This is a genomic window from Streptomyces sp. NPDC020597 (genome assembly GCF_044335095.1).
In the GTDB taxonomy this organism is placed as follows: domain Bacteria; phylum Actinomycetota; class Actinomycetes; order Streptomycetales; family Streptomycetaceae; genus Streptomyces.
Genome location: NZ_JBIRUL010000003.1, coordinates 109,859 through 221,435 on the forward strand (window position 1 = coordinate 109,859; position 111,577 = coordinate 221,435).

The 111,577-nt window shown below is 72.9% G+C and carries 101 protein-coding genes, 1 pseudogene and 1 riboswitch (2 of these 103 cut by a window edge); of the genes and pseudogenes, 57 read left to right on the forward strand and 45 right to left on the reverse strand.

The features are described from left to right. Positions 1-1,063 carry the 5' portion of a N,N-dimethylformamidase beta subunit family domain-containing protein gene (locus ACH4ZA_RS06655; RefSeq protein ID WP_319278049.1) on the reverse strand. 533 nt of this gene lie to the left of the window's left edge, so 1,063 of the gene's 1,596 nt are visible here — the first part of the coding sequence; it begins with the start codon at positions 1,061-1,063; its stop codon lies off the left edge, out of view. A gap of 261 nt (positions 1,064-1,324) precedes the next feature. Further along, positions 1,325-1,900, reverse strand: coding sequence for a TerD family protein (locus ACH4ZA_RS06660; RefSeq protein ID WP_057579155.1), 576 nt, complete (start codon positions 1,898-1,900; stop codon positions 1,325-1,327). A gap of 176 nt (positions 1,901-2,076) precedes the next feature. Between ACH4ZA_RS06660 and arfB the strand changes: the two genes are divergently transcribed. Beyond that, a complete protein-coding gene (gene arfB, locus ACH4ZA_RS06665; RefSeq protein WP_319278050.1) occupies positions 2,077-2,514 on the forward strand; it encodes an alternative ribosome rescue aminoacyl-tRNA hydrolase ArfB in 438 nt (145 codons plus the stop codon). Positions 2,515-2,538: 24 nt separating this feature from the next. Here the strand turns inward: arfB and ACH4ZA_RS06670 are convergent, their stop codons facing one another. Together ACH4ZA_RS06670 and ACH4ZA_RS06675 are read right to left on the reverse strand one after the other, a co-directional pair. Beyond that, complete coding sequence (locus ACH4ZA_RS06670) at positions 2,539-3,114, reverse strand: GNAT family N-acetyltransferase (RefSeq protein ID WP_398428328.1); 576 nt, start codon at positions 3,112-3,114, stop codon at positions 2,539-2,541. A gap of 80 nt (positions 3,115-3,194) precedes the next feature. Next, entirely contained in the window at positions 3,195-3,770 is a 576-nt protein-coding gene (locus ACH4ZA_RS06675) for a flavin reductase family protein (protein ID WP_398428330.1), read from the reverse strand. A gap of 348 nt (positions 3,771-4,118) precedes the next feature. On the opposite strand from ACH4ZA_RS06675, the gene cdgB reads away from it, so the two are divergent. Together cdgB and ACH4ZA_RS06685 are read left to right on the forward strand one after the other, a co-directional pair. After that, entirely contained in the window at positions 4,119-5,786 is a 1,668-nt protein-coding gene (gene cdgB / locus ACH4ZA_RS06680) for a diguanylate cyclase CdgB (RefSeq protein ID WP_398428332.1), read from the forward strand. Positions 5,787-5,933: 147 nt separating this feature from the next. Further along, positions 5,934-6,887 (forward strand): CBM35 domain-containing protein, encoded by a 954-nt coding sequence (locus ACH4ZA_RS06685; RefSeq protein WP_398428334.1) that lies wholly within the window; start codon positions 5,934-5,936, stop codon positions 6,885-6,887. On the opposite strand, the gene ACH4ZA_RS06690 is transcribed toward ACH4ZA_RS06685, so the two are convergent. The 3 genes from ACH4ZA_RS06690 to ACH4ZA_RS06700 all read right to left on the reverse strand — a co-directional run bounded on the left by ACH4ZA_RS06690 (position 6,844) and on the right by ACH4ZA_RS06700 (position 10,175). Next, positions 6,844-7,830, reverse strand: a complete 987-nt coding sequence (locus ACH4ZA_RS06690; RefSeq protein WP_398428336.1) for a 1-phosphofructokinase family hexose kinase — start codon at positions 7,828-7,830, stop codon at positions 6,844-6,846. The genes ACH4ZA_RS06685 and ACH4ZA_RS06690 overlap by 44 nt on opposite strands. Before the next feature lie 138 nt (positions 7,831-7,968). Further along, on the reverse strand, positions 7,969-9,216 hold the full coding sequence (gene nagA, locus ACH4ZA_RS06695) for an N-acetylglucosamine-6-phosphate deacetylase (protein ID WP_398428338.1): 1,248 nt from the start codon (positions 9,214-9,216) through the stop codon (positions 7,969-7,971). Continuing rightward, positions 9,216-10,175, reverse strand: coding sequence for an ROK family protein (locus ACH4ZA_RS06700; protein WP_319278060.1), 960 nt, complete (start codon positions 10,173-10,175; stop codon positions 9,216-9,218). The genes nagA and ACH4ZA_RS06700 overlap by 1 nt, the downstream gene beginning before the upstream one ends. Positions 10,176-10,367: 192 nt before the next feature. On the opposite strand from ACH4ZA_RS06700, the gene ACH4ZA_RS06705 reads away from it, so the two are divergent. Genes ACH4ZA_RS06705 through otsB form a run of 3 tightly spaced genes read left to right on the forward strand, consistent with a single transcriptional unit; the run spans position 10,368 to position 12,850 of the window. After that, the gene (locus tag ACH4ZA_RS06705; RefSeq protein ID WP_319278062.1) at positions 10,368-11,630 is read left to right on the forward strand and encodes an extracellular solute-binding protein; all 1,263 of its coding nucleotides are present in this window, start codon (positions 10,368-10,370) and stop codon (positions 11,628-11,630) included. 42 nt (positions 11,631-11,672) lie between these two features. Then, positions 11,673-11,954: a DUF3263 domain-containing protein gene (locus ACH4ZA_RS06710; RefSeq protein WP_319278064.1), complete on the forward strand. Its 282-nt coding sequence runs from the start codon at positions 11,673-11,675 to the stop codon at positions 11,952-11,954. 29 nt (positions 11,955-11,983) lie between these two features. Further along, complete coding sequence (otsB, locus tag ACH4ZA_RS06715; protein WP_398428339.1) at positions 11,984-12,850, forward strand: trehalose-phosphatase; 867 nt, start codon at positions 11,984-11,986, stop codon at positions 12,848-12,850. On the opposite strand, the gene ACH4ZA_RS06720 is transcribed toward otsB, so the two are convergent. Continuing rightward, positions 12,838-14,253: a trehalose-6-phosphate synthase gene (locus ACH4ZA_RS06720; protein ID WP_319278068.1), complete on the reverse strand. Its 1,416-nt coding sequence runs from the start codon at positions 14,251-14,253 to the stop codon at positions 12,838-12,840. The two genes, otsB and ACH4ZA_RS06720, sit on opposite strands and share 13 nt — an antisense overlap. 138 nt (positions 14,254-14,391) lie before the next feature. Beyond that, positions 14,392-15,336: a glucosyl-3-phosphoglycerate synthase gene (locus ACH4ZA_RS06725; protein WP_319278070.1), complete on the reverse strand. Its 945-nt coding sequence runs from the start codon at positions 15,334-15,336 to the stop codon at positions 14,392-14,394. 164 nt (positions 15,337-15,500) lie between these two features. After that, positions 15,501-15,656: riboswitch (SAM riboswitch) on the forward strand. Between the two features lie 18 nt (positions 15,657-15,674). On the opposite strand from ACH4ZA_RS06725, the gene thrC reads away from it, so the two are divergent. The 4 genes from thrC (at position 15,675) to groL (ending at position 19,950) form a co-directional block, all read left to right on the forward strand. Then, positions 15,675-16,973 (forward strand): threonine synthase, encoded by a 1,299-nt coding sequence (gene thrC / locus ACH4ZA_RS06730; protein WP_319278072.1) that lies wholly within the window; start codon positions 15,675-15,677, stop codon positions 16,971-16,973. Further along, positions 16,970-17,245, forward strand: a complete 276-nt coding sequence (locus tag ACH4ZA_RS06735; RefSeq protein WP_319278074.1) for a MoaD/ThiS family protein — start codon at positions 16,970-16,972, stop codon at positions 17,243-17,245. The genes thrC and ACH4ZA_RS06735 overlap by 4 nt, the downstream gene beginning before the upstream one ends. Positions 17,246-17,696: 451 nt before the next feature. Then, complete coding sequence (locus ACH4ZA_RS06740) at positions 17,697-17,903, forward strand: cold-shock protein (RefSeq protein ID WP_007493268.1); 207 nt, start codon at positions 17,697-17,699, stop codon at positions 17,901-17,903. A gap of 424 nt (positions 17,904-18,327) precedes the next feature. Continuing rightward, positions 18,328-19,950 carry a chaperonin GroEL gene (gene groL, locus ACH4ZA_RS06745; protein ID WP_107443349.1) on the forward strand — a complete coding sequence of 541 codons (1,623 nt, stop codon included), beginning with the start codon at positions 18,328-18,330 and terminating at the stop codon, positions 19,948-19,950. A 106-nt stretch (positions 19,951-20,056) separates the two neighbouring features. Here groL and ACH4ZA_RS06750 read toward each other — a convergent pair whose 3' ends face one another. The 3 genes from ACH4ZA_RS06750 to ACH4ZA_RS06760 all read right to left on the reverse strand — a co-directional run bounded on the left by ACH4ZA_RS06750 (position 20,057) and on the right by ACH4ZA_RS06760 (position 22,198). Further along, positions 20,057-20,890 carry a hypothetical protein gene (locus ACH4ZA_RS06750; RefSeq protein WP_398428341.1) on the reverse strand — a complete coding sequence of 278 codons (834 nt, stop codon included), beginning with the start codon at positions 20,888-20,890 and terminating at the stop codon, positions 20,057-20,059. 278 nt (positions 20,891-21,168) lie between these two features. Continuing rightward, complete coding sequence (locus ACH4ZA_RS06755; RefSeq protein ID WP_319278076.1) at positions 21,169-21,375, reverse strand: DUF397 domain-containing protein; 207 nt, start codon at positions 21,373-21,375, stop codon at positions 21,169-21,171. Then, on the reverse strand, positions 21,359-22,198 hold the full coding sequence (locus ACH4ZA_RS06760; protein ID WP_319278078.1) for a helix-turn-helix transcriptional regulator: 840 nt from the start codon (positions 22,196-22,198) through the stop codon (positions 21,359-21,361). Before ACH4ZA_RS06760 ends, ACH4ZA_RS06755 begins: the two co-directional genes overlap by 17 nt. A 113-nt stretch (positions 22,199-22,311) precedes the next feature. On the opposite strand from ACH4ZA_RS06760, the gene ACH4ZA_RS06765 reads away from it, so the two are divergent. Genes ACH4ZA_RS06765 through ACH4ZA_RS06775 form a run of 3 tightly spaced genes read left to right on the forward strand, consistent with a single transcriptional unit; the run spans position 22,312 to position 24,024 of the window. Continuing rightward, positions 22,312-22,539, forward strand: coding sequence for a hypothetical protein (locus ACH4ZA_RS06765; RefSeq protein WP_319278080.1), 228 nt, complete (start codon positions 22,312-22,314; stop codon positions 22,537-22,539). Then, complete coding sequence (locus tag ACH4ZA_RS06770) at positions 22,536-22,850, forward strand: hypothetical protein (protein ID WP_319278083.1); 315 nt, start codon at positions 22,536-22,538, stop codon at positions 22,848-22,850. The genes ACH4ZA_RS06765 and ACH4ZA_RS06770 overlap by 4 nt, the downstream gene beginning before the upstream one ends. A gap of 46 nt (positions 22,851-22,896) precedes the next feature. Then, positions 22,897-24,024 carry an NADH:flavin oxidoreductase gene (locus ACH4ZA_RS06775; protein WP_319278085.1) on the forward strand — a complete coding sequence of 376 codons (1,128 nt, stop codon included), beginning with the start codon at positions 22,897-22,899 and terminating at the stop codon, positions 24,022-24,024. Between the two features lie 37 nt (positions 24,025-24,061). Here the strand turns inward: ACH4ZA_RS06775 and ACH4ZA_RS06780 are convergent, their stop codons facing one another. The 3 genes from ACH4ZA_RS06780 to murQ all read right to left on the reverse strand — a co-directional run bounded on the left by ACH4ZA_RS06780 (position 24,062) and on the right by murQ (position 27,165). After that, entirely contained in the window at positions 24,062-24,631 is a 570-nt protein-coding gene (locus tag ACH4ZA_RS06780; protein ID WP_319278087.1) for a hypothetical protein, read from the reverse strand. A gap of 64 nt (positions 24,632-24,695) precedes the next feature. Beyond that, entirely contained in the window at positions 24,696-26,213 is a 1,518-nt protein-coding gene (locus tag ACH4ZA_RS06785; protein WP_398428344.1) for a PTS transporter subunit EIIC, read from the reverse strand. A gap of 16 nt (positions 26,214-26,229) precedes the next feature. Beyond that, positions 26,230-27,165 carry an N-acetylmuramic acid 6-phosphate etherase gene (murQ, locus tag ACH4ZA_RS06790; RefSeq protein ID WP_319278091.1) on the reverse strand — a complete coding sequence of 312 codons (936 nt, stop codon included), beginning with the start codon at positions 27,163-27,165 and terminating at the stop codon, positions 26,230-26,232. A gap of 268 nt (positions 27,166-27,433) precedes the next feature. On the opposite strand from murQ, the gene ACH4ZA_RS06795 reads away from it, so the two are divergent. Both ACH4ZA_RS06795 and ACH4ZA_RS06800 read left to right on the forward strand, forming a co-directional pair. After that, entirely contained in the window at positions 27,434-27,817 is a 384-nt protein-coding gene (locus ACH4ZA_RS06795) for a hypothetical protein (protein WP_319278093.1), read from the forward strand. Positions 27,818-27,824: 7 nt separating this feature from the next. Next, complete coding sequence (locus ACH4ZA_RS06800) at positions 27,825-28,154, forward strand: DUF4031 domain-containing protein (protein ID WP_319278095.1); 330 nt, start codon at positions 27,825-27,827, stop codon at positions 28,152-28,154. Here ACH4ZA_RS06800 and ACH4ZA_RS06805 read toward each other — a convergent pair. The 3 genes and pseudogenes from ACH4ZA_RS06805 to ACH4ZA_RS06815 all read right to left on the reverse strand — a co-directional run bounded on the left by ACH4ZA_RS06805 (position 28,144) and on the right by ACH4ZA_RS06815 (position 30,299). Further along, entirely contained in the window at positions 28,144-29,016 is an 873-nt protein-coding gene (locus ACH4ZA_RS06805) for a hypothetical protein (protein WP_398428346.1), read from the reverse strand. The genes ACH4ZA_RS06800 and ACH4ZA_RS06805 overlap by 11 nt on opposite strands. A gap of 111 nt (positions 29,017-29,127) precedes the next feature. Further along, a pseudogene (locus ACH4ZA_RS06810) lies at positions 29,128-29,622 on the reverse strand (GNAT family N-acetyltransferase); the annotation flags it as partial. Between the two features lie 32 nt (positions 29,623-29,654). Further along, positions 29,655-30,299, reverse strand: coding sequence for a hypothetical protein (locus tag ACH4ZA_RS06815; protein WP_398428348.1), 645 nt, complete (start codon positions 30,297-30,299; stop codon positions 29,655-29,657). Positions 30,300-30,387: 88 nt separating this feature from the next. Here ACH4ZA_RS06815 and ACH4ZA_RS06820 point away from each other — a divergent pair, with 88 nt between their 5' ends. Further along, complete coding sequence (locus tag ACH4ZA_RS06820) at positions 30,388-31,134, forward strand: copper homeostasis protein CutC (protein ID WP_319278100.1); 747 nt, start codon at positions 30,388-30,390, stop codon at positions 31,132-31,134. Positions 31,135-31,423: 289 nt separating this feature from the next. Here the strand turns inward: ACH4ZA_RS06820 and ACH4ZA_RS06825 are convergent, their stop codons facing one another. Further along, positions 31,424-33,388 (reverse strand): HelD family protein, encoded by a 1,965-nt coding sequence (locus ACH4ZA_RS06825; RefSeq protein WP_398428559.1) that lies wholly within the window; start codon positions 33,386-33,388, stop codon positions 31,424-31,426. Between the two features lie 363 nt (positions 33,389-33,751). Here ACH4ZA_RS06825 and ACH4ZA_RS06830 point away from each other — a divergent pair, with 363 nt between their 5' ends. Beyond that, positions 33,752-33,931 (forward strand): hypothetical protein, encoded by a 180-nt coding sequence (locus ACH4ZA_RS06830; RefSeq protein WP_319276007.1) that lies wholly within the window; start codon positions 33,752-33,754, stop codon positions 33,929-33,931. Positions 33,932-34,049: 118 nt separating this feature from the next. Here the strand turns inward: ACH4ZA_RS06830 and ACH4ZA_RS06835 are convergent, their stop codons facing one another. Further along, positions 34,050-35,693, reverse strand: a complete 1,644-nt coding sequence (locus tag ACH4ZA_RS06835; protein ID WP_319276008.1) for a DNA repair helicase XPB — start codon at positions 35,691-35,693, stop codon at positions 34,050-34,052. 179 nt (positions 35,694-35,872) lie between these two features. On the opposite strand from ACH4ZA_RS06835, the gene ACH4ZA_RS06840 reads away from it, so the two are divergent. Continuing rightward, on the forward strand, positions 35,873-36,427 hold the full coding sequence (locus ACH4ZA_RS06840; protein WP_319276009.1) for a hypothetical protein: 555 nt from the start codon (positions 35,873-35,875) through the stop codon (positions 36,425-36,427). Between the two features lie 34 nt (positions 36,428-36,461). Here ACH4ZA_RS06840 and ACH4ZA_RS06845 read toward each other — a convergent pair whose 3' ends face one another. Then, positions 36,462-39,107, reverse strand: a complete 2,646-nt coding sequence (locus ACH4ZA_RS06845; RefSeq protein ID WP_398428350.1) for a helicase-associated domain-containing protein — start codon at positions 39,105-39,107, stop codon at positions 36,462-36,464. Between the two features lie 79 nt (positions 39,108-39,186). Between ACH4ZA_RS06845 and ACH4ZA_RS06850 the strand changes: the two genes are divergently transcribed. Then, positions 39,187-40,323 carry a hypothetical protein gene (locus tag ACH4ZA_RS06850; protein WP_398428352.1) on the forward strand — a complete coding sequence of 379 codons (1,137 nt, stop codon included), beginning with the start codon at positions 39,187-39,189 and terminating at the stop codon, positions 40,321-40,323. Positions 40,324-40,414: 91 nt separating this feature from the next. Further along, positions 40,415-41,053, forward strand: a complete 639-nt coding sequence (locus ACH4ZA_RS06855; RefSeq protein WP_319276012.1) for a haloacid dehalogenase-like hydrolase — start codon at positions 40,415-40,417, stop codon at positions 41,051-41,053. Here the strand turns inward: ACH4ZA_RS06855 and ACH4ZA_RS06860 are convergent. Beyond that, positions 41,050-41,301, reverse strand: coding sequence for a hypothetical protein (locus ACH4ZA_RS06860; RefSeq protein WP_319276013.1), 252 nt, complete (start codon positions 41,299-41,301; stop codon positions 41,050-41,052). The genes ACH4ZA_RS06855 and ACH4ZA_RS06860 overlap by 4 nt on opposite strands. A gap of 513 nt (positions 41,302-41,814) precedes the next feature. On the opposite strand from ACH4ZA_RS06860, the gene ACH4ZA_RS06865 reads away from it, so the two are divergent. Beyond that, positions 41,815-42,198 (forward strand): cold-shock protein, encoded by a 384-nt coding sequence (locus ACH4ZA_RS06865; protein ID WP_057579095.1) that lies wholly within the window; start codon positions 41,815-41,817, stop codon positions 42,196-42,198. A gap of 19 nt (positions 42,199-42,217) precedes the next feature. Here ACH4ZA_RS06865 and ACH4ZA_RS06870 read toward each other — a convergent pair whose 3' ends face one another. The 4 genes from ACH4ZA_RS06870 to ACH4ZA_RS06885 all read right to left on the reverse strand — a co-directional run bounded on the left by ACH4ZA_RS06870 (position 42,218) and on the right by ACH4ZA_RS06885 (position 45,850). After that, positions 42,218-43,111 carry a 1,4-dihydroxy-6-naphthoate synthase gene (locus ACH4ZA_RS06870; RefSeq protein WP_319276014.1) on the reverse strand — a complete coding sequence of 298 codons (894 nt, stop codon included), beginning with the start codon at positions 43,109-43,111 and terminating at the stop codon, positions 42,218-42,220. Next, complete coding sequence (locus ACH4ZA_RS06875; RefSeq protein ID WP_319276015.1) at positions 43,098-43,805, reverse strand: futalosine hydrolase; 708 nt, start codon at positions 43,803-43,805, stop codon at positions 43,098-43,100. Before ACH4ZA_RS06875 ends, ACH4ZA_RS06870 begins: the two co-directional genes overlap by 14 nt. Positions 43,806-43,828: 23 nt before the next feature. Next, entirely contained in the window at positions 43,829-44,341 is a 513-nt protein-coding gene (locus tag ACH4ZA_RS06880; RefSeq protein ID WP_319276016.1) for a DUF2771 domain-containing protein, read from the reverse strand. A 75-nt stretch (positions 44,342-44,416) separates the two neighbouring features. Beyond that, complete coding sequence (locus ACH4ZA_RS06885; protein WP_319276017.1) at positions 44,417-45,850, reverse strand: MFS transporter; 1,434 nt, start codon at positions 45,848-45,850, stop codon at positions 44,417-44,419. Between the two features lie 561 nt (positions 45,851-46,411). On the opposite strand from ACH4ZA_RS06885, the gene ACH4ZA_RS06890 reads away from it, so the two are divergent. The 4 genes from ACH4ZA_RS06890 to ACH4ZA_RS06905 all read left to right on the forward strand — a co-directional run bounded on the left by ACH4ZA_RS06890 (position 46,412) and on the right by ACH4ZA_RS06905 (position 52,876). Then, a complete protein-coding gene (locus tag ACH4ZA_RS06890; RefSeq protein ID WP_319276018.1) occupies positions 46,412-47,338 on the forward strand; it encodes a DUF3027 domain-containing protein in 927 nt (308 codons plus the stop codon). A 123-nt stretch (positions 47,339-47,461) separates the two neighbouring features. Then, the gene (locus ACH4ZA_RS06895) at positions 47,462-50,653 is read left to right on the forward strand and encodes a sacsin N-terminal ATP-binding-like domain-containing protein (protein ID WP_398428355.1); all 3,192 of its coding nucleotides are present in this window, start codon (positions 47,462-47,464) and stop codon (positions 50,651-50,653) included. Positions 50,654-51,025: 372 nt separating this feature from the next. Further along, the gene (locus ACH4ZA_RS06900) at positions 51,026-51,949 is read left to right on the forward strand and encodes a hypothetical protein (RefSeq protein ID WP_319276020.1); all 924 of its coding nucleotides are present in this window, start codon (positions 51,026-51,028) and stop codon (positions 51,947-51,949) included. 123 nt (positions 51,950-52,072) lie between these two features. Next, entirely contained in the window at positions 52,073-52,876 is an 804-nt protein-coding gene (locus ACH4ZA_RS06905; protein ID WP_319276021.1) for a hypothetical protein, read from the forward strand. A 63-nt stretch (positions 52,877-52,939) separates the two neighbouring features. On the opposite strand, the gene ACH4ZA_RS06910 is transcribed toward ACH4ZA_RS06905, so the two are convergent. Beyond that, positions 52,940-55,306 carry an HAD-IC family P-type ATPase gene (locus ACH4ZA_RS06910; RefSeq protein WP_398428357.1) on the reverse strand — a complete coding sequence of 789 codons (2,367 nt, stop codon included), beginning with the start codon at positions 55,304-55,306 and terminating at the stop codon, positions 52,940-52,942. Between the two features lie 172 nt (positions 55,307-55,478). Beyond that, positions 55,479-55,751 carry a DUF2530 domain-containing protein gene (locus tag ACH4ZA_RS06915; protein WP_319276023.1) on the reverse strand — a complete coding sequence of 91 codons (273 nt, stop codon included), beginning with the start codon at positions 55,749-55,751 and terminating at the stop codon, positions 55,479-55,481. 117 nt (positions 55,752-55,868) lie between these two features. Between ACH4ZA_RS06915 and ACH4ZA_RS06920 the strand changes: the two genes are divergently transcribed. Next, positions 55,869-57,320 carry an NCS2 family permease gene (locus ACH4ZA_RS06920; protein ID WP_319276024.1) on the forward strand — a complete coding sequence of 484 codons (1,452 nt, stop codon included), beginning with the start codon at positions 55,869-55,871 and terminating at the stop codon, positions 57,318-57,320. Positions 57,321-57,359: 39 nt separating this feature from the next. Here ACH4ZA_RS06920 and ACH4ZA_RS06925 read toward each other — a convergent pair whose 3' ends face one another. Next, positions 57,360-57,542, reverse strand: coding sequence for a ribbon-helix-helix protein, CopG family (locus tag ACH4ZA_RS06925; protein WP_057579068.1), 183 nt, complete (start codon positions 57,540-57,542; stop codon positions 57,360-57,362). A gap of 151 nt (positions 57,543-57,693) precedes the next feature. Here ACH4ZA_RS06925 and ACH4ZA_RS06930 point away from each other — a divergent pair, with 151 nt between their 5' ends. Next, entirely contained in the window at positions 57,694-58,131 is a 438-nt protein-coding gene (locus ACH4ZA_RS06930; protein WP_057579065.1) for a MarR family winged helix-turn-helix transcriptional regulator, read from the forward strand. A 114-nt stretch (positions 58,132-58,245) separates the two neighbouring features. After that, the gene (locus tag ACH4ZA_RS06935; protein WP_398428359.1) at positions 58,246-59,517 is read left to right on the forward strand and encodes an MFS transporter; all 1,272 of its coding nucleotides are present in this window, start codon (positions 58,246-58,248) and stop codon (positions 59,515-59,517) included. Between the two features lie 20 nt (positions 59,518-59,537). Here the strand turns inward: ACH4ZA_RS06935 and ACH4ZA_RS06940 are convergent, their stop codons facing one another. Continuing rightward, the gene (locus ACH4ZA_RS06940) at positions 59,538-60,083 is read right to left on the reverse strand and encodes a GNAT family N-acetyltransferase (protein ID WP_319276026.1); all 546 of its coding nucleotides are present in this window, start codon (positions 60,081-60,083) and stop codon (positions 59,538-59,540) included. A 51-nt stretch (positions 60,084-60,134) separates the two neighbouring features. On the opposite strand from ACH4ZA_RS06940, the gene thpR reads away from it, so the two are divergent. Beyond that, positions 60,135-60,707: an RNA 2',3'-cyclic phosphodiesterase gene (gene thpR / locus ACH4ZA_RS06945; protein ID WP_319276027.1), complete on the forward strand. Its 573-nt coding sequence runs from the start codon at positions 60,135-60,137 to the stop codon at positions 60,705-60,707. 192 nt (positions 60,708-60,899) lie between these two features. Here thpR and ACH4ZA_RS06950 read toward each other — a convergent pair whose 3' ends face one another. The 3 genes from ACH4ZA_RS06950 to ACH4ZA_RS06960 form a co-directional block, all read right to left on the reverse strand. After that, a complete protein-coding gene (locus tag ACH4ZA_RS06950) occupies positions 60,900-61,892 on the reverse strand; it encodes an aldo/keto reductase (RefSeq protein ID WP_319276028.1) in 993 nt (330 codons plus the stop codon). Positions 61,893-61,950: 58 nt separating this feature from the next. Then, positions 61,951-62,541, reverse strand: coding sequence for a Uma2 family endonuclease (locus tag ACH4ZA_RS06955; RefSeq protein WP_398428361.1), 591 nt, complete (start codon positions 62,539-62,541; stop codon positions 61,951-61,953). Between the two features lie 119 nt (positions 62,542-62,660). Further along, positions 62,661-63,335 (reverse strand): SGNH/GDSL hydrolase family protein, encoded by a 675-nt coding sequence (locus tag ACH4ZA_RS06960; protein ID WP_319276030.1) that lies wholly within the window; start codon positions 63,333-63,335, stop codon positions 62,661-62,663. 111 nt (positions 63,336-63,446) lie between these two features. On the opposite strand from ACH4ZA_RS06960, the gene ACH4ZA_RS06965 reads away from it, so the two are divergent. From ACH4ZA_RS06965 to ACH4ZA_RS06975, 3 genes are all read left to right on the forward strand, one after another. Next, a complete protein-coding gene (locus ACH4ZA_RS06965) occupies positions 63,447-64,472 on the forward strand; it encodes a WD40 repeat domain-containing protein (protein WP_398428362.1) in 1,026 nt (341 codons plus the stop codon). A gap of 94 nt (positions 64,473-64,566) precedes the next feature. Then, positions 64,567-66,129 (forward strand): cellulase family glycosylhydrolase, encoded by a 1,563-nt coding sequence (locus ACH4ZA_RS06970; protein ID WP_398428364.1) that lies wholly within the window; start codon positions 64,567-64,569, stop codon positions 66,127-66,129. Positions 66,130-66,376: 247 nt separating this feature from the next. Then, positions 66,377-67,990 carry an alpha/beta hydrolase gene (locus ACH4ZA_RS06975; protein ID WP_319276033.1) on the forward strand — a complete coding sequence of 538 codons (1,614 nt, stop codon included), beginning with the start codon at positions 66,377-66,379 and terminating at the stop codon, positions 67,988-67,990. A 76-nt stretch (positions 67,991-68,066) separates the two neighbouring features. On the opposite strand, the gene serC is transcribed toward ACH4ZA_RS06975, so the two are convergent. Then, positions 68,067-69,185 (reverse strand): phosphoserine transaminase, encoded by a 1,119-nt coding sequence (gene serC / locus ACH4ZA_RS06980; protein WP_319276034.1) that lies wholly within the window; start codon positions 69,183-69,185, stop codon positions 68,067-68,069. A 93-nt stretch (positions 69,186-69,278) separates the two neighbouring features. Between serC and ACH4ZA_RS06985 the strand changes: the two genes are divergently transcribed. Further along, positions 69,279-72,212, forward strand: a complete 2,934-nt coding sequence (locus tag ACH4ZA_RS06985; RefSeq protein WP_398428366.1) for an FAD-binding and (Fe-S)-binding domain-containing protein — start codon at positions 69,279-69,281, stop codon at positions 72,210-72,212. Between the two features lie 115 nt (positions 72,213-72,327). Here ACH4ZA_RS06985 and ACH4ZA_RS06990 read toward each other — a convergent pair whose 3' ends face one another. Next, entirely contained in the window at positions 72,328-72,585 is a 258-nt protein-coding gene (locus ACH4ZA_RS06990; RefSeq protein WP_319276036.1) for a hypothetical protein, read from the reverse strand. Positions 72,586-72,994: 409 nt separating this feature from the next. On the opposite strand from ACH4ZA_RS06990, the gene ACH4ZA_RS06995 reads away from it, so the two are divergent. From ACH4ZA_RS06995 to ACH4ZA_RS07055, 13 genes are all read left to right on the forward strand, one after another. Beyond that, positions 72,995-73,258: a winged helix-turn-helix domain-containing protein gene (locus ACH4ZA_RS06995; protein WP_319276037.1), complete on the forward strand. Its 264-nt coding sequence runs from the start codon at positions 72,995-72,997 to the stop codon at positions 73,256-73,258. Between the two features lie 145 nt (positions 73,259-73,403). Continuing rightward, entirely contained in the window at positions 73,404-74,528 is a 1,125-nt protein-coding gene (locus ACH4ZA_RS07000) for a lipid II:glycine glycyltransferase FemX (protein WP_398428368.1), read from the forward strand. A 155-nt stretch (positions 74,529-74,683) separates the two neighbouring features. Further along, positions 74,684-75,655, forward strand: coding sequence for an EamA family transporter (locus tag ACH4ZA_RS07005; RefSeq protein WP_398428369.1), 972 nt, complete (start codon positions 74,684-74,686; stop codon positions 75,653-75,655). A gap of 135 nt (positions 75,656-75,790) precedes the next feature. Next, positions 75,791-76,231, forward strand: coding sequence for a hypothetical protein (locus tag ACH4ZA_RS07010; RefSeq protein WP_319276039.1), 441 nt, complete (start codon positions 75,791-75,793; stop codon positions 76,229-76,231). 112 nt (positions 76,232-76,343) lie between these two features. After that, on the forward strand, positions 76,344-77,138 hold the full coding sequence (locus ACH4ZA_RS07015) for a TIGR03084 family metal-binding protein (protein ID WP_319276040.1): 795 nt from the start codon (positions 76,344-76,346) through the stop codon (positions 77,136-77,138). Further along, positions 77,135-78,829 carry an acyclic terpene utilization AtuA family protein gene (locus tag ACH4ZA_RS07020; RefSeq protein ID WP_398428371.1) on the forward strand — a complete coding sequence of 565 codons (1,695 nt, stop codon included), beginning with the start codon at positions 77,135-77,137 and terminating at the stop codon, positions 78,827-78,829. The genes ACH4ZA_RS07015 and ACH4ZA_RS07020 overlap by 4 nt, the downstream gene beginning before the upstream one ends. Next, positions 78,826-80,424 carry a carboxyl transferase domain-containing protein gene (locus ACH4ZA_RS07025; RefSeq protein ID WP_319276042.1) on the forward strand — a complete coding sequence of 533 codons (1,599 nt, stop codon included), beginning with the start codon at positions 78,826-78,828 and terminating at the stop codon, positions 80,422-80,424. Before ACH4ZA_RS07020 ends, ACH4ZA_RS07025 begins: the two co-directional genes overlap by 4 nt. Positions 80,425-80,429: 5 nt before the next feature. Then, positions 80,430-82,277 carry a biotin carboxylase N-terminal domain-containing protein gene (locus tag ACH4ZA_RS07030; protein ID WP_319276043.1) on the forward strand — a complete coding sequence of 616 codons (1,848 nt, stop codon included), beginning with the start codon at positions 80,430-80,432 and terminating at the stop codon, positions 82,275-82,277. Positions 82,278-82,374: 97 nt separating this feature from the next. Continuing rightward, positions 82,375-83,505, forward strand: coding sequence for an acyl-CoA dehydrogenase (locus ACH4ZA_RS07035; protein ID WP_319276044.1), 1,131 nt, complete (start codon positions 82,375-82,377; stop codon positions 83,503-83,505). Between the two features lie 70 nt (positions 83,506-83,575). Then, complete coding sequence (locus ACH4ZA_RS07040; protein WP_398428372.1) at positions 83,576-85,144, forward strand: 4-coumarate--CoA ligase family protein; 1,569 nt, start codon at positions 83,576-83,578, stop codon at positions 85,142-85,144. After that, positions 85,141-85,890, forward strand: coding sequence for an enoyl-CoA hydratase family protein (locus tag ACH4ZA_RS07045; RefSeq protein ID WP_319276046.1), 750 nt, complete (start codon positions 85,141-85,143; stop codon positions 85,888-85,890). Before ACH4ZA_RS07040 ends, ACH4ZA_RS07045 begins: the two co-directional genes overlap by 4 nt. After that, positions 85,878-86,486 (forward strand): TetR/AcrR family transcriptional regulator, encoded by a 609-nt coding sequence (locus tag ACH4ZA_RS07050; protein WP_319276047.1) that lies wholly within the window; start codon positions 85,878-85,880, stop codon positions 86,484-86,486. Before ACH4ZA_RS07045 ends, ACH4ZA_RS07050 begins: the two co-directional genes overlap by 13 nt. A 48-nt stretch (positions 86,487-86,534) precedes the next feature. Beyond that, the gene (locus ACH4ZA_RS07055) at positions 86,535-87,083 is read left to right on the forward strand and encodes a hypothetical protein (protein ID WP_398428373.1); all 549 of its coding nucleotides are present in this window, start codon (positions 86,535-86,537) and stop codon (positions 87,081-87,083) included. Between the two features lie 37 nt (positions 87,084-87,120). Here ACH4ZA_RS07055 and pdxH read toward each other — a convergent pair whose 3' ends face one another. Continuing rightward, positions 87,121-87,843, reverse strand: coding sequence for a pyridoxamine 5'-phosphate oxidase (pdxH, locus tag ACH4ZA_RS07060; protein ID WP_398428374.1), 723 nt, complete (start codon positions 87,841-87,843; stop codon positions 87,121-87,123). 243 nt (positions 87,844-88,086) lie between these two features. Between pdxH and ACH4ZA_RS07065 the strand changes: the two genes are divergently transcribed. Then, positions 88,087-89,187: a citrate synthase 2 gene (locus ACH4ZA_RS07065; RefSeq protein WP_319276050.1), complete on the forward strand. Its 1,101-nt coding sequence runs from the start codon at positions 88,087-88,089 to the stop codon at positions 89,185-89,187. A gap of 13 nt (positions 89,188-89,200) precedes the next feature. Here ACH4ZA_RS07065 and ACH4ZA_RS07070 read toward each other — a convergent pair whose 3' ends face one another. Further along, positions 89,201-90,238, reverse strand: coding sequence for an isopenicillin N synthase family dioxygenase (locus tag ACH4ZA_RS07070; RefSeq protein WP_398428375.1), 1,038 nt, complete (start codon positions 90,236-90,238; stop codon positions 89,201-89,203). A 775-nt stretch (positions 90,239-91,013) separates the two neighbouring features. Between ACH4ZA_RS07070 and ACH4ZA_RS07075 the strand changes: the two genes are divergently transcribed. Next, positions 91,014-92,513, forward strand: a complete 1,500-nt coding sequence (locus ACH4ZA_RS07075) for a PAS domain-containing protein (RefSeq protein WP_319276052.1) — start codon at positions 91,014-91,016, stop codon at positions 92,511-92,513. Positions 92,514-92,549: 36 nt separating this feature from the next. Here ACH4ZA_RS07075 and ACH4ZA_RS07080 read toward each other — a convergent pair whose 3' ends face one another. Next, complete coding sequence (locus tag ACH4ZA_RS07080) at positions 92,550-93,293, reverse strand: SIS domain-containing protein (RefSeq protein WP_319276053.1); 744 nt, start codon at positions 93,291-93,293, stop codon at positions 92,550-92,552. 307 nt (positions 93,294-93,600) lie between these two features. Between ACH4ZA_RS07080 and ACH4ZA_RS07085 the strand changes: the two genes are divergently transcribed. Together ACH4ZA_RS07085 and ACH4ZA_RS07090 are read left to right on the forward strand one after the other, a co-directional pair. Then, a complete protein-coding gene (locus tag ACH4ZA_RS07085; protein WP_319276054.1) occupies positions 93,601-94,293 on the forward strand; it encodes a metal-dependent transcriptional regulator in 693 nt (230 codons plus the stop codon). A 526-nt stretch (positions 94,294-94,819) separates the two neighbouring features. Further along, positions 94,820-95,722, forward strand: coding sequence for an alpha/beta hydrolase (locus ACH4ZA_RS07090; RefSeq protein WP_319276055.1), 903 nt, complete (start codon positions 94,820-94,822; stop codon positions 95,720-95,722). Positions 95,723-95,750: 28 nt separating this feature from the next. Here ACH4ZA_RS07090 and ACH4ZA_RS07095 read toward each other — a convergent pair whose 3' ends face one another. The 3 genes from ACH4ZA_RS07095 to ACH4ZA_RS07105 are packed head-to-tail and all read right to left on the reverse strand — an operon-like array spanning position 95,751 to position 98,883. Further along, positions 95,751-97,400: a transporter gene (locus ACH4ZA_RS07095; RefSeq protein ID WP_398428378.1), complete on the reverse strand. Its 1,650-nt coding sequence runs from the start codon at positions 97,398-97,400 to the stop codon at positions 95,751-95,753. Further along, complete coding sequence (locus ACH4ZA_RS07100; RefSeq protein WP_319276056.1) at positions 97,397-98,167, reverse strand: ABC transporter ATP-binding protein; 771 nt, start codon at positions 98,165-98,167, stop codon at positions 97,397-97,399. The genes ACH4ZA_RS07095 and ACH4ZA_RS07100 overlap by 4 nt, the downstream gene beginning before the upstream one ends. 53 nt (positions 98,168-98,220) lie before the next feature. Beyond that, on the reverse strand, positions 98,221-98,883 hold the full coding sequence (locus ACH4ZA_RS07105) for a bifunctional DNA primase/polymerase (RefSeq protein ID WP_319276350.1): 663 nt from the start codon (positions 98,881-98,883) through the stop codon (positions 98,221-98,223). Between the two features lie 332 nt (positions 98,884-99,215). Here ACH4ZA_RS07105 and ACH4ZA_RS07110 point away from each other — a divergent pair, with 332 nt between their 5' ends. Further along, complete coding sequence (locus ACH4ZA_RS07110; RefSeq protein ID WP_319276057.1) at positions 99,216-100,601, forward strand: transcriptional regulator; 1,386 nt, start codon at positions 99,216-99,218, stop codon at positions 100,599-100,601. Between the two features lie 224 nt (positions 100,602-100,825). Next, entirely contained in the window at positions 100,826-102,757 is a 1,932-nt protein-coding gene (locus ACH4ZA_RS07115) for a hypothetical protein (protein WP_398428380.1), read from the forward strand. Positions 102,758-102,785: 28 nt separating this feature from the next. Here ACH4ZA_RS07115 and ACH4ZA_RS07120 read toward each other — a convergent pair whose 3' ends face one another. Beyond that, entirely contained in the window at positions 102,786-104,159 is a 1,374-nt protein-coding gene (locus ACH4ZA_RS07120) for an ABC transporter substrate-binding protein (RefSeq protein WP_398428381.1), read from the reverse strand. A 118-nt stretch (positions 104,160-104,277) separates the two neighbouring features. On the opposite strand from ACH4ZA_RS07120, the gene ACH4ZA_RS07125 reads away from it, so the two are divergent. Together ACH4ZA_RS07125 and purU are read left to right on the forward strand one after the other, a co-directional pair. Beyond that, positions 104,278-104,778 carry a hypothetical protein gene (locus ACH4ZA_RS07125; protein WP_079041271.1) on the forward strand — a complete coding sequence of 167 codons (501 nt, stop codon included), beginning with the start codon at positions 104,278-104,280 and terminating at the stop codon, positions 104,776-104,778. A 166-nt stretch (positions 104,779-104,944) separates the two neighbouring features. Continuing rightward, positions 104,945-105,829: a formyltetrahydrofolate deformylase gene (gene purU / locus ACH4ZA_RS07130; protein WP_319276060.1), complete on the forward strand. Its 885-nt coding sequence runs from the start codon at positions 104,945-104,947 to the stop codon at positions 105,827-105,829. A 56-nt stretch (positions 105,830-105,885) separates the two neighbouring features. Here purU and ACH4ZA_RS07135 read toward each other — a convergent pair whose 3' ends face one another. Both ACH4ZA_RS07135 and ACH4ZA_RS07140 read right to left on the reverse strand, forming a co-directional pair. Continuing rightward, positions 105,886-107,427, reverse strand: coding sequence for a maleylpyruvate isomerase N-terminal domain-containing protein (locus ACH4ZA_RS07135; protein WP_398428384.1), 1,542 nt, complete (start codon positions 107,425-107,427; stop codon positions 105,886-105,888). Then, positions 107,424-108,014, reverse strand: a complete 591-nt coding sequence (locus ACH4ZA_RS07140) for a sigma-70 family RNA polymerase sigma factor (RefSeq protein WP_319276062.1) — start codon at positions 108,012-108,014, stop codon at positions 107,424-107,426. The genes ACH4ZA_RS07135 and ACH4ZA_RS07140 overlap by 4 nt, the downstream gene beginning before the upstream one ends. 344 nt (positions 108,015-108,358) lie before the next feature. Between ACH4ZA_RS07140 and ACH4ZA_RS07145 the strand changes: the two genes are divergently transcribed. Both ACH4ZA_RS07145 and ACH4ZA_RS07150 read left to right on the forward strand, forming a co-directional pair. Next, the gene (locus ACH4ZA_RS07145) at positions 108,359-108,739 is read left to right on the forward strand and encodes an STAS domain-containing protein (RefSeq protein WP_319276063.1); all 381 of its coding nucleotides are present in this window, start codon (positions 108,359-108,361) and stop codon (positions 108,737-108,739) included. A 178-nt stretch (positions 108,740-108,917) separates the two neighbouring features. Next, positions 108,918-109,430: an EF-hand domain-containing protein gene (locus tag ACH4ZA_RS07150; protein ID WP_319276064.1), complete on the forward strand. Its 513-nt coding sequence runs from the start codon at positions 108,918-108,920 to the stop codon at positions 109,428-109,430. On the opposite strand, the gene ACH4ZA_RS07155 is transcribed toward ACH4ZA_RS07150, so the two are convergent. Next, the gene (locus ACH4ZA_RS07155; protein ID WP_398428385.1) at positions 109,409-110,926 is read right to left on the reverse strand and encodes a class I adenylate-forming enzyme family protein; all 1,518 of its coding nucleotides are present in this window, start codon (positions 110,924-110,926) and stop codon (positions 109,409-109,411) included. The two genes, ACH4ZA_RS07150 and ACH4ZA_RS07155, sit on opposite strands and share 22 nt — an antisense overlap. A gap of 177 nt (positions 110,927-111,103) precedes the next feature. Here ACH4ZA_RS07155 and ACH4ZA_RS07160 point away from each other — a divergent pair, with 177 nt between their 5' ends. Beyond that, on the forward strand, positions 111,104-111,577 hold the start of the coding sequence (locus tag ACH4ZA_RS07160) for an amidohydrolase family protein (RefSeq protein ID WP_319276066.1). 723 nt of this gene lie beyond the right edge of the window; 474 of the gene's 1,197 nt are visible here — the first part of the coding sequence; the start codon lies at positions 111,104-111,106; the stop codon falls past the right edge of the window.

A 111,577-nucleotide genomic window follows, 5' to 3' on the forward strand; every position in this document is an offset into this window, starting at 1 on the left:
TGTAGCAGGCGACCGTGCGGGACGGTCTGCCGTCGGCCGCGCCGGTGAGCCGGATGTGGAAGTAGACGTTGTTGGCCGCGAGGAAGGCGATGTGGGTGCCGGCGCCCACGGCCTTGTCCAGGACGTCCCGCATGGGCTTCGACCAGTACTCGTCGTGACCGGGGAAGATCATCGCCGTGTAGCGCTCGGGGTTGATCCGGCCTTCGTGCAGGTCGGAGCTTGTGGCGTAGGTCACGTCGTGGCCCTCGGCCTCCACCCAGCGGGTGAAGGCGACGTCCAGTTCGGCCCACTTGGGCAGACCGTGGTCGGAGTAGGGGCGGTCGAACGACACCTGGAACGCGCGGTGGTTGCTGTCCGCGACCGCTCCGGGGCGGGGGTAGCCCCGGTAGAGGTTCTTGCCGGTGCGGCCGTCCATGGGCCATTGGTTGTAGGCCTGGTAGGTGGTGAAGGGGAGGACGACCAGGAGGTCCGACGCGCGGTTCTGCTCGCGGACGACGAACGGGGTGCAGCTGCGGTGGCCGTCCTCGGCCTCGAAGACGGCCACGTAGACGCCCGATATCCAGGTACCGGGGACGCGGTACGTCCACGACGGGCGCCAGTCGCACACGATGGCGCCGGTCTCGGGGTGCGGGGCGGGGACGGGCTGCCGGGAGCCGGTGAGCTGCGGCCCGGTGGCCATCAGGCGGCCGCCCTCGCCGTCGTAGTGGCCGAGCCGGTAGAGGGTGATGCGGAAGGGCTGCGGGGTCCGGACGGACACGTGGAAGGAGAGGGACTCCCCGGGGGCGACGGAAGCCGCCGACGCGTAGCCGTGGATCTGTCCCAGATGGTCCTTGGTGCTGAGGCGGGCGTCCGCGGGGACTTCCCAGTCCGGCGTGCCCTCGTGCGTGTTCTCGTTCACGACCGGGTTGGCGCCCGTGGCGGTGGCCTTGCGCACAGTCGGCGGGGACGCGGACGGGGGCTCTGCGGGCGTCTCGCGGTAGGCGTAGGCCGCTCCGATCCCGGCGGCGGCGACCGCCCCCACCCCGAACGTACCCATGGCCCTGCGACGACTGACGACGGACATGTGGAACAGGCCCCCCTGGCACCGGCACACGGTCCGCGCACGTGCTGATCACTCGTCGCACCGCCGTGTGGACTGTCAAACCTCTCTGCTGCACGCGCGACGGCTGGCTGTCGCACTGCAGGCTCGGGGCGGTGACGGTCGAGCGACTGGTCGAGCCGCTGGTCACATGAAGACCGCCCGCCCTCCTGATAGAGGGCGGGCGGTCCGGTGAGGTTGCCTGGGACGCCTCGGTTGTTCGAACGTCGTGTGACGTTCGGGTGATCAGACGCTGACGCCGAAGTCCTGGGCGATGCCCACGAGGCCCGACGCGTAACCCTGGCCGACCGCGCGGAACTTCCACTCCGCGCCGTTGCGGTAGAGCTCGCCGAAGACCATGGCCGTCTCGGTGGCCGCGTCCTCCGAGAGGTCGTAGCGGGCGATCTCGGCCCCGCCGGCCTGGTTGACGATGCGGATGTAGGCGTTGCGGACCTGGCCGAAGTTCTGCGAGCGGTTCTCCGCGTCGTAGATCGAGACCGGGAAGACGATCTTGTCGATGTCGGCGGGGAGACCCGCCAGGTTCACGTTGATCGCCTCGTCGTCGCCCGCGCCCTCGCCGGTGCGGTTGTCGCCGGTGTGGACGATGGTCTGGTCCGGCGTCTGCTTGTTGTTGAAGAAGACGAAGTGACCGTCGGAGTACACCTTGCCCTGGAGGTTGACCGCGATCGCGGAGGCGTCGAGGTCGAAGTCCGTGCCGGTGGTGGTGCGGACGTCCCAGCCGAGGCCCACGGTGACGGCGGTCAGGCCCGGAGCCTCCTTGGTGAGCGAGACGTTGCCACCCTTGGACAGGCTTACAGCCATGGTTGGGAGTCCTTCCCTCGTTGCGTACGGCTTCGTACGGGCTTCGTACGGGCACGAAGCTACAGCTATCCCTATGAACGCAGCGAAGGGTGCTCAAGGTTCCCCGCAACTCCGCGTTTCTTTACTTTCTTTACCGAGGGATATTCGCGTGACGCGGGCCGGTCCGGAGCGGGAACATGGTGGGCATGTCTGGTCCCTATGTCGTCCGCGGCTCGGTCTCGCTTCCCGAGGCCGAGCTCATGTGGCGTTTCTCGCGGTCTTCGGGGCCCGGCGGGCAGCACGTCAACACCAGCGACTCCCAGGTGGAGCTCCGCTTCGACCTCGCCCGCACCGAGGCGTTCCCCGAGGTGTGGAAGGCGCGGGCGCTCGAGCGGCTTGCCGGGCGGCTCGTCGACGGCGTCGTGACCGTCCGCGCCTCCGAGCACCGCTCCCAGTGGCGCAACCGCGAGACCGCCGCCGTACGCCTGGCCGCCCTGCTCGCCGAGGCCACCGCCCCGCCGCCCAAGCCGCGCCGGCCGACACGGATCCCGCGCGGGATCAACGAGCGCCGACTGCGGGAGAAGAAGCAGCGCTCCGACACGAAGCGGGGCAGGACCGGCCGCGACTGGTCGTGACGCCCGGGCGGGTCCGCCGTCGCCTCAGGGCCGGTCCAGGCGCAGGACGCCGACCGTCTCGCCCTCGCTCTTCTCGCCGTTCTTGCGGAACCCCAGCCGCAGATAGAAGTCCTCCGGCCCGTTCTCGCCCTCGTGCCAGGTGACGTACATCTCCCGGGTGCCGCGGCGGCGCAGTTCCGCGGCGACCGACTCCACGGCGAACCGGCCGTAGCCGCGGCCCTGTTCGCCGGCGGCGATGTTCAGCCGCCACAGGCCGGAGCGGAGCAGGGGGACCTCGCCGGTCCCGTCGGTCCAGTCGATGTCGAGGAAGGCCATCAGGAAGCCGACCGGACGGTCGCCGTCCATGATCAGGCGGGGCCAGGCGACGCCCGGCGGATGGACGTAGGCCTCGGCGAGGGACTTCATGACCGGGGAGACCGCGAACTCCTGGTCGGGGCGGACGCGAATGCCGGTCGCGGCCCCGAAGTTGCCGGGCGTGATCTCGACGAGACGCAGTCCGCAGGCCGCCCCTTCGCCCCTGTCACCCGTGTCGGCCCCGACGGTTCGGTCGGTTCCGTCGGCTCTGCCGGCTTTGTCGGTCGGGTCCGTCGCGCGGGTCATGCGGGCACCCTAGGGGGAGCGGTCATGTCGCGGCCACGGCATTTCGGCGCCCGGGCCGCCCCGGCGCACGGCCTGCGCCGTCAGCCCAACTGGCGGTAGCGGCCTCGGAAGTAGACCAGGGGGCCGCCGTCCGCGCTCGGGGTCGCGGCGGTCAGCACGCGGCCGATCACCAGGGTGTGATCGCCCGCCGGGACGCGTTGCTCGGTGGCGCATTCCAGGGTGGCCAGCGCGCCGCCGACCAGGGGCGCGCCGGTGGCCTCGCCGCGTTCGTACGGGATGTCCTCGAAGAGGAGGCGGTCGCTGATGCGGCCCTTCATGGCGAAGCGGCCGGCGATGTGCCGCTGGCTCTCGGAGAGGACCGACACCGCCCACCGGGGCTGTTCGTCGAGCAGATCGTCCATCCGGGAGCCGTTGCGCAGGCTGACCATGACCAGAGGCGGGTCCAGGGAGACGGACACGAAGGCGGTGGCGGTCATGCCGACGTCCTCGCCGTCCGGCGCCCGGGGGTCGTCCGGGTCCAGGGAGGGCTCCCGGGCGGTCACCAGGACCACGCCGTCGGCGAGCCGGGACATGGCGGCGCGGAACTCGTCGTTGCTCACCCCCTCAGCATGCCTGGAGGGGGTGTTCGGCACGGAGTCGATCACGTCGGTGGGCACGCTCGGAACGCTAGTGTCCGTGCGATGCCCGCCGCATCGGACCTCCGCCCGAGTAGGGTCGTAGGACCGTGGACCCATCACCGCGTTCCGTGCCCCGGCGGCTGCTGTCCGTGTTCAGGAAACGCACAGGAAAAACGCGGAAACTCCACTCAAATGTTCACGTTCATCTGTGACTTGAGTCACAAGACGCACTAATTGTTGACCCTGTGTACCGAGTGGGCAGCGCGCTGTGATTCAGTGGCGGAGGCGTCACAACAAGACACACACCGACAACGAAGCACCAGAAACGACGTTGCGCCGAAGACAACCCTTGATTCGCTGCGAAGTCTCGGGGGGAGGGCGAAACACATGGAGACCGAGTCGGAGCCGTACGTCCGTCTTGCGTCCCTGCGACAGCTGCACCAGGTCATGGCCGACATGAACACGGCCCGCAGCCTGGCCGACACACTGCAGACCGTCGCCGACGGCGTGGTCACGGCACTCGGGTACGAGCTGGCGTGCGTCAACCTCGTGCGCGGCGACGGCGATCTCGTGGTCGCCGCCTTCTCCGGCAACCCGGCGGCCGAGGCCCTCATCACGGGCCGGGTCGGATCGCGCGAGTCCTGGGAGCGCCGCCTCGGCATGGGCGAGACCTGGGGCGACCTGATCTTCATACCGCACACCGAGGGCTGGGTCCTCGACGACGACGACGTCCCGCAGTGGTACACCGACGGGCCCGCGCCGCGCTTCGAGGACGAGTGGCACCCCTCGGACCGGCTCTTCGCCCCCATGTACACGCCCGCCGCCGCCGGCAGCGGCGACGCCTGCGGCGAGCTGATAGGCGTCCTGTCCGTGGACCGGCCGCGCAACGGACGACGTCCCGGCGCGTGGGGGCGCGAAGCGCTCCAGATGTACGCCTTCCAGGCCGCCATCGCCATCAGCAACGCGCGTCTACGTGCGAACATGCAGCGGGCGCTGGTCCGGCTCGAACGTGAGCAGCAGGCCCTGCGCGCCAGCGAGGAAAGCTTCCGGCAGGCCTTCGAGTACGCCCCCTCCGGCATGGCGATAGCCGAGATGGGCGGCGACCAGCACGGGCGCATACTCCGCACCAACGACGCGCTGTGCCGCCTGCTGGGCCGGCCCGCCTCCGCGATGCGCCGCTACTCCTTCTCCGACCTCGTCCACCCCGAGGACATAGGCACCCTGCTCCGCACCTCCGCCGAAGGCGGCCGCGCGGAGCTGCGCCTCGGCCGCCGGGACGGCACCTACCTCTGGGTCAGCCTCCGCAACTCGGTCGTCGCCGACGCCGCCGACGGACCCCGCTTCCTCCTCACCCACGTCGAGGACATAGAGGAGCGCAAGCGCCGCGAGCTGCAGCTCGCCCACCGCGCCTCCCACGACTCCCTCACCGGCCTGCCGAACTCGGCGGAACTGCGCTCGCGGCTGTCCGCCCGGCTCTGCCAGCGGCCCCTGTCGACCCATCCCGCCGCCGTCGACGCCATGGACACCGCGTACGGCCACGCCGCCTTCGACACCAACGGCCACGGCTTCGACTACCGGCCGGGCGGCGCCGAGACCTTCGACGGCTACGACCACCATGTGCACACCGCCGCCCCCGAGGACGGGCGCGACGACGGCGCCAAGGGGCTCGCGGTCCTCTTCTGCGACCTCGACGGCTTCAAGTCGATCAACGACCGGTTCGGGCACAACGCGGGCGACGCGGTCCTCATCGAGGTGGCCCGCCGGCTCTCCCGCCAGGTCCGCGACGGCGACACGGTCGCCCGGCTCGGCGGCGACGAGTTCGTGATCCTCGCCGACGGCCTCGGCCGCGCCGACGCCGCCGACCTCGCCGTACGCCTGCGCAACGAGATCATCCAGCCGATCCGCGCCGAGGGGCGGGCGGTGCGGGTGGGCGCCAGCTTCGGCATCGGCTGGGCGCATTGCGGGATGACCGCGGACGAAGTGCTGAAGTCCGCCGACGAGCGCATGTACGTCGAGAAACGATCTCGTCCCAAACAGCACAGGCGTGCGGGATGATCACCAGGTCAGCGGCCCTGCCGCCGCGCTGATGCGATCCGAGTCACCCGTTTGGGCGGTGGGGACCGGGTAGGCTCGCAGTTCTCACACGTATGGACACGCGTACGCGTGTCGCATCGGCCCCGCACTGTTGAGGAGTACGAAGGGATGACGCCCGGCAATAACGGCGCGAGCACGCCCGAGGACGACGACCCGTTCGGTTACCTCTACGCCGACGGCCAGGCCAACGGCGCGCAGCCGCCCTCCGGCGGCGGTTACGGCTACCCGAACTCGGTCAGCAGAGTGCGTGCGGTCGGCGAGCGCCAGTACGGACAGCAGCCGCAGCAGCAGACCGCACAGTACGGGCAGCCGCCCACGGTTCCGCAGCAGGGCGCGTACGGTCAGCCGAACGCGCACTACGCCGCGCCCGAGAACTTCGCCGCCGGCGGTGGCCCCTCGACCGGCCGGCAGCCCGTGCAGGGCGGCGGCCGTGGCGGCGGGCCCAACACCAAGGGTCTGCTGATCGGCGCCGTCGCGGTGGTCGCCGCGGTCGTGATCGGCATCGTGGTGGTCGTCACCAACGGCGACAAGGGCACCGACGACGACAAGGCGGGCGGCGGCGCCTCCGCTCCGGCCTCCGCTCCCGCGAGCCCGTCGCCGAGCGCGTCGAGCACCGGCGACGCGAACGAGGCCGAGCTCCCGGCGGTCGACGCGAAGGCGGCGAACCTGGGAGAAGGCGTCACCACCTCTTCCGACGTAAAGGGCGCGAAGGCGGCTGACGGAATCTACGTCACGAACTTCAACACCCCTGGCGCGGAGCTCACCTGGAACGTCAGCGGCATCCCGAAGGACGGCAAGTACACGCTGAACGTGAACTTCGGGGTTCCCGGCAAGGACGCCAACGCCACGCTCACGATCAACGGCAAGGCGCAGGACCGTCCGCTGAACCTGAAGAACTTCGCCCATGCCCCTGAGGGCGACTACGCCAAGGGCTGGACCAACACCTGGGCGAACATCACCCTCAACAAGGGCACCAACACCATCAAGATCTCCTGTGAGCAGGGCAATTCCTGCGACGTCAACTTCGACCAGCTGTCGCTCGAGGCGGGCTGGAGGAGCTAGGTGGCCACTCTCCCTCGTCGCTGACCGACACCCGCGCCGTCAGCTCCTCGTAGGCGCGCCGGTCGAAGTCGCCGTCGGCCGGGGCCGTCGCGGTCGCCGTGGACAGGGCGACGGCGCGGGCCAGTCGGGCCGGCCAGGACAGGCGTTCCACGAGGCCCGAGAGCAGGCCCGCGACCACCGCGTCCCCGGCGCCCGCCGGGTCGCCGTGCAGATGGGCGGGCGGGGCGGCCCGCCAGCCGCCCTCCGGGGTGGCCGCGAGCAGACCCTGCGCGCCGAGTGAGGCCACCACGGCGTGCGCGCCGCGCCGGCGGGCGTCCTGGGCGGCGCGCAACGGCTCGTGGGAGCCGGTCAGTTCGGCCAGTTCGTCCGCGTCCGGCTTGACGACGTCCGGGCGGGCGGCGACGCCCCGGCGCAGCGGCTCCCCGCCGGTGTCCAGCAGCACGGGGACGCCCGCGGCCCGTGCCGCCCGTATCAGGCCCGCGTACGCTCCCACCGGCACTCCCGGCGGGAGGCTGCCGCACAGGGCCACCGCGTCGGCGCCGGCGAGCAGCCCTTCGTACGCCTCCCGGAAGGCGGACCACTCGGCCGGGGTGACGAGGGGGCCGGGTTCGTCGAAGCGGGTGGTGTCGCCGGTGCGGGTGTCGACGACGGCGACCGTGCGGCGGGTGGCGCCGGCGACCGGCACGAGCGCGTCCACCACGCGCGCGTGCGCGTTCCCGGCCGTCGCGGTGAACAGGTCCCGTACGATCCGGCCGGTGGCCCCGCCCGCGAAACCGGTCACCGTCGCCTCGTGACCGAGGGCGGCGAGCAGCCGCGCGACGTTCAGGCCCTTGCCGCCGGGCCGTTCCCGCACGTCGGTGACCCGGTGCAGGGAGTGCGGGACGAGGGCCGGCACCCGGTGGACGACGTCGAGCGCGATGTTCAGCGTGACGGTGAGGATCACCTGGTGCGGCCTCCCCCGAAAGCGTGCGTCGATGGCTTGATCCGGATCCTGTGCGGCGTCCGGTGGCCCGATCATGCCAAAGAGACGGTGGTCGGCCCAGTCCTCGGGCCGGCCACCGTCGTCGTGCGGGCGGGTGTTTCAGGCCAGGTCGGGAGCCACCACCCAGGCGCCCTTGCGCATCACGCCTCTGACCTCGAAGGCGTCGTCCAGCAGGACCAGGTCGGCGTCCTTGCCCGGCTCCAGGGAGCCGACGCGGTCGGCCAGGCCCAGCAGGCGGGCCGGGTTGGCGGACAGCGCGGCGACGACGTCCTCGACGGGGAGGCGGTCGATCGTCACCGCCCGCTGGAAGGCGCGGTCCAGGGTGAGGGTGGAGCCGGCGATGGAGCCGCCCTCCACGAGACGGGCCACGCCCTCGCTGACCTCGACCGCCAGCGGACCGAGCAGATAGCGGCCGTCGCCGATGCCGGCGGCGTCCATCGCGTCCGTGATGAACGCGACCCGGCCCGGGCCCGCGTGACGGAACGCCAGCTCGAGTGCGGCCGGGTGCAGATGCGTGCCGTCGTTGATCAGCTCGACCGTCACCCGCTCGTCCTGAAGGAGGGCGGCGATCGGGCCGGGGGCGCGGTGCCCGAGGGGCGGCATCGCGTTGAAGAGATGGGTGGCGACGGTGGCTCCGGCCTCGATGGCCTGAACGGTCTGCTCGTAGGTGGCGTCGGTGTGGCCGACGGCCGCGATCACGCCGTGCTCCGCCAGCAGCCGTACGGAGTCCAGGCCGCCCGGCAGTTCGGTCGCCAGGGTGACCATCCTGGCGTGGCCGCGCGCCGCGTCGACCAGCTTGCGCACCTCCGCCGGGTCCGGGTCGCGCAGCAGGGCCTCGGAGTGCGCGCCCTTGCGGCAGGGCGAGATGAACGGGCCCTCGAAGTGGATGCCGGCCAGGTCGCCCTGTTCGGCCAGTTCGCTCAGCAGGCCGGCCTGGCGGACGAGGACGTCCATGTCGTCGGTGACGGTGGAGGCGACGAGCGTGGTGGTGCCGTGCGACCGGTGGGTGCGGACGGCTTTCAGGACGTCCTCGGCCGAACCGGAGAAGGAGGCTCCGCCGCCGCCGTGGTTGTGCAGGTCGACGAAGCCGGGGACCAGCCAGTGGCCGGACACGTCCAGCACGTCGGTCACGTCGGTCACGTCGGATGCGTCGAACGCGGCGGACGCGCCTTCGGCGTCCTGACCGGTCCCGTGCCGGGGCGCGGCCGTGATCTTCGTGCCGGTGACGGTGACGCGGCCGCCCATGACCGTGCCCGTCGGCAGGACCACCCTGGCGCCGGTCAGCGCCTGCGGGCGGTGCGAGGTGGTCGGCTGCGCAGTTCCCCGCGTCCCTGGGGGAGTGGCCATCAGGGTGTTACCTCCATGCCGTCGGTCGTGTTGAGGAGATCCCAGGCCAGGAGGCCCGCGCCGAGGCATCCGGCGCTGTCGCCCAGGGCCGCCGGAACGATCTCCGGCAGCTTCTGGAAGGTCACGCGCCGCCGGACGGCGTCCCGCAGCGGTGTGAACAAGGCTTCCCCCGCCTCGGCGAGGCCGCCACCGATGACGAGCGTGCGCGGGTCCAGCAGGGTGAGGCCGGTGACCAGTCCGTCGGCGAGGGCGTCCACGGCCCCCTGCCAGACGCGGACGGCCTCGGGGTCGCCGGACGTGAAGGCCTTCGCGCAGTCCGCGGCGTCCGCCTGCGGGTCGCCGACGGCCGCCGCCCACGCCTCGCCGACCGCCGCCGCGGACGCGAACCGTTCCAGGCAGCCGCGCTGCCCGCACGGACAGGGGGCGCCGCCTGGCCGTACGACGATGTGGCCGATCTCGCCCGCGAAGCCGTGCGCGCCCGCCTCCACCCGGCCGTCGACGCCGATCGCGCCGGCGATGCCGGTGCCCAGCGCCACGAACAGGAAGCGGTCCGCGCCGCGGGCGGCGCCGATCCGGCCCTCGGCGAGACCGCCGGTGCGCACGTCGTGGCCGAGGGCGACCGGGGCGCCGAGGCGTTCGGCGAGCCGGGCGCGCAGCGGCACGTCCCGCCAGCCCAGGTTGGCCGCGTAGACGGCGACGCCGCCGGCCTCGTCGACGATGCCGGGCACGGCGACGCCGGCCGCGGCGGCGGGCTCGCCGAACTGCCGGGCGCCGTACCGGCGCAGGTCGGCGGCGAAGTCGAGGATGCCGGCGACCACGGCGTCGGGTCCGCGCTCGCGGCCGGTGTCCCTGCGGGCCCGGTGCAGCAGTGTGCCTCCCCCGGAGGGGGGACCCCCAGCGCCGATCAGGGCGGCCTTCATCCCGGTGCCGCCCACGTCCAGGGCGATGACATGTCTCACGGGGGACAGTGTGGACCGAGGAACCGCGAGAGGTCTAGTCCACTCGCGGTTGTGGGGGTACCGTGCCGGACCGGAGGCCCGGAGAGGTCTGGACCATATGGTGTGGTGTAGACCTTGATCCGGATATCGGTCCATTGGTATGAGCAATCAGTTGGGAGCAGTGCGGTGCAGCGGCGGGCACGAAAGTCAGCAATGATCACGGCAGGTGTGGCGGGGGTGTCCGCGCTCGGCCTGGCCGCGGTGCTCACCGGCTGCGGACTGACCGCCGGCTCCGACGACGTCACCCTCAGACTCGTCGCCGCCGACTACGGCGACAGCAGCGCCAACAGCTCGAAGAAGTACTGGGACGGACTTGTCGCCGCGTACGAGAAGGACCACCCGGGGGTCACCGTCGACGTGAGCGTGTACTCCTGGAACGACGTCGACGCGAAGGTCAAGGCCATGGTCGACGCGGGCGACGCCCCCGACATGGCCCAGATCGGCGCCTACGCCGACTACGCGGCCGACGACCTGCTCTACAAGGCGGGCGACGTGCTCTCCATCCCCGTCGAGGCCGACTTCGTGCCCCAGCTCGCCCGGGCGGGCCAGGTGCGCGGCGTGCAGTACGGCATGCCGTTCGCCTCCTCCACCCGGCTGCTGTTCTACAACAAGGCCCTCTTCGCCCGGGCCGGCATCAGCGCGCCCACCACCTGGGCCGAGCTCGCGAAGGACGCGCGGGCGCTCAAGAAAGACGGCGTGAAATACCCCTACGCCCTGCCGCTGGGCCCCGAGGAGGCGCAGGCCGAGACCCTGCAGTGGCTGCTCAGCGGCCGGGGCGGCTACACCCAGACGGTCAGCAGCTACAGCTTCGACTCCGCCGAGAACGTCGAGACCCTCGACTGGCTGAAGACCGACCTGGTCGGCAAGGGCCTGACCGGGCCCGTCGCGCCGGGCAAGCTGAACCGGGCCGCCGCGTTCGCCGCGTTCGCCGCTGGAGACGTGGGCATGCTCAACGGGCACCCCTCGCTGATGAAGGCGGCGGCCGCCAAGGGCGTCGAGTTCGGCATGGTGCCGATGCCGGGCGTCGACGGCCCCAGCAAGACCTCCCTGGGCGTCGCCGACTGGATGACCGCCTTCAAGCGGGGCGGACACGGCGACGAGATCGGCGACTTCCTCGACTTCGTCTACAGCGAGAAGAACGTGCTGGACTTCTCCCACGAGTACGACCTGCTGCCGGTCACCACCTCCGCGTCCCAGGTCATGGGCTCGGCCGAGGAGGACGCCGACCTGAAGCCGTTCCTGGCGGAGCTCCCGCTGTCCGAGAGCTACCCCGTCGGACGGACCTCGTGGGCGAAGGTCAGCTCGGAGATCAAGAAGCGGATCGGCCGGGCCGTGACCGCGAACGGCAGCCCCGCCGACGTGCTCGGCGACCTGCAGACCACCGCGACGACACTGGAGAGCGCCGCCGGCGAATGAGCCGGACGAGTCGATGTCACCGGCGGGCGTTACCGTGCGGGCATGGAGGCAGGCAGCGAGGCGGGCGGCGGCGCGGCAGACGAGCGGCGGGCGGGCACGGACGGACTGGGGGCGCGGGAGCGCGGCATCCTCGCCCTCGAACGGCGGGGCTTCCTGGGACCCGGCGCGAAGGAACGGGCGATACGCGAGGAACTCGACCTGTCCCCGGTGCGCTACTACCAGCTCCTCAACGCCCTCCTCGACGACACCCGCGCGCTGGCCCACGACCCGGTGACGGTGAACAGGCTGCGCCGGGTGAGAGAAGCGAGACGGACGGAACGTTAGCGACGGCGCTCGCTGGTTATCGTGCCTGTATGGGCACCCCACAGACGCACTCCCCGGCATCCGGCCCCCTTCCCGTTCCGGTGACCCCGGCCGGCCGCGCGGCGCTCGACGCGATCGTCGGCCGCCCGGGGGCCGCCCTCGTCGCCCTCGACTTCGACGGCACCCTCGCCCCCATCGTCGAGAACCCGCAGGACGCCCGGGCGCACCCCGACGCCGTCCCCGCGCTCGCCGCGCTCGCCCCGAAAGTCGCCGGCGTGGCCGTCGTCACCGGCCGGCCCGCCGAGGTCGCCGTACGGCACGGCGGATTCGCCGGGGTCGAGGGACTGGGCCGGCTCACCGTGCTCGGCCACTACGGCGCCGAGCGCTGGGACGCCCGCACCGGCGCCCTCAGCGCCCCCGAACCGCACCCCGGCGTGGCCGCCGTCCTGGCCGCGCTCCCGCGGGTCCTCGCGGCCGCCGGAGACCGGCCCGGCGTCTGGATCGAGGAGAAGGGCGGCCGTGCCGTCGCCGTCCACACCCGCCGCGCCGACGACCCGCAGGCCGCCTTCGACGCCCTGCGCGGCCCCCTCACCGACCTCGCGGCCCGGCACGGCCTGATCGTCGAACCCGGCCGTATGGTCCTGGAGCTGCGCCCGCCGGGCATGGACAAGGGCGTGGCCCTGCTGGACCACGTCCGCGAGACGGGCGCCAGGTCCGTGCTCTACGCCGGCGACGACCTCGGCGACCTCCCCGCGTTCGCCGCCGTCGAGAAACTGCGCGCCGACGGCGTGCCCGGCCTGCTGGTGTGCAGCGGCAGCGCCGAGGTCGGCGAACTGGCCGAGCGCGCGGACCTCGTCGTCGACGGACCCGCCGGGGTCGTACGGCTGCTGCGGCAGCTGGCCGCTCAGCTCGGCTGAATCGCGCGCAGGGCGTTCAGCTGGTCCAGGAACCAGCGGGCCGGGGGCAGCGCGGTCGCCGCGGCGGACAGCCGCTTCGTGCGCTCGGCCCGCTCCTCCGGCGCCATGGACAGCGCCTCGTGCAGGGCGCGGGCGGTCTCCAGGACGTCGTACGGGTTCACCGTGAGGGCGTCCTCGCGCAGCTCCCAGTACGCGCCCGCCTCCCGGGACAGCACCAGCGCGCAGCCCTCGTCGGAGACGACCGGGACCTCCTTGGCGACCAGGTTCATGCCGTCGCGGATCGGGTTGACCAGCGCGACGTCCGCGAGGCGGTAGGAGGCGAGGGAGCGGGCGAAGTCGTCCTTGAGGTTCAGCAGCACCGGGGTCCAGCCGGGCGTGCCGTAACCGGCGTTGATCTCGTCCGTCAGGCGCCGCACCTCGGCCATGTAGTCCCGGTAGACGGCGAGGTCCTGGCGGGAGGGGTAGGCGAACGCCACGTGGACGACGCGTTCGCGCCACTCCGGGTGGTCGTCGAGGAGCTGCCGGTAGGCCAGCAGCCCGCGCACGATGTTCTTCGACAGCTCGGTGCGGTCGACGCGGACGATGGCCTTGCGCCCCTCGCCGATCTCCTCGCGCAGCGCCGCCATCCGCTCCTCGACGTCCGGCCGGTGCGCGCGCTCGCGCAGGAAGTCGGCGTCCGCGCCGAGACCGTGCACGCCGACCTCGGCGCCGCCCAGGCCCCCGGTGGACTGCTCGCAGCACGCGGTGAAGGCGTCCGCCCAGCGCCGGGTGAGGAAACCCAGCCGGTCCGCGCCCAGCATGCCCCGCAGCAGCTGCTCACGGATGTCCCGCGGGAGCAGGGCGAAGTAGTCCGGGGGCGCCCACGGCGTGTGCGAGAAGTGCCCGATCCGCAGGTCGGGACGGAGCTCGCGGAGCATGCCGGGGACGAGACACAGGTGGTAGTCCTGGACCAGCACCGCCGCGCCGTCCGCCGCATCCTCGGCGAGCGCCTCGGCGAAGGCCCGGTTGTACGTCTCGTACGCGGCCCACTGGCGGCGGAACTCCGCGTCGAAGACCGGCTCCAGCGGGGTCTGGTACAGCAGGTGGTGGACGAACCAGAGCACCGAGTTGGCGATGCCGTTGTACGCGTCGGCGTGCACGTCGGCCGGGACGGGCAGCATGCGCACGCCCTCCTCGCCGACCCCGCGCCGGACCGCCTCGCGGTCGCCGTCGGAGAGCGCCGAGCACACCCACAGCGCGCCGACGTCGGGGCCGATGGCCGACAGACCGGAGACCAGTCCGCCGCCGCCGCGTCTGGCGTGCAGCGAGCCGTCCTCGCGCACCTCGTAGGAGACCGGACCGCGGTTGGACGCGACCAGCACCTCGGCGCCCCGGGCGGCAGACGTGTCGTGCGTGGAAGCCATAGACCTCAACCTAGCCCGCTCCGTAAACGCTCAAACGTACGGTCGCGCCGAGTGGAGGGGCCGTATCCGGCCGTAACGCCGCCGCCGGCCGACGCGAACCGGCCCGCCGCGGGGGGACCGCGGGCCCGCGGTACGGGCTCAGGCCACCCTGCGCCGCGCGTACTCCGCGATGTCCGTCATAGGCGGCCGTTCCTCCGTGTCCACGGAGTGGGTGTGCGGCTCGAAGCCGTCCGGGCCGCGCTCGAACTGGGTGAGGGCGGGGCGGACCAGATGGCCGCGGGCCAGCCGCAGCTGGGCGGTGCGGTAGATCGCCGCCGCCATCCGGCCCAGGGCCTGGCCGTCCTGGTGGCGGTGCTTGCGCACGCCGACGTCGACCTGGGCGAGAGCGTCGAGACCCACCAGGTGCAGGGCGTCGACCAGCATGCCCAGCTCCACGCCGTACCCCACGGGGAAGGGCAGCTGCTCCAGCAGGCTCCGGCGGGCCGCGTACTCGCCGCCGAGCGGCTGCACGAAACCGGCGAGCTGCGGCCAGTGCATGTTGAGCAGGGGGCGGGCCATCAGCTCGGTGACCCGGCCGCCCTGACCGGCCGCGCCGCCCAGCGGGCGGTCGTACATGGCCTTGACCAGGTCCACGTCCGGATCGGTGAGCAGCGGGCCGACGATCCCCGAGACGAAGTCGGAGGAGAACTCCCGCAGGTCGGCGTCGATGAAGCAGACCACGTCCCCGCGGGTGACCAGCAGCGAACGCCACAGCACCTCGCCCTTGCCCGGCACGGCGGGGATGCGGGGGAGTATCTCGTCGCGGTGGACGACGCGCGCGCCCGCCGCCGCGGCGACCGCGGACGTGCGGTCGGTCGATCCGGAGTCGACCACCACGATCTCGTCGACGAGCGGGACCTGCTGCATGAGGTCGTGACGGATCACGGCGACGATCTCGCCGACCGTCTCCTCCTCGTTGAGCGCGGGCAGCACGACGCTCACCGACTGGCCGGTGCGCTGTTTCGCGGCGAGAATCCGGTGCAGCGGGCGGTCCGTCAGGGACCAGGAACGGGTGCTCAGCCAGCGCTCGACTTCTTCCAGCACGTCGGCGGCTCCTCTGCGTTCTCTCGGCGAGTACGGTCCTGCGTGATCCATCTCGCGGTTCGGACGACTATCTCAACTGTCCTGGCCTTCGGTTACAGTCTTGAACAACGCGGGTGACCATCGCATGTCAGGGTCATCGGCCGCACAGATCAACAACTGCATACCGCTCATCCAGAGGGGCAGAGGGACACGGCCCGATGAAGCCCCGGCAACCCTCCAGTCGGTTCTCGTAGATCAATGCTGATCGTTCAGCGAGGCTCCCGGCTCGGGAAGGTGCCAAATCCGTCTCACGGCGAAGTGCGTCGTGAGGAAGATGAGGAGAAAGGGCCTCGCCTCACATGGCTGCGCAGACTGTTGCAAGCACCACGGACTCTACGACCTCCGCTGTCGACCTCGGTCCGGCCACCGCGTTGAGCTGCCGCGAGTGCGGCCACCGCGTCCCCCTCGGCCCGGTCTTCGCGTGCGAGGAGTGTTTCGGCCCGCTCGAGATCGCGTACGACTTCTCCTCCTACGACACGGAGGAGCTGCGAAAGCGCATCGAGGCGGGACCCGCGAACGTCTGGCGCTACGCGCCGCTGCTGCCCGTCCCGGCGGACGTGGCCGACAAGCCGAACATCAACCCCGGCTGGACCAAGCTCGTGCAGGCCGACAACCTCGCCCGCGAGCTGGGCGTCGACGCCGGCAAGCTCTTCGTCAAGGACGACTCCGGCAACCCGACCCACTCCTTCAAGGACCGGGTCGTCGCCCAGGCCATCGAGGCCGCCCGCGCGTTCGGCTTCACCACCCTCTCCTGCTCCTCCACCGGCAACCTGGCCGGCGCGGTGGGCGCCGCCGCGGCCCGCGCCGGCTTCCGCTCCTGCGTGTTCATCCCGCACGACCTGGAGCAGGGCAAGGTCGTCATGGCCGCGATCTACGGCGGCGAGCTCGTCGGCATCGAGGGCAACTACGACGACGTCAACCGCTTCTGCTCCGAGCTCATCGGCGACCCGGCGGGCGAGGGCTGGGGCTTCGTCAACGTCAACCTGCGGCCGTACTACGCCGAGGGCTCCAAGACGCTGGCGTACGAGATCTGCGAGCAGCTCGGCTGGCGGCTGCCCGACCAGCTCGTCGTGCCGATCGCCTCCGGCTCGCAGCTCACGAAGATCGACAAGGGTCTGCAGGAGCTGATCAAGCTCGGGCTGGTCGAGGACAGGCCGTACAAGATCTTCGGCGCGCAGGCCGAGGGCTGCTCCCCGGTGTCGGTCGCCTACAAGGCCGGACACGACGTGGTCCGCCCGCAGAAGCCGAACACCATCGCGAAGTCGCTGGCCATCGGCAACCCGGCGGACGGTCCGTACGTCCTCGACATCGCGCGGCGGACGGGCGGCGCGGTGGAGGACGTGAACGACGAGCAGGTCGTCGACGCGATCAAGCTGCTGGCGCGCACCGAAGGCATCTTCGCGGAGACGGCCGGCGGCGTGACCGTGGGCGTGGCGAGGAAGTTGATCGAGAACGGTCTGCTGGACCCGACGAAGACGACCGTCGTCCTGAACACCGGCGACGGCCTGAAGACCCTGGACGCGGTGGCCGGCACCGGACTCACCGCGACGATCCGCCCGAACCTGGACTCTTTCCGAGAGGCTGGCCTCGCATCATGAGCGTCACTGTTCGCATCCCGACCATCCTGCGCACCTACACCGGCGGTCAGGCCGAGGTCTCGGCCGAGGGCGCGACCCTCGGCGAGGTCATCTCCGACCTGGAGAAGAACCACACCGGCATCGCCGCGCGCGTCCTGGACGACCAGGGCAGGCTGCGGCGGTTCGTCAACGTGTACGTGAACGACGACGACGTCCGCTTCGAGCAGGGTCTGGACACGGCGACTCCGGCCGGCGCCGGCGTGTCGATCATCCCGGCCGTGGCCGGCGGCTGACCGCTGTTCAGTACCCGCCGGTAGTAACCGTCGGTAACAGCGATTACCGAGAGTTCATCGAATTGCCCTCTCCGCGATAGAAGCGGAGGGGGCAATTCAGTGTGGTTGAGCGCGGTACAGTTGGGGAACCCGGTCCTGATCACCGGTTCCGGAGCCTTTTATTTCCGCCCGTGCCCGACAAGAAGCAGCCAAAGTGTGCGCTGCTTATGCGGCTTATGTGGCTTTTGCAGGGCCCGACTTGCCCTGAATTCTGGCGAATTTGCGCCACATTCCGGATCTCGCGCGACCAGAATTCTCGTCCGACTGACCTGTTGCAGAGGGCAGTTGGGCAGATACATTCAGCCGCGGTCGACGCGTTCCGGCGCACGCCCCCAACCAACTGGGGGGTGAGGTCTGACCCGGATCCACGAAGTGTGGATCTGTGCAAGGGCCAGTAATAGGGGAGTTAGGCATGGCTCAGGGCACCGTCAAGTGGTTCAACGCGGAGAAGGGGTACGGCTTCATCGCGGTCGACGGTGGTGCGGATGTTTTCGTCCACTACAGCGCGATTCAGATGGACGGCTACCGCACCCTGGAAGAGGGTCAGCGGGTCGATTTCGAGATCTCGCAGGGCCAGAAGGGGCCGCAGGCGGACATGGTCCGTCTCGCGACCGGCTGAAGCACGCGCCGACTGACAGCGTCGTTCTTCTGTTTCATCTTCGAAGGGCTCGCGCCTCCCGGGGTGCGAGCCCTTCGGCATGCCCCGGGACGGCGACGCGGGGCGGCGGGCGAGGGGTGAAGGCCGTGGGCGAGCGGCGGGGGGCGGGAGTCCCGGACCGGCCTCCTCGACGCCCTGCCGAGGGGCGCGCGCCGTCCGGACGCCCCCTGTTCACCTGCGGATCGTCCCGAGGCGCTTGCACTCGGCATGGGCGAGTGCTAATCATTGGCGTTAGCACTCTGAAGGTGAGAGTGACAACGAAGGACCGGGTCGGTGAGGCCCGCAGGCCAGGTGGGGCAAGGAACCACATGGCCGGCGAGCCGTCCGTCGCGGGCGCGGGCGCGGTCCGAAGGAATCACCCCCAGTCCTGGAGGGACCACTTCACATGGCCAAGATCATCGCGTTCGACGAGGAGGCGCGGCGCGGCCTCGAGCGCGGCATGAACCAGCTCGCGGACGCCGTCAAGGTGACGCTCGGCCCCAAGGGCCGCAACGTCGTCCTCGAGAAGAAGTGGGGCGCCCCCACGATCACCAACGATGGTGTCTCCATCGCCAAGGAGATCGAGCTCGAGGACCCGTACGAGAAGATCGGCGCCGAGCTGGTCAAGGAAGTCGCGAAGAAGACGGACGACGTCGCCGGCGACGGCACGACCACCGCGACCGTCCTCGCCCAGGCCCTCGTCAAGGAAGGCCTGCGCAACGTAGCCGCCGGCGCCAACCCGATGGCTCTCAAGCGCGGCATCGAGAAGGCCGTCGAGGCCGTCTCCGGCGCCCTGCTCGAGCAGGCGAAGGATGTCGAGACCAAGGAGCAGATCGCCTCCACGGCCTCCATCTCCGCCGCCGACACCCAGATCGGCGAGCTCATCGCCGAGGCGATGGACAAGGTCGGCAAGGAAGGCGTCATCACGGTCGAGGAGTCGCAGACCTTCGGTCTGGAGCTCGAGCTCACCGAGGGCATGCGCTTCGACAAGGGCTACATCTCGGCGTACTTCGCCACCGACATGGAGCGTATGGAGGCCGTCCTCGACGACCCGTACATCCTGATCGCGAACTCCAAGATCGCCAACGTCAAGGACCTGCTCCCGCTCCTCGAGAAGGTCATGCAGGGCGGCAAGCCGCTGCTGATCATCGCCGAGGACGTCGAGGGCGAGGCCCTGTCGACCCTGGTCGTCAACAAGATCCGCGGCACCTTCAAGTCCGTCGCGGTCAAGGCCCCGGGCTTCGGCGACCGCCGCAAGGCGATGCTGAACGACATCGCCATCCTCACCGGCGGCGAGGTCATCTCCGAGGAGGTCGGTCTCAAGCTCGAGAACACGACCCTCGACCTGCTCGGCAAGGCTCGCAAGGTCGTCATCACCAAGGACGAGACGACCATCGTCGACGGCGCCGGCGACTCGGACCAGGTCGCGGGCCGCGTCAACCAGATCCGCGCCGAGATCGAGAACAGCGACTCGGACTACGACCGCGAGAAGCTGCAGGAGCGCCTGGCGAAGCTCGCCGGCGGTGTCGCGGTCATCAAGGCCGGCGCCGCCACCGAGGTGGAGCTCAAGGAGCGCAAGCACCGCATCGAGGACGCCGTCCGCAACGCGAAGGCCGCCGTCGAGGAGGGCATCGTCGCCGGTGGTGGCGTGGCGCTCATCCAGGCGTCCGCCGTCTTCGAGAAGCTGGAGCTCGAGGGTGACGAGGCGACCGGCGCCAACGCCGTGCGCATCGCGCTCGAGGCCCCGCTCAAGCAGATCGCCGTCAACGGTGGTCTCGAGGGTGGCGTCGTCGTGGAGAAGGTCCGCAACCTCCAGGTCGGCCACGGCCTGAACGCAGCGACCGGCGAGTACGTCGACATGATCGCCGAGGGCATCATCGACCCGGCGAAGGTGACGCGTTCCGCTCTGCAGAACGCCGCCTCCATCGCCGCGCTGTTCCTCACCACCGAGGCCGTCATCGCCGACAAGCCGGAGAAGGCCGCCGCGCCCGCCGGCGGCGGCATGCCGGGCGGTGACATGGACTTCTGATCGACCTGACGGTTGATCGTCTGTCCTTCGACCGAGGGCGGCACCTCCCGGAAACGGGGGGCGCCGCCCTCGGGCTTTTCTCCGGGGTGCCCGAGGGCCGTCCCACTCATCGGGGTGTCGGCTTCCTTTCCGGGCGCTGCTGGGACATCGCCGCACGAATCCCGGCCGCACGCGTGTGGACAGCGACGGCGGGGAGGGGCGCAGGGGGATTCACGGGCGCGCGTTCGCCCCGGCAGCCACGACAGATGCCCCCGGGTAGGGCTTCCGGGTGCCCGGGGACCCCGCACTCCGTGCACTCCAGACGGCGGCGAGGCGGGGGCGGGGCCGGTGGCGTCGGGGGCGGGATCTTGTCCGTCAGGCGGCGGTTGAGCAGGGCCGCCGGGCTGTGGACGGGGGTGGGCAACCCGGCGGTGAGCGCGGCGAGGAGCGTCTCCTCCGTGGCTCCCCGCGCGAACCACTCCTCCACCAGCGGGGCGAGCCGCGCGCAGTCGGCGGCGGAGAGGGAGAGGGCGGGGGTCGTGCGGCCGAGGGCGGCGAGGAGGATGTGGGCGCGGGTGCGCGTGGTCCGGGCCGGGTCGGGCGGCTGCTCCGGCTCCGGTACGTCACCCCGGGTGAAGCTCGCCCACCAGCCGTCGTCACGCGCCGTGCGGGTGAACCACGTTCGGGTGATCCAGCGGAATTCGCCCGAGGCGGTTTTCAGCCGTTCCCGTCCCCGCCTCAAGTGGCCCGCCCGCTGGATGCGGTTGAGGGCGGTGCGCAGCGCGCACTGGCCGTACGGGAGTTGCTTGGCCAGCGACTTCACCGAGATGTCAGTGCCGTCGGGGAGGCGGTCGATGTAGGCGGCGATGGCCGCTTCGCGGGGTGGCAGGTGCGCAAAGTCGCGCTTCGTGCGGGGGAGTTGGTCCGCAGCGGCCCGCTTTCCGTAGCCCGGATTGGCCATCGGGTGCGGGGATGCGTGCGAGGGCAGGGGTGCGGTACTAGGCTTTGCGTCAGCCACAGGTCGATGCTCTCGATCGATCTCGTAGGTCAGGCCCCCGTAGGTGTTGGAGCACCGGCGGGGGCTGTTTCGTTGTGCGCACCGTAAAGCCTGGTGACCTTCCGTGGCAAACCGGTCGCTGCGCGTCAACTCTTTGGGTGGGAGGGTGGGTTGAGGCCCTCCACCCATTCCCTGGAAAGAGCGCTCGGGGCTGGGCGCTTGAGCTTCGGGGCGGGCGCGGGTCAGCCGGCCTTGATGTTCTCCACGAACGCGGACCAGGCCTGGGCCCGGAACACGAGCTTCGGGCCCAGGGGGGCCTTGGAGTCCCGGACGGGGATGAGGGTGGGGTGGCCGAGGGCGACCTCCAGGCAGTCGGCGCCACTGCCCCCGCTGTAGCTGGACTTGTACCAGGCAGCTGCGTTCAGGTCGTACTCAGCGATGCTCCTCATGGGCGTAATCCTGCGCCATCGCCTCAATGAGGGCCAGGGAGTCCTTGGGGGAGAGCGCGCAGGCAGTGAGCAGTTCGAAGGCATGCTTCTGGCGGCCGACGGTGGCCGGGTCGTCCTCCAGACGTCCGGTGCCGACGTGCTCGAGGAAGACCACGGGCGGGGCGTCCTCGAAGTCCATCAGCTTGATGGCACCCTCCATGGAAGAGTGCGCCCCTATGTTGAGTGGCAGTACCTGCACGATCACGCGGTTTTCGCGGGCCAGATCGGCGACGTGACGCAGGGATTCCGCCATCACCGCAGCTCCACCTGTCACTCGACGCAACGCGGCCTCGTCAAGCACCGCCCACAACAACGGTTTTGTTGGATCGGCGAGGACGTGGGCACGGTCGATGCGAGCCGCCACCAGTTCGTCGATCTCCTCTTCGGGTGCCGTCGGCCGGTACGCGCGAAATACGGCTCGTGCGTACCTCGGCGTCTGGAGCAGTCCAGGGATCAGAAGTGGCGCGTACTGCCTGATCACTGTGGCGACGGCCTCCGCCTCCACGGCCTCCGTGAAGCTCTCCGGATACTTCGATTTGGCCGCCGCCTTGCAGTTTCGCGCGAAGAATCCCTTCGTTCCCAGGGCTTCGTCAAGCATGCGCGCGTACTCCGGCTGCATGCGTCGCGCCCCCGCTTCCAACTGTCCGATGAACGAACCGCTCACGAACAATCGTTGGCCCAGTTCGTCCTGGCTGAGACCGGCCTTCTCGCGCGCGTGCCGCAGTTCCGCCCCCAGCAGGGCGCGGGGTGACGACGACGGGTCGAGGTCCTTAGGTCCGGACACGGGTACCCCCTGGTCGTACAGATGGTGTTGTTGGGACGCCCCATCTCGCCAGGTTAGAAGCGGAGCGACCACGCTGTGTGGTGAACGTGAACACTCAGCGTGGAGGGATGGACATGGCGGAGACGACGACGGGTGACCGGCCCGCGCGGACGGCCCAGGAGGCCGTCGAGCAGTTGCGCGCCGCTCTGGGCGAGGCGGGCGTCATCCTGCCGTCGCTGCGGATCGACCCGGTGTCGGGCGCGCACGGAGACCCGTACGCCCTGATCGACCTGGGGCGCTGCAACCTGGGCGTGGCCTCGCGCATCGCGGCCGCGCTGCGTAGGGCGGGGGGCGATGCGTGAGGTACGTCCTGGACACGCGCACCGGCCGGATCGGCGAGGTCATGGAGCGGTCGGAGGGTGCGGTGGTGCTGCGGCCGGTGGGCGGCGGGCGGGAGTGGGACTGTCCGCCGGAGGACGTGGGGGAGGTGTCCGCGGACGAGGTGCTGCGGGAGCGGGTGCGCCGGCTGAACCGTGACGCCCGCTCCGGCGTGGCTCCGGTGCGGCGCGAGATGCCGGAAACCCGGGCGGCGCGTGGGCGGGATCACAGAGGCGGGGCGGCAGGAGAGGAATGGGGCGGGGGGCCGGAGGCGTTCCGTGGGGAGCGTACTTGATGCGTGTGCACATACCGCCTGGTTCCCGTCCCGAGGAGTCCCCCACGTGAGCATCACCCAGCCCGCCGCTTCGCGCGCCGCCGAGATCCTCTCGCGGCCGGTCTCGATCAACGGACTGACCGTCCCGAACCGCATCGTCATGGCCCCCATGACGCGCATGTTCTCCCCGGACGGCGTTCCCGGCGAGGACGTCGTGTCGTACTACGGCCGTCGGGCCGCCGCCGGCGTCGGTCTCATCGTCACCGAGGGCACCTACGTCGGACACGAGTCCGCCGGGCAGAGCGACCGGGTCCCGCGGTTCCACGGGGACGAGCAGCTCGCGGGCTGGGCGAAGGTCGCGGAGGCCGTGCACGCGGGCGGCGGGAAGATCATGCCGCAGCTGTGGCACATCGGCATGGTGCGCAAGCAGGGTGAGCCGCCGTACGCGGACGCGCCCGCCGTCGGGCCTTCCGGCATCCGGCTGGACGGCACCGAGGGCGCCGGCAAGGCGATGACCCAGCGCGACCTGGACGACGTGATCGGCGCGTTCGCCGAGGCCGCGGCCGCCGCCGAGCGCATCGGATTCGACGGCGTGGAGCTGCACGGCGCCCACGGTTACCTCCTCGACCAGTTCCTGTGGGCCGGCACCAACCGGCGGACCGACGCCTACGGCGGCGACCTCGTGGCACGCACGAAGTTCGCCGCCGAGATCGTGGCCGCCGTCCGCGCGACCGTCTCCGCCGAGTTCCCGGTCGTCTTCCGCTACTCGCAGTGGAAGTCGGACGCCTACGACGCCCGTCTCGCCGAGACCCCCGAGGAGCTGGAGGCCCTCCTCGCCCCGCTCGCCGCCGCCGGCGTCGACGCCTTCCACGCCTCCACCCGCCGATACTGGCTCCCGGAGTTCGACGGCTCCGACCTCAACCTCGCGGGCTGGACGAAGAAGCTCACCGGCAAGCCCGCCATCACGGTCGGCTCCGTCGGCCTCGACGGCGACTTCCTCAAGGGCTTCGCCGGCGAGGGCGCGCCGGTCAAGGGGATCGACGACCTCCTGGACCGTCTGGAGCGCGACGAGTTCGACATGGTGGCCGTCGGCCGTGCGCTGCTCCAGGACCCGGAGTGGGCGGCCAAGGTGCTCGGCGGCCGGCTCGACGAGCTGAAGCCCTACGACGCCGCCGCGCTGCGCACCCTGAGCTGAGCGTCGACCCGCCTGTGCCGTCCGCGAGACGGGGCGCTCAGAGGTTGCCGAGCGGCTCGATGTCGACCTTCACCGGGGTGCCCCAGATCCGCAGGACCTCGTAGTCGGTGAACTCGTGCACGAGCCGGTAGGCCATCGCGGGACGGGACCCGCGGCGCAGGGCGGCGATGTACAGCTCCGCCTCGCGCCGGTCCCGCCGCGGTGTTCCGCAGAGCTGCCACTCCTGGCCGTTCCACAGCTCCGCCAGCCAGCGCTGCTGGGGCTGCGGGCGGTCGGCGCGGGTGCCGTACCTCGAAGGGGCGGGGGTGGTGTGGGGCGCCTGCGGCGGCGGGCCGTTGAACTCGGCGCGCCGGGCCGCCCGGCGGCGCGTCTCGCACAGCAGGCACAGGTCGGCGGCCGCCTGGTCGACCGGGCCGTACGGGTGTTCGGCACAGCGGGTGGTCGGGACGGCGCCGACCACGCTGTCGTCCAGCAGCTCCAGCGCCCGCCGCAGATCGGCCTTGACCTCGTGCAACCGGGCGTCGGGGGTGTCGGCGGTGAGGGCGTCGCCGTGTTCGCCGAGTACACGGAGGGCACGGCCGAGCGCGGTGAGCTGGGCGTGGTTCATGGCCCCAAGGGTAGGGCGCACGCCGGACGACGGCTCTCGCCGGCCGGCGTGCGCGGGAGCGGCCTCAGTGCGTGGGCGGGGTGCCCGTCGCGGTCGCGGTGCCCGTGGCGGTCGCGGTGGCCGGGTCGGGCGGGGTGGTCGCCACGGGCGGGGTGAGGGGGCCGGGCTTGTCCGGGGGAGCGGTGTCGAGGGTGGTGGTCGCGGGGGAAAGGGCCGCGGCTGTTGCTCGGACGCCGCCGAAGGCGTAGGTCGCGGCGAAACCGACCGCGTACCCCGTCAGCAGGCCGCCCGCGTAGACCGCCGCCGTCGCGCCCGGCCCCCGGTCGCCCGCCAGCAGCGGGAACAGGGCCCAGCCCGACGGGCCGATCGCCGTCGCCCCGACCCGGTCGCCGAGCATCGCGAAGAACCCGATGAAGGCGCCGCCGGCCGCGCCGCCCGCGCAGGCGGTGAGGAAGGGGCGGCCCAGCGGCAGGGACACCCCGTAGATCAGCGGCTCGCCGACGCCCAGCAGCCCGGCGGGGAGGGTCGACCTGATCGTCGTCCGCAGCGCCGCGTCGTCGCGCAGCCGGACGTACACCGCCGCCGCCGCGCCGACCTGGCCCGCGCCCGCCATCGCCAGCACCGGCAGCAGGACCGTGTACCCCTGCTGCTCGATGAGCGTGGTGTGGACGGGGATCAGGGCCTGGTGGAGGCCCAGCATCACCAGCGGCAGGAAGAGGCCGCCGAGCAGCAGGCCGGCGAACGCGCCCGTCGTCGTCAGCAGCCAGTCCGCCGCCGTGCCGATGGCCGCCGAGACCGCGCCGGCCGCGTACATCAGCCCGTACAGGGTGCCGAGGCCGGCGACCAGGACCGTCAGGGCGGGGGTGAGGAGCACGTCCAGCGTCTCCGGGACCCGGCCGCGGCACTGCTTCTCCACGTACGTCGCCAGCAGCGCGGCGGCCAGCGCACCGAGGACGCCGCCCTGCCCGGGAGCCAGCGTCACCCCGAACGCCGTCACCTTCGCGACGGCCGGGTGGACGACGATCGCCGCGACCGCGCCGCCGAGGACCGGCGTGCCGCCGAACTCCTTCGCCGTGTTGTGGCCGACGAAGACGGCGATCAGCGCCATGAAGCCGGAGGCGATCGCGGTCAGCGCCGGCGTGAGCCCCGGCAGCCGGCCCGCGTTGAGGAGCAGGCCGTTGACACCGGCCAGGATCCCGCAGCCGATCAGGGCCGGGACGAGGGGGACGAAGACGGCGCCGAGGCGGCGCAGGGCGCCCTTCAGCGGGGTCGCGTTGCGCTCGCGCTGCCGCGCCTTCAGCCCGGCGCCGTGTGCCGCCAGCCGGTGCGCGGCCGTCAGCTTCTCGAAGTCGGCCGTCACCCGCGTCACCACGCCCGGTCCGAGGACCACCTGGAAGGCGCCGTCGGCCACCACGACCCCGAGCACCCCGGGCACCGCCCGCAGCGCCGCCTCGTCCGCCCGGGACGGGTCGGCGAGGTCCAGTCGCAGCCGGGTCATGCAGTGGGCGACGGAGAGGACGTTCGCGGGGCCGCCCACGAGGGGCAGGATCGCGGCGGCTGTGGAGGAGGAGTCGATGCGCACCCCCCGAGCGTGCGGCTCAGCGGCCCGCCGCGGTGAGAGCGGCGCGCAGATGTCCCCCGGACTCCTCCAGAAGGCGGGCGGCGGCCGCTCCGTCCACCCCCGCCAGCACCACCAGGATCGCGGCCTTCACCTCGCCGTCCGCCGCCGAGAGCGCCGCCTCGATCTCGTCGTCCGCCGCGCCCGTCGCCAGGGCGACGATCCGCCGCGACCGGGCGCGCAGCTTCTCGTTGGAGGCGCGGACGTCGACCATCAGGTTCCCGTACGTCTTGCCCAGCCGGATCATCGTGATCGTCGAGACCATGTTCAGCACGAGTTTCTGCGCGGTACCCGCCTTCAGCCGTGTCGAGCCGGTGAGCAGCTCGGGGCCCACCACCACCTCGATCGCGTGCTCGGCGGCGGCCGCCAGCGCGCTGCCCGGGTTGCAGGCCAGCGCGACGGTCAGCGCGCCGCGGGCGCGGGCGTGGCGCACCGCGCCGACGGCGTAGGGAGTGCGGCCCGAGGCGGAGACGCCGATCACGGTGTCGTCGGCGGTGAGCGAGAGCGCGGCGAGATCCGCCTCGGCGAGCTCGGGCGAGTCCTCGGCGCCCTCGACCGGGACGGTCATGGCCGGCGGGCCGCCGGCGATCACGCCGACGACCCGGCCCGGGTCGGTGCCGAAGGTGGGCGGGCACTCGGAGGCGTCGAGCACGCCGAGCCGTCCCGCGGTGCCCGCGCCCGCGTAGACCAGCCGTCCGCCGCGCGCCATCCGTGCCGCCGTCGCGTCGACGACGGCGGCGATGCGCGGGAGCTGCGTGGCCACGGCGGCTGCGACGCCGGCGTCCTCCGCGTTCATCAGCTGGGCGATGTCGAGGGTGGGGAGGCGGTCGATCTCGGCGAGGTCGGGGCGGAAGGCCTCGGTGGCGAGGGTGTCGAGCGCGGCGCGCAGATCCTGGAAGCCGGCAGTGGAGTTCATGGAGTTCATGGAGTTCATGGCGATTCCGGTTCTCTCTGGTCGGCAGGGGCGGCATGGGGCGGGTGCGGTGCGGCGGTGGGAACGGTGCGGCGGTGGGTGCGGTGAGGCGGGGGCCCCGCAACATCTACCGCCGCCGGTGGGCCGAGGCCGCGTACGACGCGGCCGGAGCCGCTGCGGGGCTCGCCCGCGCGGCCGGAGCCGGTGGAGTGGGCGGCATGGGAAACGTCTCGCTGTCCGGGAGCAGGCCGGGAGTGCGCACAATAGGGGCATGGACCCCACGAGCCCCCTCGAACAGACGTTGCACACGGCGCGTGCCCTGGTGCTCGCCGACCTGGCCTCGGGCGAGGTCGCGGCGGCCGACGTGGTGTCGATGGTCGAGGACTCGGTCGTGCAGCGCCGCTGGTGGGTCGAGCAGTGGCCGGACGGCGCGCCGTTCGTGGCCGGTCTGGTGGCCCAGGACGTGCAGGACGCGCTGCTGGAGCGGCACGGGCGCTGGCCGCTGTGCCCGGTCTGCGGCTCCGGCGATCCGCACGCCCTCGAGGTCGAGCCCGAACTGGGTCCCGACCCGCACTGGGTGTGCCACAAGGCTGGGGTGAAGGTCGCCTCGGTGGGCTCGCTGGGGTCGGCCACGGGAAGCGGGCCGTCCTCGTGAGGCGCTCATGACCGTCTACATCGACCCGCCGAACTGGCCGGGGCACGGCCGGATGTGGTCGCACCTGGTCAGCGACGTCTCGTATGCCGAACTGCAGGCGTTCGCCGACCGGTTGGGCGTCCCCCGGCGGGCCTTCGAACGCGACCACTACGACATCCCGTCCCCTCGCTACGACGAGGTGGTGGCCGCCGGCGCGGTCGAGGTGAGCAGCCGTGAGGTGGTGCGGCTGCTGACGGAGTCCGGCCTGCGCCGGCGCAAGGGCGGCGGCCGGGACCGGGAGCAGGGGGACGGCGGCCCGGACGGGGGTCGCGGGGACGGCGGCGGCGTCAGCCGCTGAAGACCGGTTCCATGGTGTGCCACCACGCCGCGAGGCTCGCGTGGTCGGGGCCGCTGATCTGGACCAGGGCCGGGCGGTCGTAGTACGAGCAGAGGAAGACGTACTGCCCGGTGCTGGAGAGGAAGCAGACGACGTCCCCGGCGGAGTCGCCGGTGTTGTTCTCGCGCCAGGTGCCGTAGACGTTGGTCTGCGACTCGCAGTCCCCCGGCTGCAGACGGGCGGCGTAGGACTGGAAGACGGCGTCGCGGTCGTACTTGGTCCCGTACATGATGACGCTCGCCTTGCCGGTGCCCGAGACGCCGTACTGGTCGACCGTGGTCACCGTGCAGAACAGGGCGGCGTCCGCGCCCCGCCACTCGGTGTGCGAGCAGCTGTCGCGCGACCACTGGTCGCTGTTGAGCGTGTCGCGCAGGGCGCGCTCGCCCGCGGTCAGTCCGTCGCTCCCCGCGCCGTCGGTGCCGCCGCCGTCGGTGCCGCCTCCGGCCGTGCCGCCGTCGGAGGTGCCGCCGGAGTCGGACGGTCCGGGGCTGCCGCCGGTCGTGGTCCCGTCGCTCGTCCCCTCCGCGGCGCCGTCCGTCGTCGTCCCGTCCGTGCCGCCGTCGCCCGTCGCGGATCCCGAAGCGGAGTCGCCGCCGGAGCCGGAGCCGGAGCCGGAGGCCGAACCGGAATCGGAACCGGAGGTGGAACTGGAGCTCGAACCGCCGGTCCCGCCGCCCCCGCCCCCGTGGGACGACTGGTAGATGCCCACGACGGCGAGCACCGAGCTGACGACGACCCCGATGATGGCCCACCGCAGGCTCTGCCGGGCCAGCCGGTGGGGGTCGGGAGGATCCGGTGGCGTGGACGGGCCGGTCGTGCTCATGACGTTCCCCCGTTTCCCCCGGCGTGCGCGACCGCGCGCGGGCGGTCGTGTCGGAATTATCCGAAGCGGAGGGACGGCGCCGGGAGCCGAAGCGACGAAGATCGGCCGCGGCTACGTCAGCTGCGGTCGCCCGCGCAGCTCATACGCGTACTCCCCCTCGCCTTCGCCGACCCGGACGAAGCCGGCCCGTTCGAGCACGGCTCGCGAGGGGGCGTTGACGTGTTCGACGACCGCGAACAGACGTCGTACGTCGTCCCGCGCCAACGCCCATCCGGCGAGCGCGCGCAGGGCCTCGGTCGCGTAGCCCCGGCCGCGGGCGGCCTCGACCAGGTCGTACCCGATCTCCGTGCGGCCGTCGTCGTCGGGAGCGGCGTGGAAGCCCATGCTGCCGACGGCCAGGCCGTCCGAGTGCCGTACGAGGACGTACAGGCCGAACTCCGGGCGGTGCACGCCGGCCGCGTACGCCGTGGCCAGCATTCCGGCTGCGTCGCGGGTGCCGTCGAACGGGGAGCCGCCGAGCCAGCTGAAGCCCCCGCCGCCGCCCGCCCGCAGTCCGGCGGCGACGGTGGGGGAGACGCCCACGAGGGTGAGCCGCCCGGCGGGGATGCTCGGGGCGGCGGGCTGCTGCGCGGCGGCGGTCATGAGGCCAGCAGCTCCAGCTCGGCGCGCAGGTTGTAGCGGGCGGTGTCCTCCCAGTGCTCGCTCCCGTACGGCGTCCTGAACAGGCGGGGCAGGGCGAGGAGTTGGCGCAGGACGTCCGAACGGCCTGCGCGGAAGGCGTCGTTCGGCACGAAGGAGTACTCCTCGCGGACGGCGGCGGTGTAGGCGGCGTACGCGGACGGCGGCGAGGCGAGGATCGCGAGGTCGGCGTCGCACAGGACCCGGCCGTCGGGGTCGTCGTCGGCCGGGTCGTGGCTGACCGTGAGCCGGACGAGCCGCGCGACCTCGGCGGCCGGGTCCGCGGGCACGCCGGCCTCGGCGAGGGCGCGCTCGGCGAGACGGGCGGAGCGCTCCTCGTTCTCGGAGCGGTCGGGAAGGTAGACGGCGTCGTGGAACCAGGCGGCCAACCGGACGACGTCCGGGTCGGCGGCGTGCGCCTGCAGGACGTCGACGCGGTCGAGGACGTCGGTGAGGTGGGCCAGCGTGTGGTAGCGGCGCTGGGGCTCCTGCCAGCGGGTGAGGAGGGCGTCGGCGTAGGGCGCTGGGTCGGCGCCGCCGCCCGGCCCCCTGACCCCTTCCAGGGCGTGGCTGAAACGGGTGCGCAGCGCGTCGAGATCGGCCATGGCCTCATTGTCCAGCCGACCGGCGTATTCTTCAATTGGACTAGACCTATAAGCGCGCCCGGTGCGGAACGCCGACGAATGGGGACCCATGAGCAAGCGTGCAGTTCTGGAGGTGATCGCCCTCGACGCCGAGGACGCGGTCGCCGCCCAGGCCGGAGGCGCGGACCGCCTCGAGCTGGTCACCGACATGGCCGCCGACGGGCTCACCCCGCCGGTCGCGGTCTTCGCCGGAATCCGGGCCGCCGTCGACCTCTCACTGCGCGTGATGCTGCGCATGTCCGACGGTTTCGCGGCCGGCGACGTCGACCGCCTCGTGCGGGCCGCCGCCGACCTGCGCGCGGCCGGCGCGCGGGAGTTCGTGCTCGGCTTCCTCGACGCGGAGGGCGCGGTCGACCTGACCGCGGTGGAGCGGATCGTCGCCGAGCTGGACGGCTGCCGCTGGACCTTCCACCGCGCCCTCGACCACGCCGCCGACCGCGATGCCCTGCGCAAGCAGCTGGACGGCCTGCCGGGACTGGACGCCTACCTCACCGCCGGCTCCCCGGCCGGGGTCGACGCGGGGCTGCCCACCCTGCTCGCCGAGGCCGCCCGGCACGGTGAACCGGGCTACGAGCAGCGCCTCCTCGTCGGCGGCGGCCTGCGCCTCGGTCACCTCCCGCGGCTGCGCGCCGCCGGGATCGACGCGTTCCACATCGGCGGCGCGGCCCGCCCGGACGGCTGGTCCGGCCCGGTGTCGGCACACGCCGTGCGCGAGTGGCGCCGTGCCGTGGACGGCGAGCACACCGAACCGGGGCCGCACACCACCCCGGCGGCGCGCGCGGGGCAAGCCGGCTAGGCCGACCGCGCCGCAAGCCGGGCAGGCCGAGCCGCCGGACGTGGGGGGCGCGACCCGGCGGGGCGTGAGGCACGCGAGCCCGCGGGGCGCGGGGCCCGACGGGCGCCCGCCCCGCCGGCCGCCTGTCCGCCCCGCCGCCCGCCCCACCGCCCGCCTGTCCGCCCCACCGCCCTCCCCGCCGTCCGCCGGGCCCGCCGTCTGTCCAGCCGCCGCCCGCCTGTCCGGCCGTCGGGCGCGGTCGTTCCGGGGCCCCGGCGGGTTCGGGCCCCAGGGGCGGATGGGGGCCGGGTCAGGTGAGTTGGCGGGGGAGCGGGGCCGTGTGCGTGACGAGGAGACCGGAGACCGCTCGGGTCAGGGTCACGTACAGGCGGCGCAGGCCCGTCCGCTCGTCGGGCTCGCCGTCGACCACGGCCTGCGGTTCGTCCAGGACGACGTAGTCGTACTCCAGGCCCTTGGCCAGGGACGCCGGGACCAGCGTGAGGCGGGTTTCGGCCGTCGTCTCCTCACCCGGGGCCAGCCACGGCACGCCCGCCGCCGCCAGCGCCTCGGCCAGCGCCGGGATCCGGGCGTCGGCCGCGATCAGGCCCGTCGAGCCCTCGTTGCGCAACAGCTCCTCGCAGGCCGCGACGACGTCCGCCGCGTCCGCGACCTCCCGCAGGTCGAAGAAGCCCGGGTTCTCACGGACCGACGCGACGGGGGTGAGGCCCGGCGCGATGTGCGGCAGCAGCCGGGAGGCGTAGACGATCACGTCCGTCGGGACGCGGAAACCGGCCGTCAGCTCCTCGACCACCGCGTCCGCCTTGCCCAGGTGCCCGAGGGCCTCCTCCCAGCTCCGGGTCGCCCACGGGGTGGTGCCCTGCGCCAGATCGCCCAGCACGGTCGCCGAACCCGTCGTGCAACGGCGGCCGACCGCCCGGTACTGCATGGGCGACAGGTCCTGCGCCTCGTCGAGGACCACATGGCCGAGCGAGTGCGTGCGCTCCACCAGGTCCTTCGCCTCGTCGATCAGCACCGCGTCCGCCGCCGACCACCTGGCCGCCTTCACGGACCGCGCGGGCTTCACCGCCAGGATCGTCTTCTGCTCCTGCTCGCTCAGCACGCCGTCCGCGTGCTCGGCGAGGAACTCCGCGTCCGTCAGCAGCCGCAGCACCAGCTTCGCCGGGTCGACGGCCGGCCAGGCCTCCTTCACCACCGCCTTCACCGCGCTGTTGCGGGCCACGGCATCCTGCACCCGGTCGTCCGGGGCCTCGCCCGAGCGCTCCATCTGCACCAGCACCGCGTGCGCGATGCGCTGCGGCAGAGCCTCGCGGGCGGCCCCGTACCGGATGTCCCGGCCCAGCAACTCCCGGACCATCTCCTCGAGTTCGTACGCCGGAACCCGCCAGCGCCGCGACCCGCGCACCACGACGAGCGGTTCGGCCGGCATCCGCACCTGCGCGTAGACGGCCCGCCGCAGCACCTGCGCCATCCGTGCGTCGCCCTTGACGAGCGCCGCCGCCGCGTCGTCCTCGCCCCGCACCTCCACATGAGCCACCAGATCGTCCACCGTGCCCTGGCGGACCGTCAGCTCGCCCAGCGCCGGCAGCACCTGCTCGATGTAGTGGAGGAAGGACCGGTTCGGCCCGATGACCAGCGTGCCGGTGCGTGCGAGCCGCTCACGGTGGGCGTACAGCAGATACGCCACCCGGTGCAGACCGACCGCCGTCTTCCCGGTCCCCGGACCGCCCTGCACGCACACCGTGCCGCCCAGCCCGCTGCGCACGATCTCGTCCTGCTCCGGCTGGATGGTGGCGACGATGTCCCGCATCGGGCCCACACGCGGCCGCTCGATCTCCTGCTGGAGCAGCTTGCTGGTGGCGGCGGCCTCGGTGGGGTCGGAGAGGTGCTCGTCCTCGTACGCCGTGATGTCCCCGCGGGTGTAACCGAAGCGGCGGCGCAGCCCGACGTCCATCGGGTCCTTCTTCGACGCCCGGTAGAACGGCTGCGAGACCGGCGCACGCCAGTCGATGACCATCGGGTCGCCGTCGCCGTCGTGCACATGGCGACGCCCGATGTAGAACTTCTCCCCTTCCGCGCCCTCCGCCCGGTCCGCGCCGGGCGCGTGCAGGTAGTCGAGGCGGCCGAAGAACAGCGGGGTGTCGCTGAGATCGGCCAGCGCCTTGATCCGTTCGCCGATCTGCCGCTCCAGGATCCGGGCGTTGACCCAGTTCGCGGTGACGTCGCTGATGTCGAGGGCCTCGACGTCCTCCCGCATCGCGCGCAGGGCCGCGCGGGAGGAGGCGAGATGGCCGCGTTCGCGGGCGAGGGGGTCGTCGTCGACGGGCGTGCGGGACGAGGACGGCGTGGACAAGGGGGTGCCTCCGGGCCGGCTGGGGGTGGGCTACGGCGATTGCCGTCCGGTTTCCGTCCGGACGGCGGCACTCCGAGGGGAGGCGGGCAAGAGCGGAGATTCTAGGTGAGCCGCCGAAGCCGCGCCAACGCATTTACCCCGGCGCCCCTGAGGGACGCGCCTGCGACCCGTAGGGGACACCGCCACCCACAGGTGTACCCAGGGACTACGCCGAATGGGGACCTGGGACCGATGCCGCGCTTACGCCCCCGCGCGCACCATGGAGACATGAGTGCAGCGACCATCACCCCGGCCCCCGGTCGCCCGTCCGGCGCGACCCCCCTGTCCGACCACCACCGCCACCGCCTCGGCGACGCCCTGCGCGCGGTGAAGGTCTTCGTCGGCGCCGCCTTCGACGTCGTCGTCCTCGGCGAGTACCGCGAGGAGGCGGGCGTGCGCCGCAGGTGAACACCTGCGGGACCGCCGCCCGCCGCTCACACCGCGGGCGGCGACGATCGGCGATGCCCGCCCGCCCCCTCCAGCGCGACGTCCACCGTCTCGTGCGCCGTCCGCCGGCGCCGTCCGCTCAGCCCTCCGCCAGCAGCTCGTCCGCGTCCATGATCCGGTACGCGTACCCCTGCTCCGCCAGGAACCGCTGGCGGTGCGCCGCGAAGTCCTGGTCGATCGTGTCCCGCGCCACCACCGAGTAGAAGTGGGCCTGGTGTCCGTCCGCCTTCGGCCGCAGCACCCGGCCGAGCCGCTGCGCCTCCTCCTGCCGGGACCCGAAGGTGCCCGACACCTGGATGGCCACCGTCGCCTCGGGAAGGTCGATCGAGAAGTTCGCGACCTTCGACACCACCAGCACGCTGATCTCACCCTCCCGGAAGGCGTCGAAGAGCTTCTCGCGCTGCGCGTTCGACGTCTCGCCCTTGATCACCGGCGCGTTCAGGTGCTCGCCGAGCTCGTCGAGCTGGTCGATGTACTGCCCGATGACGAGGATCTGCTGCCCGGCGAACCGCCGCACCAGCGCCTCCGTCACCTTGCGCTTCGTCGCCGTCGTCGCACAGAAGCGGTACTTCTCTTCCGCCTCGGCGGTCGCGTACGCGAGGCGCTCCGAGTCGGTGAGATTGACCCGGACCTCCACACAGTCGGCGGGCGCGATGTAACCCTGCGCCTCGATCTCCTTCCACGGCGCGTCGAACCGCTTCGGCCCGATGAGCGAGAACACGTCCGACTCACGGCCGTCCTCGCGGACCAGCGTCGCCGTCAGACCGAGCCGCCGCCGCGCCTGGAGGTCGGCGGTGAACTTGAAGACCGGCGCCGGCAGCAGATGCACCTCGTCGTAGACGATCAGACCCCAGTCACGGGAGTCGAACAGCTCCAGATGCGGGTAGACGCCCTTCCGCCGGGTCGTCAGCACCTGGTAGGTGGCGATGGTGACCGGGCGGATCTCCTTCTTCGTCCCGCTGTACTCGCCGATCTCGTCCTCGGTCAGCGAGGTCCGCTTCACCAGCTCGTGCTTCCACTGCCGCGCCGACACCGTGTTCGTGACGAGGATCAGCGTCGTGGACTTCGCCTGCGCCATCGACCCGGCCCCGACCAGCGTCTTGCCCGCACCGCAGGGCAGCACCACGACGCCGCTGCCGCCGTGCCAGAAGTTCTCCACCGCCTGCTTCTGGTACGGGCGCAGCGCCCACCCGTCCTCGGCGAGCTCGATGGGATGCGCCTCGCCGTCGACATACCCCGCGAGGTCCTCGGCCGGCCAGCCCAGCTTCAGCAGGGTCTGCTTGATCTGCCCGCGCTCGGAGGGGTGCACGACGACGGTGTCCGGGTCGAGCCGGGCCCCGACCAGCGGCGCGACCCGCTTCGAGCGCAGGATCTCCTCCAGCACCGGCCGGTCGGTGGTGGTCAGCACCAGCCCGTGCGCCGGATGCTTGCTCAGCGTCAGCCGCCCGTAGCGGTCCATCGTCTCCGCGACGTCGACCAGCAGCGCGTGCGGCACGGGATAACGGCTGTACTGCACGAGCGCGTCCACGACCTGCTCGGCGTCGTGCCCGGCCGCGCGCGCGTTCCACAGGCCCAGCGGCGTCACCCGGTAGGTGTGGATGTGCTCCGGGGCCCGCTCCAGCTCGGCGAAGGGCGCGATGGCGCGACGGCAGTCGTCCGCCTGCTCGTGGTCGACCTCCAGGAGCAGAGTCTTGTCCGACTGTACGATCAGCGGTCCGTTCACGCGTCATCCCTTCCGCACCGGCCAAACCTCCAGTGTGCCGTACGACGTGCCGCGACGGCGGTCCGCTGGGTGGGCGGACTCCGGTCGGCCCCGGGGGAGCGGGCAACCCTGGGCGCCCTCCGTGGGTCTGACCGGGCGAGCAGGCGCGATGGGCGCGACGCGGTGAGGAGCATCACGGTATGTCGGTCCTGTCGTTCCGCAGAGGAGCGGTCGGCGTCGGAGCCGCGGCGGTGCTGGCCGCCACCGGCACCTGGGTGATGTGGCCCGCCGGGGTCGACGAGGCGCTGTGGGCCGAGGTGCGGCCGGTGATCGAGGCGCGCGTCGCGGCGGACTCGCGGGGAAGCGGTTACGGCGAGAGCGCGCCCGCGTGGAAGGCGCGCTGGTTCTGCCGTGCGGAGGCCCTCGAACTGGAGGAGCACGCGGGCGAGATACGAGCCGGCGTCAACACGCTGTGCGTCGAGTACGGGGTGCACGACCAGAGCCTTGTGCAGTGCGCCGCCGGACAGTACCCGCAGGTCGTGCGGCTCCGGAGGGACGCCGCTGCCGAGGGCGGCTACCGGGTCCTCTCCCGCGAGGAGCCGCCGGACGGCGAGGGGTACGGCCGGTGGACGAAGGCCCACTTCGGCGTCCTCGTCCGGTCCTCCCTCCGCGAGCCGATGCCGTCCGCCGCCCTGGAGTCCGCGGCCCGCGCGCACTTCGGCCTGCCGGCGGACGCCTCCGTCGGGGACTGCTGAGCCGCGAGAGCCGACGCCGACGACCGTCGCCGGCTCAGTCGTCCGCCAGTTCCGCCACTCCGGTGATCCGGTGCAGCGGGTACGTGCGGACCTCGTCCGCCGTGTGGTCGTACCCCGTCACGAAGCCGCCCTCCACCCGCACCGGGGCGATGACGCGCTGACTGGCCGAGCCCTCCGCGTTGACGTAGCCGATCCACAGCGCCCCGCCCGTGAGGACGGCGGCCTGCATGGTGGCCAGCGTCTCGGCGGAACTGGTGCGGGGCAGCTCGCCCGGGGCGAGCCTGGCGGCGTCCTCCGTCGCCCGGCGCGGCGCGGTCGCGGCCGCGTCACCCGCCCGGACGGCGCGGATCGCCGCGGCGAGCAGCGTGCCGTCGGGTACCGGCGGCCCCTCCGGCACCGGCTCGGGGGCCGTACGCGGCGGCGTGCGGTGGGCGAGCGCGCGGGTGATCAGGACGTCCCCCTCGGCGGACTCGGCGGCGGGCGCGAAGCCCATCGCCCGCAGGCCGTCCAGCAGGGCCGCCGGGTCGGCCTGCGCCGCGAGCACCGTCGGCGCCAGACGGCGCAGACGCAGTCCGGCGGCCCGCTTGTCGGCGAGGATCTCGTTCAGGATCGTCTCGTCGTCGCAGCGGACATACGCCGAGGCCGCGCCCACCCGCAGATGGCCGTGCCGGCGCGCCACGTCGTCGATCAGATAGGTCAGCGGCTGCGGCACCGGCGTACGGGAGTGCTCGGCGAGGAAGGCGTGCAGGTCGGAGGCGCTGCGCCCGGCGTCCAGGGCGCGCCGCACGGAACCGGGGGTGAACCGGTAGACGGTCGCGCCGCCCTTGGACTCGACGTCCGCGAGGACGCTCAGCACGTCGGCCAGCGGCCGCCGCAGCGGACCCGGGGCGACCGCGGTCAGGTCCGCCTGCAGCAGCACGTGGTCCAGCGGCTGCGGCAGCAGCGGGGCGAGGAGCCGCGCGGCGGCCGCGACGGCGGCGGCCTGCTCGGGCGGCGAAAGAGGTGCCGCGACGGCGGTGACGGCCCGGTGATGGGCGGGCAGTCTGTCGCCCGGGCCTGCCGGGGCGGCGGCCGCGGCGGCCCGCGCGGACCGGACGGCGGGAGGCATGCCGAGCAGCGCACGGCCGTGCGCCGACAGTGCGCCCCGGCCGGTCACGCCCAGCAGTTCGGCCTCCGTCAGAGTCCAGCGCGCGAGCCGGGAGCGGAGGTCCTCGTCACCCTGCGCGGTCCCGGAATGCCCTGGCGCGCCGTGCGCTCCCGTCGTGCCGGGACCCGCCGCCTGCGTGCCGTGCGCTCCCGCCGCCCCCGGCGTGCCGCCCTGGGCGCCGCGCAGCGGACGTTCCCAGCGCAGCCGGGCCAGCACCGTCCCCGCGTCCGGCGCGCCGCCCTCGGGCAGGCCCGCCAGCAGCGTCAGCACACGGTGGCGCACCTCGGGCGCGGCGGACCGGTCGAGGCCGGGGCCGAGCGCCGACAGCGCCCGCTCCTTGAGGTCCCGGCCGCCGACCACTCCCGACGTCCGGGTCGCCGCCAGCCATGCCCCGGCGAGCTGCGCCCACCGTTCGGCCGGCGGCCGCTCCAGCCACTCGTCGTACTCGGGGGTCGCCGCGTACCGTTCGTCGGCCTCGCCGTCCGAGGCGAGCAGCCCTGCCGCGTAGGCCAGCTCCACCCAGAACGCGGCCACCGGCTCGGCCACGTCCAGCGCGACGGCCGTCCGCTTGAGGTCGCGGACGCTGATCCCGCCGGCCCGCAGCACTGCGGGCCCGCCCTCGTCCCAGTCCTTCAGCAGCTCCTCGACGGTCGCCAGCGCCGTGTAGGCCTGGCCGGCCGCCGTCGCGTCCACCACCTGGGGCGCGTGCGCCGTGAGCGGCTCCACGGCCGGCGGCACCGGTTCGGGCGCGCGGTGCGCGCGGCCCCTGCGCAGATGCAGGGCGACCTCGCGGGGCAGTACGACGGTGCCGGGCGCCGTCGGCAGCAGCAGGGCGCGGTCGAGCAGCCAGCGCAGCCGCGCCGCCGGATCGGCCGTGACCTGACCGTACGGCGGCCCCCAGACCAGCCGCTCCAAGACCTCGAGGGATTCGGCGGGCGCTGCCGCCAGCAGTGCGGCCATCTTCCGGCGATGGGTGAACAGGGCGGTGAGCGCGCCCACGGCCGAGACCGAGTCGTGCGTCGACGGCAGGCCCACGGTCGCGACGATCTCCTGGATCCGGCCCGGCGACATGCCCGCCGTGGCCTCCCGCACACTCGGCCCGAGCCCGGTCGGCGACGGGTGCTGCGGGGACGGCGCCAGCAGCTCGCGGGCGGTGCGCACCAACCGGAGACGGTCGTCCGCGCCCCACACCAGCGCCTGCTCGCGCAGGGCGGCCAGCGCGGCCGGGAGGGCCGCGACCACGGCCTGGTCGTGGGCGTCCCCCGCCATCAGGCCGAACAGTTCCTCGCGGGTGGCCGGATCGCCGGCCACGGCCAGCGCCTCCGCCGTCTGCAGCGTGAACCGGTCGAGCCGCTCGAGCGCGCGGACGACGGAGGCACGGGTGCCGGCGCGGGTGGCGAGCTGCGTGAGGTCGGTGGGGACCGGGGTGATGAGGTCGGGGCGGGCGCGCAGCAGTGCGGCCAGGGAAGCGTCGTCCCGGGCGCGGAGCGCTTCCGCGAGGGACCGGGGGGCCGACTGGTCCTCGGTGCTCATTCTGCCCACGGTAGCGGTTGGCGTCTTCGGGGGCCGTCGTCCCGGGACCCGCGGGCCCCGATGCACTAGCGTCTTCGGCGTGGGGATCGAGAGCGACCAAGTCGTCTACGAGTATCTGAGCCGCGTCGGCGACGTCGCCCAGCAGCGGCAGTTGTCGTCGGCCACCCGGATGCGGCTCGTCTCCGAGTTGCGCAACGAGATCGAGCGGCGCCGCGCGAAGTCGCCCGTCGACTCGCCCGCCGCCGTCCGTCGCATCATCGACCGTCTCGGCAGCCCCGACGACCTCGTGTCGGCCGCGGCCGAGGGCGGCGGCACGCCGTCGACGCCGACGCCCTCCGTGCCCGTCCAGCGGGACCGCGACGCGCAGCCGGAACAGCCGGGGCGGCAGAAACAGCCGAAGCAAGGGAAACAGCCGGAAACGACGGGACGGCCGGAGGAGCCGAAGCGGACGCGCCGACCGGAACAGCGGGAATCGCAGGAACCGCAGGAGCGGCCCGAGCGGCCGAAGGGGATCCGGCGGCTCGTGCCGCGCCCGCGCACCGGCGCGCCGCCGCCCTCCGGTGTCCCCTCCGACGCGGCGTCCCCGCCGCACCGCGCGCCCGCGCACGAACTGGGCGACGGGGGAGGCGCCCCCGACTGGTGGCTGAACGAGCCGACGCCGTTCGGCCCCGGCGAGGACATTCCCGGGTTCGTCGGCGGGGTGGAGATCCCCGACCTGCTCAAGCCGCCGCCGAGCCGCAAGCCCGAGGGCGGCGCCGTCGACGCCGACGACGCGTCCGATGCCGGCGAGGGGAGCGCCGCACCGGACGACGGCGCTCCCGCCGCTCCCGCCCGCCGCCGTCGGCTGCGCCTTTCGCGGGCCGCCGGCGCACCGGCCCGCCGCTGGACCAACCCCCTCCTGCTGATCGCCGCAGGCTGTCTGGTCGCGGGCGCGGCGCTCGGGAACTGGTTCGTGCTGATCCTGGGGTGGCTCATCGCCTACGCCTCACGTCGGCTGTCCGAGCGTGAGACGAAGGCGGCGGTGTTCTGGCTGCCCGGCCTCGCGCTCACGGCCGGCCTCGTCTGGCTGTGGGGCCGCTCCGAGGGCCGCTGGGGCGCTCCGGTCGCCGAAGGCCACATGAGCGACGCGATCGCCGACACCTGGCCTTGGGTCATCAGGGGCGCCGCCGTCGCCTCCGCCCTCTTCCTGGCCTGGCGCTCACAGCGGCAGCGATAGCGGGCGCGGGCGCGGTTGACGGCCGCAGAGACGCGACGGCGGGGAACACGCGGCGGCCGGGCGGTCCGGGCCGCCGGGCAGAATGGCCGCCATGACCGCCTCCTCCGCCGCCCCCGCCCTCACCGTCGGCTTCGACCTCGACATGACCCTGATCGACTCCCGGCCGGGGATCCGGGCCGCCTATCTGGCGCTCGCCGAGCGGACGGGGACGTACATCGACGCGGACCTGGTCGTCACCCGCCTCGGGCCGCCGCCCGAGACCGAGCTGGCCCACTGGTATCCGGCGGACCGGGTGGCCGCGATGGCCGACCTGTACCGCTCGCTGTACCCCGAGCACGGGGTCCCCGGCGCGAGCGCGCTGCCCGGCGCCAGGGAGGCGATCGCCGCCGTGCGGGCGGCGGGCGGACGGGCGATCGTCGTCACCGCGAAGCACGAGCCCAACGCCCGGCTCCAGGTCGCCCACCTGGGGCTGCGGCCGGACGCGGTGGTCGGCGACCTGTGGGCGGAGCAGAAGGCGCGGGCGCTGCGCGAGCACGGGGCGAGCGTCTACGTCGGCGACCACATCGGGGACGTCCTCGGCGCGCGGGCGGCGGGGGCCCTGTCCGTGACCGTGCCGACGGGCCCGATCAGCGCGGAGGATCTGCGGACGGCCGGCGCGGACGTCGTGCTCGGCGACCTCACCGAGTTCCCCGCCTGGCTGACCGGCCACCTCGAGAGAGTGAACTCCTAACGGGCCGCGGCCCGTGCCTGGCGCCGGCCCGCCGCGACGGACCGCAGAACGCCCGCGGCCGCGATCAGGAATCCGACGCCCATGAGCATGCTCAGTCCGAACATGTACGTCGGGAAAGGCGTCGAGCCGAGGAACAGGGGGGCGACCGTGACCAGTGTGGCCACGGCGCCGACGAAGAAGACGATGGCCCCGGCACGGACCAGTCGGTCACCGGGAGCGGCGGAATTCGTTCGGGTTTCGTCACGCACCCGACCAGGGTAGTTCCCCGCCCGGCGGGACGGCCGGGGAGTCCCTCAGCGCGACGGCCCCCCGAGATCCGGCTGACGCACGTCCGGCGAGGTCTTCACCAGGTGGCAGGCGTATCTGTCGCCGTCCACCCACGAAAGCCGGTGTGTCACCGACCGATTTCCGCGTCTTGCACGCGCCGTGGACGGATATCGAACGGGGGTACCTGGGGGAGTCGTATTGCGTGAAGGAATTCCGGCGGCAACTCACCGTCATACCAACCAAGTTGATCGGGCGGTGCACGGGAGTGCCCGACGGGCCCGCCGCGGCGCGCCCCATTCGGGCGGTCCGGCGTCCGGAGCCCGGCCGGCGGGAGGCGCCGCCGGCGTCCGCGCACGACTTTCGGCCACCGCCGGTAAGCGGTGGCCCGGCCTCGTTTTAAGGCGTGCTGGGTTGGAGAGACCCCCGGTAAGCTTGCACGACTGCTATTTCAACGCGTCCGGGCCAGTCCAGGACAGATCGAGGGAGCGTGTGCTTTGCCGACTGGCAAGGTCAAGTGGTTCAACAGTGAGAAGGGCTTCGGCTTTCTCTCCCGCGACGACGGCGGCGACGTCTTCGTGCATTCCTCGGTCCTGCCCGCCGGTGTCGAGGCACTGAAGCCGGGCCAGCGTGTGGAGTTCGGCGTCGTCGCAGGTCAGCGTGGCGACCAGGCGCTCTCCGTCGTCATCCTCGATCCGACCCCCTCGGTCGCCGCGGCGCAGCGCAAGAAGCCCGACGAACTGGCCTCCATCGTCCAGGACCTGACGACCCTCCTCGAGAACATCACCCCGATGCTCGAGAAGGGCCGCTATCCGGAGAAGACCTCCGGCAAGAAGATCGCCGGTCTGCTGCGCGCCGTCGCCGACCAGTTGGACGTCTGAGCCGGCAACCGCCGCTTATCTAGGGGAAGTCGAGCGCGCCCGGGCCGAGGGGCGGAAGCAGTCCCTCGGCCGCCGCGCGGGTCAGCAGTCCGCGTACCGCCGCGTAGCCGTCCTCGCCCAGCTCGGCCGTGAACTCGTTGACGTACAGACCGATGTGCTGGTCGGCGACGGACGGGTCCATTTCCTGTGCGTGTTCCATGACGTACGGGCGCGACACCTCCGGGTCGTCCCAGGCGGCGCGCACGGAGGCGCGGATCGAGCCGGCGAGCCGGTCGAGGGCCGGCGCCCCCAGGGACCGCTTGGCGATGATCGCGCCCAGCGGGATCGGCAGGCCGGTCGTGGCCTCCCAGTGCTCGCCCATGTCCGCGAGCTTGTGCAGCCCGTAGTCCCGGTACGTGAAGCGGGCCTCGTGGATCACCAGGCCCGCGTCGACCTTCCCGTCGCGCACGGCCGGCATGATCTCGTGGAACGGCATGACGACGATCTCGCCGACGCCTCCCGGGACCTGCTCCGCCGCCCACAGCCGGAACAGCAGGTACGCCGTCGACCGCTCGCTCGGCACGGCGACCGTGCGGCCGCTGAGCCCGGCGCCGGCAGAGGGCCGCACGGCGTCCCCCGCCCCCGTGCCGGGCTCCTCGCGGGTCAGCACCAGCGGCCCGCAGCCCCGGCCCAGCGCGCCCCCGCACGGCAGCAGCGCATAGGTGTCGAGGACGTACGGCAGCACGGCGTACGACACCTTCAGCACGTCCGACTCGCCGCGCTCGGCCATGCCGTTGGTGACGTCGATGTCGGCGAAGGTCACGTCGAGCGCCGGCGCGTCCGGGACACGGCCGTGCGCCAGGGCATCGAAGACGAAGGTGTCGTTCGGGCAGGGGGAGTACGCGATCCGCAGGGGCCGCTCACTGGTCGTCATGCCGGTTCCAACTCTCGAGGACGGGCGCCAGCTTCCCGAACGCCGTGGTCAGCGCGGTCAGCGCGGCGCCGATGCGCCAGGCGTCCCGGTCACGGGGGCCGACTGCGTTGGACACCGCGCGGATCTCCGCGACGGCGACGTCGTGCGCGCCGGCCGCCTCGGCGACCCCGAACCCCTCCATGGCCTCGGCCAGGGCACGGGGGTGGCGCGCGCGCAGGTCCGCGGCGCGGGAGGCGGTGCCGGTGACCGTGGAGACGGTCAGGATCGTGCCGACGCCGGCCCCGGTGGCGGCCGCGGCCGCCCGGACGAGTGACGGGGGCGGCACGTGGGTGACCCTGCCGAAGCCCAGGTCGGTGACCGGCAGGAAGCCGTCCGCGGTCTCCGCGCCCAGGTCGGCGGCGGTGATGCGGTCCGCGACGACGAGGGAGGAGACGGGCGCAGCGGGCAGGAAGCCGCCCGCGATGCCGGCCGAGACGACCAGTCCGTACGGGGCGCCCTCGTACCGGGCGGCGGTCAGTGCGGCGGAGACGGACGCGGCGGCGAGCGCGGGGCCCACCCCGGCGGCGAGCAGGTCACAGGTCCCGCCCGGACCGTGCAGACGGTGCAGGCGCACGCCGGGCAGGTCCAGCTCCCGGCCGGGCTCGGGGAACGCCCGGGCCACCGCGTCCCGCTCGGCGGGGACCGCGGTGGCCACGAGGACGCGTACCGGGGGCGTGACTAGTCGTCCTTCTTGAGCTTGAAGGACCACAGTCCGGTCGCCGCCTGGCTCTGCTTCTTGCCGTCGCCGGCCTTGATGGTGACGAGCGTGGAGTCGCCCTGGGCGCCGTACTGGGCGTTGAAGAACACGCTGCCCGGGATCGTGCGGTAGGTCTTGTCGCTGTCCTCGGTGAGCGGCTGACCGTTCATCAGGATCGTCCAGCGCTTGTCGGCCACGTCGGGGTCGACGCCGAAGCGGACGGTCTCGTCCGGGTCGACGCTGATGGACTTGATGTCCTTGTCCGCGAGGCACGCGGTGATGTCGGCGGCCTTGAGGGGAGTGCCCTCCCCGCCGCAGGTGGCCTCGGAGCTGACCGAGTCACGGCCGACGGTGATCGTGGACATCGGCGTCGGCTTGTCGCAGGCCGACAGGACGAGCAGTCCGGCACAAACGGCGCCGGCGGCGGCGACGACGCGGCGGCGTCGCACAGCGCCAGGTACATCAGCGGCTCCGCCGCGGGTCATCGTGGTCATGGCGGAAGGCTATCGGGCGGGCCCGGCCGTCCCTTTACGTGGGGGTGCGGCGTGGCTGTGTGTCACGCCGCACGGTTACGCCACGCGGGGTTTGACGCCCCCGCCGTGCCGCGCCGAGGACAGCAGGCCGCGGACCGTGGTCGCCCAGCCCAGCGCGACGACCGCGGCGGCCACCGACAGGCCCAGCCCGCCGTTCAGCGGCATGACGATGCCGACCGCGCCGCCGAACACCCAGCACACCTGAAGCATCGTCTCGGACCGGGCGAACGCCGAGGTGCGGACCAGCTCCGGCACGTCCCGCTGGATCAGCGCGTCCAGGGACAGCTTGGCGAGGGCCTGCGAGAAGCCGGCGACCGCCGTCAGACAGGCCACCAGGAACGCGCCGAAGAACGCGGCCGCCGTGATCGTCGCGCCGAGCACGACGGCGACGACGGCGACGATGATCATTTCCGGCGCCCTGGACCGCAGCCACGCCCCGACGGCCGTGCCGAGCGCGTTGCCGAGGCCTGCCGAGACGGCCACCATGCCCAGCGACACGGCCGCGCTCTGCCCGGTCAGCGGGTGCTCGCGCAGCAGGAACGCCAGGAAGAAGGTCAGGAACCCGGACAGCCAGCGCAGGGCGGCGTTGGCGCCGAGGGCGTGCGTGACGGCGATGCCGACGGTTCGCAGGCCGGGCCGTTTCAGCTGCCGCCGGTGCGGGCCGTGCAGGTGCTGCTCGTCGGCGGCGAGCAGGGCCACGTCCTCGCCCTTCGCGGAGTCGACCTTGCGCGGCAGCGAGAAGGACAGGAAGGTCCCCGCCACGAAGATCAGGAAGGCGCCGTAGAGCGGGTAGCGCGGGCCGAGCGCCTGCAGCCCCGCTCCCACGGGCGCGGCGACGCCGGTGGCGAGGAGACCGCCGAGAGTGACCCGAGAGTTGGCTTTGACCAGGGAGAACCCTGGGGGCAGCAGTCGGGGCACGACGGCGCTGCGGACGACTCCGTACGCCTTGGAGGAGACCAGCACGCCGAGAGCGGCGGGATACATCTCGATGCTGCCGGTGGCGACGGCGCCGGACAGGACGAGCGCGAGGAGCGCCCGGGCCAGCATCGCTCCGGCCATGGCGGCGCGCCGCCCGTGCGGGAGCCGGTCGAGCAGCGGGCCGATCACCGGGGCGAGGACCGTGAAGGGGGCCATGGTGATGGCCAGGTAGAGGGCGACGCGGCCGCGCGCCTCGTCGGTGGGCACGGAGAAGAACACGGTGGAGGCGAGCGCGACGGTGATCATGACGTCGCCGGCGCCGTTCACCCCGTGCAGTTCGATCAGCTTGCCGAGGCCGGACTCGCCGGCGCCGTGCGCGTGGGTCGCCTTCCTGATCCCGCGAGCGGTGCCGGTGAACGGGAAGTGCAGGGCACGGCCGATCGCGCGGACGGACCCGCTCCTCCGGCCCGAACCGCTCACTCTGCTCCTCCCCTTGGTCCCCTTCGTCGCACCGATCCCGGTGGCGCCCTGGGGTGTTCTCGCGGCTGCCACCCCGTCATAGTGCCCCGAGAAAGCCGTGCGTAGTGCGGTTACCGCGCGTATGGCCGTGTGACGGTCGGCGCGCCGGGCCGTCCGGGAGGCGCTCCGGCCCCGCCGGCCCGCCCGCGGAATCGCCTCCGGCAAGGCTCCCGGAAGGGTTTACGGAGGCTTCCCGAGCACCTTCCGAGGACTTCCCGAAGACTTCCGGAGGGCTTCGGAAGGGTCCGTCGGGAGCGCTTCGGGTGAGCCCGGAGAGCGCTTCGAAAGGGTCCCGGAGGCGCTTCGGGGGTGTTTCGGGGGCTTCCGGTGGGTGGGAAACGTCCCGTCGGTGTAGGCCGAGCGTCCGCGAGAAGGTAGCGTGCGTAGCGCGCCGTGGCGATTGTTCTCGGCCGCGCGCCTCCCGGCCATCCCGCAGAATGGATGACAGCAGGCGCGCCCGAGCGCGATCGGGCGCGGACGTCGACGCGGCGCTCCCCCAGTGCCTCAGGCCTGGGAGGTACCCCCAGCCGCTCCGTCCGCACCCGCCGCCTTGAGGGGCGCACCGAGAGACGGCGTAGGAGAGAAGCGATACCTGTGAGCGCAGCGACCACGCGAAGCCGCACCCCCGACCGCCTGTGCGCCGAGGCCGTCGACCTCGCCCGCGCCGCAGCCGAGGAGGCAGCCGCCCCCGGCGTGGTCGGTGAACACGCGGGAGTCGTCTCGGAGGGCGACCGTGTGGTCACCCACTACTTCGAGTGCAAGGAGCTGGGCTACCGGGGCTGGCGCTGGGCGGCGACGGTGGCGCGGGCGTCCCGCGCCAAGATCGTCACCCTGGACGAGGTGGTGCTCCTCCCCGGTCCCGACGCGGTGCTGGCGCCCGAGTGGGTGCCGTGGAGCGAGCGGCTGCGCCCCGGCGACATGGGGCCCGGCGACCTGCTGCCCACGGACGCGGAGGATCTGCGTCTGGAGCCGGGCTACAGCGGGGAGGACGAGCCGCTGCCGAACTCGCCCGTCTCCGAGGAGATGGTGCAGCTGGCCGAGGCGGAGGACGCGGACGTGACGCCGGCCGCGCCGGCGAAGCTGCCGACGATCCCGGTGCGGGGCACGATCGCCGCGGTGGCCGAGGAGCTGGGCCTGCGCCGGGCCCGGGTGCTGTCCCGCTACGGCCTGCACACCGCCGCCGATCGCTGGGAGGACGGCTTCGGCCCGAAGACGCCCATGGCGCAGGCCGCCCCCGCATCCTGTGTGAGCTGCGGTTTCCTCGCCCGCATCGGCGGCTCGCTGGGGCAGGCCTTCGGCGTCTGCGCCAACGAGTTCTCCCCGGCGGACGGCCGGGTGGTCTCCCTGGCGTACGGGTGCGGCGGCCACTCGGAGGCGGCGGTGATGCCCACGCCGCCCCGGCCGGCCCCGCCGGTGATCGACGAGAACCGCGTCGACCCGTTCCCGCTGCGCCCGGCCGCCGACTCGGGCTCGGTCCCGACCGCCGCCGACGAGGACGCGGCGGAACTCGGCCACTCGTAGCGCGCGGGGCGTGTCCCGGACCCGCCCCCGTCGTCCTCGCACCGGCCGGGCAGGGCCGGAGCGGGGGACGCGGTCGCTTCCGTGAGCGGTACCTTCGTCCTCACGCCGAGGAGAAGAGTGAACGTGAGCAAGTTCGTGCGGCCGGCGCCCGAGGGCGCGGATCCGTTCGGCACGGCACGCCTGCGCCGTGGTGTGCTGGACGCCTGGGCCACCAGTCCCGCCCGTTTCCGGGAGGACGCCAACGCCGAGGAGGATCTCGTCCTCGGCGGGTACCGGGACCGGCTCGTGGTGGAGCTGGCGCAGAACGCCGCCGACGCGGCGGCCCGGGGCGGGGTGCCGGGGCGGCTGCGCCTCACCCTGCGCGACGGCGTTCTCGTCGCGGCCAACACCGGCGCGCCCCTGGACGCCGCCGGTGTGGAGTCCCTCGCCACGCTGCGCGCCTCCGCCAAGCGGGAGGAGCGGCAGTCCGCCGTGGCCGTCGGACGGTTCGGCGTCGGTTTCGCCGCCGTTCTCGCGGTCACGGACGAGCCGGCCGTGGTGGGCCGGCACGGCGGTGTCCGCTGGGACCTGGGCGAGGCCCGGTCGCTCGCCTCCGAGACCGCGCGGCACAGTCCGGGCCTCGGCGACGAGGTGCGGCGGCGCGACGGGCACGTGCCGCTGCTGCGGCTGCCCTTCGCGGCCCAGGGCACGGCCCCCGACCCGTACGACACGGCCGTCATCCTCCCGCTGCGCGACGCCGCGGCGGCCGATCTCGCCGAGCGGCTGCTCACCGCGGTCGACGACGCCCTCCTGCTGGCCCTGCCGGGACTGGAGGAGGTCGTCGTCGAGATCGGGGACGGCGCCGCGCGCACGCTGCGCCGTTCCGCCGACGGCGAGCTCACCGTCGTCACCGACACCGAGCGGGGCGTCACCCGGTGGCGGACCGCCGCCGCGCACGGCCCCCTCGGTCCCGAACTGCTCGCCGACCGGCCGGTGGAGGAGCGGCTGCGGCCCCACTGGTCGGTCACCTGGGCGGTGCCCGTCGACGACGAGGGCGCGCCCGTCGCGCCCCGCACCACGCCGGTCGTCCACGCGCCCACCCCCAGCGACGAGCCGCTGGGGCTGCCCGCCCTGCTCATCGCGTCCTTCCCGCTCGACACCACCCGCCGGCACGCGGCCCCCGGTCCGCTGACCGACCATCTGGTGCGGCGGGCGGCGGAGGCGTACGCCGAACTCCTCGCCGGCTGGCGGCCGGTGGGCCCGGGGATCATCGACCTCGTGCCCGGCCCGCTGGGCAAGGGCGCGCTGGACGGGGCGTTGCGCCAGGCCGTCCTGGAGCTGCTGCCGCGCACCGCGTTCCTGCCGCCGGCCGTCGTGCCCGTACCGGAGGACGGCGCGGACGAGGGCGAGGACGCGGTCGGGCTGCCCGAGGCCCTGCGCCCCCGGGACGCCGAGGTCGTCGAGGGCGCCGGCGCCGACACCGTGCGGGTGCTGGCGGAGGTGCTGCCGACGCTGCTGCCCGCGGGTCTGGAGCGGCGCGTCGAGCTGCGCACGCTCGGCGTCGCCCGGATCCCGCTCGCGGACGTCGTCGACCGGCTGGCCGGCCTGGACAAGGAGCCGGGCTGGTGGCACCGGCTCTACGACAGCCTCGCCGGCGTCGACCCGGACCGGCTCACCGGGCTCCCGGTGCCGCTCGCCGGAGGAGGAGGCCCCCAGGCCTTCGGCGCCGGCGGGGGACGGTGGACCGCCATCGGCCCGCGCCAGGTGCTGCTGCCCACCCCGGACTCGGCCGGCCTCGACGCCGACGTCCTCGGCCGGCTCGGTCTCAAGGTCGCCCACGAGGACGCCGCGCACCCGCTGCTGGAGAAGCTGGGCGCCCTGCCCGCCACCCCGCGCGCCGTCCTCACCACCCCGCAGGTGCGTGCCGCCGTCGCCGCGTCCCTGGACGACGACGGCGGCGCCTGGGACGACGAGGGTGCCCCGGACGCGGAGGAGCTCGCCGACGCGGTCCTCGCGCTCGTGCGGGACGCGGGTCTGGAGCCCGGCGACGAGCCGTGGCTCGGTGCGCTCGCCCTGCCCGACGAGGAAGGCGAACTGGTGCCCGCCGGTGAGCTCGTGCTGCCCGGCAGCGCGTTCGCATCCGTCATCCGTGAGGGCGAAGTCGCCTTCGTGGACGCGGAGTTGGCGGAGAAGTGGGGTGAGCGGCCACTCGCGGCCTGTGGCGTCCTCGCCGACTTCGCGCTCGTCCGCGCCACCGACGTCGTCCTCGACCCGGACGAACTGGAGCCCCGGGACGGCGACTTCGCCGAGCCGGACGACGCGGGCCTGCTGGACGCCGTCGACGTGTGGTGCGAGGACGTCCTCGACCGCTTCCCCGACAGCCCGGTGCCCCCGGTCGCCACCGAGCTGGTCGCCGTGCGTGATCTCGACCTCGTCGACGAGGACCGCTGGCCGCAGGCGCTCGCCCTGCTCGCGCAGCCGCCGCTGCGTGACGCCCTCGTGCAGCCGCTCCGCGTCCTGCTGCCCGACGGCACCCATGAGACGGTACGGCCGTACACGGCCTGGTGGCTGCGCGGGAACCCGGTCCTCGACGGCCGCCGCCCGGCCGGACTGCTGGCCTTCGGCGGCGACCCGCTGCTGCGCGGCCTGTACGACGAGGCCGACGCCACGGGCTTCGACGACGAGCAGGTGCTGCGGGCGCTGGGCGTGCGCACCTCGGTGGCCGCCCTCCTCGACGAGCCCGGCGGCGCCGCCGAACTCCTGGACCGTCTCTCCGATCCCGAACGTTCCGTCACCGCCGCCCAGCTGCACGGTCTTTACGGGGCGTTGGCGGAGCTGGATCCCGAGCAGGTCACCCTCCCGGACGAGCTGCGGGCCGTCGTGGACGGCCGGGTCGAGGTGGTGGACGCGGCCGACGCCGTGGTCGTCGACTCACCCGATCTGCTCCCCTTCACCGAGGGCGTCCCGCTGCTGCCCGTGCGGCCGTCCAGGGCCGCCGAACTGGCCGAGCTGTTCCAGGTGCGGCGGCTGAGCGAGTCCGTCACCGGCGAGGTCGACTCCGAGGGCGTCGAGCACGACGTGCCGGAGCCGGTGCGGGTGCTCCTCGGCCCCCGCACGCCCGCCGTCTACGTCGAGCACGAGGAACTGGTCGTCGACGGCGTCGAGATCGACTGGCGGCTGACGGACGGCGGCGTCCTGCACGCCGCCACCCTGGAGGGCGTCGCCGCCGGCCTCGCCTGGGCGGCCGGGCAGTGGCCGCGCCGGTTCGAGGTGGCGGCCCTGCTGGAGGACCCGACCCGCACTCAGGAACTGGCCCGCGACCGCTGGTTCGACTGACGGCCGCACGGACACGACGGCGAGCGCCCCCGCGGACATCTGCGGGGGCGCTCACATTTTCCTCGCGATTTCTCCATCGAACGTGCAACCGTCCCACTGGGGTACGAGTCTTCTGGGGTGAGCGATGTTTCTCAACGGGGGGAAGACACATGCGCATCCGTGCCACCGCGGCGGTCACGGCCGCCGGTGAATTCTCCGGCGTCGAGTGAGCAGGGCCGCCGCCCGCGGCGACGCGCACCGCGACGGCCGGCGACCGTACAACCATTCGCCGGTTTCAGGTATCTGATCAAACGAGCCGAGCAGGCTCGCCGACCGTTCCGGGCTCACCGGAGGCACCCGCCCGCAGAGCCCCTCGATCCTCTTGGGACATACATGCGCATACGCGCCACCGTGGTCGCCGTCACCGGCGCCGTGGCCCTCTCCGCCTTCGTCGTGCCGGCCGCACAGGCCGTCGGCGGCGGCGCGCACCACTCCGTCGACACCCTGAAGGCGCTGCACGCCGCCGCCTCCGGCCGGAGCACGTTCACCGGTGCGACCGGCGGGTCGGGCACTCCGTACGCCCTGGACGCCAGGTTCACCGGTGTCAGCGTCAACAACGGCAAGCCGATCGTGGCGGGCACGTCCGGCAGGGTCAGCGTCCCCGTCACGTTCAAGGTGACGCACGGTGCGGGCGTCGACGTCACCGCGGGCGACACCGAGCTCGACGTGCTCCTCTACCGCGGTCCGTACAGCGAGCCGGTCAACTTCCTCCTCGGTGACGACTACCCGACCTGCTCCAACACCTCGGCCACGGTCGCCACCTGCAGGGGCTCGATCGACATCCTGCCGGGCGAGGAGCTGGAGAACGCCGACGCCACGGGCTGGAAGGCGGCCGGCTACATCGTCGACTGGAACGACGTCGACCCCTTCGCGGACGACGTCGACTACAGCAAGGTCGGTTTCACCGAGAACTCGGCCCTGACGACCGCCAAGCTCCAGCGCCTGTCCAAGCTGACCGTCAACGCCGCGCCGGAGCCGGTGAAGAAGGGCAAGACCCTCACCGTCACCGGCAAGCTGTCCCGCGCCAACTGGGACTCCGGCACGTACGCCGGCTACTCCACCCAGCCCGTGAAGCTGCAGTTCCGCAAGAAGGGCAGCAGCACCTACACCACGGTCAAGACCATCAAGACCAGCACCACGGGCAGCCTGAAGACCACGGTGAAGGCGACCGTGGACGGCTACTACCGCTACGTCTTCGCGGGCACCTCGACGACCCCGGCGGCCACCGCCGCAGGCGACTTCGTCGACGTGAAGTGACACCGGGCGCGTGACGGCGGCCGGCTCCGGATCTCCGGGGCCGGCCGCCTCCCGGCGCGCTCTCGTCCCTCACGCTTGCGCCCCTCCCTCCCACTGTTCCCTCCGCCATCTGGAGAACCACCCATGCGCGTACGCGCCCTCGTGGTCGCCGCCTCCGGCGCCCTCGCCCTGTCCGCTCTCGCCGTCCCGGCCGCGCAGGCCGCTCCGGCCGGCCCCGCCGTCACCTTCTCCCAGGTGAAGGTCAACGGCGGCAAGGCCATCGTGGTCGGCCCGACCACGAAGGTCACGGTCGCGGCCAGCTACACCGTCACCAAGCCCGCCGGCCTGAACGCGAACTCCTTCATCACCTTCCCGGTCCTCTACCGGGGCGGCACGCTCACCGCTTCCACCCCCGACAAGGACGTCTGGGGCGGCGACGAGCCCGGCACCTGCACGGCGTCCTCCGCCACCGTCCTGAAGTGCACCGCCAAGATCCAGTTCCGTCCCCTGGGGAACACCGACTTCGGCGACCTGAACAACACCCTCGCGGGCGCGTGGAAGATCGGCGCCGCCGCCGTCAACGACAGCGGCCTCACCACGGGCAGCAACCTCGGCAGCGCGAAGCTGCAGCGTGCGGCCACCCTCACCACCGACGCCGCGCCGGAGCCGGTGAAGAAGGGCAAGACCCTCACCGTCACCGGCAAGCTGGCCCGCGCGAACTGGGACACCGGCAAGTGGGCCGGCTACTCCGCCCAGGCCGTGAAGCTGCAGTTCCGCAAGAAGGGCAGCAGCACCTACACCACGGTGAAGACCGTCAAGACGAGCTCCACCGGCACGCTCAAGACGACGGTCACGGCGTCCGTGGACGGCTACTACCGCTACGTCTTCGCGGGCACCACGACGACCCCGGCCGTCGCCGCCGCGGGCGACTTCGTCGACGTGAAGTGACACCGGGCGCCTGACGGCGCCCGACGACGGCCGGACCGGGCACGCCCGGTCCGGCCGTTCGCGTCATGCGGACGGACTGCGGTCCACGTGGCGCCAGCACACCTCGAGGGCCGCCGACGCGGCCACCGCCACGCCCACCGCGATCCACGGCACGGTCGCCCCGACCAGCTTCAGCGCGAAGAACTCCTGCAGCCAGGGGACGACCAGCACGAGCAGGAACGCCGCGCCCATCGAGGCCACCAGCAGCACCCGCCACCAGGTGTACGGCCGGGCGATGATCGCCAGCACCCACATCGAGACCAGGAACAGCGTGAGGGTCGCCGCACTCGTCTCGGCCTCCAGGGAGCCCGCGCCCGTGTAGTGGTGACGGGCGATCAGATACGTGACGAAGGTGGCGGCCCCGGCGATCACACCTCCCGGGACCGAGTAGCGCATCACCCGCCGGACGAAGTGCGGGCGGGCCCGCTCACGGTTGGGGGCGAGCGCGAGGAAGAACGCCGGAACGCCGATGGTGAGGGTGGACAGCAGGGTCAGGTGCCGCGGCAGGAACGGGTACTCGACCTGCCAGCACACCACCAGCAGGGCCAGCAGCACCGAGTAGACCGTCTTCACCAGGAACAGCGTCGCCACCCGGGTGATGTTGCCGATGACCCGGCGCCCCTCCGCCACCACCGACGGCAGGGTCGCGAAGCTGTTGTCCAGCAGCACGATCTGCGCGACTGCGCGGGTGGCCTCGGAGCCCGATCCCATCGCCACGCCGATGTCCGCGTCCTTCAGCGCGAGGACGTCGTTGACGCCGTCGCCGGTCATCGCGACGGTGTGCCCGCGGGACTGCAGCGCACCGACCATGTCCCGCTTCTGCTGCGGGGTGACCCGGCCGAACACGGTGCCCTCCTCCAGGGCCCGCGCCATGCCTGGCGGGTCCGACGGCAGCCGCCGGGTGTCCACCGCGCTGCCGTCCAGCCCGAGCTTCGCCGCCACCGCCCCCACCGACACCGCGTTGTCACCGGAGACGACCTTGGCGCGGACGTCCTGCTCGGCGAAGTAGCGCAGCGTGTCGGCGGCGTCCGGCCGCAGCCGCTGTTCGAGCACCACCAGCGCGGCGGCCCGGGCCCCGCGCGCGGGCTCGGGATCGTCGAGGTCGCGGGCGGCACGGACCAGCAGCAGCACGCGCAGCCCCTCCCGGTTGAGCCGTTCCGTCTCCGCGAGCGCGGGGTCGCCGTCGGACAGCAGCACGTCGGGCGCCCCCAGCAGCCAGGTACTGCTCTCCCCGTCGCCCTCGTTGAAGCTGGCGCCGCTGTACTTGCGCGCGGAGGAAAACGGCAGGGACTCGGTGCAGCGCCACCCCTCGGCGTCCGGGTAGGCGTCGATGATCGCCTTCAGGGAGGCGTTCGGCCGCGGGTCGGACTCCCCGAGGGCCCCGAGGACCCGTCGTACGTACGCCTCGTCGCCGCCGTCGAGGGTGCGCAGTTCGGTGACGTCCATGCCGCCCTCGGTGAGGGTGCCGGTCTTGTCCAGGCAGACGGTGTCGACGCGGGCGAGGCCCTCGATGGCCGGCAGCTCCTGCACCAGGCACTGCCGGCGGCCGAGCCGGATGACGCCGATCGCGAAGGCGACCGAGGTGAGCAGCACGAGCCCTTCCGGGACCATCGGGACGATGCCGCCGACGGTACGGGCGACGGACTCCTTGAGGTCGTGGTTCTTGACGACCAGCTGGGTGACGACCAGGCCGACCGCGGCCGGCGCCATCATCCACGTCACGTACTTGAGGATCGTGGAGATGCCGGTGCGCAGTTCGGAGTGGACGAGCGTGAAGCGCGACGCCTCCTCGGCGAGCTGGGCGGCGTAGGCCTCCCGGCCGACCTTGGTGGCCCGGAAGGCGCCGACGCCGGCCACTACGAAGCTGCCCGACATGACCGCGTCGCCGGGCCGCTTGACGACGGGATCGGCCTCGCCGGTGAGCAGCGACTCGTCGATCTCCAGACCGTCCGCCTCGACGCACACCCCGTCCACGGCGGCCTTGTCGCCGGGGCCCACCTCGACGACGTCGTCCAGGACGAGCTCGGAGGTGGACACCTGGACGGCCGTCCCGCCACGGCGGACGGTGGGACGGGCCTCGCCGACGACGGCGAGGGAGTCCAGGGTCTGCTTGGCCCGCCACTCCTGGATGATGCCGATGCCGGTGTTGGCGAGGATCACGAACCCGAACAGGCCGTCCTGGATGGGTGCGACGGCGAGCATGACCAGCCACAGGACGCCGATGATCGCGTTGAACCGGGTGAAGACGTTCGCCCTGACGATCTCGCCGGCGGAGCGGCTGCTGCGGACCGGCACGTCGTTGACCTGACCGCGGGCGACGCGGTCCGCGACCTCCGCGGCGGTCAGGCCGGTAGCCGTCGGCGCGGAGGCGGGGGCGTCGGTGTGGGCCATGGAACCGACGGTACGTGCGGATTTGGGGGTTCACCCCCCGAGAGCGCCGAAGATCCGACCTGGGGAGGACCGCAGTAGTGCCGTGGTTGTAGCGGCCACCCCGACTCGTCCCCGACCCGAGGGCGAGCCCGGGGACGCGCGCGAAACGGTCGGGCGCCGCCGCGCGCCGGCGTCACACGGCCGTGGCGCCCGCCTGCTTCGCCGCCGCGTCCCGTTTGATCGCCGCGTCGCGCCTTCGGACGTACCAGATGCCGATGAGCCCCAGGCCGGCGCCGGCGAGGCAGGTCCACACCCACCACAGGCGGTCGTGGTCCTCGAACCAGCCGTAGAAGGGGAGCTGGACGAGGAAGAGGACGAACCAGAGGATCGTGCCGCCGGTGATGGTGGCGACCACGGGGCCCTCCAGGGGCTCCGGCGCCTCGTGCTTGGGGGTCCACTTCGCCATGGGGACAGCTTACGAGGCCATCACATCTACGCGCGGAGATGGCCGACCGAGACCTCATATGTTCATACTGAAACCGTTTACCCCTGACCACTTCTCTTCGTAGGAAACACCGAAACGATGCCCACGCCGGCCCCCGCCAAGGTCCCCGCCCCTGAACAGCCGGGAGCCGGGTCATCCCACGGCGCTCTCGACCGCCACTTCCGGATCTCCGAGCGGGGCAGCACCCTGTCCCGCGAGATCCGGGGCGGCTTCGCCACCTTCTTCGCGATGGCGTACATCATCGTGCTGAACCCGATCATCCTGAGCAGCGCCAAGGACATGTACGGGCACCAGCTCGACAACGGCCAGCTGGTCACCGCCACCTGTGTGACGGCCGCCTTCACCACGCTCCTCATGGGCGTGATCGGCAACGTGCCCATCGCGCTGGCCGCGGGCCTCGGCGTGAACTCGGTGGTCGCGCTCCAGCTCGCGCCCCGGATGTCCTGGCCGGACGCCATGGGCATGGTCGTGCTCGCCGGGTTCGTGGTCATGCTCCTGGTCGCCACCGGACTGCGCGAGCGTGTCATGAACGCGGTGCCCTTCGGCCTGCGCAAGGCGATCAGCATCGGCATCGGCCTGTTCATCATGCTGATCGGGCTCGTCGACTCCGGCTTCGTCACCCGCATCCCGGACGCCGCCCACACCACCGTCCCGCTGCAGCTCGGCGCCGACGGTCACCTGAACGGCTGGCCGGTCCTCGTCTTCATCCTGGGCGCGCTGCTCACGCTGGCCCTGATCACCCGCAAGGTGCCCGGCGCGATCCTCATCTCGATCGTCGCCATGACCGTCCTCGCGCTGGTCCTCGACGCGGTCGCGACCATCCCGTCCTGGGGCCTCACCACGCCCGAGTGGCCCGGCAATCCCGTCGCCACCCCCGACTTCGGGCTGATCGGCGAGGTCAGCCTGTTCGGCGGGTTCGGCAAGGTCGGCGTCCTGACCGGCGTCCTCTTCGTCTTCACGGTCCTGCTGTCGTGCTTCTTCGACGCGATGGGCACGATCATGGGCGTCAGCGACGAGGCCAAGCTGACCAACGCCCAGGGCGAGATGCCCGGCATCAACAAGGTCCTCTTCGTCGACGGCCTCGCGGTCGCCGCCGGCGGCGCCAGCTCCTCCTCCGCCACCACCGCGTTCGTGGAGTCCACGGCGGGTGTCGGCGAAGGCGCCCGCACCGGCTTCGCGAACCTGGTCACCGGCTCTCTCTTCGCCGTGGCGCTGTTCCTCACGCCCGTCGCGACGATGGTGCCGTCCCAGGCCGCCACACCGGCGCTGCTCGCGGTGGGCTATCTGATCCTGGCCGGATCGGTCAAGGAGATCGACTGGGCCGACCACACCATCGCCGTGCCGGCCTTCATCACCATGGTGATGATGCCGTTCACCTACTCGATCACGAACGGCATCGGCATGGGCTTCATCGCCTTCGTCCTGCTGCGGCTGGCGGCCGGACGCGGCCGGGAGGTCCCGGTTCCGATGTACGTGGTGTCCGCCGTGTTCGTCTTCTACTACCTGATGCCGGCGCTCGGCCTCACCTGAGCCGCGGGAGCGGCGGGACGGCGGGGCCGCCGGCCCGGCTCAGGTACGCCCGTAGAACTCTTCCGTCTCGTCGACCGCGGTCTGGAACCGCTCGTCGAAGTCATCCCGAATGAGCGTCCGGACGACATAGTCCTGGACGCTCATTCCCCTTTTCGCGGCATGCTGCCGGAGCCGCTCGAGCAGCTCCCCGTCTATCCGCAGGCTGAGCACACTGGTCCCCATGAGACGAGGGTCGCGGGCATCTACCGCATCTCGGCTTCTTTCCGCTGCCCACTCACTCCTTCGAGTGACGCCGAGGTTTCCGTGGCCAGGGTCACGGGAATCCCCCCGCGCGCCAGCTTGTTTAGCCAGGGTAATGAGTTACGCTAAAGAGATGCCTGACCTCACCCATGGCGACGACGCTGCCGCCGTGAACTCCCTGCGATCGGCCGTGATGCGGCTGTCCCGTCGTCTCAAGCACCAGCGGGTCGACGAGTCGCTGAGCCCCACCGAGATGTCGGTGCTCGGCACCCTCTCCCTCTGCGGCAGCGCCACCCCCGGCGAGCTCGCCCGCAAGGAGCACGTGCAGCCGCCCTCGATGACCCGCATCGTGGCGCTGCTGGAGGCCAAGGGCCTGGTCCGGCTGGAGCCGCACCCCGAGGACCGCCGCCAGAAGGTCGTCACGAAGACCGAGCAGGCCGAAGCCATGCTCGCGGAGAGCCGCGCCAAGCGGAACGCCTTCCTGGCCACCCTGGTCGACGGCCTCGACGAGGACGAGTGGGCGAAACTGCGCGCCGCCGCCCCCGTGCTGGAGAAGCTCGCACACCTGTAACCACACGCCGAGGAGGCGACCCTTTTGAGTTCGGGACCCGGAGCAGACTCCGCCCCCGCACCGACCGCCCACGAGACCCTTGCCGGGAAACCCGCCAAGTCATCCGCGTCGTCCATGTTCAGCTCCCTGAAGGTCAGGAACTACCGCCTGTTCTTCCTGGGCCAGGTCGTCTCCAACATCGGCACCTGGATGCAGCGCATCGCCCAGGACTGGCTGGTGCTCAGCCTCACCGGCTCCGCCACCGCCGTCGGCGTCACGACGGCCCTGCAGTTCCTGCCGATGCTGCTCTTCGGGCTCTACGGCGGCGTCCTCGTCGACCGGCTGCCCAAGCGCCGCACGCTGCTGTTCACCCAGTCCGCGATGGCCCTCACCGGCATCGCGCTCGCCGTCCTCAGCCTCTCCGGCCACGTCCAGGTCTGGCACGTCTACGTCGCCGCCTTCGCCGTGGGCCTCGCGACCGTCCTGGACAACCCCGCACGGCAGACCTTCGTCTCCGAGATGGTCGGCCCCGACCAGCTCCAGAACGCGGTCAGCCTCAACTCCGCGAACTTCCAGTCGGCCCGGCTGATCGGACCCGCCGTGGCCGGCGTGATGATCACCGGCGTCGGCACCGGGTGGGCGTTCCTCTTCAACGGCCTGTCCTTCGTCGCCCCTCTGGCCGGCCTGCTGCTGATGCGCTCGCGCGACCTGCACGCCGTCGAACGCGCCCCCCGCGGCAAGGGGCAGCTGCGGGAGGGCCTGCGGTACGTCGCCGGCCGCCCCGACCTGATCTGGACGATCGTCCTGGTCGGGTTCGTCAGCACCTTCGGGTTCAACTTCCCCGTGTACCTCTCGGCCTTCGCCGACGACGTCTTCCACGCGGGCGCCGGCTCCTACAGCCTCTTCAACACGCTGATGGCGGTCGGCTCCCTCGCGGGCGCCCTGCTCGCCGCCCGGCGCGGCACGGCCCGGATGCGGGTGCTGGTCGCCGGAGCGGTGGCCTTCGGCGCCATGGAGATCGTGGCCGCCGCCGCTCCCTCCCTGTGGCTGTTCGCCCTGCTCATGGCCCCGATCGGGATGTTCGGCATGACCGTCAACGTGACCGCCAACAGCAGCGTGCAACTGGGCACCGACCCGGCCATGCGGGGTCGGGTGATGGCCCTCTACATGATGGTGTTCATGGGCGGCGCCCCGGTGGGCGCGCCGATCGCCGGCTGGATCACCGACGCGTACGGCGTCCGGGCGGGCATGGCGGCGGGCGGCGCCGTCTCGGCCGCCGCCGCCGTCACCGTCGGCCTGGTCCTGGCCCGGATGGGCGACCTGCGCCTGTCGGTCGGCTGGCACCACGGCCACCCGAGCGTGCGCTTCGTCCCGCGCGCGCAGCGGGAACTCGCCACGGTCGTCTGACACACGTCACACGGCACACGTCACCCGGAGGGCGCGGCGGGCGGCCCCACCCTCCGGGCCAGCACCTGCCCGGGCCACCGGTGCTCCCCGACGGTGTACGTCTGCGTCGGGGTGAAGCCGTTGGCCTCGTAATAGGCCACGAGTCTGCGGTCGTCGCCCGCGTAGCAGTCCACCCGCAGCAGTCCGACGCCCGCCCGCCGGGTCTCCTCGGCGGCATGCCCGAGCAGGACCCCGCCCACGCCGTGGCCCTTGAACCGGCGGTCCGACGCCAGCCAGTGGATGTACCTCTCGGGCTCTCCGGGCGGCGGGAGGTGCGCGAGATACGCGCCGGGCCCGTCGGTGAGCGTGAGGACGGCGGCAGGCTCACCGTCGGCCTCGGCGACGAACGCCCAGCCCTCGTCCACGTACCGGGCGACGGACTCGACCGTTCCCGGGTTCTCCGACAGCGGCCTCGCCCCCCACTGGCCGGTCCGCCCCTGCGCGACCAGCCACGCCACGCTGCTGTCGAGCATGGCGAGCATCACCGGGACGTCGTCGGGTCCGCCTTCTCTGATGGTGATCCGCATGACGCCCATACTGCCGGGCGCGCTGCCGGTCCCGCCGGGAAAATCAGGGGCATGAGACTCTTCGCCGCCGTGCTGCCCCCGGACGACATCGCCGACGAACTCGCCGCCGAGGTAGCCCGGTTGCGCCCACTGCCCGGAGCGGACGGGCTGCGCTGGACGGACCGCGCCGGCTGGCACTTCACCCTCGCCTTCTACGGAGAGGTCGACGACGCCCGCGTCCCGGAGCTGTCGGCCCGGCTGGAGCGGGCCGCGCACCGCGGCGGGCCGTTCCCGCTGGCCGTGCGCGGCGGAGGTCTGTTCGGACACGGACGGGCCCTGTGGGCGGGCGCGGCCGGGGACGTGCCCGCGCTGCGGCTGCTCGCCGACCGGGCGGAGGCGGCGGGGCGCAGGGCGGGCGTGGACATGGGCGGCCACCGCCGCTACACGCCGCATCTCACCCTGGCCCGCAGCCGGGAAGCGGTGGACGTCCGGCCGCATGTCGAGGCGCTGGACGCCTTCGCCGGCCGGACCTGGACGGTGCAGGAGCTGGTCCTGGTCCGCAGCAACCTGCCGAGGTCCGGTGTCCCCGGCGAGCAGCCCCGCTACGAACCGGCCGGACGCTGGCCGCTCGGCGGGGCCGGTTAGGCTCGACGCGTGGACCCGAAGACCCGGAACCGGATCATGGCCGGTGTGCTCGTGCTGTTGTTCGTCGTGGTGGCGGTGGCGGCGGCCGTCGGAAAGTGACCTGAGCGATCTCGGGCCGACTGCCCGACGGCGGCCGCCGTCATCGTGTCCTCCGTGCCGCTGCCGGCACGGGCGAGGGCGCGAGGCCGCCCGCTACCAGGCGAAGGCCTCCGGAGACGGTCCCGGGCCCGGGAAGATCTCTTCGAGTCCGGACAGCAGCTCCTCGCCCAGCTCCAGTTCGACCGCGCGCAGCGCCGAGTCGAGCTGCTCCGCGGTGCGCGGGCCGACGATCGGGCCCGTCACGCCGGGCCGGGTGAGCAGCCAGGCCAGCGCGGCCTCGCCGGGCTCGACGCCGTGCTTGTCGAGCAGGTCCTCGTAGGCCTGGATCTGCGCGCGCGTCCCGGAGTCGGCGAGGGCGTCGGCGGCCCGCCCGGAGGCGCGGCGACCGCTCTCGGCCTGCTTCTTGAGGACCCCGCCCAGCAGGCCGCCGTGCAGCGGCGACCAGGGGATGACTCCGAGGCCGTACTCCTGCGCGGCCGGGATCACCTCCATCTCCGCGCGCCGCTCGGCCAGGTTGTACAGGCACTGCTCGCTGACGAGCCCGATCGTGCCGCCGCGCCGGCCGGCGGCCTCGTTGGCCTGGGCGATCTTGTAGCCGGGGAAGTTGGACGATCCGGCGTACAGGATCTTGCCCTGCTGCACGAGCACGTCGATCGCCTGCCAGATCTCGTCGAACGGCGTCGACCGGTCGATGTGGTGGAACTGGTAGAGGTCGATGCGGTCGGTCTGCAGCCGCTTGAGGCTGGCGTCCACGGCCCGCCGGATGTTCAGCGCGGAGAGCCTGTCGTGGTTGGGCCAGGCGTCGCCGTCGGCGGCCATGTTCGCGTACACCTTGGTGGCGAGGACGACCTTGTCGCGCCGGTCGCCGCCCTTCGCGAACCAGTTGCCGATGATCGTTTCCGTACGGCCCTTGTTCTCGCCCCAGCCGTACACGTTCGCCGTGTCGTAGAAGTTGATGCCCGCACCGAGCGCCGCGTCCATGATGGCGTGGCTCTCGGCCTCGTCGGTCTGCGGGCCGAAGTTCATGGTGCCGAGGACGAGGCGGCTGACCTTGAGTCCGGTGCGTCCGAGCTGCGTGTACTTCATGGAACTCAAGCCAACGTCTTGGAGTGCGCTCGATGCAAGGGGGACAGCCGGGGGCGGGTCAGTCGCGGGGGAACTCGTCGGTCCTGAGGGTGAGGCCGAGGGGGGCGGAGAGGTCGATCTCCGCGCCGAAGGCGACGGACAGTTCACTCAGGTACTCGCCGTCCTTGGGCTCGGTGAACAGATGGCACTTGCCCTGGTAAGGATCGGCGATCAAGAGGACGGGGACCTCGGCGGTGGCGTAGGCGGTCTTCTTGGGGCCGTAGTCGTTGGCCGCCGTACCCTTCGAGATGACCTCCGCGACGAACTCCACGTCCTCGTAATGCCAGCGCCCTTCGTCGTCCTTCTCGGCGGACTCGCAGAGCTTGACGACGTCTGGGCAGAACCCGTTCTCGTGGCCGGGGAAATCGATGCGGACGTCCGAGAAGACCCTGACGCCCTTCCCGAACCTGTGGCGCAGGGCGACGGCGATCTGGAAGATGATTTCCCAGTGGGTTTCCCGTTGCGGTGTCATGTGGACGTTGCCCCCGACGATCTCGACCCTGAATCCTTCGGGGACGGGCATCCGCTCAAGCCGCTCGAACCATTCGTCCAAGCGCCTGGTGTTCTCGTCGGCCATGTCGATCTCGATCCTGTCTTCCAGGACGGTCATCTGGCGCTCCTCCCCGGCCGCACCCAACGGACGAGTGCAGCCGCGCGGTACAACGATACGCACGGTCACCGGGACACGACGCGGAGCGCATATGCCGGAAGCGGGCGAGCGGGCAGCCCTCAGCCCGCGTACTCCCCGCCCAGCTCCCACCCCTGGTGCATCGCCTCCGCGAAGGACTCCGCCAGCCGGTGCTCGCCGCTCGCGTTCGGGTGGGTGCCGTCGTAGGTGTCGGTGTCGATGTCCCAGGCCGGCGGGATCGAGGCCAGCAGGATCGGGGAGTTCCGTTCGTCCAGGTCGGCGGCGGTCTTCGCGAGGAGTTCGTTGAAGAGGGCGACCTGGGCGGCGAAGGGCTCGTCGTTCGCGGCGCGGACGTTGGGGATGACCGGCAGCCACACCATGGCGATCCTGGGGTTCGCGGCACGGGCCTCGGCGGCGAAGACGCGCGCGTTCGCCGCGGTCTGCTCGGCGTTCGTGTAGAAGCCCAGGTCGATCAGGCCGAGCGAGACCAGCAGCACGTCCGCCCGCGTCGTGCGCACCGCGTCGTTGATCAGCGGGGCCATCTGCTGCCAGCCCTCGCCCCAGCCCGCCAGATGCCCGCGGGGGAAGTCGGGGTCGGCGTACGCGTACGAGGTGGGCGCTTCCGCCGCCTTGTCGTAGAGCGTCTCGCGCGGGCCGACCAGGGTGAACGGGCCGCCGTGCGTTGCGCACAGGTGCCGCCACATGCGGTAGCGCCACGTGTGGTCGCCCGTGCTGCCGATCGTCATCGAGTCGCCTACGGGCATGAACCTGAGCATCCGCTCATGATGCTGGATCACGGCGTCGAGCGGGGGCGCGGAGAGCGGCCCGGGGGTGTGAGGCCTGCCACGGAGCCTCGAACGACGGTGCGGGATGGCAGGCTTGTGGGCATGCGCCGATCTTTCGCCGTCCGGGCCGCGGCCCTGCTCACCCCCGTCCTGCTCTCGGGCGCCTTCACCGTGCTCGCCGCGTCCACCGCGCCCGTCGCGTTCGCGGCCGACGGCGACAAGGGCTTCACCGTCGAGGACCCGCGCATCACCGAGTCCAGCGGTCTCGCCGCCTCCCGTCAGCACCCCGGGATCTACTGGACCCACAACGACAGCGACGACGGCCCCTACCTCTACGCCGTCGACGGCGCGACCGGGAAGACCGTCGCCCGGATCACCCTGACCGGTGTCGGCACGCCCCGTGACGTCGAGGCGATCTCCATCGGCCCGGGCAACGAGATCTGGGTCGGCGACATCGGCGACAACCTCGGCGGCACCTGGAAGTACGTGTGGATCTACCGGCTGCCCGAGCCGGAGAAGCTGGTCGACCGGACCGTGAAGGCCACGCAGTACGTCGTGAAGTACTCCGACGGTCCGCGCGACGCCGAGTCGCTGCTGGTGCATCCGAAGACCGGGCGGGTCTACATCATCGACAAGAAGGAGGACGGCGGGCACCTCTACGAGGGGCCGGCGAAGCTCTCCGCCTCCGGGGCGAACATCTTCAGGCCTCTCGCCCCCGTCGACCTGTGGGCCACCGACGCCGCCTTCTCCCCGGACGGCTCGCAGCTCGCCGTCCGCGGCTACTTCGGCGGCATCTCCTACGCCTGGAACGGCGGGAAGATCAAGCGCGAGGGACGGCTCGACGTGCCGCTCCAACGGCAGGGCGAGTCCGTGAGCTACTCCGCGGACGGCTCCAAGCTGATGTACGGGAGCGAGGGCGCCGGCAGCTCGGTGGTGGCGGAGGACGCGCCCGCGGGGGCCTCGTCGAGCTCCAGGTCGCCTTCTCGGGGCGGGGGTTCGAGTGCCTCCGGCGACGGCGGGGGCTCCTCGGCCGGGGGCGGGGTCAAGGTCGGCGCGCTCGCGGTCGCCGGGATCTGCGCCGTCTTCCTCGGCCTGCGCCGGCTGCGAAGAGGCCGCCGTAGTTCTTGACGTGGTCATGGTGTGTCAGTTTCCTGGGAGGGCGCGGCTGATGGGAGCGCTCCCATCCGTTCCGGAACCGCGCCTCCCGAGAGGAAGCAGCGAGATGTTCCGCAACAGCTTGCGAAGAGTGCTGTGCGGCGTTGCCGCCGCGCTGTTGATACCGCTGGGCGCCGGTTCCGCCGGGGCGGCGATCGATTCCGGTGCGACCGGCGTCTCCGGTGCGGCCGGCGTGCGCGCGGCCGACGCCGGAGCCGGTTACTGGCATACCAGCGGCCGCCAGATACTCGACGCCGCCGGGCAGCCGGTACGGATCGCCGGGATCAACTGGTTCGGCTTCGAGACCGGCAACTACGTCGTGCACGGCCTCTGGTCCCGTGACTACAAGAGCATGATCGACCAGATGAAGTCGCTGGGCTACAACACGATCCGCATCCCGTACAGCGACGACGTCTTCAAGAGCTCGACCGTCCCCAACAGCATCGACTTCAGCAGCGGCAAGAACGCCGGCCTCCAGGGCCTCAACTCGCTCCAGGTCCTGGACAAGCTCGTCGCGTACGCCGGACAGGACGGCCTCAAGGTCATCCTCGACCGGCACCGGCCGGACTCCGGGGGGCAGTCGGCCCTCTGGTACACGGCGGCCGTCCCCGAGTCGACGTGGATCGCCAACCTCAAGTCCCTCGCGGCCCGTTACAAGGGCCAGGACACGGTCGTCGGCATCGATCTGCACAACGAGCCGCACGACCCCGCCTGCTGGGGCTGCGGGGACATGGCGACGGACTGGCGGCTGGCCGCGCAGCGGGCCGGGAACGCGGTCCTGTCGGTCAACCCCGACCTGCTGATCTTCGTCGAGGGCGTGCAGACCTTCAACGGGGTGTCCGGCTGGTGGGGCGGCAACCTGATGGGCGTCGGCCAGTACCCGGTGCAGCTCGACGTGGCGAACCGGGTCGTCTACTCGGCCCACGACTACGCGACAAGCGTCGCCCAGCAGAGCTGGTTCAGCGATCCGTCGTTCCCGGCGAACATGCCCGGGATCTGGGACAAGTACTGGGGCTACATCTTCAAGCAGAACATCGCCCCGGTGTGGGTGGGGGAGTTCGGCACCACGCTCCAGGCCACGGTGGACCAGAAGTGGCTGGCGGCACTGGTGAGCTACCTGCGTCCGACCTCGACGTCCGGCGCCGACTCCTTCCACTGGACCTTCTGGTCGTGGAACCCCAACTCCGGTGACACGGGCGGCATCCTGAAGGACGACTGGCAGAGCGTGGACACCGTGAAGGACGGCTACCTGGCGAGCGTCAAGGCGCCCGGCTTCCCCGGCGGAGGCGGAGGCGGCGGAGGCGGCGGGGGCGGCGGCGGAGGAGGCACGGCCGAGTGCAGCGCCGCCTACACCGTCAGCAGCGACTGGGGCGGCGGCTTCAACGCCGAGGTGAAGGTCACCAACACCGGGACCAAGGCCCTGTCGTCCTGGAAGGTCACCTGGACCTGGAGCGGCGCACAGCGGGTGACGAACATGTGGAACGCCTCGTACACCCAGAGCGGTGCGACGGTGACCGCGTCCAACGCCGCGCACAACGGCACGGTGGCGGCGGGCGGTTCGGCGAGCTTCGGCTTCGGCGGAGCGCCTGGGGGTGCGGGCGCGCCGAGCGTGAGCTGCACGGCGACGTGAGCTGCACGGCGACGTGAGAGCGGGGCGCCCGGCGAGGGGGTCGCCGGGCGCCCGGGCCGTCGTCCGCGGCGGCGAGCCGGGCGGCGTCGTTGTCACGGCTCGGAGCAACCGGTGAGGGGCCTGTGAAGCAAACGAGTTCAAAATTGTCGGTCGAAACGCTTCTTGCGGCCGGGCTTCTTCGGAAAGATCCAGCGGGGACCATGAACTTTCCGGTCCTGCTGAAATCCCCTTGCCGTGAAGGAACTTCATGAGAAGAAGCACAGCCGTACTGTGCGGTGCGACCGTCGTGCTGGCCGGGAGCCTCACGGCCGTCCCGGCCGAGGCCACGACGTCGCAGTCCGCGCAGGCCGTCGCCCAGGCCGCCGCCCAGGCGACGAGGGTGACGTGGAAGAAGTGCGCCACGGACGACGCCCCGACCCTGCAGTGCGCGTCGGTGAAGGTGCCGCTCGACTACGCCAAGCCGCAGGGCCGGAAGATATCCCTGGCCCTGACCCGCGTCCCGCACACCGCGCGGAAGTACCAGGGCCCGCTGCTGGTCAACCCCGGCGGCCCCGGAGGCAGCGGTCTGTCCCTCGCCCCGTTCGTCGCGTCCTCGCTGCCGAAGGCGGTCGCGTCCCAGTACGACGTCATCGGCTTCGACCCGCGGGGCGTGGGCAAGAGCCAGCCCGCCCTGGACTGCAAGCCGGGCTACTTCAACCCGGTCCGCCCGGACTCCGTGCCGCGCACCGCCGCGATCGAGAAGGCCAACCTCTCGCGCGCGAGGGCCTTCGCCAAGGCCTGCGGAACGAAGTACGCATCCGTCCTGCCGTACATCAACACGGTCAACGCCGTGAAGGACATGGACGCGATCCGCAAGGCGCTCGGCGCCCAGAAGATCAACTACTTCGGCTACTCGTACGGCACGTACCTGGGCCAGGTCTACGCCAAGCTCTACCCGACCCGGGTGCGCCGCCTGGTGCTGGACTCGATCGTCGACCCCGGCGGGGTCTGGTACGACGCCAACATCTCGCAGGACTACGCCTTCGACGCCCGCCAGAAGGCGCTGATGGCGTGGATCGCCAAGTACAACGGCACGTACAAGCTCGGCACGGACCCGGCCAAGATCGAAGCCAAGTGGTACGCGATGCGCGCGGCGCTCGCCAAGCACCCGGCCGGCGGCAAGGTGGGCGCCTCCGAGCTGGAGGACACCTTCATCCCCGGCGGGTACTACAACGGCTACTGGCCCACCCTCGCCACGGCGTTCGCCGCCTACGCGAACGGCGGGAACACCGCCCCGCTCGTCGAGGCGTACGAGAGCATCGCCGCGATCGACGCCTCCGGCGACAACGGTTACAGCGTCTACACCGCCGTGCAGTGCCGTGACGTCTCCTGGCCGCGCGACTGGAACCAGTGGCGCAAGGACAACTGGGCGGTGTACAAGAAGGCGCCGTTCATGGCCTGGAACAACGCCTGGTACAACGCGCCCTGCGCCTTCTGGCCCACGAAGACGATGAAGCCGGTGAGCGTCGCCAACAGCAAGCTCCCGCCGGTGCTGCTGTTCCAGGCGACGAACGACGCGGCCACCCCCTACCAGGGCGGCGTCGCCGTGCACCGTCTGCTCAAGCACTCCAGCCTGGTGGTGGAACAGGGCGGCGGCAACCACGGCATCACGCTGAGCGGCAACGCCTGCCTGGACAAGTACCTGGCCAAGTACCTCACCGACGGCACCGTGCCGCGCGGCTCCGGGGTGGCCGACGCGGTCTGCAAGAAGACCGCCGACCCCCAGCCGGCCGCCGCGGCGCGCTCGGCTCTGGCAGCGGGTCAGCCGGCTGCCGCGGCTCCCGGCGACGCCCTGCACCGCATGATCGGCGTGCGCGGCTGAGCGGACTGCCGCTGAACTGAACGCGAAGGGCGCCCGGTGCGGTTCACCGGGCGCCCTTCCTGCGTGTGCGGAGCGGCTAGAGCTTCTCGATGACGTAGTCGACGCACTTCGTCAGGGCCTCGACGTCCGAGGGGTCGATCGCCGGGAACATCGCGACGCGCAGCTGGTTGCGGCCGAGCTTGCGGTAGGGCTCGGTGTCGACGATGCCGTTGGCGCGCAGCACCTTGGCGATCGCGGCGGCGTCGATCTCCTCCGCGAAGTCGATCGTGCCGATGACCTGGGAGCGCTTGGCCGGGTCGGTGACGAACGGAGTGGCGTGCTTCGACTCCTCGGCCCAGCCGTAGAGGCGGCTCGAGGAGTCCTTGGTGCGGGCCGTCGACCAGGCGAGGCCGCCCTGGCCGTTGATCCACTCCAGCTGCTGGTTGAGCAGGAACAGGGTGGCCAGCGCCGGGGTGTTGTACGTCTGGTTCTTGCGGGAGTTGTCGATCGCCGTCGGCAGGCTGAAGAACTCCGGGATGTGACGGCCGGACGCGTGGATCCGCTCGGCGCGCTCGATCGCGGCCGGGGAGAACACGCCGATCCACAGTCCGCCGTCGGAGGCGAAGGACTTCTGCGGGGCGAAGTAGTAGACGTCCGTCTCGGCGATGTCGACCGGCAGGCCGCCGGCGCCGGAGGTGGCGTCCACCAGGACGAGGGAGCCCTCGTCGGCGCCCTGGACGCGCCGGAGCGGGGCGGCGACACCGGTGGAGGTCTCGTTGTGCGTGAACGCGTACACGTCGACGCCCGCCTCGGCGGCCGGCTCGGGGTGGGTGCCCGGGTCGGAGGAGATCACGGTGGGCTCGGCCAGCCAGGGGGCGAGCTTCGCGGCCTTCGCGAACTTCGAGCTGAACTCGCCGAACGTGAGGTGCTGCGATTTGTTCTCGATCAGACCGTGGGTCGCGACGTCCCAGAACGCGGTCGAGCCGCCGTTGCCCAGGATCACCTCGTATCCGTCCGGGAGCTGGAACAGCTCGGTGATGCCCGCGCGTACCTGGCCGACCAGGTTCTTCACCGGGGCCTGGCGGTGGGAGGTGCCGAGGAGGGACGTGCCGGTGGCGGCCAGGGCGTCCAGCGCCTCCACCCGCACCTTGGAGGGGCCCGCGCCGAATCGACCGTCGGCGGGCTTGATGTCAGCAGGAATCTGGATCTCAGCCACGGAAAGGAGGTTAGCCGGTGCGGGAAACCTGGGTGAAACCTCGTCCGTCGGATGAGACGCGTTTTCGGCGCGCCGTTTTGGTTTGCTGGACGCATGACGGATCTCCAGGACCTCGAGGGTGAACTGCGGCGGGTCGTCCGGGGGGACGTGGACTTCGGGGTGACGGCCCGGGCGCTGGTCACCATGGACGCCTCCAACTACCGGCGTGTCCCGCTCGGCGTCGTCGCGCCGCGGGACGCCGACGACGTGGCGGCCGTCCTGGAGGTGTGCCGGTCGCACGCGGTGCCGGTCGTCGCGCGCGGCGGCGGCACGTCCGTCGCGGGGCAGGCGACGGGGACGGGCGTGGTGCTGGACTTCACCCGGCACATGAACCGGCTGGTGTCGCTGGACGCGGGGGCGCGCACGGCCGTCGTGCAGCCGGGGCTGGTGCTCGACCGGTTGCAGGAGGCCGCGGCCCCGCACGGGCTGCGCTTGGGCCCCGACCCGTCCACGCACAGCCGGTGCACGCTCGGCGGGATGATCGGCAACAACTCGTGCGGGTCGCATTCGGTGGCCTGGGGGACCACGGCGGACAGCGTGCGCGAACTGTCGGTGCTCACCGCGCGCGGGGAGCGGCTGCGGCTCGCCCAGGGGTGGACGGGGGCACCGGACGGGCTGCGGACGCTGGTGGAGGGGGACCTCGCGCGGCTGCGGACCGGCTTCCCTGACCTGCCCCGCCGGATCTCCGGGTACGCCCTGGACGCGCTGCTGCCGGAGAACGGCGCGGACGTCGCCCGTTCGTTCTGCGGTTCCGAGGGCACCTTGGGCATCCTGACGGAGGCGGTCGTCGGGCTCGTCGAGGCGCCACGCGCGCGTGCGCTCGCGGTGCTCGGGTACGCCGACGAGGGCGCCGCCGCCGAGGCCGCGGCCGGACTGCTGCCGTTCGGGCCGCTGACGGTGGAGGGCATGGCGGCCGACCTGGTGCCGCGGGCGACGTCGGTCGACCTGCCGCGGGGCGGCGCCTGGCTGTTCGTGGAGACCGGCGGCGGGTCGGCGGACGAGGCGCACGCGCGTGCGCGGACCATCGTGCGCGCGGCCGACGCCCTGGACGCGCGGGTGGTGACGGACCCGGCCGGGCAACGGGCGCTGTGGCGGGTGCGGGAGGACGCCGCCGGCACGGCGACCCGGATGCCCGGCGGCGGCGAGGCGTGGCCCGGCTGGGAGGACTGCGCGGTGCCGCCCGCCCGGCTCGGCGGCTATCTGCGCGACTTCCGCGGGCTGCTCGCCGGCCACGGCCTGCGCGGCACGCCGTACGGGCACTTCGGGGACGGCTGCATCCACGTCCGTATCGACTTCGACCTGTTGTCGGAGGCCGGCGTCGCCCGTTTCCGGCGTTTCTCGGAGGAGCTGGCGGAGCTGGTCGTGTCGCACGGCGGCTCGCTCTCCGGCGAGCACGGGGACGGGCAGGCGCGGGCCGAACTGCTGCCCCGGATGTACGGGACGGAGCTGGTCGCGCTGTTCGAGCGGGCCAAGGGCGTGTGGGACCCGGACGACCTGCTCAACCCGGGGATGCTGGTGCGCCCCGCGCCCCTCGACACCAACCTGCGCTTCTCCGTCCTGCCGCGCGAGCCGGTGGACGTGGAGTTCGGCTACCCGTCCGACGGCGGTGACTTCGCGGCGGCGGTGCGCCGGTGCGTGGGGGTCGCGAAGTGCCGCACGACGGCGGGGGCGACGGGACCCGCGGGAGCTCCGGGCGGGGCGGCGGAGGCGGGGGTGATGTGCCCGTCCTTCCGGGCCACGGGCCGCGAGGAGCACTCCACGCGCGGCCGGGCCCGGCTGCTGCACGAGATGCTGGCCGGCGAGCTGGTGACGGACGGCTGGCGCTCCACCGAGGTCCGGGACGCGCTGGACCTGTGCCTGTCCTGCAAGGGCTGCCGCTCGGACTGCCCGGTCGAGGTCGACATGGCCACCTACAAGGCGGAGTTCCTGCACCACCACTACGCGGGCCGCCGCCGCCCGGCCGCGCACTACAGCATGGGGCGGCTGCCGGTGTGGCTGCGGTGGGCGGCGCGGCTGCGGGCGGCGGCGGCCGTGAACGCGCTGGCCTCCGTGGGGCCGCTGGCCCGGCTCGCGAAGCGGGCGGGCGGGATCGCCCCGGAGCGGGCGCTCCCGCGGCTGGCGCGCGAGACGTTCAGCGCGTGGTGGCGGGGACGGGGGGCCGGGAGCGGGCCCGGCCTCGGGAGCCGGGACTCCGGCGACCTGGTCGTCCTGTGGCCCGACACCTTCACCGAGCACCTCTCGCCCTCCGTGGGCCGGGCGGCCGTCCGGGTGCTGGAGGCGGCGGGGCTGCGGGTGGCGCTGCCGCCGACGCTGCGGATGCGGGGGCGGCCGGTGGGCGACGGCCGGTCCCGGAGCGCGGCCGCGCTGGCGACCGCCCGCCGCGGCCGGGTCTGCTGCGGGCTCACGTACGTCTCCACCGGTCAGCTCGACCACGCGCGCGTGGTGCTGCGCCGCACGCTCGACCTGATGGAACCGGTGCTGGAGACGGCCGCTCCGGTCGTCGTCCTGGAGCCGAGCTGTGCGGCCGCCCTGCGCACCGACCTGCCCGAGCTGCTGCACGACGACCCGCGCGCGGCCCGCCTGGCCGCCCGCGTGCTCACGTTCGCGCAGGCCCTGGAACGGCACGCCCCCGACTGGACCCCGCCCCGCCTGGACCGTCCGGCGGTCGGACAGACCCACTGCCACCAGCACGCTGTGCTGGGCGACGCGGCCGAACGGCGGCTGCGCGCGGCCGCGGGTCTCACCGGCGACCTGAGCGGCGGCTGCTGCGGCCTGGCGGGCGACTTCGGCTTCACGGCGGGTCACTTCGAGGTGTCGGTGGCCTGCGCGGAGGAACGGCTCCTGCCGTCCGTGCGGGCCGCCCCCGAGGCGGCGGTGATCCTGGCGGACGGCTACTCCTGCCGCACCCAGCTGGAGCAGCTGGCGGGGGTGCGCGGGAGGCACCTGGCGGAAGTGCTGGCGGAGGGGCTGGAGGCCGAGGAAGCCTGACGCGTGGGGCGTCCCTGACGGGGCTCAGGTGGCCGGCCGTGACAGGTGCCCCGGGCGGATCCCGGGCACCTGCCGCGCGGCTGACGCCTACGGCCGCTTGCGGCCCTCTATGCCGTCACTCCCTGTCCGCCGCCATGATGCCGACGCATTCTTCGAGCGCCGCGTGCAACGACGGTACAAAGGCGGCGAGCTCGGCGTCCGACGACCTGCCTCCCTCCAGTACGGCGCCGACGACCGTCACCAGGACGGCGGCGGCCTTGAGGGCGTGCACGTCGGCCAGTTCCTCAAGGAAACCGCCGGGGCGGCCGAGCACGAACCCCTCCTTGCCGGTCGCAGGGTCGACGCCGACGCTGCGGAAACGCCTCCCGCTCATGCAGCGGCCTCCGGCCGCACGTGGTCCTGTCCAAAGGGGGCGAGGACGGCTGCCCGGCGTGCATCCCGCTCGCGTTCCCATAGGGCGACGTACGGCCGGACCAGGGGCAGGCCGTCGGCGGTGATGACGTCGTCGCCGTGCGGTGGCCGAAGCGTGAGAACGGGTGGACGGACGCCGAGGAACGGTGGCACGTCGGCGGCGCGGTGAGCTCCGCGAGGCGGCAGAAAGAGGCTCAGGATCGCGGCCAGTAGGCTGCGCATAGGTCGACTCCCATTCAGTCGGCTCAGGCCCTGGTGAGGAAGTAGCCGCTTCCCGCCGGGGCCGTTCTGTGTTCGGAGCTCACCATACCGTGGATAACCGTAGACAACCACGGATGCGCAGAATGCCGTAGTCACCCACGCTGAGAATCATGGAGCTTGACCGTACGCGCCCCCTGTGGCGGCAGATCGCAGCGGAAATCATCCGGCGCATCGAGGACGGCACGTATCCTCCGGGCAGCCGCGTGCCTTCCACGTTGGAAATCGCCCAGGAGTTCGGCGTGGTGAACGCGACGGCGGCGAAGGCCATGCGGCACGTACGGACACAGGGCTGGACGCGGGGCGAGGTCGGGCTGGGGACGTTCGTGGCCGACTCCCTGCCGCCGTTTCCCGAAGCCCCCGAAACCCCCGCGTAAGAGATCGAGTACCGGATCGCCCAGCTGGCGGACGCTCGTCTTGCATCGTGTGGCGGACACGCGGGCGGTTGGAGCCTTTGGGCCTCGGACCGGGGCTGTTGAGCTCCTAGGGTGGCCGTAAACGGCCGTTCGAAGGGGCCCCGCCATGAGCCTGCGTGTCCAGTCCATCAGCCGTGACGAGCACCTGGCGTTCGTCGCGGGACGCCCCTCCGTCAGTCATATGCAGATCCCCTCGTGGGGGGATGTGAAGCCGGACTGGCGGGCCGAGAGCCTGGGCTGGTCCGACGGGGCGGGTGCGCTCGTGGGGGCCGGGCTGGTGCTGCTGCGGCCGGTGCCGAGGCTGCGCAGGTATCTGGCGTACCTGCCCGAGGGGCCGGTCGTCGACTGGCAGGCGCCGGATCTCGCCGAGCGCTGGCTGGCGCCGATGCTCGCGCACCTGAAGGGGCGGGGGGCGTTCTCGGTGAAGATGGGCCCGCCGGTCGTCGTACGGCGCTGGAGCGCGGACGCCGTCAAGGCGGCGATCGCCGACCCGGACGCCCACCGGCTGGGGGACGCCGAGCCGACGTCGTGCGAACAGGGCGCCCAGGACGTCGCCGACCGGCTGCGCGGGGCCGGTTGGCGGCCGGCCGCGCGGGGCGGCGAGGAGGGCTTCGCGGCGGGCCAGCCGCGCCACGTCTTCCAGGTGCCGCTGGCGGGACGCTCGCTGGACGACGTCCACAGCGGCCTGAACCAGCAGTGGCGGCGCAACATCAAGAAGGCGGAGAACGCGGGCGTGAAGGTGGTCCGGGGCGGGGCCGAGGACTTGCCGGCGTTCTATGGGCTGTACCTCGAGACCGCCGAGCGCGACCGCTTCCTCCCGCGCCCGCTGTCCTACTTCCGGCGTATGTGGGACGCGCTCAATGCCGAGCATCCCGACCGCATGCGGCTCTACCTCGCGCACCACGACGGCGAGGTCCTCGCCGCGGCCACCATGCTGACCGTCGGCGAGCACGTCTGGTACTCCTACGGCGCCTCCACCGTCCGCCGACGCGAGGTGCAGCCCAGCACCGCCGTGCAGTGGCGCATGATGGCGGACGCGCACGAGCAGGGCGCGGTCGTCTACGACCTGCGGGGGATCACCGACACGCTGGACGAGTCCGATCACCTGCTCGGCCTGCTCCGCTTCAAGGTGGGCGCGGGCGGGGAGGCGGTCGAGTACCTGGGCGAGTGGGACTTCCCTCTCAACAAGCTGCTGCACCGGGCGCTGAACCTGTACCTGGCCCGCCGCTGACGGCTTCCCCGTCCACTTGACGGCTTCCCGGCCGCTCGGTCGTCTCAGAGCCCGAGACAGTGGCATAAAGGGTTCACACGCCTGACCTGGTCCATTAGCCTGAACTCGACAGTGCATCGTGATGAACGAGCCCGAGCCGAGCACCAGGACCGCCCGTGACGACCCCCGACACCGCCCCCGCGACCGCGACCGCGAGCATCGCGGCCCCCCGGCTTCCGGGCGAGACCCCGGGCCGGTTCGGCTCCCTCGGTCCCGTCGGGCTGGTGCTCGCCGGCGGGATCTCGGTGCAGTTCGGCGGCGCGCTCGCGGTGACGCTGATGCCGAGGGCGGGCGCCCTGGGCGTGGTGGCGCTGCGGCTGCTGGTGGCGGCCGTGGTGCTGCTGGTCGTCTGCCGGCCGCGGCTGCGCGGCCACTCGCGCGCCGACTGGGGGACGGTCGTCGTCTTCGGCGTCGCGATGGCCGCGATGAACGGCCTGTTCTACCAGTCGCTGGACCGCATCCCGCTCGGCCCGGCGGTGACGCTGGAGGTCCTCGGCCCGCTGGCCCTGTCGGTCGTCGCCTCGCGCCGTGCGCTGAACCTGGTGTGGGCCGCGCTGGCTCTCGCGGGCGTGTTCCTGCTCAGCGGCGGCGGCGGTGGCGGTCACGGCGAGGGCGGCGGGGGCTTCGGCGCGCTCGACCCGGCGGGCGTCGCGTTCGCGCTGGGCGCCGGCGCGATGTGGGCCGCGTACATCGTCTTCAGTGCGCGCACCGGCCGGCGGTTCCCGCAGGCGGACGGGCTCGCCCTGGCGATGGCGGTGGGCGCGCTGCTCTTCCTCCCGCTGGGGCTCGTCGAGTCGGGCGCGAAGCTCGCCGACCCGGTGACGCTGGGCCTGGGCGCGGCGGTGGCGATGCTGTCCTCGGTCCTGCCCTACACCCTCGAACTGCTCGCCCTGCGGCGCATGCCCGCGTCCACCTTCGCCATCCTGATGAGCCTGGAGCCCGCCATCGCCGCCGCCGCGGGCTTCCTCATCCTCGACCAGGCCCTGACCACGGTCCAGGCGGCCGCGATCGCCCTGGTCGTGGCGGCGAGCATGGGCGCCGTGCGGACGCAGGTCGGGCGGCGGAAGGCAGCCGTTCCGGAGGCCTGAGCGGCAGGCGCGGGCTGTGGGCGAAGGGTGCGGGCGGGCTGTGCGCGAAAGGCGCGGGCGGGCGTTGGGCAAGGCTTGACGGCGGCTTGACGCGGGCCTGGCGGAGGCCTTCGGCGCGGGTGGCAGCATGCGCCCATGGGCACGTTCTACGAATACTTCAGCGCCGCCGACGACGAGGCGGCGTTCACGGACTTGTTCTGGCGGCAGGTCGAGAAGCGTCCCCTGTCGCCCCTGTCCGTGAAGGGCCTCGGCCCCTATGTCGAACTGGGCCAGGGGCAGAGCCTGCTCACCGGTGTGCCGTACGGCGAGGTCATCCGGCTGCCGCGCTTCTGCCGGTTCCTCACCGACGAGGCGTCGGAGCAGGCGCTGGTGACCGTGACCGACGAGCTGCGGGACGCTGTGGCGACGGCGACGCCCGACCGCTTCCGCGAGGTCGCCGAGCCCTGGTCGCGCATCGAGGAGTTCTCGCCCGGCTGGTACCCGGAGGACCTGGTCGCGTTCCTGACGGATCTGGCGGAGGTGGCCGTCCCGGCGCGCGCCGCGGGGCACCACCTCTACTGCGAGTTCTCCATGTGACCCCGCCGCGCGTTCTCCGTGCGGCGCGTCACGGAGCGGCCGGGGTGCGGACGGTGCATTAATTCATGCAAGCATGCTTGATTGTTTTTGGTGCCGCTGCCATGCTCCACCCATGGCCGACCCCACCCCCGTGCTCGACGACCTCCGTGCCGAAAGCGACGAACTCGACCGCCGGGTGGCCGGGTTGGGAGCAGCGCAGTGGGCGCTGCCGACGCCCGCCCCCGGCTGGACCGTCGCGCACCAGATCGCCCATCTCGCCTGGACCGACCGATCCTCCGTGCTGGCCGTGACCGACGAGGGCGCCTTCTCCCGTGAGGTCGAGAAGGCGCTCACCGCGCCCGGCGACTTCGTGGACAACGGCGCCGAGGAGGGGGCCGCGCAGCCCCCCGAGCAGCTCCTCGCGGACTGGCGGGCCGGACGCGAGGCCTTGCAGGAGGCGTTGCGCGCCGCCCCGCCGGGTGCGCGCTTCCCCTGGTACGGCCCGCCGATGGCCGTCGCCTCGATGGCCACCGCGCGGCTCATGGAGACCTGGGCCCACGGCCTGGACGTGGCGGACGCGCTCGGCGTGGAACCCCTGCCGACCGATCGGCTGCGGCACATCGTGCGCCTCGGCGTGCGCACCCGTGACTTCGCGTTCGGCGTGCACGGACTGCCCACGCCCTTCGAGGAGTTCCGCGTGGAACTGCGCAGCCCCTCGGGTCAGTTGTGGACGTTCGGTCCCGAGGACGCCGACGACCGGGTCACCGGCTCCGCCTTCGACTTCTGCCTCCTGGTGACCCAGCGCGCCCACCGCGCCGACCTCGGTCTGCGCGCCGAGGGCGCCGACGCCGACCGCTGGCTGGACGTCGCCCAGGCCTTCGCGGGGCCGCCCGGCAGCGGCCGTCCGCCCAAGGGGACGGACTCATGAGCGTGCTGCGCGTGGGCAACGCCTCCGGCTTCTACGGCGACCGCTTCGACGCCCTGCGCGAGATGCTCACTGGCGGCGAGCTGGACGTCGTCACCGGTGACTACCTCGCCGAGCTGACCATGCTGATCCTCGGCCGCGACCGGCTGAAGGATCCCGCCGCCGGTTACGCCCGCACCTTCCTGCGGCAGCTCGAGGAGTGCCTCGGCCTCGCCCACGAGCGCGGGGTGCGGATCGTCGCCAACGCCGGCGGCCTCAACCCGGCCGGACTCGCCGACGCCGTGCGGGAGACGGCGCGACGGCTCGGCATCCCGGTGCGCGTCGCGCACGTCGAGGGCGACGACCTCGGCCCCGCGTTCCCCGGCAGCCTCACCGCCCACGCCTACCTCGGCGGCTTCGGCATCGCCGCCTGTCTGCGCGAGGGCGCGGACGTCGTCGTCACCGGGCGGGTCACCGACGCGGCCCTGGTCACCGGTCCCGCCGCCGCCCGTTTCGGCTGGGGGCCGCGGGACTACGACCGCCTTGCGGGCGCGGTCGTCGCCGGTCACGTACTGGAGTGCGGGACGCAGGCGACGGGCGGCAACTACGCGTTCTTCGCCGACGGCGGCGCCGGACGTGACCTGCGGCGGCCCGGCTTCCCGCTCGCCGAGATCCACGAGGACGGCAGCTGCGTCATCACCAAGCACCCCGGCACGGGCGGCTTCGTGGACATCGGCACGGTGACCGCCCAGCTGCTGTACGAGACGGGCGGCGCCCGGTACGCCGGCCCCGACGTCACCGCCCGGCTGGACACGGTGCGGCTCACCGAGGACGGCCCGGACCGGGTGCGGATCGACGGCGTGCGGGGCGAGGCCCCGCCGCCCGACCTCAAGGTCGGCCGCACCCGCCTCGGCGGCTTCCGCAACGAGGTCGTCTTCGTGCTCACCGGCCTCGACATCGAGGCCAAGGCGGCGCTGGTGCGCGAGCAGATGACCGACGCACTCGCCAAGTCGCCCCCGGCAGAGGTCCGTTGGGAACTCGTCCGCACGGACCGGCCAGACGCCGACACCGAGGAGACCGCCGGCGCGCTGCTGCGGCTCGTCGTGCGGGACCCCGAACAGGCGCTCGTCGGGCGGTCCTTGAGCGGGGCTGCCGTGGAGCTCGCACTCGGCAGCTACCCCGGCTTCCATCTCCTCGCACCCCCGGGCAAGGGATCCCCGTACGGCGTGTTCGAGGCGTCGTCCGTCCCGCAGGCGGACGTCGAGCACGTCGCCGTCCTGCACGACGGCCGCCGTCTGACCGTCCCCGCGCCGCCGGCCGAGGACACCCGTCCGCTCGAGGCGGCGCCGGAACCCGGCCTGCCCGAACCGCTGCCGCCCGGCCCCGTGCGGCGCGCACCCCTCGGACTGGTCGCCGGCGCCCGCAGCGGCGACAAGGGCGGCGACGCCAACGTCGGCGTCTGGGCGCGGACGGACGACGCCTGGCGCTGGCTCGCCCACGAGCTGACGACCGACCGGCTGCGCGAACTCCTCCCCGAGTGCCGCCCCCTGACCGTCACCCGGCACGTCCTGCCGCGGCTGCGCGCCCTGAACTTCGTCGTCGAGGGCGTCCTCGGCGCCGGCGTGGCCGACCGGCACCGCTTCGACCCACAGGCCAAGGCGCTCGGCGAATGGCTGCGCTCCCGCTGCCTGGACATCCCGGAGGCCCTCCTTTGACGGTCATCACGTCCGCCCTGGACACCCACGGCGCCGACTACCGCGCCCACCGCGAGGCGATGCTCGGCAAGCTGGCCGGCCTCGACGCGGAGCACGCGAAGGCGCTGGCGGGGGGAGGCGAGAAGTACGTCGCCCGGCACCGCGCGCGCGGCAAGCTCCTCGCCCGCGAGCGCATCGAGCTGCTCCTCGACCCCGACACCCCGTTCCTGGAACTGTCGCCGCTGGCCGCCTGGGGCAGCGACCACGCCGTGGGCGCCTCCCTCGTCACCGGCATCGGGGTCGTCGAGGGCGTCCAGTGCCTGATCACCGCCAACGACCCCACCGTGCGGGGCGGCGCCAGCAACCCGTGGTCGCTGAAGAAGGCCCTGCGCGCCAACGACATCGCGCTCGCCAACCGGCTGCCCTGCATCAGCCTGGTGGAGTCGGGCGGCGCCGACCTGCCGTCCCAGAAGGAGATCTTCATCCCGGGAGGCGCCGTCTTCCGCGACCTGACCCGGCTCTCCGCTGCCGGCATCCCGACCGTCGCCGTGGTCTTCGGGAACTCCACCGCGGGCGGCGCGTACGTCCCCGGCATGTCCGACCACGTGATCATGGTCAAGGAGCGGGCGAAGGTGTTCCTCGGTGGACCGCCGCTGGTGAAGATGGCCACCGGGGAGGAGAGCGACGACGAGTCCCTGGGCGGCGCGGAGATGCACGCGCGCGTGTCCGGTCTCGCCGACCACTTCGCCGTCGACGAGCGGGACGCGCTGCGCCAGGCGCGGCGCGTGGTGGCCCGCCTCAACCACCGCAGGGCGTACCCGGACCCGGGCCCGGCCGTCCCTCCCAGGTATGACGAGGAAGAGCTCCTGGGCATAGTGCCCGGGGATCTGCGGACCCCTTTCGATCCGCGCGAGGTCATCGCCCGGATCGTCGACGACTCCGACTTCGACGAGTTCAAGCCGCTGTACGGGACGAGCCTGACGACCGGCTGGGCGACCCTGCACGGCTACCCCGTCGGCATCCTGGCGAACGCCCAGGGCGTCCTGTTCAGCGCCGAGTCGCAGAAGGCCGCCCAGTTCGTCCAGCTCGCCAACCAGCGCGACATCCCGCTGCTCTTCCTGCACAACACCACCGGCTACATGGTCGGCAAGGAGTACGAGCAGGGCGGCATCATCAAGCACGGCGCGATGATGATCAACGCGGTGTCCAACTCGAGGGTCCCGCACCTGTCGGTGCTCATGGGCGCGTCGTACGGCGCCGGCCACTACGGCATGTGCGGACGCGCCTACGACCCCCGGTTCCTGTTCGCCTGGCCGAGCGCCAAGTCGGCCGTGATGGGACCGCAACAGCTCGCCGGCGTCCTGTCGATCGTCGCCCGGCAGTCGGCGGCGGCGAAGGGCCACCCCTACGACGAGGACGCCGACGCCGCCCTGCGCGCCATGGTGGAGCAGCAGATCGAGTCCGAGTCGCTGCCCATGTTCCTGTCGGGTCGGCTGTACGACGACGGCGTCATCGACCCGCGCGACACCCGCACCGTCCTCGGTCTGTGCCTGTCGGCCGTGCACACGGCCCCGTACGAGGGCGCCCGCGGCGGCTTCGGCGTCTTCCGGATGTGAGGCTCATGATTACTTCCGTTCTGGTGGCCAACCGCGGCGAGATCGCCTGCCGCGTCTTCCGCACCTGCCGCGAGGCGGGCGTGCGCACCGTCGCCGTGCACTCGGACGCCGACGCCGGCGCGCTCCACACGCGCGTGGCCGACGCGGCCGTACGGCTGCCCGGCAGCTCGCCCGCGGACACCTATCTGCGCGCCGACCTCGTGGTCAAGGCCGCCGTCGCCGCGGGCGCGGACGCCGTGCACCCCGGCTACGGCTTCCTGTCGGAGAACGCCGACTTCGCGCGCGCCGTCCTGGACGCGGGCCTCGTCTGGATCGGGCCGCCGCCCGAGGCGATCGAGGCCATGGCGTCCAAGACCCGCGCCAAACAGCTGATGGGCCTCACCGCCCCGGCCCCGGACGAGGTGACGCAGGCCGACCTGCCCGTGCTGGTGAAGGCGGCGGCGGGCGGCGGCGGCCGCGGCATGCGGGTCGTGCGCCGCCTGACAGAACTGGGCCCCGCGCTGGAGGCCGCGCGCGCCGAGGCCGCGAGCGCCTTCGGCGACGGCGAGGTGTTCGTCGAGCCGTACGTGGAGAACGGCCGTCACGTCGAGGTGCAGATCCTCGCCGACGCGCACGGCACGGTGTGGGCGCTCGGCACCCGCGACTGCTCGCTCCAGCGGCGCCACCAGAAGGTGATCGAGGAGGCGCCGGCGCCCGGTCTGTCCGAGCCCCTGACGGAGGAACTGCGGGCGCTGGCCGTGCGCGCCGCGCGGGCCGTCTCCTACGTCGGCGCCGGCACCGTCGAGTTCCTGGTCGCGGACGGCCGCCCGCACTTCCTGGAGATGAACACCCGGCTCCAGGTCGAACACCCCGTCACGGAGGCTGTCTTCGGGCTCGACCTGGTGGCCGAGCAGATCCGGGTCGCGGAGGGCGCCGCCCTCGCCCCCGAGCCGCCGCCCGCGCGCGGTCACGCCGTCGAGGCCCGCCTCTACGCCGAGGATCCGGCAGCCGACTGGACCCCGCAGACCGGCGTCCTGCACCGGCTGTCCGTGCCCGAAGGCGTCCGGCTGGACACCGGCTACGGCGACGGCGACGACATCGGCGTCCACTACGACCCGATGCTCGCCAAGGTGGTCGCCCACGCCCCCACGCGCGCGGAGGCGATCCGCAGGCTCGCGGGCGCCCTGGAACGCGCGGTCCTGCACGGGCCGGTCACCAACCGCGACCTGCTGGTCCGCTCCCTGCGGCACCCGGAGTTCACGTCCGCCCGCATGGACACCGGCTTCTACGACCGGCACCTCGGCGCCCTCACCGCTCCGGCGCGCGACCCGTACGCCCCGCTGGCCGCCGCCCTCGCCGACGCCCGCACCCGCTCACCGTTCGGCGGCTGGCGCAACGTGCCGTCCCAGCCGCAGACGAAGCGGTACGCGGTGGGCGGCGAGGAGATCGAGGCGGCGTACACACACGGCCGGGCCGGGCTCATGGCCGAGGGCGTCCAGGTCGTCCACGCGACCCCGTCCCTGGTCGTCCTGGAGTCCGAGGGCGTACGCCGCCGCTACGAGATCGCCCGCTACGGCGACCAGGTCCACGTCAACGGCGAGACCCTCACGGCCCTCCCGCGCTTCCCGGCCCCGCAGGCCCAGCACGCCCCCGGCTCCCTCCTGGCCCCGATGCCGGGCACGGTCGTCAAGCTCGCGCCGGGTCTCATCACCGGATCGAGTGTCGAAGCGGGTGAACCGCTGGTGTGGCTCGAAGCGATGAAGATGCAACACGTCATCTCCGCCCCGGCGACGGGGACGGTGACGGCGGTCCAGGTGACGGAAGGACAGCAGGTGCAGGTCGGCGCCCTGCTGGCAGTAGTGCACGACGCCTAGTCCCGGTCACGGCGTCAGGGCGCGGGGCTGCATCGACATGCGGCTCCGCCGCGTGAGCGCGACCGACCACGACGAACCCGCAGCCAGAGGAGCCACAGTGACGACCCTGATCGAATCCGACGAGCACAAGGCACTGCGCGCAGCCGTGGCCTCCTTCGCCAAGGCCCACACCGACACCGCCGACCTCTGGCGGGCGGCCGCCGAACTCGGCTACATCGGCGTCAACCTCCCCGAGAGCTACGGCGGAGGAGGCGGCGGCATCACCGAACTCTCCCTCGTCCTCGAGGAGATGGGCGCCGCCGGCAACCCACTGCTGATGATGATCGTCTCCCCGGCGATCTGCGGCACGGTCATCGCCCGCTTCGGCACCGAGGCCCAGAAGCAGACGTGGCTCCCGGCGCTGGCCGACGGCAGCCGCCTCATGGCGTTCGGCATCACCGAGCCCGACGCCGGCTCCAACAGCCACCGCATCACCACCACCGCCCGCCGCGACAGCGCGAGCGGGGACTGGCTGCTCACCGGCCGCAAGGTCTTCGTCTCCGGCGTGGACATCGCCGACGCCACCCTGATCGTCGGCCGCACCGAGGACGCGCGCACGGGCCGCCTCAAGCCCTGCCTGTTCATCGTCCCGCGCGACGCGCCCGGCTTCTCCCGCCGCCGGATCGACATGGAACTGACCAGTGCGGAGAAACAGTTCGAGCTGGTCCTGGACGACGTGCGGCTCCCGGCCGACGCGCTGGTGGGCGACGAGGATGCCGGACTGCTGCAGCTCTTCGCCGGTCTGAACCCGGAGCGCGTCATGACGGCCGCGTTCGCGATCGGCATGGGCCGGCACGCCCTGGCCCGCGCGGTCGAGTACGCGCGCGAACGCACCGTCTGGGACACCCCCATCGGCGCCCACCAGGCCGTCGCCCACCCCCTCGCACAGGCCCACATCGACCTCGAACTGGCCCGCCTGATGATGCAGAAGGCGGCCCGGCTGTACGACGCGGGCGACGACGCGGGCGCGGGCGAGGCCGCCAACATGGCCAAGTACGCGGCGGGGGAGGCCTGCGTGAAGGCGGTCGACCAGGCCGTGCACACCCTCGGCGGCAACGGCCTCACGCGCGAGTACGGCCTCGCCCGGTTGATAACGGCCTCCCGCGTGGCTCGTATCGCCCCGGTGAGCCGGGAGATGATTCTCAACTACGTCTCCCACCAGACCCTGGGCCTGCCCAAGTCGTACTGAACCGTCTCACCGGCCGCACCGGCCCGAAGCGCCCGGCCGCACAGCGCGTGCCCGGCGTCCGAGGAGGACCATGTTCCGCAGCGAGTACGCAGACGTCCCGCCCATAGAACTCCCCATCCACGAGGCCGTGCTGGGCCGCGCCGCCGAGTTCGGCGAGCTGCCCGCCCTCGTCGACGGCACGGACGGCACCACCCTCACGTACGACCAGCTGGACCGGTTCCACCGGCGGGTCGCGGCCGCCCTCGCCGAGGCCGGGGTCGCCAAGGGCGACGTGCTGGCGCTGCACAGCCCGAACACCGTCGCGTTCCCGATCGCCTTCTACGCGGCCACCCGCGCCGGCGCCACCGTCACCACGGTGCATCCGCTCGCCACCGCCGAGGAGTTCGCCAAACAGCTCGGCGACTCGGCCGCCCGCTGGATCGTCACCGTCTCGCCGCTGCTGCAGGCGGCCCGGCGGGCCGCCGAACTCGCGGGCGGCGTCGAGGAGATCTTCGTCTGCGACACCGCCCCCGGACACCGCTCGCTGATCGACATGCTCGGCTCGGCGGCCCCCGAGCCGCAGATCGTCATCGACCCGGCGGCGGACGTCGCGGCCCTGCCGTACTCCTCCGGCACCACGGGCGTCCCCAAGGGCGTGATGCTCACCCACCGGCAGATCGCCACCAACCTCGCCCAGCTCGAACCGGCGGTCTCCGCGGGCCCCGGCGACCGCATCCTCGCCGTGCTGCCCTTCTTCCACATCTACGGACTCACCGCGCTGATGAACGCGCCGCTGCGGCAGGGCGCCACGGTCGTCGTCCTGCCCCGCTTCGACCTCGAGACGTTCCTCGCCGCCATCCAGGAGCACCGCATCACCGGCCTGTACGTGGCCCCGCCGATCGTCCTCGCCCTCGCCAAGCACCCGGCGGTCGCCGCCTACGACCTGACGTCGCTGAAGTACGTGATCAGCGCGGCCGCACCGCTGGACGCCGACCTCGCCGCGGCCTGCGCCGAGCGCCTGAACCTCCCGCCCGTGGGCCAGGCCTACGGCATGACGGAACTGTCGCCGGGCACCCACGTCGTCCCCCTGTCCGCCATGCGCGAGGCCCCCGGCGGCACCGTCGGCCGGCTCATCGCCGGCACCGAGATGCGCATCGTCTCCCTCGACGACCCCGGAAAGGATCTCGGCGCCGGCGAGGCCGGCGAGATCCTCATCCGGGGGCCGCAGGTCATGAAGGGCTACCTGGGCCGCCCCGACGCCACCGCCGCCATGATCGACGACGCCGGCTGGCTGCACACCGGCGACGTCGGGCGGGTCGACGAGGGCGGCTGGCTGTTCGTCGTCGACCGCGTCAAGGAACTCATCAAGTACAAGGGCTTCCAGGTGGCCCCCGCCGAACTCGAGGCGCTGCTGCTCACCCACCCGCAGATCGCGGACGCCGCCGTCGTCGGCGTCTACGACGACGACGGCAACGAGGTCCCGCACGCCTTCGTGGTCCGCCGTCCCACCGCCCCCGAGCTCGCCGCGGGGGAGGTCGCCATGTACGTCGCCGAGCGGGTCGCCCCCTACAAGCGCGTCCGTCACGTCACCTTCGTCGACGCCGTGCCCAGAGCCGCCTCGGGCAAGATCCTCCGCCGCCGTCTCAGGGAGCGCACATGACCACGCCCACGGCGCCCCTCGTCGGACGCACCCGCGCGCGGGGCGTCGAGACGCTCAGTCTCGACGCGCCCGCCACCCGCAACGCCCTCTCCTCGGCGCTCGTCGACGCCCTCGCAGACGCCCTCGCGGACTGCGCCGGGGACCCGGGCGTCCGCGCGGTGGTCCTCACCCACACCGGCGGCACGTTCTGCGCCGGCGCCGATCTGCGCGACCCGCCCGGCCCGGACGCGTTCGTGGGACTGCTGCGCCGGATCGTCGCCCTGCCCAAGCCGGTCGTCGCCCGCGTCACCGGGCACGTACGCGCCGGCGGGCTCGGCCTGCTCGCCGCCTGCGACGTCACGGCCGCCTCCGCCGCGGCGACCTTCGCGTTCACGGAGGTGCGGATCGGGGTGGCGCCGGCGGTGATCTCCCTGCCGCTGCTCCCGCGCACCGACCCGCGGGCCCTCGCCCGCTACTACCTCACCGGCGAGCGCTTCGACGCCCCCGAGGCGGCCCGCATCGGTCTGCTGACCGCGTCCGGCGACGACGTCGACGCCGTCCTCGCCCCTGTCCTCGACGGGTTCCGCAGATCCGCGCCGCAAGGCCTGGCCGAGACGAAACGGCTGCTCACGGCTAGGGTGCTGGAGGCATTCGACCGGGATGCCGCCGATCTCACCGCACTCTCGGCCCGGCTGTTCGCCACCGCCGAGGCCCGCGAGGGGATGACGGCCTTCCTCGAACGACGGGATCCCGCATGGGCGCTGTGAGCGCGGTCGACCGCGACCGCGTCCCCAAGCAGGACCGCAGCCGGGCCACCCGGCAGCGGCTGCTGGAGGCAGCCGTGGCCTGCCTCGGCGAGCACGGCTGGGCGGGCTCCACGGTGTCCGTCGTCGCCGAACGCGCGGGCGTCTCCCGCGGCGCCGCCCAGCACCACTTCCCCACCCGCGAGGACCTGTTCACCGCGGCCGTCGAGTACGTCGCCGAGGAACGCTCGACCGCGTTGCGCGCGCTGTTCCCGCAGGGCGCGGCCGGTGACCGGCGCGCGGTCGTCAGCGCCCTCGTCGACCTCTACACGGGCCCCCTCTTCCGGGCCGCCCTGCACCTGTGGGTGGCCGCCTCCAACGAGGAGCAGCTGCGCCCGAGGGTCACCGAGCTGGAGGCCCGGGTGGGCCGCGAGACCCACCGCATAGCCGTGGAGCTCCTCGACGCCGACGAGTCCGTGCCCGGGGTCCGCGAGAGGGTCCAGGGACTCCTCGACATGGCCCGCGGCCTCGGCCTCGCCAACCTCCTCACCGACGACGGACCGCGCCGCGAGCGGGTGGTGACGCAGTGGGCGGCCCTGCTGGACGAAGCGCTCGGCTGAGAGCGGCGCCGTCCCCCGGGACCGACCCGGGGCCCTACGGCGTCGGGCATGGGTGACACGTTCCAGACGATCGTCGACCGCGACGCCGCACCGCAGGACGCGCGGCGACTCGCGCGGTCCGTGGTGGACCTGTGGGTGGCCGAGGGCATCGTGCTCGCCGACGCGGAGGCGGGCTGGGGCCTCGGCGAGCTGCCGGCCCATCCGCCCGGACCGCGGTGGCACAAGGCGGTCGACGACGCCTACGGAGGCGCCCCGGAAGGCGTGGTCGTGCACAGCGAGCGCCGCGTCTTCCACAGCACGTTCCTCGCCCGCGAGCCGTCGACGAGCTGCCCGCGCTGTGCGGCAGTCGCCGCGGACCCGCTGCTCATCTCGGAGGCGGTCGAGCGGTGGCACAGGACCGGTGAGGCCGAGTTTCGCTGCCACGCCTGCGGCGAGGACTTCCCGCTGCCCGCCTGGAACTGGTCGGAGGACCACCTGGCCCTCGCCTGCCTGGGGTTCCAGTTCTGGAACTGGCCACGGCTCAGCGAGGCGTTCCGCGCCCGGACGGCGGAGCTCCTGTCCGGGCACCGCATCGCGTTCCTCGCGGGCAAGGTCTGAGCGGCCGGCCCACGTGGTCGGCGGGCGGGGCGTCCGCTCAGGGGCTGAGCCGCTCCACGCGCCAGCTGCCGTCCGGTTCCGCCACGTACCGCAGACGGTCGTGCAGGCGGTTCAGACGGCCCTGCCAGAACTCCACCGACCGCGGCGCCACCCGGAAACCGCCCCAGTGCGGCGGCACCGGCACCTGCTCGCCCTCCGGGTAGCGGGCCGCCAGCTCGGCGTAGGCGGCGTCGAGACCGTCGCGCGAGGCGATCACCGAGGACTGGGCGCTGGCCCACGCGCCCAGTTGTGAGCCGTGCGGCCGGGTGCGGAAGTACGCAGCCGTCTCGTCGCGCCCGGTGCGCCGCGCCACGCCCCGCACGATGACCTGCCGGGCCATCGGATGCCACGGGAAGAGCAGCGAGACGTGCGGGTTCCCGGCGAGGTCGCGGGCCTTGCGGGATTCGTAGTTGGTGTAGAAGACGAAGCCCTGCTCGTCGAACTGCTTCAGCAGCACCGTGCGGGAGCTGGGCCGGCCCTCGGCGTCCGCGGTGGAGACGACCATGGCGTTCGGCTCGAAGAGGTGGGCCTCCACGGCCGCGTCCTTGAACCAGCGGGCGAACTGCTCCACGGGCGTCGCGGCCAGCTCGCTCTCGGCGAGCCCCTCGACCCGGTACTGCTTGCGCATGGCGGCGGGGTCGAGCGCGGGACCGGGACCGGCACCGAGGCCCGGTCCGGGGGAGGCGGCGTCTGCGTCGGTCACACCGCCATCCTGCCGCATGGCCCTCCGACGCGGACGACCCACCCGGGCCGCATCGAATGGCACTCAGTGCCGCTGGCACTCCCCAAAGGTGGCACTCACGGATAGGGTGAGATGCCACCCCGGTCGGGTGACCGCCGGCCCTACGGGGCATCACTGGGGAGAGCGCCAGGACCGCGAGTCCCCGCGCGTCGATCCGGATCGACGTGCACCGGACCGCGGAGCCTCCGGCCCGTCCGTCGCACACTCACGAGGAGCCGCCTCATGTCCGACTTCGTACCCGGACTCGAAGGAGTCGTCGCGTTCGAGACGGAGATCGCCGAACCCGACAAGGAGGGCGGCGCCCTGCGGTACCGGGGCGTCGACATCGAGGACCTGGTCGGCCACGTCTCCTTCGGCAACGTCTGGGGCCTGCTCGTGGACGGCGCCTTCAACCCCGGCCTGCCGCCCGCCGAGCCGTTCCCGATCCCCGTCCACTCCGGTGACATCCGCGTCGACGTCCAGTCCGCGCTCGCCATGCTCGCGCCGGTCTGGGGCCTCAAGCCGCTCCTCGACATCGACGCCGAGCAGGCCCGCGAGGACCTCGCCCGCGCCGCCGTCATGGCCCTCTCCTACGTCGCCCAGTCGGCGCGCGGCCAGGGCACGCCCATGGTCCCGCAGCGGGAGATCGACAAGGCCCGCTCCGTCGTCGAACGCTTCATGATCCGCTGGCGGGGCGAGCCCGACCCCAAGCACGTGAAGGCGGTCGACGCGTACTGGACGTCCGCGGCCGAGCACGGCATGAACGCGTCCACCTTCACCGCCCGGGTGATCGCCTCGACCGGCGCCGACGTCGCCGCCGCGCTCTCCGGCGCCGTGGGCGCCATGTCCGGCCCGCTGCACGGCGGCGCCCCCTCCCGCGTGCTCGGCATGATCGAGGAGATCGAACGGACCGGCGACGCCGACGCCTACGTCAGGCAGGCCCTCGACAGGGGCGAGCGCCTGATGGGCTTCGGCCACCGCGTCTACCGCGCCGAGGACCCCCGCGCGCGCGTGCTGCGCCGCACCGCCCGTGAGCTCGGCGCACCCCGCTTCGAGATCGCCGAAGCACTGGAGAAGGCGGCGCTCGCCGAGCTCCACGCCCGCCGCCCGGACCGGGTCCTCGCGACGAACGTCGAGTTCTGGGCGGCCATCGTGCTGGACTTCGCCGAAGTCCCGGCGCACATGTTCACGTCGATGTTCACCTGCGCCCGCACGGCCGGCTGGTCGGCGCACATCCTGGAGCAGAAGCGCACCGGCCGCCTGGTCCGTCCGTCGGCCCGCTACGTCGGCCCGGGATCGCGCAACCCGCGGGAGATCGAGGGCTACGGCGACATCGCGAACTGACCCGGGCCGGTGATCACGCGGGGCTGAGCAGCTCCGCGTGATGCCGCCCGGCCACGAGCGGATGGGCGCGCAGCTTGCCCTTCAGCTCGTTGAAGCCGTACTCGGCGAACAGCACGTTGGCGGGGTCGTCGGTCACTCCGGGCGCGGCGGAGGCGTGCGGGAAGGGCAGCGGCTCGACGCGGGCGTCCAGGCGCGGGTTGTAGAAGAACGGCACGGAGTACCGCTCGACCGCGCTCGGCGGCGACACCACCCGGTGGTTGGTGGCCAGGAGGTAGCCGTTGGTCGCGACCTCCAGCAGCTCTCCGAGGTTCACCACGAAGGCCCCGTCCAGCGGCGGCACGTCATGGAACAGCCCGTCCTCCCGCTGCACCTGGAGCCCGCCCACCCGGTCCTGGAGGAGCAGGGTCAGGAACCCGTAGTCCTTGTGGGCCCCCACCCCCTGACCGGCCCCGTCCCCCGCGCTCCCGGGGTACCGCACGAGCTTCAGGTGCGGATGCGCGCGCTCCCCGAAGACCGGGTCGTAGAAGTCCGCGGGCGCCCCGATGGCGTCGAGCAGTTCGTGCAGCAGCTTCTCGGCGACGGCGCTCAGCCGTTCGATCCAGGCGAGCGCGGCCGTGCGCAGCTCGGGCAGCCCGCCGGGCCACTGGTTGGGTCCCTGGAGCCACCAGTACGCGGGCTCGTCCGGTCCCGGCGTCCGCGCGGGCCGCTCCGCCCCGATGTCGAGCTGGTCCCGCCAGTCCTGCCGGCCGCCGGTCCGCTCGTCGCCGGTCCGCGTGTATCCGCGGAAGTGCGGCGAGTTCACGTTGTCGATCGCGAGCCGCTCGGCCTCGGGCAGTGCGAAGAAGGCCCGCATGGCGGTCAGCAGGTCCTCGGTCTCCCGCCGGCCGACGCCGTGGCCGACCAGCTGGAAGAAGCCCACGTCGTGTGCGGCGCTGTGCAGCTGCGCGTGCAGCAGCTTCCGCGCCTGGGGTCCGCGGTCGGCGGCGGAGAGGTCGATGATCGGCAGTTGCCGGTAGGACGGTTCGGCCGGGAGGTGGGTCACGCTCGTCATGGTGCGTCCGTGGGTGTACGGGGCCCGCGGCCGGCGTGGGGTGGGCCGGCCCATGGGTGCCAGGTGGGCAGAGACGGGGGGAACGCGGAATCCGCGGAGAGGCGGGGGAACGCGGGAACGCGGGCGGCGGTGAGAACCGCGGCGGGGGCCGGAAGGCTCAGCGGGAGCGTCGACAGCCCATGCTCGTGACGCGGACGTAGTCCACGTGGCGGCGTCGTACGAGCGAAAGCATGCCGCCAGAGTACTGCGCGACGGGAAATCCGTGCGTGGCCTGGATCACACGCCGAAGGACCTACGGGAACGAGGGTCGAAGGCGCCGACCCGTTCCGGACAAGGCGTGAACGCAGGCGACCCGCGAGTCTGGTCCTCTCCGAGGAGGGGCCGGCCGGACGTACCGGCGACTCGCGGGTCGGGTGACTGCGTTGGTCTGGCCGGCTGCGTGCATCGTGCACACGCGCGTCCGGCGCCGAACCGAGTACGACGACGGGCTGCTAGCCCGCAGTCACCTCTTCCGTCCGGTATCCATACATCTGCCGAACCACCTCCTTTCCGAAGTGCCGCCACTCTAGGAAGCCCGCCCGGCCGGCTCAACTGTTTTTCGGGACGGCGGCGACGCGGCCGGTCCTGGGGGCGGAATGGGCGGACCTGCGGCACCTGCCCCGGCGTGACCGGGGGGCGGTGCGACGATTCCCCGGCAATCTTGCGGGAATCATATGTGGGCTGCGTCACGTTCCAGTTCAATGAGGGCAAGTGAGCGAACCTGCAGGGGGTCCAGGTGAGTGCTTCCCGGCGTAGTGGGACCACCGACGAGCTGGGGCCGGACGAGCCCGAGCGGCCCGGTCGGCCGGGCGAGGACGGCCCGAAGCCCCCCGACGGCACGCCTGCCGCCGAGAACGCCCCGGTCGGCCCGGACGGCGCCGATCTGCTCGCCGCGCTGCTGGACGGCATGGACGCGGCGCTGTGCGCCTTCGACGGCGACGGGATCGTCACGCACTGGAACCGCGAGGCGGAACGCATCCTCGGCTGGAGCGCCGCCGAGGCCGTCGGCCGGCACGGCTTCGCCGGCTGGGCGGTGCGCGAGGCCGACGCCGCCGACATCGAGGGCCGGCTGCTGTCGGCCATGCACGCGCCGGGCCGCCAGGTGCACGAGTTCGCCCTGGTGACGAAGGACGGCGGCCGGGTCCTCGTGCGCACCCAGTCCGCCGCCGTGCCCGGCCCCGACGGCAAGCCCGCCGGGCTGTACTGCGCCTTCAGCGAGGTGCACGCCCAGATCGACCTGGAACGCTCCATCGCGCTCAGCGAGGCGCTCTTCGACGACGCCTCCTGGGGCGTCGTCCTGGTCGACGCCGACCTGCGCCCCGCCGTCGTCAACGCGCACGCCGCCCACGCCCTCGGCGCCGGACGCACGGCGGTCCTGGGCCGCCCGCTGGGCGAACTCCTCACCCGGGGTGTGGAGGAGCTGGAGAACGCGCTGACGCACGTCCTCGCCGAGGGCGCCCCGCCCGCACCCGCGGAGCTGTGGGTCGGGGTGCGCACCGCGGACGGCGAACGGCGGCGCTGCTGGCGCAGCGGCTTCCTCAGGCTGGCCTCGCCGCTCGCCGAGGAGCCGGTGCCGCTCGGGGTGGGCTGGATCTTCCAGGACGTCACGGAGGCCAAGCAGGGCGAGCAGGAGGCCTCGCAGCTGCGCTTCCGCGCCAACCAGCTGCACCGGGCGGCCCGCGCGGCCGCCGAGTGCGAGGACCCGTCCGAGGCGGCGACCGTCCATCTCGACTTCGCGCTGGCCGGGTTCGCCGACCACGCGCTGGTGGACCGGCTGATGGGCGGCGCGTCCGCCGATCCGGCGTCCGCCGGGCGGCTGCGGCTGATGCGGGTCGCGGCCACGCCGACGGGCGGTCCCGGCCCCAGCGTCCTCACCGGGCACGCGGGCCTGCCGCTGCGCTACGCCGAGGGCCACCCCGCGCTGCAGTGCGTCGCCCGGGCCGGTTCGGTGCGGGCGGGCGCGGGTTCGGCGCCGGCCGACGAGGCGCGGGAATGGGCCAGGGCCCGCCAGTGGCCGGAGGGCACGGTGCACGCCCTGTGCGCGGTGCTGCGCAGCCGTGGCCGCACCCTGGGCGTCGTGACGTTCCTGCGCGGCGCGGGCCGCTCCGCGTTCGAGCGCATCGACGCGACGTACGCCGAGGACGTCGCCGGCCGGATGGCGGCGGCCCTGGACCTGGCGGACCTGGCCGCCGCCGGGGCGGGGCGCGAGGCCCGGGCGGACACGGCCGGCGGCTGAACCCCCGCGCGCGGGCCGTGCGCCGCCCATGGGAAGTCAGCCGTAGAAGATCCGGTCCCGGTACTTCTCCATGATCCGGGCGTTCCAGTCGAGGCCGCCGTCGACGTTGCCGGAACGCAGCAGCGGCGGCTCGACGCCGCGCTCGGCGAGGGCGCCGGCCGCGGTGGCCATGACGGCCTGCAGGAGCGCCGAGGTGACCACGGTCGAGGCGGGGGCGAACGGCACGGGAACGGCGTCCAGGGTGAGCTCGGCGTCGCCGACCGCGATCTTCGAGTCCAGGACGAGGTCGCAGTGGTCCTTCAGGAACGTGCCGGAGACGTCGCGGGACCCCGTCCGTGCGGCGTAGGCGACCGACGTCACGCCGATGACCCGTACTCCCCGGGCGCGGGCCTCGCGGGCCATCTCCACCGGCAGCGCGTTGCGTCCGGACAGGGAGACGATGACGAGCGTGTCGCCCGCGCGCAGGGGCGAGTTGTCCAGGACGGCGCGCGCGAGGCCGTCGACGCGCTCCAGGGTGGAGCCGAGCGGGCCGGACGCGACCTCGACGCCGGGCACCTCGAGAAGGTTCATCAGGGCGAGGCCGCCCGCGCGGTAGACGACGTCCTGCGCGGCGAGCGCGGAGTGGCCGGCGCCGTAGGCGAAGAGCCGGCCGCCGGCGGCCACGGTGTCGGCGAGCAGCGCGCCGGCCGCCTCGACGGCGTCGGCCTCCTCGTCGCGGGCCCGCTGCAGCAGGGTGATCGCGGCGTCGAAGAACTGGGCGGCGAGCTTGCGGTCGCTCATCCGAGGGGCCCCTTTGCCGTGTCGGCGCCCGGGTGGGTGTCCGGGTCGCTGTCCAGGTGGATGTCCGTGCCGCGGATCACGGTGCGGTCTGGACCAGTGCGGTGTCAATACGGCGGGTGACGGCGCGGGTGACGGCGTTCGGCGGGGCCCGGGGCCCGGCTCCGCGCGGCGTCGCGCGTCCGGAGGCAACCGTCCGGTTTCGACGGCGCGGCACGCTTGTCAGTGGTATCCGGCAGAATTGGGTTCAGGGCCAGCGCACGCGCCGATGTGCCGTGGAGCCTTCGGCAGAGCTAATCGAGGGGCATCGATGTCCGGACTGATCGACACCACGGAGATGTATCTCCGCACCATCCTCGAGCTGGAGGAGGAAGGTGTGGTCCCCATGCGTGCCCGGATCGCCGAGCGCCTCGACCAGAGCGGGCCCACGGTCAGCCAGACGGTGGCGCGCATGGAGCGCGACGGCCTGGTCTCGGTCGCCAGCGACCGGCACCTGGAGCTGACGGACGAGGGCCGGCGGCTCGCCACGCGCGTCATGCGCAAGCACCGCCTGGCCGAGTGCCTGCTGGTCGACGTGATCGGCCTGGAGTGGGAGCAGGTGCACGCCGAGGCCTGCCGCTGGGAGCACGTGATGAGCGAGGCCGTCGAGCGACGCGTGCTGGAGCTGCTGCGGCACCCCACGGAGTCGCCGTACGGCAACCCGATCCCGGGTCTGGAGGAGCTGGGCGAGAAGGACGGCGCCGACCCGTTCCTGGACGCGGGCATGGTCTCGCTGGCCGACCTCGACCCCGGCGCGGAGGGCAAGACGGTCGTCGTGCGCCGGATCGGCGAGCCGATCCAGACGGACGCCCAGCTGATGTACACGCTGCGCCGCGCGGGCGTCCAGCCCGGCTCGGTGGTGAGCGTGACGGAGTCGGCGGGCGGGGTGCTGGTCGGCAGCGGCGGCGAGGCGGCCGAGCTGAAGGCGGAGGTCGCGTCCCACGTGTTCGTCGCCAAGCGCTGAGCCGAGCGCCGCAGCCGTCGAGGCGGCCGGGCGTGGCCGGGTGCGGCCGGTGATCGTCGCGCAAACGGCGACCTTTGGCCAACTCCTGAGACGTGTGGGGCAGTTGCGGCGTGGCGGCGATCTCGCCGAATCGGAGATCGCCTGTGTCGAATCGCAGCGCTTCGACGCATCCCGTGCCAGGCTGTCGCGTGAGGCATATGACCTGAGGGGGCGGGATGGTGTGCCGCGGAACAGCGGAGGGCCCCGGCGCCGTGCGGCGCCGGGGCCTGTCCTCCCCTGTGCTGACCCGGAGCCCCGAGCTCCCAGGGTCATTCCCCTCGGACCGTTTTCCCCGAGCGGTCCGCCTCCCGGTGAGAATCTCCCCTCGGCAGCGGGGATCATTCCCTGAGGACGGTCACTCGAACGAGCGGTGTTGTGCGCGGAGAGTGCAATTCTCGAAAGGGTATTCGATAGCCTGAGGTGATTGAAGGCAGTACGAAGGCATCGGCAGCGCAGCGGTACGACGGCTAGGGGGGTGCCAGGACGTATGGCGCGACGCATCGACGTGACCGGGGCGGGCGGCGTACGTCTGGCGGCCTGGGAGTTCGGCGACCCGCCCAAGGGGATCCCGACGCAGTCCACCGGCGGGCGGGAGGAGCGGACCGAGTCCGAGCAGCCCTCCGGCGTGCTGTTACTGCACGGCCTGATGGGCAGGGCCTCGCACTGGGCGTCCACCGCCCGCTGGCTCTCCGAACGGCACCGCGCGGTCGCCCTGGACCAGCGGGGCCACGGGCAGAGCGAGAAGCCGCCGCGGGCCGCCTTCACCCGCGAGGCCTACGTCGAGGACGCGGAGGCGGCCCTCGAGCAGCTCGGACTCGCCCCGGCCGTCCTCGTCGGGCACGCCATGGGAGCACTCACCGGATGGCAGCTCGCCGCCAAGCGTCCCGACCTGGTGCGCGGCCTCGTCGTCTGCGACATGCGGGCCTCCGCGCTCGGCGCGGCCTCGCAGCGCGAATGGGGCGACTGGTTCGCCTCCTGGCCCGTCCCCTTCGCCACGCTCGCCGACGTCCGCAAGTGGTTCGGCGAGGACGACCCCTGGGTGGAGCGCCCCAACCCCTCCCGGGGCGAGTTCTACGCCGAGGTGATGCAGGAGTCGTCCGACGGGTGGCGTCCCGTCTTCGAGCCCGAGCAGATGCTCAAGTCCCGCGAGACCTGGGTCTACGACGCGCACTGGGAGGAGCTGACGCAGGTCCGCTGCCCGGTTCTCGTCGTCCGCGGCCTCGACGGCGAGCTCGGCCGGGCCGAGGCCCAGGAGATGGTCCGGGTACTGCCCCGCGGCGAGTACGCCGAGGTGCCCGACGCGGGGCACCTCGTCCACTACGACCAGCCGGAGGGGTGGCGCGCGGCCATCGAGCCGTTCCTGGACGCCGTGCTCGCCGAGTCGGGCTGACCGCGCCGCCGCCCGCGGCCTCCCGCCGTCAGCCCTTGCTCACGGCCGTCAGGATCTCCGGCAGGCGCGACGCGGTGCGCGGCGCCGCCAGCCGCAGGCCCAGCAGCGTGACGGCCGCGCCGTAGGCCGTACCGCCCGGCAGCAGCAGCCAGGTCCACGCGTCGCCGCCCTCGGTGACGTGCAGCCAGATCGTCACCGTGAGGACGGGCGCGCACAGCAGTGCGGCCGAGACCATCCCGCCGAAGATCGCGATCCAGGCGAGGCCGGCCTGACCGGGGGCGACGTTCTTGTACCCCTCCTGAGGGATCGAGTAGGGGAAGCGCGCCGAGGTCCAGGCGCCCGTCGCCAGCATCGCGCCGAGCAGCGCGAACGACAGGCCGAGCGCCTCGGGGAGCTTCGGCCAGTCGCCGAGCATCGCCGTGGTCAGCACGGTCACCAGCGTCGCGTAGGGCAGCGTGATCGTCAGCAGGGCCAGCGCACGCGCGCGCAGCTCCTCGTAGGCGTCCCGGCGTGAGGAGATGGTCATCGCCACCATCCAGAACGCCGAGGTGTCCTGCCCGAACTGGTTGTACATCTGGATGCCGAGCATGCCCGCGGCGAAGCAGGCGAAGTAGATCGAGCCGGTGCCCTGAAGCGCGTTGAAGACGGGCACGATCAACCCGATGGCCAGCGAGGTCACCCACGCGGCCTTCGTCTTCGGGTCGCGCCAGACGTAGCGCAGGGTGCGTTCCATCACCGTGCCGGTACGCCCGCCGGGCAGCAGCCGCACCAGCCCCGCCGAGTTGCGCCGCTCGCGCGCGGCCGGCTCGGCGGCCTGCAGGGTGGAGCCGTCCGGCGAGGTCATCAGCCGCGTCAGGGTGCGCGACCACGCCGCCACCAGCAGCACCAGCGCCACCCCGCTCACGGCGAGCTGCGCCGCGGCGACCCCGTAGGCGCCCTCGCTCACCGAGTCGACCGCGCCGAGCGCCGAGGCGGGCGGCAGCCACCGCAGCACGTCCCCGACCGGTTCGAGCTGCCCCAGCCCGGACGTGCCGAGCCGCTGCGCCCCGAAGTTCACCGCCTGCGCCCCGATCGCGATCACCAGGCCGCTCAGCACCGCCAGATCGCGTCCCTTGCGGCTGCTCAGCAGCCGGATGTTGGCGGCGGCCACCGCTCGCGCGAACGCCACGCACACCAGCAGCGCCAGCGCGACGGCGAGCACCCCGACCGCCCAGGCGGCCGCCCCGTGCGCCACGGAGATCACCGACCCCGCCAGCAGCAGCAGCGTGAACAGCGGTCCGATGCCCACCAGTGAGGCCGCCAGCAGCGCCCGCACCAGTGGACGGGGCCGCAGCGGCAGCATCACCAGCCGGGTCGGGTCCAGCGTCTCGTCGCCGCCGGGGAAGAACAGCGGCATCACCGCCCACCCGAGCCCCAGCACCGCCACCAGCAGCACGACCAGGGAGACCGCGTGGTCGTGCCCCCGCAACGCGATCAGCCCGAGCAGCTGCAACGCGGCGAACAGCAGGGTGACGACGGCGGAGGCGACATACGCGGCCCGCCGCCCGCCCGACTGCCGCAGCCCGTTGCGCAGCAGCGACAGCTTCAGCCGTACGACGGTGGCGACGAGGTCCGCAGCGGAGGCGCCCGGGGCCGGGGCGGTCGCGGCCGGGGCCGGTGCGGGGGTCGGCTCGCTCACCGGGCCGCCCCGCCGCCCAGCCAGTCGAGGTCGGAGCCGGTGTCCCGGCCCTGCGCCCCGACGAGTTCGAGGAACGCCTGCTGCAACGAGGGCGCCCGGCCGCGCACCTCCTCCAGCGTGCCGTGCGCGCGGATCCGCCCCGCCGCCATCACCGCCACCCAGTCGCACAGCGACTCCACGAGCTCCATGACGTGTGAGGAGAAGACGACCGTCGCCCCGGACGCCGTGTACCGCTCCAGCACACCCCGGATGATCTGCGCGGAGACCGGATCGACGCCCTCGAACGGCTCGTCGAGGAAGAGCACTTCGGGGTTGTGGAGCAGAGCGGCGGCGAGGCCGATCTTCTTGCGCATGCCGGTCGAGTAGTCGACCACGAGCTTGTGCTGGGCGCCGGCCAGATCGAGGACGTCGAGCAGCTGTGCGGCCCGCTTGTCGACCTCGGCGCCCGGCAGTCCCCGCAACCGCCCGCTGTAGCCGAGCAGTTCACGTCCCGACAGCCGCTCGAACAGCCGCAGCCCCTCCGGCAGCACCCCGATCCGGGCCTTCACCTCGACCGGGTCCTGCCACACGTCGCGCCCGGCGATCTCGACCGACCCCTGGTCGGGCCGCAGCAGCCCGGTCACCATGGACAACGTCGTCGTCTTACCCGCCCCGTTGGGGCCGACGAGGCCGATGAACTTCCCCGAGGGCAGGTCGAGATCGATCCCGGCGACGGCGACTTGCTGACCGAACCGCTTCCACAGGTTGCGTACGCGTACGGACGTCATGCCCGAACCCTACGGTGGGCGGGGGCGGCCGAGCAGGGGCGGGAGGCCGCGGGCTACCGGTCCCGTCCGCAGGCGTATGCGAGCGGCGAGATCAGCTCCTCCGCGTCCGGCAGCCAGCGGTTCGCTGCCGTCGGCCGGCAGGCCCACTGCACGGCCCCGCGGGATCCGAACCGGGTGGGCGGCGCGGCGACGTACGTGCCGTCCCCGAGCGTCACCAGGTCGAGGGCGGCGGGCGACCAGCCCAGCTTGCGCACCAGGTCCGGCACCTTCGCCGAGGCGCCCGGCAGCACGAAGAACTGCATCCGGCGGTCGGGCGTCAACGTGACCGGACCGAGCGTCAGTTCCATCCGCTCCATCCGCGCCAGCGCGAGGAACCCGGCCGTCTCCGGCACGGAGATCGCGTCGAACGCCCGCCCGGTCGGCAGCAGGATCGAGGCGTTCGGCTGGTTCTGCCACATCCGGCGTGCGACGGTCGCGCTGCCGGTGGCCTGCGTCGCCCAGTCGGGCCGGGTGGCGTGCGCGCCCGGAGCCTCGCAGGCCGCTTCGCCGCAGGAGCAGCGCTGCATCCCGCCGACGGCTTCCAGCCAAGCGCCCGGGAACACGTCCCAATGACGCTCCTCGGCGTAGCGAACAGCGGTCTCGAGCAGCGATTCCCCGCGCTGCTTCGGGATTTGAGTGGCGTCGGCGCCCGCGATGGTCTCTTCCACGATGAACACAACTCTAGCGGTCACCAGGGGTTACGCCCGCCAGAATGCGCGGGGGAGGAGCATCGATTCCGCGTCCGGGGCGCATGGGTGCATCGATGGGGGCGCGCGGGAGGAACGGGCGCGGGAACGGGTAACCAGGGTGAGGGGGGCGGCTTCCGCCAGTAACCCGGCAATTCCCGTATTGCTCGGCAAACATCAGCAATCCGCTCATGCCTCGCATTTTCGGTGCGACCGTGGGGCATCGATCTTCTCGGCCGGAACTTTTCGGTGGAAGACACGTCAACCGGTGTGTGGGCAGGCACCCGCCGCCCCGGTCACCGCAGCCACAGGGGGTAGTGCCCATGGCCGCAAGGCCGCTAGTCGCGCGGCAGCCGAACGAACGGCTGCAGGCGCTCATCCAGGAGGCGGCGTGCTCGAACGCCGGGCTCGCCCGCCGCGTCAACATGTGCGGCGCCGAACACGGCCTCGACCTGCGCTACGACAAGACGTCCGTGGCGCGCTGGCTGCGCGGACAGCAGCCGCGGGGGCGCGCCCCGGCGATCATCGCGGAGGCGCTGGGCCGCAAGCTCGGCCGCACGGTCACGATCGACGAGATCGGCATGGCCAACGGCAAGAACCTCGCCTCGGGCGTGGGCCTCCAGTTCTCGCCGACGGTACTGGGGGCCATCGAGCAGGTCTGCGAGCTGTGGCGCAGCGACGTGGGCCGGCGGGACTTCCTTTCCGGTTCGTCCGTGGCCGCCTCGGCGCTGGTCGAGCCGAGCCGTGACTGGCTGATCTCCTCGCCCGACGCGCAGGTGGCGCGGTCCGCGGGGCCCCGGGTGGGGCTGTCCGACGTGGCGGCCGTCAAGGCCATGACGCAGGCCCTGGTCGACCTCGACCACCAGTACGGCAGCGGCCATGTGCGCCCGGTCGTCGTGCACTACCTCAACAGCGTCGTCTCCGGGCTCCTCGCGGGCTCCTACCGGGAGGCCGTGGGCCGCGAACTCTTCGCCGCGGTCGCGAGGCTGACGGAGCTCGCCGGGTACATGGCCGTCGACACCGGCCAACCCGGCCTCGCCCAGCGCTACTACATCCAGGCCCTGCGGCTGGCCCAGGCGGCGGGCGACCGGGGATACGGCGGATACGTGCTCGCGGCCTCCATGAGCCATCTCGCGGCACAGCTCGGAAACCCGCGCGAGATCGCGCAGTTGGCGCGGGCCGCGCAGGAAGGCGCGCGGGGCCGGGTGACACCGCGCGCGGAGGCGATGTTCCTCGCCGCGGAGGCCCGCGGACACGCCCTGCTGGGCGACGTCCGGAGCACGCAGGCGGCGGCCGGACGGGCGGTGTCCGCGCTGGACGCCGCCGACCCGTCCGCCGGGGACGACCCGACGTGGATCGCGCACTTCGACGAGGCCTATCTGGCCGACGAGTTGGCGCACTGCCACCGCGACCTCGGCCAGCCCGAGGCGGCGGCGCGCTGCGCCGAGGAGTCCCTGGCCGGGCATCCGCCGGGCCGTGCGCGCCGGCGCGCGATCGGCTACGTGCTCCTCGCCACCGCACAGGTGCAGCAACGCGAGATCGAGCAGGCCTGCAACACAGGTATGAAAGCGGTCGAGTTGCTGGAGACGCTCCGCTCCAACCGGGGCGCGGAGTACCTCGACGACCTCCAGCAGCGGCTGGAGCCGTTCCGCGACGAATCGGTGGTAAGGGAGTTCGGAGCGCGGCTGGAGCTGCAGACCGCGGCGTGAACGAGGGCGTGAACACGGGGTCGCCGCCGCATGAACACACGGGAAAAGGCCAGGTCGCGCACGGGAGGCGTCGAACAGGGCGCGCGGCGCGCCGGATCCGTGACGGACGTCACCGGCGGCCCCGGGGGAGGGAGATCACGTTCTCGAGCTGCGTGGCACGGGGTTCCGGGGACCCGGTAGCGTGAACCGACGATTCCGAAGGTCCCCCATCAGCAGGAGTCCCGGTGACGCAGAGTGGACAGGGCGAGGAGCCCTCGGCGCAGCCCGCGCGCGAAGGCATCGTGCTGCCCTCCGACGGCGGGGAGCCCCTGCTGCCGGGAATGACGCCGGACGTGCGACGCCCGTCGGCCCGGCCGCGGCCGCAGCCGGGCGCGGCGCCTGCGCCCCACCCCGGCGGGTACGAAGCCGGGCCGTACGGACAGCCTGCGGAGGGCCGGGCCTACGACCGGGCGGAGGGACAGCAGCCCTACGGCCACCAGCCGCAGCAGCCGCAGCAGCCGCACCAGCCGTACGGGCAGCCCGACGGGCAGCAGCTCTACGGGCAGCCCGACGGGCAGCAGCCGTACGGATCGCAGGGCTACGGACCGCCGGACTACGGGCAGCAGCCGGACTACGGGCAGCCGGCGGCCGGTGGACAGACCTGGGAGCAGCCCTGGGGCGCGGACCAGCAGTCGCCGGCGCAGCAGCCGGACCAGGGCTGGCCGCTGCCCCCGGACCAGGCACCGCCGCAGCACCGGCCCGAGCAGCACCGGGCGCAGCAGCAGAACCAGTGGGGCGCCCCGCAGCAGGACCCCTGGGACGGCGGCCGGCAGACCGGCGCCGGCCCGCTCCCGCCCGAGAGCGCACCGGATCCGGCCGCCCCGGCGTACGGCCAGGGCAGACCCGGCGCACCCCTGCCGCCGGTCGCGGCCGCCCCCGCCCCGGCCGACGAGGGCGCCACGCAGTACATACCGCCGGTCGCGGCCGTGCCCGTCGACGAGGGCGCCACCCAGTACCTGCCGCCGGTCCCGGCCGTGCCCGCCGACGAGGGCGCCACCCAGTACATACCGCCCGTGGTGCCGGGCGCGCTGCCGCCCGAAGTCCCGGCCGAGTCGACCCACTTTCTCGGCCGCACGCCGCAGAATCCGGGCCCCCGGCACCCGCAGGGCGCTCCCGGCCCGGTGCCGGGCGGGCATCCCGACGCCGAGGCCACCCAGTACATCCCGCCCGTCGCCGCACAGGACGGCGGTGACCGCCAGCAGCCGCCCGCCGGGTTCGAGAGCCTCTTCCGCGACGAGCCGGCCGGCGACGGACCGGCCGGCTCGACCCAGCTGCTGCCGCGTTTCGACGAGCCCGACGCCCCCGTGCACGTCGGCGGTCCGGGCCACGGCGGCGGTCCCGCCGCCCGGTCCGGCTACGCCCGGCCCTCGTACGCCCAGCCCTCGTACGCCGAGCCCTCCTACGCCCCGCCCGGCGACCCGTCTGCGGGCGGCCGGAGAGGGACGCGGGACGACGGCGGCGGCGGCCGGCGCGGCCGGGGAGACGGCACCGGCTCACGGGTGCCGTTGTTCGCGGCGATCGGCGTGGCGCTCGCGGTCGTCGGCGTCGCCGCGGGCGCGCTGCTCGGCGGCGGGGGCTCGGACAAGGGCGACGACAACAAGACGGTGGCCGCGTCGGCGCCGGTGACCGGTCAGTCCGGCTCGGCGTCCTCGGACGGGGCCCGGGGACAGGCCGCGGAACTGGACAAGCTGCTGGCGGACAGCGGCAGCAGCCGGGCCAGCGTGATCAGCGCGGTCGCCGACGTCAAGGCGTGCGGCGACCTCGCCCGGGCGGCCACGGATCTGCGGGACGCGGCGAAGCAGCGCACCGACCTGGTCACCCGGCTGTCCGCGCTGAAGGTCGACCGGCTCCAGGACCACGCCGCGCTGACCGCCGCGCTCACCAAGGCGTGGCAGGCGTCCGCGTCCGCCGACGACCACTACGCGGCCTGGGCCGACCAGGTCGCCGGGAACAAGAAGAAGAACTGCAAGAGGGGCTCGGCCCGCACCACCGGCGAGACGCAGGCCGGCAACCGGGCGAGCGGCACCGCGAGCGCGCAGAAGGCGCAGGCCGCGAAGCTGTGGAACGCGATCGCCCGCAAGTACGGACTGACCGAGCGCCAGCCCACCCAGCTCTGAGCCGCATCTCGCCCCGGGGCGGGACTCCTCAGTCCACGTGCGCCTTCTCCAGGGTTCCCGTCACGTCGACGAAACCCCGCTCGGCGGCCACCAGACGTCCCTTGCGCACGGTCTGCAGGGTGACGTCGGCGTTGACCAGGCGGGGGAAGCCGATGGAGGCGAGGCGGTCGGTGAACCGCCAGCGCAGGTTCGGCGTGAGCCCGCCGGTGTCGACCTGCAGTCCGTTGTCCAGTGCGTGCCGCACGGTGTCGGCGGTCACCGGGCCGCCGTCCAGTGACTCCACGGCCTGCCGGAGCACGTTGTAGGCGATCCAGGTGGTCTGCACGCCCGTGTCGGCCGGGTCGACGCGGGTGTCGGAGAACGCCTGCTCGCTGATCACCTTCTTCATCGGGGCCCAGGCGGGGTCGCTCGCCACCGGGTACCAGCCGGTGATGTACGCCCCTTCGAACGGTCCCGAACCGGCGCCCGCGGCGTTGATCACCGTCTGGTCGACGCTGCCGAGGATGGTGGCGGTGCGCACGCCGGGGTAGTCCTCGCGGCTGCGCCGGAAGGAGTCCATGAAGGTGCCGGTGCGGTCCCCGAGCGCGGTCACCACGCATCCCCGGCCCTTGCGGCCCTTCTCGGACCGGCTCTCGCCCTTGGTCGCCGTCCTCAGGGCGTTCTCGGCCTGGGCCGCGTACTCGGTGGCGTCCTCCGGGGCCGGCTGGTCCGCGGACGCGTCGTGGCCGCCCGCCGTCAGCCCGGCGTCGAGCATCACGGGCAGGGAGTCGCCCGCGATGGTGTCGGGGCGGACGAGGGAGACCCGGCCGCACTGCGGGGCCAGTTCCTTGCCGAGACCCGCGAGGAGACTCGAGCGGCCTCCGTTGACGGGGTAGGACAGGGGGCTGGTGAACTCGGCGTTCGTCACGCCGAAGCCCCCTATGTACGGGATGCCGGCGCCCTCCAGATGCGGGAAGAAGGCGTCGGAGTGCTGGCTGTAGGAGCCGACCACGGCGACTGCGCCCTCTTTGACGGCCCGCCGGGCGCACTGCGCGGCGGCGACGGTGTCGTCGCGGTCGTTGCAGGTCAGCACCTTGAGGTCGCGGCCGCCCAGGCCGCCGTTCGCGTTGAGCCAGCGGGCGTAGGCGCGGGCGAAGGCGGGCATTCCGGGTTTGTTGGTCGCGGACGTCCCCTCGGGGGCCCAGGTCATCACGATGATCGGGCCGTCCCCGGAGCCCTCGGCGGTGCCGGGGACCACCCCGCAGGCGACCGCGAGCGACGCGCAGGCGGCGAGGGCCCCCGCGGACAGGGCCCTCGCGGACACGGTTCTCGCGGACGGGGTTCCCGCTCTGGCGGACCTGGTGAAGCGGAGCGATCGGGGGAGGAAGGTGCTTCGCGTGGACGTGCGTCGCCTGCCGGTCATGGACACGCACGATTCCGTCACATGGCCAACCTCGGCGTGACCCTCGTTCAACGCTGGGTGACCGGCAGGTGAATTGCGGGGGTCCGTGACGCTCGTGAGGCGCGGAAACGTACGATCGGTGACCGTGCAAGGTTCGGAGAACTCTTCCCGTCGCGGCCGTCGCTCCCCCACCATGGGCGGCATGCCACTCAACGACATGCCGTGGTGGCGCTGGCGCAGCAATGTGCGCTCCGCGCTGCACATGCTCTCCGATCCGGCGTTCCAGCAGAACGTCTGGCTGGCCGGCGTCGAGGGGTACGGGGACGTCACCGACGCCGTGTACCGCCTCGTCGAGGACACCTGGCTCGACAACTGGTCCGCCGAGAAGTACGTCGGCACGATCTTCCGCGACTCGCAGGAGGCCGCCCTCGTCGACACCGCGGTGCTGCGGGTCCTGCGGATCATGCACCAGGTCGGGCCGGACGCCCCGGTCTCCGCTTACGTCGACAACCAGGGCTGGCCGGACGCGGTGCGGGCGGCGCGGGACGCGCACGTGCGGATGGCGGCGAGCGACGGGGACGACCCGGACGCGCCGCCCCGCACCCTCGAGGTTCTCCGGATCATGACGCGGGCGGCGTAGCCGCGGCGGCGGGCGCCGCCGGCCCGCTCCGACCCGGGTGCTCCGGCATGAGTCCTGCGGTCCGGAGGCTTCGTCCTGCGTGCTCCGGTCCGCATGTCTTGATCTGCGCGTTCCGGTCCGCGGAACGATTGCCAAGGGCGGGAGGCGGTGTGCGACCCTGTCGGGCATGAACGCGCAGCCCGCCCGAGCCGCGGCGACCCCCGCCGACCAGTACGTCCTCACCCTGTCGTGTCCCGACAAGCAGGGCATCGTGCACGCCGTGTCGAGCTACCTCTTCATGACCGGCTGCAACATCGAGGACAGCCAGCAGTTCGGCGACCACGACACGGGGCTGTTCTTCCTGCGCGTGCACTTCTCGGCAGAGCCCCCGGTGACGGTGGACAAGCTGCGGGCGAGCTTCGCGGCGATCGGCGACTCGTTCCACATGGACTGGCAGATCAACCGAGCCGACGAGAAGATGCGCATCGTCCTCATGGTCAGCAAGTTCGGGCACTGTCTGAACGACCTGCTGTTCCGCGCCAGCATCGGCGCGCTGCCGGTGGAGATCGCGGCCGTGGTGTCCAACCACACCGACTTCGCCGAGCTGGTGGGCTCGTACAACATTCCCTTCCACCACATTCCGGTGACGAAGGAGAACAAGCAGCAGGCCGAGACGCAGCTGCTGGAGCTGGTCCGGGACCAGGACGTCGAACTCGTCGTCCTGGCGCGCTACATGCAGGTCCTCTCCGACGACCTGTGCAAGCAGCTCAGCGGCCGGATCATCAACATCCACCACTCGTTCCTGCCGAGCTTCAAGGGCGCGAAGCCGTACCACCAGGCACACGCGCGGGGCGTGAAGCTGATCGGGGCGACGGCGCACTATGTGACCGCCGACCTCGACGAGGGGCCGATCATCGAGCAGGAGGTCGAGCGGGTCGGGCACGGCGTCACACCGGACCAGCTCGTCGCGATCGGACGGGACGTGGAGTGCCAGGCACTGGCGCGAGCCGTCAAGTGGCACGCGGAGCGCCGGATCCTGCTCAACGGGCGGCGGACGGTCGTCTTCCCCTAGAGGGCCCGTGAAGATCTCGGCGGGGACGCCGCGGGGGCGCTGCCGCCGTGCCCCCGCTACATCCGGCTGAGGCTCGCCGCCGCGAACAGCACGTCCCTGATCGCGTCCCGGTCGCCGACCTGTCCCGCCGCGGCCTCCTCCGGAGACACGTGGCCGGCCGCCAGCCGGCAGAACTCCACGTCGTCCATGGCCACGTGGGCCACCTCGTCGTCGGCGGGGACCGCCGCGCCGCCGGGGCCCCCGGGTCCGGGCGGGACCGCCGGCGCGGGGGAGTCCAGCGGGATCAGCCACTGGCCGCCGCCCGAGCCCTCGATCTCCAGGCGCAGACTGCGGCCGGGCCGGCCGGCGGCCATCAGGCGGCGGGTGCGGGCAGGCGAGGCGAGTCCGGCGCGACGGCGGGCGGCGAGCGTCTCCGGCAGCATCCGCGCGGCCAGGTCGATCATGCCGTGGAGGTGGCGCGGCGCGGGTGGCGCGTAGGGGTAGTCGACGGCTTCCGCGATGTCCTCGGCGTGCACCCAGCACTCGAAGGCCCGGTCCAGCATCGCGTCCTGCAGGGGGAGTTCGAAGCCGCCGTACGACACCGGCGTGCCGCCGGGGCCCGGGCCGGTGAAGGACACCGTGCGCACCAGGGCGTGGGTCTGCTCGCGCCACGGGCCGCGCACCGAGCGGGTGGGCGGGAAGTGCGCGCCTGCCCAGAGGGCCTCGGTGCGCTGGGCCGGCGTCCGCGTCCCGCTCTTCGGCACGCCCGTCGCGTCCGGCCGGCCCGTGGCGTCGCCCGTGTCCGGGTCCAGGGGGTCGTCCAGGCCCAGGGCGACGGCGATCAGCCCGTCGACCGCCAGCAGGTGGGCGATGACCCCGGCGACGGTGGTCCGGCGGCTGGTCGCGCTCTCGCCGCGGAACCAGCGCAGCCGTACGGGCGCGTGCCACTCGGCGTCCCCGAAGTCCTGGAGCAGGGCGTCCAGTCGCGCGGTCTCGGCGTCGTACGACGCCGCCCAGTCGGGCACCGGGACATGCGGCGGACGTCGCTCCAGGCAGCCTTCGAGGACGCGGGTGCGCAGGGCGGGGTCGAGGTCGAGGGACTCCGAGCGGTGGAGCAGCCCGACGGCCTCGCGCAGTCGCCGCGCCTCGTCCGCGCACGCGCCGCAGTCGCCGAGGTGCACCTCGACGGCGTCCGTCTCCTCGGCCGAGCAGGCGGCGAGCGCCCATGCGCCGAGCAGCGACTTGAGGATCGGATGCTCGAGCCTGACCGGTTGCCGTCCGGCCGGCTCCTCCAGGGCGGGCAGCGGCCTCCCGCCGTCCTCCACGGAGACGCGGGGCAGCGGGATGCGAGGGGCGTGCGGGGGCGCGGCCTCGGCGCTCGGCTCTCCGGCCGCGCCGCCTGCGCTCTCCGCGTCCGGTGTGTTCCCCACGTTCTGCGTGCTCCCCGTGCCGCTGCCCGTGCCCGTCTTCTCCGTGCCGTCGGTGCCTTCCGCTTCCCCGCCCCCGTCCCTGTTTCCGCCCCCGCCCCCGTCCCCGTGCTTGTCCCGGTCCTTGCCGTAGGCGTTCTCGTCCTCGCCGCCGTGCGGCTGGACGCCGTCCAGGCCGTCCGCGTCGCTCACGCCGCACCTCCGTAGCCCGGGGGCGCTCCGGGGGCCGCGGTGTCGTGGGCGGTGGAGAGAAGTTGCAGGCCGAGGCGGAGCCTGCGGCGGGCCTCGTCCTCGGTGACGCCGAGGTCGGCCGCGGTCTGGCGGTAGTCGCGGCGCTGGAAGTAGGCCAGCTCCAGGGCGGCGCGCAGCGGGGCCGGCATGGCCTGGACGATGTAGTCGGCGCGGGCGGCGACGGAGGCGTGCCGCACCCTGCGCTCGAGTTCCTCGGTCGCCTCGGCGGAACCGTGGCCCGTCTCGGCCAGCGCGGCGGTCTCGGTGGCGCGCAGCCGCTGCACGGCGAGACGGTGGGTCACCGTGGCGACCCAGGTGCGCAGCGGGCCCTGTCCGGGGTCGTAGGCGTCCGGGTGTTCCCAGAGGTGGGCGAAGACCTCGCGGGTGACGCCGTCCGCCGCCCGTTCGTCTTCGAGCACACGGTGGGCGAGACCGTGCACGAGTGAAGCGAACCGGTCGTAGAGCTCGCCGAGGGCGGCCGCCTCACCGCGCGCGAGCCGCTGCTGCATCCTGCGGTCCCAGCGGGGCGGTGCGTCCCTCTTCGCCATGCGTCCCCCTCACCCGTGCGCGTCCTGTACCTGCGTGCTCGTGTCCGTGATCGTGTTCAGCGTGCGTCCGTCGTCACCTCGAATGTAGTCGGCAGGCAGGACGACGCACGCCCCTTTGTTTCAATGTGCGCCCCCTGTCCGCGTGAGGGTGGTATGGGCCCGCACCTACCCGACAGACATGGATCGAACCGGACCGCATATGACAGAAACAAGCCTCTTTCTCTCGGTTTCTGTTTTTGCTTCGGCGTTTCGGGGCACGGCCGCTGGGCAGCCGCGCTGCAAGGAAGCGAAGGAAAAGCTTCCGTTTACTGCGGACCCAGGGCCGGCGACAGCGAGCGAAAGGCGTGGTGGTGGCCTTCAAAGTGACCAGCGGCGAGCAGGGCGGATGGGCCGTGCTCCGGGTGTCGGGCGAGCTGGACCTGGTGACGTCGCCGGTGCTGCGGCAGCGGGTGCACGACGAGGTGGCCGAGGGCCGCCACAGTCTCGTCCTCGACCTCTCCGACGTGTACTTCTGCGACTCCAGCGGAGTCGGCGTGCTCATCGCGGCCCGCCGCCTCATCCGCTCCTGCCGGGGACGGCTGCGGCTGATCCTCCCCGCGCGCGGTGCGGCCGAGGGCTCCCACGTCAACCGGGTGCTGGGCGCGCTCGGCGTGCGCCGCCTCTTCGACGTGTACGCCGATCTCGCGGACGCGCTGGACGAGGGGACGGAACCGCTGTCGGCGTGAAGCCGCCGTTTCGCCACACGTTCGTCCCGAATCGCCCCCGGTCCGGGCACAGGCGTCCCCTTCCCGCCGCCCGGACGCCGTCCGCGTCGTACGCTCCCTGCCGGAGGCACTCTTCGCAGCGCCTGCCACCGCATCTCCCACAGCACCTCCGCGACGACGTAAGGCGGCCCGAGAAGACATGGTCAACAGCGAGTACGAACGCAGGATCGCCGCCCGGTTCGCCACCTTCGACCAGGACGGCAACGGCTACATCGACCGTGCGGACTTCGCCGCGGCCGCCAAGGCGGTCCTCGCCGAGTTCGGCGTCGCCGCCCGCTCCGACAAGGGGCAGGCCGTCTACGCGGGAGCCGAGGCGTTCTGGCAGGGCATGGCCGGCATCGCCGACCGCGACGGCGACCAGCGCATCACCCGCGAGGAGTTCGTGACCGGCGCGGTCAAGCGACTGCGCGACAACCCGGAGCGGTTCGCCGAGATCGCCCGCCCCTTCCTGCACGCGGCGCTCGACGTGGCCGACGCCGACGGCGACGGCCGAGCGACGGTGGAGGACACCGTGCGGGTGCTCCGCGCCCTCGGCGCGCCCGAGGAGGTCGCCCGGGGAGCCGCCGCGGTGCTGGACGCCGACGCCGACGGCAAGGTCGGCGAGGCGGAGATCGTCCCGGCGTTCGCCCGCTACTTCACGGTCCCCGAGTAGCGTTCGCGCAGCTTGTACTTGAGGACCTTGCGGAGCGTGTCGTTGCGCGGCAGGGCGTCCACCAGCTCCAGCTGCTCGGGCAGCTTGTGCACGGAGAGTCCCGCCGCGCGCAGATGCGCCGTGACCGACTCCAGGGTCAGCGCCTCCGCCCCGGGAGGCTGTTCGACGACCGCGCACACCCGCTCCCCGCGCTCGGCGTCGGGCAGCCCGATCACGGCGACGTCCCCGACGCCGGGATGGGCGGCCAGCAGGTCCTCGATCTCCTTGGCGGAGACGTTCTCCCCCTTGCGGATGATGACGTCCTTCAGCCGTCCGGTGAGCACCAGGTGCCCGCTGCCGGTCAGCCGCCCGAGGTCGCCCGTGCGCAGGAAGCCGTCCGCGTCGAACGCCTCGGCGCTCTGGCCGGGATCCAGGTAGCCCCGGCACACGGCCTCGCCGCGCAGCCGCACCTCCCCGTCTTCGGCGACGCGTATCTCCATGCCCTTGGGCGGCCGTCCCTCCGTCGTCGCGAGGTTCTCCGCCGTGTCGTCCGGCGCGCCCATGGTGATCATCGGCACCTCGGTCATCCCGTAGCCGTGGGTGAGCTGCACGCCCATCTCGCGCACGACGGCGTGGTACACCTCCGGAGGCTTGGGCGCGCCGCCGCCCGCGAGCAGCCGCAGCGTCGGGATCACGGGAACGCCCGGCTGTCTGCGCTGCTCGGCGAGGAACATCGAGTAGAAGGCCGTCGACCCGCCCGCCACCGTCACACCGTGCCGCCGGTACTCCTCCAGCGCGTCCGGCAGCGCGAAGTGCTCGAACATCACCGCCGGGAAGCCGTAGAGCAGCAGCATGACGGTGTAGTCGGGGCCGGCGATGTGGGCGTACGGGAAGGCCATGGAGCCGACGTCGTCCGCCGTGAGGCGCAGCGCGTGGGCGAGGCAGGAGCCGCCCGCGATCAGCGAACGGTCGGTGTGCAGGACGCCCTTGGGGTCGGACGTGGTGCCCGAGGTCCAGTAGATCCAGCGGACCGAGCCGCCCTCGGCGGGCGGGGCGGGGAGCCCTGCGGGATCGCCCTCGGGCAGGTCGTCGTAGGCCTCGAAGACGCCCTTCGCGCCGAGCCGCCGGGCCATCTCGGTGTGGTCGAAGCCGCGCCAGACGCCCGGCGTGGCGAAGAACTCCGCCTTCGACTCGCGCAGCGCGAAGCCGACCTCGCGGTCGCGGTAGAAGGGGATCACCGGGGTCTGCACGGCCCCGAGGCGCGCCAGGGCGAAGGAGAGCACGGCCGTCTCGAGGCGGGTCGGCAGCTGCCAGGCGACGACGGTGCCGGGGCGTACGCCCATGTCGTGGAGCCCGGCCGCCGTCCGTTCGGCGCGCTCGCGCAGCTCGCTGAAGGTCAGGGAGCGGTCGCCCTGAAGGAGGACCCGGCGGCCGGGGGTGAGGTCGGCGCGGCGGGCGAGCAGCTCCCAGAGGGTGCGGGAGGCGCTCAGCCGGTGTGCGGTGTCGGTGTCGTTCACGTCGGCCCCCTGACGTAGCTGACGGACAGTCAGATCTGGGCAGAGCGTAGGGCCGGTCGCCTTGTCGGTCCAGGGGGTGCGGGCTAGCCTGCAGGGGAGAGCAGATCTGACGACCCATCAGATGACGCGCCGGGCCGTCCACCGGACCGCCGCGTTCCGCCAGGCGGAGGGGAATCCATGAGCACCGAACTGCCGCGCATCGTCAGCGTGGACGACCATGTGATCGAGCCCGCGCACCTCTTCGCCACCTGGCTGCCGAAGAAGTACCGGGACCGGGGACCGCAGCCCCTCACCGCCGGGATCGGCGAGCTCGCCTACGTCGCCGGGAAGTACCGGATCACGATGGACCCGGACGGCCCGCCCACCGACTGGTGGATCTACGAGGACCTGAAGTTCCCGTACAAGCGCAACATCGCCGCCGTCGGCTTCGACCGCGACGAGATGACCCTGGAAGGCATCACCCGCGCGGAGATGCGGCGCGGCTGCTGGGACCCGAAGGCCCGGCTGGCGGACATGGACCTCAACCACGTCGAGGCCTCGCTGTGCTTCCCGTCCTTCCCGCGCTTCTGCGGGCAGACCTTCGCCGAGGCGCACGACAAGGAGGTCGCGCTCGCCTGCGTGCGCGCCTACAACGACTGGATGGTCGAGGAG

Coding starts and splice junctions, on each gene's coding strand:
- ACH4ZA_RS06660 (WP_057579155.1), bottom strand. CDS start 1,900: ATGGCTGTAAGCCTGTCCAAGGGTGGCAACGTCTCGCTCACCAAGGAG.
- arfB (WP_319278050.1), top strand. CDS start 2,077: ATGGTGGGCATGTCTGGTCCCTATGTCGTCCGCGGCTCGGTCTCGCTT.
- ACH4ZA_RS06670 (WP_398428328.1), bottom strand. CDS start 3,114: ATGACCCGCGCGACGGACCCGACCGACAAAGCCGGCAGAGCCGACGGA.
- cdgB (WP_398428332.1), top strand. CDS start 4,119: ATGGAGACCGAGTCGGAGCCGTACGTCCGTCTTGCGTCCCTGCGACAG.
- ACH4ZA_RS06685 (WP_398428334.1), top strand. CDS start 5,934: ATGACGCCCGGCAATAACGGCGCGAGCACGCCCGAGGACGACGACCCG.
- nagA (WP_398428338.1), bottom strand. CDS start 9,216: ATGGCCACTCCCCCAGGGACGCGGGGAACTGCGCAGCCGACCACCTCG.
- ACH4ZA_RS06705 (WP_319278062.1), top strand. CDS start 10,368: ATGATCACGGCAGGTGTGGCGGGGGTGTCCGCGCTCGGCCTGGCCGCG.
- ACH4ZA_RS06710 (WP_319278064.1), top strand. CDS start 11,673: ATGGAGGCAGGCAGCGAGGCGGGCGGCGGCGCGGCAGACGAGCGGCGG.
- otsB (WP_398428339.1), top strand. CDS start 11,984: ATGGGCACCCCACAGACGCACTCCCCGGCATCCGGCCCCCTTCCCGTT.
- ACH4ZA_RS06720 (WP_319278068.1), bottom strand. CDS start 14,253: ATGGCTTCCACGCACGACACGTCTGCCGCCCGGGGCGCCGAGGTGCTG.
- thrC (WP_319278072.1), top strand. CDS start 15,675: ATGGCTGCGCAGACTGTTGCAAGCACCACGGACTCTACGACCTCCGCT.
- ACH4ZA_RS06735 (WP_319278074.1), top strand. CDS start 16,970: ATGAGCGTCACTGTTCGCATCCCGACCATCCTGCGCACCTACACCGGC.
- ACH4ZA_RS06740 (WP_007493268.1), top strand. CDS start 17,697: ATGGCTCAGGGCACCGTCAAGTGGTTCAACGCGGAGAAGGGGTACGGC.
- groL (WP_107443349.1), top strand. CDS start 18,328: ATGGCCAAGATCATCGCGTTCGACGAGGAGGCGCGGCGCGGCCTCGAG.
- ACH4ZA_RS06750 (WP_398428341.1), bottom strand. CDS start 20,890: ATGGCCAATCCGGGCTACGGAAAGCGGGCCGCTGCGGACCAACTCCCC.
- ACH4ZA_RS06755 (WP_319278076.1), bottom strand. CDS start 21,375: ATGAGGAGCATCGCTGAGTACGACCTGAACGCAGCTGCCTGGTACAAG.
- ACH4ZA_RS06765 (WP_319278080.1), top strand. CDS start 22,312: ATGGCGGAGACGACGACGGGTGACCGGCCCGCGCGGACGGCCCAGGAG.
- ACH4ZA_RS06780 (WP_319278087.1), bottom strand. CDS start 24,631: ATGAACCACGCCCAGCTCACCGCGCTCGGCCGTGCCCTCCGTGTACTC.
- murQ (WP_319278091.1), bottom strand. CDS start 27,165: ATGAACTCCACTGCCGGCTTCCAGGATCTGCGCGCCGCGCTCGACACC.
- ACH4ZA_RS06795 (WP_319278093.1), top strand. CDS start 27,434: ATGGACCCCACGAGCCCCCTCGAACAGACGTTGCACACGGCGCGTGCC.
- ACH4ZA_RS06800 (WP_319278095.1), top strand. CDS start 27,825: ATGACCGTCTACATCGACCCGCCGAACTGGCCGGGGCACGGCCGGATG.
- ACH4ZA_RS06805 (WP_398428346.1), bottom strand. CDS start 29,016: ATGAGCACGACCGGCCCGTCCACGCCACCGGATCCTCCCGACCCCCAC.
- ACH4ZA_RS06815 (WP_398428348.1), bottom strand. CDS start 30,299: ATGGCCGATCTCGACGCGCTGCGCACCCGTTTCAGCCACGCCCTGGAA.
- ACH4ZA_RS06820 (WP_319278100.1), top strand. CDS start 30,388: ATGAGCAAGCGTGCAGTTCTGGAGGTGATCGCCCTCGACGCCGAGGAC.
- ACH4ZA_RS06825 (WP_398428559.1), bottom strand. CDS start 33,388: ATGCGGGAGGACGTCGAGGCCCTCGACATCAGCGACGTCACCGCGAAC.
- ACH4ZA_RS06830 (WP_319276007.1), top strand. CDS start 33,752: ATGAGTGCAGCGACCATCACCCCGGCCCCCGGTCGCCCGTCCGGCGCG.
- ACH4ZA_RS06840 (WP_319276009.1), top strand. CDS start 35,873: ATGTCGGTCCTGTCGTTCCGCAGAGGAGCGGTCGGCGTCGGAGCCGCG.
- ACH4ZA_RS06845 (WP_398428350.1), bottom strand. CDS start 39,107: ATGAGCACCGAGGACCAGTCGGCCCCCCGGTCCCTCGCGGAAGCGCTC.
- ACH4ZA_RS06855 (WP_319276012.1), top strand. CDS start 40,415: ATGACCGCCTCCTCCGCCGCCCCCGCCCTCACCGTCGGCTTCGACCTC.
- ACH4ZA_RS06870 (WP_319276014.1), bottom strand. CDS start 43,111: ATGACGACCAGTGAGCGGCCCCTGCGGATCGCGTACTCCCCCTGCCCG.
- ACH4ZA_RS06880 (WP_319276016.1), bottom strand. CDS start 44,341: ATGACCACGATGACCCGCGGCGGAGCCGCTGATGTACCTGGCGCTGTG.
- ACH4ZA_RS06900 (WP_319276020.1), top strand. CDS start 51,026: ATGCGCATACGCGCCACCGTGGTCGCCGTCACCGGCGCCGTGGCCCTC.
- ACH4ZA_RS06905 (WP_319276021.1), top strand. CDS start 52,073: ATGCGCGTACGCGCCCTCGTGGTCGCCGCCTCCGGCGCCCTCGCCCTG.
- ACH4ZA_RS06910 (WP_398428357.1), bottom strand. CDS start 55,306: ATGGCCCACACCGACGCCCCCGCCTCCGCGCCGACGGCTACCGGCCTG.
- ACH4ZA_RS06915 (WP_319276023.1), bottom strand. CDS start 55,751: ATGGCGAAGTGGACCCCCAAGCACGAGGCGCCGGAGCCCCTGGAGGGC.
- ACH4ZA_RS06920 (WP_319276024.1), top strand. CDS start 55,869: ATGCCCACGCCGGCCCCCGCCAAGGTCCCCGCCCCTGAACAGCCGGGA.
- ACH4ZA_RS06925 (WP_057579068.1), bottom strand. CDS start 57,542: ATGGGGACCAGTGTGCTCAGCCTGCGGATAGACGGGGAGCTGCTCGAG.
- ACH4ZA_RS06930 (WP_057579065.1), top strand. CDS start 57,694: ATGCCTGACCTCACCCATGGCGACGACGCTGCCGCCGTGAACTCCCTG.
- ACH4ZA_RS06935 (WP_398428359.1), top strand. CDS start 58,246: ATGTTCAGCTCCCTGAAGGTCAGGAACTACCGCCTGTTCTTCCTGGGC.
- ACH4ZA_RS06940 (WP_319276026.1), bottom strand. CDS start 60,083: ATGCGGATCACCATCAGAGAAGGCGGACCCGACGACGTCCCGGTGATG.
- thpR (WP_319276027.1), top strand. CDS start 60,135: ATGAGACTCTTCGCCGCCGTGCTGCCCCCGGACGACATCGCCGACGAA.
- ACH4ZA_RS06950 (WP_319276028.1), bottom strand. CDS start 61,892: ATGAAGTACACGCAGCTCGGACGCACCGGACTCAAGGTCAGCCGCCTC.
- ACH4ZA_RS06955 (WP_398428361.1), bottom strand. CDS start 62,541: ATGACCGTCCTGGAAGACAGGATCGAGATCGACATGGCCGACGAGAAC.
- ACH4ZA_RS06960 (WP_319276030.1), bottom strand. CDS start 63,335: ATGCTCAGGTTCATGCCCGTAGGCGACTCGATGACGATCGGCAGCACG.
- ACH4ZA_RS06965 (WP_398428362.1), top strand. CDS start 63,447: ATGCGCCGATCTTTCGCCGTCCGGGCCGCGGCCCTGCTCACCCCCGTC.
- ACH4ZA_RS06970 (WP_398428364.1), top strand. CDS start 64,567: ATGTTCCGCAACAGCTTGCGAAGAGTGCTGTGCGGCGTTGCCGCCGCG.
- ACH4ZA_RS06975 (WP_319276033.1), top strand. CDS start 66,377: ATGAGAAGAAGCACAGCCGTACTGTGCGGTGCGACCGTCGTGCTGGCC.
- ACH4ZA_RS06985 (WP_398428366.1), top strand. CDS start 69,279: ATGACGGATCTCCAGGACCTCGAGGGTGAACTGCGGCGGGTCGTCCGG.
- ACH4ZA_RS06990 (WP_319276036.1), bottom strand. CDS start 72,585: ATGAGCGGGAGGCGTTTCCGCAGCGTCGGCGTCGACCCTGCGACCGGC.
- ACH4ZA_RS06995 (WP_319276037.1), top strand. CDS start 72,995: ATGGAGCTTGACCGTACGCGCCCCCTGTGGCGGCAGATCGCAGCGGAA.
- ACH4ZA_RS07000 (WP_398428368.1), top strand. CDS start 73,404: ATGAGCCTGCGTGTCCAGTCCATCAGCCGTGACGAGCACCTGGCGTTC.
- ACH4ZA_RS07010 (WP_319276039.1), top strand. CDS start 75,791: ATGGGCACGTTCTACGAATACTTCAGCGCCGCCGACGACGAGGCGGCG.
- ACH4ZA_RS07015 (WP_319276040.1), top strand. CDS start 76,344: ATGGCCGACCCCACCCCCGTGCTCGACGACCTCCGTGCCGAAAGCGAC.
- ACH4ZA_RS07020 (WP_398428371.1), top strand. CDS start 77,135: ATGAGCGTGCTGCGCGTGGGCAACGCCTCCGGCTTCTACGGCGACCGC.
- ACH4ZA_RS07030 (WP_319276043.1), top strand. CDS start 80,430: ATGATTACTTCCGTTCTGGTGGCCAACCGCGGCGAGATCGCCTGCCGC.
- ACH4ZA_RS07040 (WP_398428372.1), top strand. CDS start 83,576: ATGTTCCGCAGCGAGTACGCAGACGTCCCGCCCATAGAACTCCCCATC.
- ACH4ZA_RS07045 (WP_319276046.1), top strand. CDS start 85,141: ATGACCACGCCCACGGCGCCCCTCGTCGGACGCACCCGCGCGCGGGGC.
- ACH4ZA_RS07050 (WP_319276047.1), top strand. CDS start 85,878: ATGGGCGCTGTGAGCGCGGTCGACCGCGACCGCGTCCCCAAGCAGGAC.
- ACH4ZA_RS07055 (WP_398428373.1), top strand. CDS start 86,535: ATGGGTGACACGTTCCAGACGATCGTCGACCGCGACGCCGCACCGCAG.
- pdxH (WP_398428374.1), bottom strand. CDS start 87,843: ATGCGGCAGGATGGCGGTGTGACCGACGCAGACGCCGCCTCCCCCGGA.
- ACH4ZA_RS07065 (WP_319276050.1), top strand. CDS start 88,087: ATGTCCGACTTCGTACCCGGACTCGAAGGAGTCGTCGCGTTCGAGACG.
- ACH4ZA_RS07070 (WP_398428375.1), bottom strand. CDS start 90,238: ATGACGAGCGTGACCCACCTCCCGGCCGAACCGTCCTACCGGCAACTG.
- ACH4ZA_RS07080 (WP_319276053.1), bottom strand. CDS start 93,293: ATGAGCGACCGCAAGCTCGCCGCCCAGTTCTTCGACGCCGCGATCACC.
- ACH4ZA_RS07085 (WP_319276054.1), top strand. CDS start 93,601: ATGTCCGGACTGATCGACACCACGGAGATGTATCTCCGCACCATCCTC.
- ACH4ZA_RS07090 (WP_319276055.1), top strand. CDS start 94,820: ATGGCGCGACGCATCGACGTGACCGGGGCGGGCGGCGTACGTCTGGCG.
- ACH4ZA_RS07100 (WP_319276056.1), bottom strand. CDS start 98,167: ATGACGTCCGTACGCGTACGCAACCTGTGGAAGCGGTTCGGTCAGCAA.
- ACH4ZA_RS07110 (WP_319276057.1), top strand. CDS start 99,216: ATGGCCGCAAGGCCGCTAGTCGCGCGGCAGCCGAACGAACGGCTGCAG.
- ACH4ZA_RS07120 (WP_398428381.1), bottom strand. CDS start 104,159: ATGACCGGCAGGCGACGCACGTCCACGCGAAGCACCTTCCTCCCCCGA.
- purU (WP_319276060.1), top strand. CDS start 104,945: ATGAACGCGCAGCCCGCCCGAGCCGCGGCGACCCCCGCCGACCAGTAC.
- ACH4ZA_RS07140 (WP_319276062.1), bottom strand. CDS start 108,014: ATGGCGAAGAGGGACGCACCGCCCCGCTGGGACCGCAGGATGCAGCAG.
- ACH4ZA_RS07150 (WP_319276064.1), top strand. CDS start 108,918: ATGGTCAACAGCGAGTACGAACGCAGGATCGCCGCCCGGTTCGCCACC.